Origin of the sequence: Pseudomonas sp. SJZ074 (assembly GCF_007828215.1) — a bacterium.
Classification (GTDB): Bacteria; Pseudomonadota; Gammaproteobacteria; order Pseudomonadales; family Pseudomonadaceae; genus Aquipseudomonas.
This window is the reverse complement of the sequence record NZ_VIUE01000021.1, coordinates 1-112,789: the sequence shown is the minus strand read 5'-3', so window position 1 is coordinate 112,789 and position 112,789 is coordinate 1. Positions and strand designations below refer to the sequence as shown.

At 61.2% G+C, this 112,789-nt stretch carries 101 protein-coding genes and 7 pseudogenes; 63 read left to right on the top strand and 45 right to left on the bottom strand.

Translation table 11 applies throughout. The features are described from left to right. Positions 1-280: 280 nt before the first annotated feature. The gene (locus FBX99_RS20420; RefSeq protein ID WP_144931195.1) at positions 281-1,711 is read right to left on the bottom strand and encodes a mechanosensitive ion channel family protein; all 1,431 of its coding nucleotides are present in this window, start codon (positions 1,709-1,711) and stop codon (positions 281-283) included. A gap of 225 nt (positions 1,712-1,936) precedes the next feature. On the opposite strand from FBX99_RS20420, the gene FBX99_RS20415 reads away from it, so the two are divergent. Both FBX99_RS20415 and FBX99_RS20410 read left to right on the top strand, forming a co-directional pair. Further along, positions 1,937-2,494: a thioesterase family protein gene (locus FBX99_RS20415; protein ID WP_144931193.1), complete on the top strand. Its 558-nt coding sequence runs from the start codon at positions 1,937-1,939 to the stop codon at positions 2,492-2,494. Positions 2,495-2,626: 132 nt separating this feature from the next. Further along, positions 2,627-4,390 (top strand): L-lactate permease, encoded by a 1,764-nt coding sequence (locus FBX99_RS20410; protein ID WP_144931191.1) that lies wholly within the window; start codon positions 2,627-2,629, stop codon positions 4,388-4,390. Between the two features lie 55 nt (positions 4,391-4,445). Here FBX99_RS20410 and FBX99_RS20405 read toward each other — a convergent pair whose 3' ends face one another. Then, complete coding sequence (locus FBX99_RS20405; protein ID WP_047700746.1) at positions 4,446-4,781, bottom strand: lipoprotein; 336 nt, start codon at positions 4,779-4,781, stop codon at positions 4,446-4,448. Between the two features lie 263 nt (positions 4,782-5,044). Between FBX99_RS20405 and FBX99_RS20400 the strand changes: the two genes are divergently transcribed. Next, complete coding sequence (locus tag FBX99_RS20400) at positions 5,045-5,701, top strand: polysaccharide lyase family 7 protein (RefSeq protein WP_047700745.1); 657 nt, start codon at positions 5,045-5,047, stop codon at positions 5,699-5,701. A gap of 26 nt (positions 5,702-5,727) precedes the next feature. Here the strand turns inward: FBX99_RS20400 and FBX99_RS20395 are convergent, their stop codons facing one another. The 3 genes from FBX99_RS20395 to FBX99_RS20385 all read right to left on the bottom strand — a co-directional run bounded on the left by FBX99_RS20395 (position 5,728) and on the right by FBX99_RS20385 (position 9,316). Next, positions 5,728-6,957, bottom strand: coding sequence for a nucleoside permease (locus FBX99_RS20395; protein ID WP_145132667.1), 1,230 nt, complete (start codon positions 6,955-6,957; stop codon positions 5,728-5,730). A gap of 107 nt (positions 6,958-7,064) precedes the next feature. Continuing rightward, entirely contained in the window at positions 7,065-8,144 is a 1,080-nt protein-coding gene (locus tag FBX99_RS20390) for a sugar phosphate isomerase/epimerase (RefSeq protein ID WP_144931187.1), read from the bottom strand. After that, positions 8,141-9,316, bottom strand: coding sequence for a Gfo/Idh/MocA family protein (locus tag FBX99_RS20385; RefSeq protein WP_144931185.1), 1,176 nt, complete (start codon positions 9,314-9,316; stop codon positions 8,141-8,143). Before FBX99_RS20385 ends, FBX99_RS20390 begins: the two co-directional genes overlap by 4 nt. A 178-nt stretch (positions 9,317-9,494) precedes the next feature. On the opposite strand from FBX99_RS20385, the gene FBX99_RS20380 reads away from it, so the two are divergent. The 4 genes from FBX99_RS20380 (at position 9,495) to FBX99_RS20365 (ending at position 14,040) form a co-directional block, all read left to right on the top strand. Continuing rightward, positions 9,495-10,505: a LacI family DNA-binding transcriptional regulator gene (locus tag FBX99_RS20380; RefSeq protein ID WP_144931183.1), complete on the top strand. Its 1,011-nt coding sequence runs from the start codon at positions 9,495-9,497 to the stop codon at positions 10,503-10,505. Between the two features lie 94 nt (positions 10,506-10,599). Beyond that, positions 10,600-11,550, top strand: coding sequence for a TAXI family TRAP transporter solute-binding subunit (locus tag FBX99_RS20375; protein WP_144931182.1), 951 nt, complete (start codon positions 10,600-10,602; stop codon positions 11,548-11,550). A gap of 79 nt (positions 11,551-11,629) precedes the next feature. After that, the gene (locus FBX99_RS20370; RefSeq protein WP_144931180.1) at positions 11,630-13,657 is read left to right on the top strand and encodes a TRAP transporter permease; all 2,028 of its coding nucleotides are present in this window, start codon (positions 11,630-11,632) and stop codon (positions 13,655-13,657) included. Further along, complete coding sequence (locus tag FBX99_RS20365) at positions 13,654-14,040, top strand: DUF1850 domain-containing protein (RefSeq protein ID WP_145132665.1); 387 nt, start codon at positions 13,654-13,656, stop codon at positions 14,038-14,040. The genes FBX99_RS20370 and FBX99_RS20365 overlap by 4 nt, the downstream gene beginning before the upstream one ends. A 75-nt stretch (positions 14,041-14,115) precedes the next feature. On the opposite strand, the gene FBX99_RS20360 is transcribed toward FBX99_RS20365, so the two are convergent. After that, positions 14,116-15,207, bottom strand: a complete 1,092-nt coding sequence (locus tag FBX99_RS20360) for an SMP-30/gluconolactonase/LRE family protein (protein WP_144931176.1) — start codon at positions 15,205-15,207, stop codon at positions 14,116-14,118. A gap of 278 nt (positions 15,208-15,485) precedes the next feature. Between FBX99_RS20360 and FBX99_RS20355 the strand changes: the two genes are divergently transcribed. Next, positions 15,486-16,457: an EamA family transporter gene (locus FBX99_RS20355; RefSeq protein ID WP_144931174.1), complete on the top strand. Its 972-nt coding sequence runs from the start codon at positions 15,486-15,488 to the stop codon at positions 16,455-16,457. 179 nt (positions 16,458-16,636) lie between these two features. Continuing rightward, positions 16,637-16,859 (top strand): annotated as a pseudogene (locus tag FBX99_RS29255) (CAP domain-containing protein); the annotation flags it as partial. An 85-nt stretch (positions 16,860-16,944) separates the two neighbouring features. Here the strand turns inward: FBX99_RS29255 and FBX99_RS20345 are convergent. Then, positions 16,945-17,478 (bottom strand): cysteine hydrolase family protein, encoded by a 534-nt coding sequence (locus tag FBX99_RS20345; RefSeq protein ID WP_145132663.1) that lies wholly within the window; start codon positions 17,476-17,478, stop codon positions 16,945-16,947. 67 nt (positions 17,479-17,545) lie between these two features. Further along, a complete protein-coding gene (gene ggt / locus FBX99_RS20340) occupies positions 17,546-19,273 on the bottom strand; it encodes a gamma-glutamyltransferase (protein ID WP_145132661.1) in 1,728 nt (575 codons plus the stop codon). Positions 19,274-19,405: 132 nt separating this feature from the next. Here ggt and FBX99_RS20335 point away from each other — a divergent pair, with 132 nt between their 5' ends. Next, complete coding sequence (locus tag FBX99_RS20335; RefSeq protein ID WP_145132659.1) at positions 19,406-19,831, top strand: N-acetyltransferase; 426 nt, start codon at positions 19,406-19,408, stop codon at positions 19,829-19,831. Between the two features lie 179 nt (positions 19,832-20,010). Here FBX99_RS20335 and FBX99_RS20325 read toward each other — a convergent pair whose 3' ends face one another. Next, positions 20,011-20,361 (bottom strand): hypothetical protein, encoded by a 351-nt coding sequence (locus tag FBX99_RS20325; RefSeq protein ID WP_144931166.1) that lies wholly within the window; start codon positions 20,359-20,361, stop codon positions 20,011-20,013. A gap of 139 nt (positions 20,362-20,500) precedes the next feature. Here FBX99_RS20325 and FBX99_RS20320 point away from each other — a divergent pair, with 139 nt between their 5' ends. The 7 genes from FBX99_RS20320 to FBX99_RS20290 all read left to right on the top strand — a co-directional run bounded on the left by FBX99_RS20320 (position 20,501) and on the right by FBX99_RS20290 (position 24,424). Further along, complete coding sequence (locus FBX99_RS20320) at positions 20,501-20,830, top strand: DUF6388 family protein (RefSeq protein WP_145132657.1); 330 nt, start codon at positions 20,501-20,503, stop codon at positions 20,828-20,830. Positions 20,831-20,935: 105 nt separating this feature from the next. Beyond that, positions 20,936-21,328, top strand: coding sequence for a sulfurtransferase complex subunit TusD (gene tusD / locus FBX99_RS20315; protein ID WP_144931199.1), 393 nt, complete (start codon positions 20,936-20,938; stop codon positions 21,326-21,328). Beyond that, complete coding sequence (gene tusC, locus FBX99_RS20310; RefSeq protein WP_145132671.1) at positions 21,328-21,690, top strand: sulfurtransferase complex subunit TusC; 363 nt, start codon at positions 21,328-21,330, stop codon at positions 21,688-21,690. The genes tusD and tusC overlap by 1 nt, the downstream gene beginning before the upstream one ends. Beyond that, complete coding sequence (tusB, locus tag FBX99_RS20305) at positions 21,690-21,983, top strand: sulfurtransferase complex subunit TusB (RefSeq protein WP_144931162.1); 294 nt, start codon at positions 21,690-21,692, stop codon at positions 21,981-21,983. The genes tusC and tusB overlap by 1 nt, the downstream gene beginning before the upstream one ends. After that, on the top strand, positions 21,980-22,315 hold the full coding sequence (locus tag FBX99_RS20300) for a TusE/DsrC/DsvC family sulfur relay protein (protein ID WP_144931161.1): 336 nt from the start codon (positions 21,980-21,982) through the stop codon (positions 22,313-22,315). Before tusB ends, FBX99_RS20300 begins: the two co-directional genes overlap by 4 nt. After that, positions 22,312-23,313: a glycosyl transferase family protein gene (locus tag FBX99_RS20295; RefSeq protein WP_145132655.1), complete on the top strand. Its 1,002-nt coding sequence runs from the start codon at positions 22,312-22,314 to the stop codon at positions 23,311-23,313. The genes FBX99_RS20300 and FBX99_RS20295 overlap by 4 nt, the downstream gene beginning before the upstream one ends. Before the next feature lie 88 nt (positions 23,314-23,401). Further along, positions 23,402-24,424: a glutathione S-transferase family protein gene (locus FBX99_RS20290; protein ID WP_145132653.1), complete on the top strand. Its 1,023-nt coding sequence runs from the start codon at positions 23,402-23,404 to the stop codon at positions 24,422-24,424. 118 nt (positions 24,425-24,542) lie between these two features. Here the strand turns inward: FBX99_RS20290 and cysG are convergent, their stop codons facing one another. The 6 genes from cysG to FBX99_RS20260 all read right to left on the bottom strand — a co-directional run bounded on the left by cysG (position 24,543) and on the right by FBX99_RS20260 (position 32,163). Then, complete coding sequence (gene cysG / locus FBX99_RS20285) at positions 24,543-25,937, bottom strand: siroheme synthase CysG (protein ID WP_144931158.1); 1,395 nt, start codon at positions 25,935-25,937, stop codon at positions 24,543-24,545. After that, positions 25,938-27,218, bottom strand: coding sequence for a serine--tRNA ligase (gene serS / locus FBX99_RS20280; protein ID WP_144931157.1), 1,281 nt, complete (start codon positions 27,216-27,218; stop codon positions 25,938-25,940). A 13-nt stretch (positions 27,219-27,231) separates the two neighbouring features. Next, positions 27,232-27,609 carry a fluoride efflux transporter CrcB gene (gene crcB / locus FBX99_RS20275; RefSeq protein ID WP_047700723.1) on the bottom strand — a complete coding sequence of 126 codons (378 nt, stop codon included), beginning with the start codon at positions 27,607-27,609 and terminating at the stop codon, positions 27,232-27,234. Further along, the gene (locus FBX99_RS20270) at positions 27,606-28,931 is read right to left on the bottom strand and encodes a replication-associated recombination protein A (RefSeq protein WP_144931156.1); all 1,326 of its coding nucleotides are present in this window, start codon (positions 28,929-28,931) and stop codon (positions 27,606-27,608) included. The genes crcB and FBX99_RS20270 overlap by 4 nt, the downstream gene beginning before the upstream one ends. A 145-nt stretch (positions 28,932-29,076) precedes the next feature. Beyond that, positions 29,077-29,700, bottom strand: coding sequence for an outer membrane lipoprotein chaperone LolA (gene lolA, locus FBX99_RS20265; RefSeq protein WP_145132651.1), 624 nt, complete (start codon positions 29,698-29,700; stop codon positions 29,077-29,079). 57 nt (positions 29,701-29,757) lie between these two features. Next, positions 29,758-32,163, bottom strand: coding sequence for a DNA translocase FtsK (locus FBX99_RS20260; protein ID WP_144931154.1), 2,406 nt, complete (start codon positions 32,161-32,163; stop codon positions 29,758-29,760). A 319-nt stretch (positions 32,164-32,482) separates the two neighbouring features. Between FBX99_RS20260 and trxB the strand changes: the two genes are divergently transcribed. The 4 genes from trxB to infA all read left to right on the top strand — a co-directional run bounded on the left by trxB (position 32,483) and on the right by infA (position 35,373). Continuing rightward, positions 32,483-33,442 (top strand): thioredoxin-disulfide reductase, encoded by a 960-nt coding sequence (gene trxB, locus FBX99_RS20255; protein WP_144931153.1) that lies wholly within the window; start codon positions 32,483-32,485, stop codon positions 33,440-33,442. 110 nt (positions 33,443-33,552) lie between these two features. Further along, entirely contained in the window at positions 33,553-34,233 is a 681-nt protein-coding gene (aat, locus tag FBX99_RS20250; protein ID WP_144931152.1) for a leucyl/phenylalanyl-tRNA--protein transferase, read from the top strand. 56 nt (positions 34,234-34,289) lie between these two features. After that, positions 34,290-34,997, top strand: a complete 708-nt coding sequence (locus FBX99_RS20245; protein WP_144931151.1) for an arginyltransferase — start codon at positions 34,290-34,292, stop codon at positions 34,995-34,997. Between the two features lie 157 nt (positions 34,998-35,154). Beyond that, complete coding sequence (gene infA, locus FBX99_RS20240) at positions 35,155-35,373, top strand: translation initiation factor IF-1 (RefSeq protein ID WP_002553999.1); 219 nt, start codon at positions 35,155-35,157, stop codon at positions 35,371-35,373. A 151-nt stretch (positions 35,374-35,524) separates the two neighbouring features. Here infA and clpA read toward each other — a convergent pair whose 3' ends face one another. Further along, on the bottom strand, positions 35,525-37,795 hold the full coding sequence (gene clpA, locus FBX99_RS20235; RefSeq protein WP_041023702.1) for an ATP-dependent Clp protease ATP-binding subunit ClpA: 2,271 nt from the start codon (positions 37,793-37,795) through the stop codon (positions 35,525-35,527). A gap of 29 nt (positions 37,796-37,824) precedes the next feature. After that, the gene (clpS, locus tag FBX99_RS20230; protein ID WP_041023703.1) at positions 37,825-38,187 is read right to left on the bottom strand and encodes an ATP-dependent Clp protease adapter ClpS; all 363 of its coding nucleotides are present in this window, start codon (positions 38,185-38,187) and stop codon (positions 37,825-37,827) included. 241 nt (positions 38,188-38,428) lie between these two features. Here clpS and cspD point away from each other — a divergent pair, with 241 nt between their 5' ends. After that, the gene (cspD, locus tag FBX99_RS20225; protein WP_256662562.1) at positions 38,429-38,692 is read left to right on the top strand and encodes a cold shock domain-containing protein CspD; all 264 of its coding nucleotides are present in this window, start codon (positions 38,429-38,431) and stop codon (positions 38,690-38,692) included. A 78-nt stretch (positions 38,693-38,770) separates the two neighbouring features. Here the strand turns inward: cspD and icd are convergent, their stop codons facing one another. Further along, entirely contained in the window at positions 38,771-40,027 is a 1,257-nt protein-coding gene (gene icd, locus FBX99_RS20220) for an NADP-dependent isocitrate dehydrogenase (protein ID WP_144930360.1), read from the bottom strand. Between the two features lie 482 nt (positions 40,028-40,509). Between icd and FBX99_RS20210 the strand changes: the two genes are divergently transcribed. The 10 genes from FBX99_RS20210 (at position 40,510) to aceA (ending at position 52,486) form a co-directional block, all read left to right on the top strand. Then, positions 40,510-42,735, top strand: a complete 2,226-nt coding sequence (locus tag FBX99_RS20210) for an NADP-dependent isocitrate dehydrogenase (protein WP_144930358.1) — start codon at positions 40,510-40,512, stop codon at positions 42,733-42,735. 519 nt (positions 42,736-43,254) lie between these two features. Then, on the top strand, positions 43,255-44,133 hold the full coding sequence (locus FBX99_RS20200; protein WP_145132649.1) for a hypothetical protein: 879 nt from the start codon (positions 43,255-43,257) through the stop codon (positions 44,131-44,133). A 205-nt stretch (positions 44,134-44,338) separates the two neighbouring features. Beyond that, positions 44,339-44,785, top strand: coding sequence for an NUDIX hydrolase (locus FBX99_RS20190; protein ID WP_144930355.1), 447 nt, complete (start codon positions 44,339-44,341; stop codon positions 44,783-44,785). 59 nt (positions 44,786-44,844) lie between these two features. Then, complete coding sequence (mnmA, locus tag FBX99_RS20185; protein ID WP_144930354.1) at positions 44,845-45,969, top strand: tRNA 2-thiouridine(34) synthase MnmA; 1,125 nt, start codon at positions 44,845-44,847, stop codon at positions 45,967-45,969. Further along, positions 45,966-46,589, top strand: coding sequence for a high frequency lysogenization protein HflD (gene hflD, locus FBX99_RS20180; RefSeq protein ID WP_041021067.1), 624 nt, complete (start codon positions 45,966-45,968; stop codon positions 46,587-46,589). The genes mnmA and hflD overlap by 4 nt, the downstream gene beginning before the upstream one ends. A gap of 124 nt (positions 46,590-46,713) precedes the next feature. After that, the gene (gene purB, locus FBX99_RS20175) at positions 46,714-48,084 is read left to right on the top strand and encodes an adenylosuccinate lyase (RefSeq protein ID WP_144930353.1); all 1,371 of its coding nucleotides are present in this window, start codon (positions 46,714-46,716) and stop codon (positions 48,082-48,084) included. An 84-nt stretch (positions 48,085-48,168) separates the two neighbouring features. Further along, positions 48,169-49,335: a cupin domain-containing protein gene (locus FBX99_RS20170; RefSeq protein WP_144930352.1), complete on the top strand. Its 1,167-nt coding sequence runs from the start codon at positions 48,169-48,171 to the stop codon at positions 49,333-49,335. After that, positions 49,328-49,753, top strand: coding sequence for a GNAT family N-acetyltransferase (locus FBX99_RS20165; protein WP_144930351.1), 426 nt, complete (start codon positions 49,328-49,330; stop codon positions 49,751-49,753). The genes FBX99_RS20170 and FBX99_RS20165 overlap by 8 nt, the downstream gene beginning before the upstream one ends. 153 nt (positions 49,754-49,906) lie before the next feature. Beyond that, complete coding sequence (locus FBX99_RS20160) at positions 49,907-50,668, top strand: secretin N-terminal domain-containing protein (RefSeq protein ID WP_144930350.1); 762 nt, start codon at positions 49,907-49,909, stop codon at positions 50,666-50,668. Between the two features lie 492 nt (positions 50,669-51,160). Further along, positions 51,161-52,486: an isocitrate lyase gene (gene aceA, locus FBX99_RS20155; RefSeq protein WP_144930349.1), complete on the top strand. Its 1,326-nt coding sequence runs from the start codon at positions 51,161-51,163 to the stop codon at positions 52,484-52,486. A 97-nt stretch (positions 52,487-52,583) separates the two neighbouring features. Here aceA and FBX99_RS29650 read toward each other — a convergent pair whose 3' ends face one another. Together FBX99_RS29650 and FBX99_RS29645 are read right to left on the bottom strand one after the other, a co-directional pair. After that, complete coding sequence (locus FBX99_RS29650) at positions 52,584-53,288, bottom strand: methyl-accepting chemotaxis protein (protein WP_371921435.1); 705 nt, start codon at positions 53,286-53,288, stop codon at positions 52,584-52,586. Positions 53,289-53,486: 198 nt separating this feature from the next. Continuing rightward, positions 53,487-54,371, bottom strand: a pseudogene (locus FBX99_RS29645) (methyl-accepting chemotaxis protein); the annotation flags it as partial. Positions 54,372-55,211: 840 nt separating this feature from the next. On the opposite strand from FBX99_RS29645, the gene FBX99_RS20145 reads away from it, so the two are divergent. From FBX99_RS20145 to FBX99_RS20075, 15 genes and pseudogenes are all read left to right on the top strand, one after another. Next, positions 55,212-55,625: an NADH-quinone oxidoreductase subunit A gene (locus FBX99_RS20145; RefSeq protein ID WP_024779313.1), complete on the top strand. Its 414-nt coding sequence runs from the start codon at positions 55,212-55,214 to the stop codon at positions 55,623-55,625. A 10-nt stretch (positions 55,626-55,635) separates the two neighbouring features. Next, complete coding sequence (locus tag FBX99_RS20140; RefSeq protein ID WP_024779314.1) at positions 55,636-56,310, top strand: NADH-quinone oxidoreductase subunit B family protein; 675 nt, start codon at positions 55,636-55,638, stop codon at positions 56,308-56,310. A 73-nt stretch (positions 56,311-56,383) separates the two neighbouring features. Beyond that, positions 56,384-58,168, top strand: a complete 1,785-nt coding sequence (gene nuoC, locus FBX99_RS20135) for an NADH-quinone oxidoreductase subunit C/D (RefSeq protein ID WP_144930347.1) — start codon at positions 56,384-56,386, stop codon at positions 58,166-58,168. 2 nt (positions 58,169-58,170) lie between these two features. Next, on the top strand, positions 58,171-58,668 hold the full coding sequence (gene nuoE, locus FBX99_RS20130) for an NADH-quinone oxidoreductase subunit NuoE (RefSeq protein WP_053157826.1): 498 nt from the start codon (positions 58,171-58,173) through the stop codon (positions 58,666-58,668). Then, positions 58,665-60,023, top strand: a complete 1,359-nt coding sequence (gene nuoF / locus FBX99_RS20125) for an NADH-quinone oxidoreductase subunit NuoF (protein WP_144930346.1) — start codon at positions 58,665-58,667, stop codon at positions 60,021-60,023. The genes nuoE and nuoF overlap by 4 nt, the downstream gene beginning before the upstream one ends. 137 nt (positions 60,024-60,160) lie before the next feature. Continuing rightward, on the top strand, positions 60,161-62,875 hold the full coding sequence (gene nuoG / locus FBX99_RS20120; RefSeq protein WP_144930345.1) for an NADH-quinone oxidoreductase subunit NuoG: 2,715 nt from the start codon (positions 60,161-60,163) through the stop codon (positions 62,873-62,875). Next, positions 62,872-63,879, top strand: a complete 1,008-nt coding sequence (gene nuoH, locus FBX99_RS20115; protein WP_024779319.1) for an NADH-quinone oxidoreductase subunit NuoH — start codon at positions 62,872-62,874, stop codon at positions 63,877-63,879. Before nuoG ends, nuoH begins: the two co-directional genes overlap by 4 nt. 11 nt (positions 63,880-63,890) lie before the next feature. Then, positions 63,891-64,439, top strand: coding sequence for an NADH-quinone oxidoreductase subunit NuoI (gene nuoI, locus FBX99_RS20110; protein ID WP_024779320.1), 549 nt, complete (start codon positions 63,891-63,893; stop codon positions 64,437-64,439). 9 nt (positions 64,440-64,448) lie between these two features. Then, positions 64,449-64,949, top strand: a complete 501-nt coding sequence (gene nuoJ, locus FBX99_RS20105) for an NADH-quinone oxidoreductase subunit J (protein WP_024779321.1) — start codon at positions 64,449-64,451, stop codon at positions 64,947-64,949. 4 nt (positions 64,950-64,953) lie between these two features. Continuing rightward, positions 64,954-65,262 carry an NADH-quinone oxidoreductase subunit NuoK gene (gene nuoK, locus FBX99_RS20100; protein WP_017131317.1) on the top strand — a complete coding sequence of 103 codons (309 nt, stop codon included), beginning with the start codon at positions 64,954-64,956 and terminating at the stop codon, positions 65,260-65,262. Further along, the gene (gene nuoL / locus FBX99_RS20095) at positions 65,259-67,112 is read left to right on the top strand and encodes an NADH-quinone oxidoreductase subunit L (RefSeq protein WP_144930344.1); all 1,854 of its coding nucleotides are present in this window, start codon (positions 65,259-65,261) and stop codon (positions 67,110-67,112) included. The genes nuoK and nuoL overlap by 4 nt, the downstream gene beginning before the upstream one ends. Positions 67,113-67,151: 39 nt before the next feature. Next, complete coding sequence (gene nuoM / locus FBX99_RS20090; protein WP_144930343.1) at positions 67,152-68,684, top strand: NADH-quinone oxidoreductase subunit M; 1,533 nt, start codon at positions 67,152-67,154, stop codon at positions 68,682-68,684. A gap of 7 nt (positions 68,685-68,691) precedes the next feature. Further along, the gene (gene nuoN, locus FBX99_RS20085; protein ID WP_144930342.1) at positions 68,692-70,155 is read left to right on the top strand and encodes an NADH-quinone oxidoreductase subunit NuoN; all 1,464 of its coding nucleotides are present in this window, start codon (positions 68,692-68,694) and stop codon (positions 70,153-70,155) included. A gap of 133 nt (positions 70,156-70,288) precedes the next feature. Further along, a pseudogene (locus FBX99_RS29250) lies at positions 70,289-70,429 on the top strand (CopG family transcriptional regulator); the annotation flags it as partial. A gap of 136 nt (positions 70,430-70,565) precedes the next feature. Then, on the top strand, positions 70,566-71,369 hold the full coding sequence (locus tag FBX99_RS20075; protein WP_144930341.1) for a DeoR/GlpR family DNA-binding transcription regulator: 804 nt from the start codon (positions 70,566-70,568) through the stop codon (positions 71,367-71,369). A 514-nt stretch (positions 71,370-71,883) separates the two neighbouring features. Here FBX99_RS20075 and otnI read toward each other — a convergent pair. The 5 genes from otnI to ltnD all read right to left on the bottom strand — a co-directional run bounded on the left by otnI (position 71,884) and on the right by ltnD (position 77,175). Next, a complete protein-coding gene (gene otnI / locus FBX99_RS20070) occupies positions 71,884-72,666 on the bottom strand; it encodes a 2-oxo-tetronate isomerase (protein ID WP_144930340.1) in 783 nt (260 codons plus the stop codon). Positions 72,667-72,690: 24 nt separating this feature from the next. Continuing rightward, on the bottom strand, positions 72,691-74,151 hold the full coding sequence (locus FBX99_RS20065) for an SLC13 family permease (protein ID WP_144930339.1): 1,461 nt from the start codon (positions 74,149-74,151) through the stop codon (positions 72,691-72,693). A 181-nt stretch (positions 74,152-74,332) separates the two neighbouring features. Then, positions 74,333-74,971 (bottom strand): aldolase, encoded by a 639-nt coding sequence (locus tag FBX99_RS20060; RefSeq protein ID WP_144930338.1) that lies wholly within the window; start codon positions 74,969-74,971, stop codon positions 74,333-74,335. Further along, positions 74,968-76,260: a 3-oxo-tetronate kinase gene (otnK, locus tag FBX99_RS20055; protein WP_144930337.1), complete on the bottom strand. Its 1,293-nt coding sequence runs from the start codon at positions 76,258-76,260 to the stop codon at positions 74,968-74,970. Before otnK ends, FBX99_RS20060 begins: the two co-directional genes overlap by 4 nt. 9 nt (positions 76,261-76,269) lie before the next feature. Continuing rightward, positions 76,270-77,175 carry an L-threonate dehydrogenase gene (gene ltnD, locus FBX99_RS20050; RefSeq protein WP_144930336.1) on the bottom strand — a complete coding sequence of 302 codons (906 nt, stop codon included), beginning with the start codon at positions 77,173-77,175 and terminating at the stop codon, positions 76,270-76,272. A gap of 203 nt (positions 77,176-77,378) precedes the next feature. Between ltnD and FBX99_RS20045 the strand changes: the two genes are divergently transcribed. Together FBX99_RS20045 and FBX99_RS20035 are read left to right on the top strand one after the other, a co-directional pair. Beyond that, the gene (locus FBX99_RS20045; RefSeq protein ID WP_144930335.1) at positions 77,379-78,485 is read left to right on the top strand and encodes an NAD(P)/FAD-dependent oxidoreductase; all 1,107 of its coding nucleotides are present in this window, start codon (positions 77,379-77,381) and stop codon (positions 78,483-78,485) included. Positions 78,486-78,787: 302 nt separating this feature from the next. Continuing rightward, the gene (locus FBX99_RS20035) at positions 78,788-79,264 is read left to right on the top strand and encodes a hemerythrin domain-containing protein (protein ID WP_144930334.1); all 477 of its coding nucleotides are present in this window, start codon (positions 78,788-78,790) and stop codon (positions 79,262-79,264) included. 49 nt (positions 79,265-79,313) lie between these two features. Here the strand turns inward: FBX99_RS20035 and FBX99_RS20030 are convergent, their stop codons facing one another. From FBX99_RS20030 to FBX99_RS19995, 7 genes are all read right to left on the bottom strand, one after another. Further along, positions 79,314-80,192, bottom strand: coding sequence for a LysR family transcriptional regulator (locus FBX99_RS20030; RefSeq protein WP_144930333.1), 879 nt, complete (start codon positions 80,190-80,192; stop codon positions 79,314-79,316). 256 nt (positions 80,193-80,448) lie between these two features. Beyond that, complete coding sequence (gene ycaC, locus FBX99_RS20025; RefSeq protein WP_041024338.1) at positions 80,449-81,078, bottom strand: isochorismate family cysteine hydrolase YcaC; 630 nt, start codon at positions 81,076-81,078, stop codon at positions 80,449-80,451. Between the two features lie 144 nt (positions 81,079-81,222). Then, a complete protein-coding gene (locus tag FBX99_RS20020; RefSeq protein WP_144930332.1) occupies positions 81,223-83,061 on the bottom strand; it encodes an amidohydrolase in 1,839 nt (612 codons plus the stop codon). 128 nt (positions 83,062-83,189) lie between these two features. Then, complete coding sequence (locus FBX99_RS20015) at positions 83,190-83,816, bottom strand: antibiotic biosynthesis monooxygenase (protein ID WP_144930331.1); 627 nt, start codon at positions 83,814-83,816, stop codon at positions 83,190-83,192. Beyond that, positions 83,809-84,222 carry a DoxX family protein gene (locus FBX99_RS20010; RefSeq protein WP_144930330.1) on the bottom strand — a complete coding sequence of 138 codons (414 nt, stop codon included), beginning with the start codon at positions 84,220-84,222 and terminating at the stop codon, positions 83,809-83,811. The genes FBX99_RS20015 and FBX99_RS20010 overlap by 8 nt, the downstream gene beginning before the upstream one ends. Beyond that, on the bottom strand, positions 84,219-85,166 hold the full coding sequence (locus FBX99_RS20005; protein WP_144930329.1) for a LysR substrate-binding domain-containing protein: 948 nt from the start codon (positions 85,164-85,166) through the stop codon (positions 84,219-84,221). The genes FBX99_RS20010 and FBX99_RS20005 overlap by 4 nt, the downstream gene beginning before the upstream one ends. A gap of 185 nt (positions 85,167-85,351) precedes the next feature. Beyond that, a complete protein-coding gene (locus tag FBX99_RS19995) occupies positions 85,352-86,173 on the bottom strand; it encodes an alpha/beta fold hydrolase (RefSeq protein ID WP_144930328.1) in 822 nt (273 codons plus the stop codon). Positions 86,174-86,424: 251 nt separating this feature from the next. On the opposite strand from FBX99_RS19995, the gene FBX99_RS19990 reads away from it, so the two are divergent. After that, positions 86,425-89,226, top strand: coding sequence for a winged helix-turn-helix domain-containing protein (locus FBX99_RS19990; RefSeq protein WP_144930327.1), 2,802 nt, complete (start codon positions 86,425-86,427; stop codon positions 89,224-89,226). On the opposite strand, the gene FBX99_RS19985 is transcribed toward FBX99_RS19990, so the two are convergent. Continuing rightward, complete coding sequence (locus FBX99_RS19985; protein ID WP_144930326.1) at positions 89,173-90,636, bottom strand: winged helix-turn-helix domain-containing protein; 1,464 nt, start codon at positions 90,634-90,636, stop codon at positions 89,173-89,175. The genes FBX99_RS19990 and FBX99_RS19985 overlap by 54 nt on opposite strands. A gap of 181 nt (positions 90,637-90,817) precedes the next feature. Next, complete coding sequence (locus tag FBX99_RS19980; protein ID WP_145132647.1) at positions 90,818-91,768, bottom strand: GlxA family transcriptional regulator; 951 nt, start codon at positions 91,766-91,768, stop codon at positions 90,818-90,820. 275 nt (positions 91,769-92,043) lie between these two features. Between FBX99_RS19980 and FBX99_RS19975 the strand changes: the two genes are divergently transcribed. The 3 genes from FBX99_RS19975 (at position 92,044) to FBX99_RS19965 (ending at position 93,883) form a co-directional block, all read left to right on the top strand. Continuing rightward, complete coding sequence (locus tag FBX99_RS19975) at positions 92,044-92,766, top strand: pirin family protein (protein ID WP_144930324.1); 723 nt, start codon at positions 92,044-92,046, stop codon at positions 92,764-92,766. A gap of 326 nt (positions 92,767-93,092) precedes the next feature. Beyond that, positions 93,093-93,494: a hypothetical protein gene (locus FBX99_RS19970; protein WP_144930323.1), complete on the top strand. Its 402-nt coding sequence runs from the start codon at positions 93,093-93,095 to the stop codon at positions 93,492-93,494. A gap of 206 nt (positions 93,495-93,700) precedes the next feature. After that, the gene (locus FBX99_RS19965) at positions 93,701-93,883 is read left to right on the top strand and encodes a hypothetical protein (RefSeq protein ID WP_145132645.1); all 183 of its coding nucleotides are present in this window, start codon (positions 93,701-93,703) and stop codon (positions 93,881-93,883) included. 76 nt (positions 93,884-93,959) lie between these two features. Here FBX99_RS19965 and FBX99_RS19960 read toward each other — a convergent pair whose 3' ends face one another. Continuing rightward, positions 93,960-95,000 (bottom strand): GlxA family transcriptional regulator, encoded by a 1,041-nt coding sequence (locus tag FBX99_RS19960; protein WP_145132643.1) that lies wholly within the window; start codon positions 94,998-95,000, stop codon positions 93,960-93,962. A gap of 260 nt (positions 95,001-95,260) precedes the next feature. Here FBX99_RS19960 and FBX99_RS29640 point away from each other — a divergent pair. Beyond that, positions 95,261-96,343 (top strand): annotated as a pseudogene (locus FBX99_RS29640) (cache domain-containing protein); the annotation flags it as partial. A 6-nt stretch (positions 96,344-96,349) separates the two neighbouring features. Next, positions 96,350-97,204 (top strand): methyl-accepting chemotaxis protein, encoded by an 855-nt coding sequence (locus FBX99_RS29635; RefSeq protein ID WP_371921434.1) that lies wholly within the window; start codon positions 96,350-96,352, stop codon positions 97,202-97,204. Between the two features lie 156 nt (positions 97,205-97,360). Here FBX99_RS29635 and FBX99_RS19950 read toward each other — a convergent pair whose 3' ends face one another. From FBX99_RS19950 to FBX99_RS19935, 4 genes and pseudogenes are all read right to left on the bottom strand, one after another. Further along, positions 97,361-99,013 carry an AMP-binding protein gene (locus tag FBX99_RS19950; protein ID WP_145132641.1) on the bottom strand — a complete coding sequence of 551 codons (1,653 nt, stop codon included), beginning with the start codon at positions 99,011-99,013 and terminating at the stop codon, positions 97,361-97,363. Further along, a complete protein-coding gene (locus FBX99_RS19945; RefSeq protein ID WP_145132639.1) occupies positions 99,010-99,750 on the bottom strand; it encodes a nitroreductase in 741 nt (246 codons plus the stop codon). Before FBX99_RS19945 ends, FBX99_RS19950 begins: the two co-directional genes overlap by 4 nt. A gap of 55 nt (positions 99,751-99,805) precedes the next feature. Beyond that, positions 99,806-101,148 (bottom strand): annotated as a pseudogene (locus FBX99_RS19940) (MFS transporter). A gap of 216 nt (positions 101,149-101,364) precedes the next feature. After that, the gene (locus FBX99_RS19935) at positions 101,365-102,381 is read right to left on the bottom strand and encodes an AraC family transcriptional regulator (RefSeq protein ID WP_144930316.1); all 1,017 of its coding nucleotides are present in this window, start codon (positions 102,379-102,381) and stop codon (positions 101,365-101,367) included. A 231-nt stretch (positions 102,382-102,612) separates the two neighbouring features. On the opposite strand from FBX99_RS19935, the gene FBX99_RS19930 reads away from it, so the two are divergent. Continuing rightward, positions 102,613-103,089, top strand: a complete 477-nt coding sequence (locus tag FBX99_RS19930) for a MaoC/PaaZ C-terminal domain-containing protein (RefSeq protein WP_178112010.1) — start codon at positions 102,613-102,615, stop codon at positions 103,087-103,089. Between the two features lie 61 nt (positions 103,090-103,150). Here FBX99_RS19930 and FBX99_RS19925 read toward each other — a convergent pair whose 3' ends face one another. Then, positions 103,151-104,053, bottom strand: a complete 903-nt coding sequence (locus tag FBX99_RS19925; RefSeq protein WP_144930315.1) for a glycine betaine ABC transporter substrate-binding protein — start codon at positions 104,051-104,053, stop codon at positions 103,151-103,153. Between the two features lie 287 nt (positions 104,054-104,340). Between FBX99_RS19925 and FBX99_RS19920 the strand changes: the two genes are divergently transcribed. Further along, positions 104,341-106,377 carry an NADH:flavin oxidoreductase gene (locus FBX99_RS19920; RefSeq protein WP_144930314.1) on the top strand — a complete coding sequence of 679 codons (2,037 nt, stop codon included), beginning with the start codon at positions 104,341-104,343 and terminating at the stop codon, positions 106,375-106,377. Between the two features lie 31 nt (positions 106,378-106,408). Here FBX99_RS19920 and FBX99_RS19915 read toward each other — a convergent pair whose 3' ends face one another. Then, positions 106,409-107,194, bottom strand: a complete 786-nt coding sequence (locus FBX99_RS19915; protein ID WP_145132637.1) for a pyrroline-5-carboxylate reductase — start codon at positions 107,192-107,194, stop codon at positions 106,409-106,411. Next, complete coding sequence (locus tag FBX99_RS19910; RefSeq protein ID WP_144930312.1) at positions 107,191-107,892, bottom strand: TetR/AcrR family transcriptional regulator; 702 nt, start codon at positions 107,890-107,892, stop codon at positions 107,191-107,193. Before FBX99_RS19910 ends, FBX99_RS19915 begins: the two co-directional genes overlap by 4 nt. A gap of 167 nt (positions 107,893-108,059) precedes the next feature. On the opposite strand from FBX99_RS19910, the gene FBX99_RS19905 reads away from it, so the two are divergent. Next, on the top strand, positions 108,060-108,719 hold the full coding sequence (locus FBX99_RS19905; RefSeq protein WP_144930311.1) for a bifunctional 2-polyprenyl-6-hydroxyphenol methylase/3-demethylubiquinol 3-O-methyltransferase UbiG: 660 nt from the start codon (positions 108,060-108,062) through the stop codon (positions 108,717-108,719). A 19-nt stretch (positions 108,720-108,738) separates the two neighbouring features. Here the strand turns inward: FBX99_RS19905 and FBX99_RS19900 are convergent, their stop codons facing one another. Further along, the gene (locus tag FBX99_RS19900) at positions 108,739-109,077 is read right to left on the bottom strand and encodes a hypothetical protein (RefSeq protein WP_145132635.1); all 339 of its coding nucleotides are present in this window, start codon (positions 109,075-109,077) and stop codon (positions 108,739-108,741) included. A gap of 172 nt (positions 109,078-109,249) precedes the next feature. Between FBX99_RS19900 and FBX99_RS19895 the strand changes: the two genes are divergently transcribed. The 3 genes and pseudogenes from FBX99_RS19895 to FBX99_RS29245 form a co-directional block, all read left to right on the top strand. Next, the gene (locus tag FBX99_RS19895) at positions 109,250-109,696 is read left to right on the top strand and encodes a hypothetical protein (protein WP_145132633.1); all 447 of its coding nucleotides are present in this window, start codon (positions 109,250-109,252) and stop codon (positions 109,694-109,696) included. Positions 109,697-110,305: 609 nt separating this feature from the next. After that, positions 110,306-110,431, top strand: a pseudogene (locus tag FBX99_RS19890) (winged helix-turn-helix transcriptional regulator); the annotation flags it as partial. A 71-nt stretch (positions 110,432-110,502) separates the two neighbouring features. Further along, positions 110,503-110,654: pseudogene (locus FBX99_RS29245) on the top strand (site-specific integrase); the annotation flags it as partial. Here the strand turns inward: FBX99_RS29245 and FBX99_RS29630 are convergent. Together FBX99_RS29630 and FBX99_RS19880 are read right to left on the bottom strand one after the other, a co-directional pair. Beyond that, positions 110,654-111,109 (bottom strand): hypothetical protein, encoded by a 456-nt coding sequence (locus FBX99_RS29630; RefSeq protein ID WP_371923878.1) that lies wholly within the window; start codon positions 111,107-111,109, stop codon positions 110,654-110,656. The pseudogene FBX99_RS29245 and the gene FBX99_RS29630 sit on opposite strands and share 1 nt — an antisense overlap. A gap of 83 nt (positions 111,110-111,192) precedes the next feature. Next, on the bottom strand, positions 111,193-111,543 hold the full coding sequence (locus FBX99_RS19880) for a hypothetical protein (protein WP_145132631.1): 351 nt from the start codon (positions 111,541-111,543) through the stop codon (positions 111,193-111,195). A 187-nt stretch (positions 111,544-111,730) separates the two neighbouring features. Between FBX99_RS19880 and FBX99_RS19875 the strand changes: the two genes are divergently transcribed. Beyond that, positions 111,731-112,138 (top strand): hypothetical protein, encoded by a 408-nt coding sequence (locus FBX99_RS19875; RefSeq protein WP_145132629.1) that lies wholly within the window; start codon positions 111,731-111,733, stop codon positions 112,136-112,138. 212 nt (positions 112,139-112,350) lie between these two features. Then, positions 112,351-112,671 (top strand): hypothetical protein, encoded by a 321-nt coding sequence (locus FBX99_RS19870; protein ID WP_145132627.1) that lies wholly within the window; start codon positions 112,351-112,353, stop codon positions 112,669-112,671. Positions 112,672-112,789 lie beyond the last annotated feature (118 nt).

Below are 112,789 nucleotides of genomic sequence, written 5' to 3'. Positions count from 1 at the left end.
TCCACAGCCATAACAACTACCTGCCGCCAATAGCCATGGAGCAGCAGGCAGCTTGATCACCGTAATCGGTGTCCGGAAAAACTTGACCAGAACAGCTTGCTCGCGAAAGCGGTGGGTCAGCTTGATGTGATATTGACTGCGAAGCCGCCATCGCGAGCAAGCCCGCTCCCACAGTTTTTTCCGGCGCCCACAGATCCAACGTACCCCCACAGATCCTCTGTGGGAGCGAGCCTGCTCGCGAAAGCGGTGGGTCGGTTTGCAATGATGCTGAGTGGTGCATTCACCTGTGCCTCAACCACTGTAGAAAGCGGTTTCTCTTGGGCTCCACGGTTTTCTGCATGACCACGGTCTCGCGGATTTCCTCGCGCTGGCCTTGCAGGTTGCTCAAGGCCGCTTTCAACTCGCCGAGGTGTACCAGTTCCCGGCACAGGGCGTTTTTTTCTATGCGGAACAGCCGGCCGCTGGTGATGCCACGGAATTCGCCTCGCGACGGATTGGCGGCCAGAATCCCCTCCTCACCGAGGATTTCCCCTGGTCCCATGCGTCCGGCCTCGACCATTTTCTCGCCGTCATGGATCGAGACGGAAACCACTCCGCTACTGATAACCATCAGGCAATCGGCAACCTCACCGAATGCCAGGATCACCTCATCGGCCTGATAGTCCACCGGAGCCATGTCGTCGGCCAGACGGGCGCGCTCATCGTTATCCAGCGCGCGGAAAATACGCACGTCCTCCAACAACTGGCGCTGGCGGCTCCAGGGCTCAGCGCCCAGCCCACTGCCCCAGATGACACCGGAGGCTTCGAGGTGGCGATGGGCAAGGTCGAACATCAGGTTGCAGACTTCCGTCTTGTGCCTGGCCGAGGCGATGAAGCCCTTGAGCTCATATTCGGTGTATTCCAGATGGGAAGCCTTGACCGAGGCCTTGGCGGAGAACGCCGGCAGTAACGCCCGGGTGCCATGCAAGGCTTTTTCCAGGGCATCGATGACGCGACGCGGGCGCACATGGCTGGGCACTGCGATGCAGACGCTGACGCCGTGCGCGTCCCCTGGCCGGCTGAAATTGAGCAGGCGCGCCTTGGCCGCCAGAGAGTTGGGCACCACGGCCATGCCGCCCGTATCGGTCATCAGGTGAGTCGAGCGCCAATCGATCTCCACCACCCGGCCCTTGATGCCGTCGATGGAGATCCAGTCATCGATCTGATAAGGCTTGGTGGTGTTGAGCACGATGCCGGAAAACATGTCGCTGAGGGTGCTCTGCAACGCCAGACCCACGACGATCGCCATGGCTCCGGAGGTCGCCAGCAACCCTTTGACCGGTAACTGCAAGACATACGCCGCGGCGCCGATAATGCCGATCAGGAAAATGACCGCGCCCATCAGGTCCTGGAGCAAACGCGCGCTGTGGCCAACCCGGGACAACAGGCCGTTGCCCAGCAGCACCGTCAGCGTCCTGGCCGCGAACAGCCACCAGCCGATGCCCAGCACGGTGCCCATCAGGTTCAGAATCGCATCGTCGGACCATAGCGGAGGTTGCAACGGGCTGATGCCGCCGGCGGTCATGACCCAGCAGAACATCACGAAAACGCCGACACGTGCGCACATCCGCAGATGACGTCGCGAAGCACCGATGAACTGCCACAGCGCCAGGTCGATCAAAATAAGAATGACGCCACAGACCAGCGGATGATGTTGCGCAAACGTGATCATGACGGACCTCCCCGGCGCGTAACCGGATGCACTGTCATGCACTGTAAAGGACGGGCCTACGATGGACATTTCTACATCGGTGCTAGCGGTTCATACCTGGGTATGAGCGCTCGGGCACTCAAACATGTCCCAAGTGCGCGTTTTCCGGGCAAACAGTCATTTACGCACCTGGCCCACGCCACTCCAGCTGTCTAAAGTGGGCTTTTTTTCCCTTGCGGTGTTTTCATGAATCTCTGGTTCCGACTGTTGCTGATGCTGTTTCGTCGTCCCTGGCGCAAGCCGACGGCCCCCCTGGACACTACCGTGGTGCGCATGCGCGTATGGCCGCTGGACCTGGACCTCAACCGCCATGTCACCAACGGCCGCTACTTCACCCTGGCCGACGTTGGCCGCATGGATTACGTGCTGCGCAGCGGCGCCTACAAAGTGGCGCTGCGCAATCGGGCGGTGCCCATCGTGGGAGATGTCTGGGGCAAGTTCCGGCGGGAATTGAAACTGTTCGAAGCGTTCGAGGTGCATACCCGGCTGCTCGGCTGGGATGATAAATGGACCGTCATGGAGCACCGTTTCATGAGCCGCGGGCGTGTGGTCGGGGTGGTGATCATGCGTGGTCTGTTCCGCTCGGCCAAAGGCACGGTGGCACCGGGTGAGTTTGTCCGCGAACTGGGCTTGGCCCAACAGTCGCCGGCCATGCCGCAATGGCTGACGGCCTGGGCGCAAAGCTGCGATGACTTGAGCCTTGGGCTTCGACTGGAAGAAGGTGTACGCATCGACGCACGTTAGCCAGCCCCCCTCGCCACAGGTGTTCACCCTTCCCCTCGGCCAGGGGCATGCCCCTGGCCGATCCCCGCCTATACTCTTCTGCCAATCCCCCCTGGGGCCTGCACTTCCAACAATAAAAAGCAGAGGTGGAACATGGTCTGGCAACAAGTCTACGATCCCTTCGGTAATGCGGTGCTGTCGACGCTCCTGGCGGCGGTCCCGGTGGTGGTGATGCTGGCGTCCCTGGCGTTCTTTCATATCAAGGCCCACTTGGCGGCATTGCTGGCCCTGGCGTCGGCGCTGCTGATTGCGATTTTCGCTTTCGGCATGCCGGCCGGCATGGCCGGTTCGGCGGCGCTCTATGGCGCGGCCAATGGGTTGCTGCCCATTGGCTGGATTGTCCTCAACATTATCTTCCTGCACCGGCTGACCACCGAAAACGGTTCGTTCAAGGTCTTGCAGGACTCCCTGGCGCGCATCACCGACGACCGGCGCCTGCAACTGCTGCTGATCGCCTTCTGTTTCGGGGCGTTTTTCGAGGGGGCGGCGGGCTTCGGTACACCGGTGGCGGTGACCGGGGCGATCCTGATCGGGCTGGGTTTCTCACCCCTGGCCGCCTCGGGCCTGGCGCTGATCGCCAACACCGCGCCGGTGGCGTTCGGCGCCTTGGGCACTCCCGTCATCACCCTGGCCAAGGTCACCGGGCTGGATGAAATGGAGCTGTCGATGATGGTGGGCCGGCAGTTGCCGTTCTTTTCGGTGATTGTGCCGTTCTGGCTGATCTGGGCCTTCGCCGGCTGGCGCAAGATGTTGGAGGTCTGGCCGGCGATCCTGGTGGCCGGCGTCAGCTTCGCCATCCCGCAGTTCGTGGTCTCCAACTACCATGGGCCGATGCTGGTGGATGTGGTCGCCGCGCTGATTTCCATGGCCTGCCTTACCGGGTTCCTCAAGGTCTGGAAACCGGCCACGGTACATACTTCCGCAGCGTTGTCGGGGCGCCACGACGATTCGAAGATCGACGCCAGTGAAGAACAGCCACCGGTGACCGGCACGGCGTTTTCCAGCGACAGCCGACCGGCGGTGCTGCGGGCCTGGATGCCGTGGATCATCCTCACGGTGTTCGTGTTCGCCTGGGGTACTCAGGGCTTCAAGAACCTGTTCGATACCCGCCCGGCGATCGACCCACAAACCCAGTCGGCCAGACTCGACCCCCAAGGCAAGCCGATGCGCGAGGCGAATCCGCTGTTCTCGCCCATGGTGACCTTCACTACCCTGCACCAGCAGATCGAAAAAGTCCCGCCCGTGGTCCCGCAGCCTAAAACCGAGGAAGCGATCTACAAGTTCAACTGGTTCACCGCCACCGGCAGCGGCATCTTCCTGGCGGCGATTCTCGGTGGGTTGCTGATGGGCTACTCGATCCCGCAACTGCTGCGCCAGTATCTGCGAACGTTGTGGGTGGTGCGTTACTCACTGATCACCATCGTGGCGATGCTCGCGCTGGGGTTCCTGACGCGCTATTCGGGCCTGGACGCCACCATGGGCCTGGCCTTCGCCGCAACGGGCATTTTCTACCCCATGTTCGGCACCCTGCTGGGCTGGCTCGGCGTGGCATTGACCGGCTCGGACACCGCTTCCAACGTGCTGTTCGGCGGCTTGCAACGGGTGACTTCAGAGCAGTTGGGCCTGAGCCCGGTATTGATGGCCGCCGCCAACAGTTCCGGCGGGGTCATGGGCAAGATGGTCGATGCCCAGTCGATCGTGGTCGCCTCCACCGCCACCCGTTGGTATGGCCATGAAGGGGAAATCCTGCGCTACGTGTTTTTCCACTCGGTGGTGCTGGCGATCCTGGTGGGCGGGCTGGTGACGCTGCAGGCGTATGTGGAGCCGTTCAGTCGCATGGTGGTTGGCGGGCATTGACCGGCACGTCTACCGATCATTCCCACGCGCTGCGTGGGAATGATCGAGCTGACTTTTACTGAACGTTCTTCAGCTTGACCACATCCCCGGACACCGACGTGGTGTAACCGGTCAGGACCCAGGCCCAGAACCAGTTTTCCTGCACTTGGGTGTTGATCATGGCGTCGCCGCCCTTGGCCTGGATCGCGGCGGTCTGCGCGCGTACGAAACGGTTGTTCTGGCGGATCGGGATTACCCCGAACAGTAGCAAGCCGGTGGCCTTCGCTTCACTGTGGCCGACAACGGTGTACTGGCTGCTGTCGTACTGCTGGGTCTTCATCGGGGTGCCGGTGCAACCCGCCAGGACCAGGCCGAACAGTGCGGTGGCGACAACTTTACTGAAACTTTTCATGACTACTCCATGGGGAAACGCCCGGGATCCATCTCTCGGGCGGCGCGTACTCTACCCGATCAACATCAAATTGACATTATCTACGCGCGACACCCAGCCCCACCCTGAACCCTCCAGTTAGAGCCATTCGTCAGTTGCTCCTGCTATCCCCTCCAGCGAATCAGCACCGCGTCGATAACCAGACGATTGCGCCACGGAAGGCAAATCCTGCCCTTGCCGGCTGACATTGATCTGCACCGGCTGTACCGTTGGAGCGCTTGACCATGATTGACCTGACTGTCTGGAACATCACCCTGCCGATACAAACCCCGGCCCTGACCATTGCGACCAAAGCGGTTCCGACCCTGCGCAACCAGTACTTCACCAACACCGGTGACAAGATTGTGTTCTGGGCCCCGGTGACCGGCTCCCACACGGGTAAAAGCGAGTTCCCGCGTTCCGAACTGCGGGAGACCTCAAAGGACGGCAAGCTGCGCAACTGGCGATACAACAGCGGGATCAACACCCTCAAAGGCACCCTGGCCGTGAATCAGGTGCCCTCGGCCGGTCGCGTGGTCGTCGCGCAGATCCACGCCAAGGACGCCCCTGCCCCCCTGCTCAAGCTCGTCTACCGCTTCACCAAGGGGGTCGGCAACCTGGATGTCGAATACCGGGTCAAGCCCAAGGATGCAAAAAGCCCGGTGATGTTCACCGTGCCGAACGTTGCCTTGAACAAAGTCTTCACCTATTCCTTGCAGATGGACAAACAGGGCAAGGTCTCCGTGCTGATCAACAACCTGGGCAAACAGGTGAAGCTGGACCCGTCCTGGTATGGCTACAACTTCTATTTCAAGGCGGGCGTCTACACCCTGGACAACGTCGGCTATGCCAGCGAAGGTGGAAAAGTGACCTACACCAAACTGGACGTCAGTCATCTATGACCGACGCCCAGCCCGGCGCCAAAGTTTCAGGCCTTTGAGGGGACGGCTGCCGCTTGCCGGCCACTGAAGGCAAACAGGAAGCAGACAAACACCAGCAGCGCAAACCCGGCCGGGAACAGCCAGATGCTGGTCCAGTCATGAGCGCCCGCCTCGGCAAAATGATCGGTGACCTGCCCCGCCACCCGAAAGCCGATCAACATGCCCAGGCCATAAGTCGCCAGGGTAATCAACCCTTGGGCTGAACTGCGCAGATGCTCCGGCGCCTTGGCGTCGGTGTAGATCTGTCCCGAAACAAAAAAGAAGTCATAGCAGATGCCATGCAGGGCAATGCCGGTGAACAGCATGAACGCCAGGTCAGCGTTGTTGCCGTAGGCGAACAGCAGGTAGCGCAACGCCCATGCCAGCATCCCCACCAACAACGCCAACTTGATCCCGAAGCGCTGGATGAACAGCGGCAACAGCAGCATGAACAGCACCTCGGACACCTGCCCGATGGCCATCTTCGCCGTGGGGTTGGCCATGCCGGTTTCGGCCAGGAACGGGTTGGCGTTCTGGTAATAGAACGCCAGCGGAATGCAGATCAGGATCGAGGCGATGAAGAACACCAGGTAACTGCGGTCCTTGAGCAGCCCCAGGGCATCCAGGCCCAACAGTTGCCTGATTCCGCCGCCGGCTTCGGCCTTGAGCGGCGCAGTGGCCGGCAGCGTGAGGCTGTAGATGCCCAAGGCCAGCGAAGCGATCGCCGCCATCAGGAAGGTATTGCGTAAACCGCCCGCCGCAATGGCTTCCCGTGAATCCCAGGCGAACACGAAACTGATGACCACCCCCGCGACGATCCAGCCGATAGTGCCCCACACCCGCACACGGGAGAATTCCAGCGCCGGATCGCGCATCTGCCGGAACGCCACGGAATTGACCAGGGCCAGGGTCGGCATGTAGACCACCATGTACGCCAGCACGTAGGGATAGAAACCGCTGAAGTCCCGCGCCGAATACAGCTGATACAGCAGCACCGCGCCCAGCAGGTGCAGCACTGCCAGAATACGTTCGGCATTGAAATAGCGGTCGGCGACCAGACCGATCACGAACGGCGCGATGATCGCACCCCAGGACTGGGTGGAAAACGCCATGCCGACCTGTCCACCGCTGGAGCCCAGGGTGCTGGAAAGAAAGGTCCCGAGGGTGACGAACCAGCCACCCCAGATAAAGAACTGCAGGAACATCATCGCGCTCAAGCGTGCGTTCATCGTGGTCATGACAGTCACCGTCTGTTTGTTGTTCTTGTATGCCAGCCCGTTGGTAAAAAGCTTTTTTGTTGAGAGGAGCTTTTGTGGCGAGGGATTTCATTCAGCTTTGCCGTCGTTTACCCGGACAGCCCCAACAGCCGCCGATTGGACGCCTCATCCGCCCTCACCCCGGCAAAATCATCGAACGCCTTGCGACTCTTGTTGATCATGTGCCGTTCAATGAACGCCGCCCCTTCGGCGGCGCCCTGTTGCGAATCCTTCAGGCAGCACTCCCACTCCAGCACCGCCCAGCCGCTGAAGTCGTACTGGGTCAATTTGCTGAAGATCGATTTGAAATCGATCTGCCCATCGCCCAGGGAACGGAACCGGCCGGGGCGATCCACCCAACCCTGATAGCCGCCGTACACCCCGGACCGGGCATCAGGACGGAACTCGGCATCCTTGACGTGGAACATGCGGATGCGCGCGTGGTAGCGGTCGATGAAACCCAGGTAGTCCATCTGTTGCAGCAACAGATGGCTGGGGTCGTAGAGGATGGCCGCCCGTGGGTGATGATCGACGGCTTCCAGGAAGCGCTCGAACGAGGCGCCGTCGTGGAGGTCCTCGCCGGGATGAATTTCGTAGCACAGGTCCACGCCGGCCGCCTCGAAGCCATCGAGAATCGGCAACCAGCGTCGGGCCAGCTCGGCGAACCCTTGCTCGACAAGCCCGCTCGGGCGTTGTGGCCATGGGTACATGTACGGCCACAACAGCGCGCCGGAAAAGGTCGCATGGGCCTTGAGCCCCAGGCGTTGGCTGGCCCGGGCCGCCAGCTTGAGCTGGTCGATGGCCCACTCGGTCCGGGCCTGGGGTTGGCCGCGCAGATGGACCGGGGCGAAGTCGTCGAACAGCGCGTCGAACGCCGGGTGTACCGCCACCAGTTGGCCTTGCAGGTGCGTCGACAGTTCGCTGATCTCGACCCCGGCCGCTGCACAGGTGGCCTTGAGTTCATCGCAATAGGCCTGGTCGTCGGCGGCCCGGGCCAGGTCGATGTAACGCGTGCCCAGGGTCGGCAGTTGGATGGCTTTGTACCCTTGTGAGGCGGCCCACCGGGCGATGTTCGCCAAAGTGTCGAACGGCGCCTCGTCGGACATGAACTGGGCCAGGAAAATAGCCGGCCCGCGCAGGCCGCCCGGTGTTTGATCGGCGGTATTCACAGCAGCGATTCTCCGGTCTGCAGCGCGGTCCACTTCGCCTCGCCACGATGATTGATGAGGGCGGCCTCGATAAACGCCATGCCGCGCAAGCCGGTTTCGATGCCGGGTACGCCAGGTGCATCGGGACCCTCGATCCGTTCGCGAATGGCCCGGGCGAAATCGCCGTAGAGGTTCGCCATGGCTTCCAGGTAGCCCTCGGGGTGCCCCGCCGGCAGACGCATGCGGCGCGTGGCGGCCTCGCACAACCAGCGCTGGCCGACGCCGCAACGCAGGATGCTCAGGGGTTGGTCGAGGGCACGATGAATCAGGCTCGACGGTTCCTCCTGGCGCCATTCCAGGGCGCCTTTGTCACCATAGACGCGGATCTTCAGCGGATTCTCTTCACCGGCGCAGACCTGGCTGGCGATCAACACGCCACTGGCGCCACCACTCATGCGCAGCAACATCGCGGCGTCATCGTCCAGTTGCCGACCGGGAATGTGAACGCCCAAGGCCGCACAGAGTTGTTCGACGTGCTGCCCGGCCACGAACTCCGCCAGGGAAAACGCGTGGGTGCCGATGTCGCCGATGCAGCCGCCCAGGCCGGACTGCTGGGGGTCATCGCGCCACCCGGCCTGTTTGTTGCCCTGCCCGGCGACGTCCTGGCTGAGCCAGCCCTGGGGGTACTCGACCAGCACTTTGCGCACGGTGCCGATCACGCCGGTGCGCACCATCTCCCGCGCCTGCCAGACCATGGGATACCCCAGGTATGTGTGGGCCAGACCGTACAGGCGGTCGCTGCCTTGCAGCACGTCCTTGAGCGCGAGCAGCTCACGCAGATTCAACGCCGCGGGCTTTTCGCTGAACACATGGAAGCCCGCCTTCAACGCCTGGCTGGCAATCGGAGCGTGCAGGTGATTGGGGGTGACGATAACCAGCAGCTCCATGCGCCGGTCCGCGGGCAATGCCGCTTCGGCGTCCAACAGTTGCTGCCAGTCGCTGTAGCAGCGGGAAGCGGCGAGCCCCAGGGCCGCGCCGGTTTGTCGATTGTTGCGGGCATCGCGGCTGAACGCCCCACACACCAGCTCGAAACCGCCATCCAGGCCCGCGGCCTGGCGATGGGCCTGACCGATGAAAGCGCCCTCTCCGCCGCCCACAAAACCCAATCTTATTTTCGGTGCTACAGGACTCATCGCGATTCTCTCAAGCCGGGGCTGACGACAATGTAACCGGTTACATCACAGCGGAATCTAGGCGCAGTTCTGCGACATGTCAAACCCCAGGTCTTCAAGCAGGGACGTTTGTGAGGCGCCCAACCTGCGGTAAGCTCCCCTTCGCGCCGCTATGTTCCGGCGCTCGATCGAGGTGCTCTTGTCCAATATCCGTGAAGTGGCCCGGCTGGCCGGCGTGTCGGTGGCTACGGTGTCCAGAACGCTCAAATCGCCCGAACGGGTGCTGCCCGAGACGCGGGACAAGGTCAACGCGGCGGTGGAACAGGCCGGCTATCGGCCGAACCTGATGGCCGTGCAGTTCCGCTCCCGGCGCACCGGCAACCTGGTGATCCTGGTGCCGGCCATTGCCAATACATTCTTTGCCCGGGTCATCAGCGGTGCCCAGCAGTCCGCCCAGGCGGCGGGTTATCGGCTGCTGTTGTGCGACACCCGGGGCCAGGCAGAAGTCGAGCGGGAATTCGCCGCGCTGGTCTATGCGCACCAGGCCGACGGCGTGATCCAGTTGCGCGCGAGCAATCCTTTCGCGTCACTTCCCCCAGGCGCCGAAGCCCTGCCGCTGGTCAATGCCTGCGAAGTGGTCAAGGGTGCCGACTATCCCACCATCAGCCTCGACAACCGCGCCGCGGCTCAGGCCATGACCGAATACCTGATCGGCCTCGGTCACCGCCGCATCGGCATCATCAAGGGCCCCCGCAGCAGCCCCCTGACCCTGGACCGCGTGGCCGGTTACGAGGACGCCTTGCGTCAGGCCGGCCTGACCATCGACCCAGGCTTGATCTGCCACGGCGACTTCACCCTGAATGCCGGGTACGACGGGGCCGGTGCGATGCTGGCGCTGGCCGAGCGACCCAGCGCGCTGTTCTGCGAAAACGACGAGATGGCCATCGGCGCACTCAAGCGCATCAAGGAATCGGGGTTGCGGGTGCCCGTGGACATTTCCCTGGTGGGGTTCGACGACATCCCGTTCGCGGCGTATTGCGATCCGCCGCTGACCACCATTTCCCAGCCTGCCGAGACTTTTGGCCGCAAAGCCGTGGAGATGCTGATCGCGCTGATCGAGAAAAAGCCTATCCCACAGCAGCACGTACTGCTCCCATTCGAGCTGACAGTTCGCGGCAGCAGCGTAGCTCCGGGTCCCGGCACTGCCTGACCAGGCACATCGGTTCTATCGACTCGCCATCGGCCCCGTTTCAACTACAGTGGAAGGACTCTGCATAAAGCCATAACAAGACGGAGAGTTTTCCATGCGAGTCAATAAGCGCTTCACCCTTCTGGCCGCCGCGGCAGCCTTGGTGGTCACGACCACGGTCCAGGCCGCACCGGTGTACATCAACATCCTGACGGGGGGCACCAGTGGGGTCTACTACCCGATCGGGGTGGGGCTGTCGCAGATCTATAGTACCGGCATCAAGGACGCCAAGACCTCGGTGCAAGCCACCAAGGCTTCGGTGGAAAACCTCAACCTGCTGCAGGCCGGGCGCGGAGAATTGGCCCTGGCGCTGGGCGACTCGGTGGCTGACGCCAAGAATGGCGTGGAAGATGCCGGCTTCAAGGCCCCCCTGACCAAACTGCGCGCCATTGCCGGCGCCTACCCCAATTACATCCAGATCGTTGCCAGCCAAGAGTCGGGCATCAAGACGTTGGCCGATCTCAAGGGCAAATCCATCTCCGTGGGGGCGGCGAAATCCGGCACCGAGTTGAACGCGCGGGCCATTCTCAAGGCAGCGGGACTGAACTACAGCGACATGAAGGTCCAGTATCTGCCCTTCGCCGAATCGGTGGACCTGATCAAGAACCGTCAGTTGGACGCCACGCTCCAGTCTTCGGGGCTGGGAATGGCGGCCATCCGCGACCTGGCCTCGACCATGCCGCTGAACTACGTGTCGATCCCGACAGAGGTGGTGACAAAAATCGGCAACCCGGCCTACCAAAGCGCAATGATCCCGGCCAATACCTATGACGGCCAGACCGAAGCCGTGCCCACCGTGGCCATCACCAACATCCTGGTCACCCGTGAAGACGTTTCGGACGAGGTGGCCTACCAGATGACCAAGCTGCTGTTCGAAAACCTTCCCCGTCTCGGTAGCGCCCACTCCGCAGCCAAAGACATCACCCTGGACAAAGCCGCGAAAAACTTGCCTATCCCCCTCCATCCCGGTGCCGAGCGCTACTACAAGGAAGCCGGCGCCCTGTAGGCCGATCCGGCACAGCGGCGACGATCGTCGCCGCGCTCTCCCGGTTCGCACCTTCGATGCAGGCAAGAGGACACCCTTGATGAGTGAGATTCAGCCCGGCATTCCTGCCGACCCTCGGGACTGGCCCAGGACACTGTTCTACGTGGCCCTGCTGTTTTCGGTATTCCAGATCGTCACCGCGGCGTTCGCCCCTGTCTCCAGCCAGGTACTGCGTGCCGTGCACGTGGGTTTCCTGTTGTGGGTGGTGTTTTTGAGTTATCCCGCCCATGGCATCGGTCGCCCCTGGCAACCACTGGCATGGGTGTTGTCCCTGGCCGGCCTGACCACGGCCCTGTACCAATGGATATTTGAAGCCGATTTGATCCAGCGTTCCGGTGACCTGACCGACACGGACCTCATCGTCGGTATCGTGCTGATCGTATTGGTATTCGAAGCCGCTCGGCGGGTGATGGGCATCGCGCTGCCGTTGATCTGCGGTCTGTTCCTGGCCTATGGGCTGTTCGGCGAATACCTGCCGGGTGATCTGGCCCATCGCGGCTACGGCTTCGATCAGATCGTCAATCAATTGTCCTTCGGCACCGAGGGGCTGTACGGTACGCCGACCTACGTGTCGGCCACCTACATTTTCCTGTTCATCCTGTTCGGCGCTTTCCTTGAGAAAGCCGGGATGATCAAGCTGTTCACCGACTTTGCCATGGGTCTGTTCGGCCACAAGCTCGGCGGCCCGGCCAAAGTCGCCGTCGCCTCCTCCGCCTTGATGGGAACCATCACTGGCTCCGGTATTGCCAACGTGGTGACCACCGGGCAATTCACCATCCCGCTGATGAAGCGCTTCGGCTACAAAGCCGCGTTCGCTGGCGGCGTGGAAGCCACCTCCAGCATGGGCAGCCAATTGATGCCGCCGATCATGGGTGCCGTGGCGTTCATCATGGCCGAGACCATCAATGTGCCGTTCGTTGAAGTCGCCAAGGCCGCCTTGATTCCCGCGTGCCTGTACTTCGGCTCGGTGTTCTGGATGGTTCATCTCGAAGCCAAGCGCTCCAACCTCAAAGGCTTGCCCAAGGACCAATGCCCCAGCGCACTGGACGCCGTGAAAGACAACTGGTACCTGCTGATCCCGCTCGCCGTCCTGATCTATCTGCTGTTTTCCGGGCGCACGCCGCTTTTTTCCGGCATGGTGGGGCTGGCGCTCACCGCCATCGTGATTCTCGGCTCGGCAATCATCCTGCGCGTGTCGAGCTTTGCCTTGCGCTGCGCTTTCTGGATCGCGTTGGGCATTCTGTGCGTGGGTTTTTTCCAACTGGGCATCGGTGTCATCTTTGCGGTGATCGCGGTGTTGGTCATCGTCTGCGGGTTCATCAAAGGCGCGCGGGAAACCCTGACCATTTGCCTCGATGCCCTGGTGGACGGCGCGCGACATGCGGTGCCGGTAGGGATTGCCTGTGCCCTGGTGGGCATCATCATCGGCGTGGTATCGCTGACGGGTGTGGCGTCGACCTTCGCCGGTTATATCCTGGCCATCGGCAAGGACAACCTGCTGCTGTCGCTGATCCTGACAATGCTCACCTGCCTGGTGCTCGGCATGGGCATCCCCACCATTCCCAATTACATCATCACCAGCTCGATCGCCGCGCCCGCCCTGCTGGAATTGGGCGTGCCGCTGATCGTGTCGCACATGTTCGTGTTCTATTTCGGCATCCTCGCCGACCTCACGCCGCCCGTGGCGCTGGCTTGCTTCGCGGCTGCGCCCATCGCCAGGGAGACCGGCCTGAAAATCAGCTTCTGGGCGGTACGCATCGCACTTGCCGGCTTCGTCATTCCGTTCATGGCAGTCTATAACCCGGCACTGATGCTTCAGGGTGACAACCTGTGGATGACCGCTTACATGCTGATCAAGACGATGCTCGCCGTCGGGCTCTGGGGCATGGCGTCTACCGGCCATCTGCAACAGAAGATGCCGATCTGGGAGCGCCTGCTGTGCTTTGCTGCGGGCGCCTTGCTGGTCGTCGCGTTGCCGCTGACCGATGAGATTGGCTTCGTGCTGGCCGGGCTGTTGATTTTCCAGCACCTATGGCGCTCGAGACGCATCGGACGGGCCCTGGCGTGATGGGTTTATGCCTGGGTCTGGCCGGTGTGGTCTGGGCCCAGCTTCCCCCGCGGGATTTCACGCTGGCGTGGAATCACACCATCGAGAAAATCCGCTGGGAGGAAGACTACCGGGTTACCGCGCAGGGGTTGGTTCTGGGGGAAGCCAGGGTCAAAGGCAACGGCGCCGGCATGGAGGTCCCCGACGGCGCCTGGCTGAAAAACGGCAGCTGGCATTACCTGCGCCAACTACCGCCGCTGCAACCGCTGAGACTGGGCCGTACACCCCAGGCTGGCGATTACCAGCTATGTTTGAATGGACATTGCAAACCCATGAGCCATTGGCTGGGGCCACCTGCAGCAGATCAGCCATTCGTGGAATTGTGGAGTTGCAGCTCGTCCTGAACCGAGCCACTGCGGCGAGGCTTTTCATCCCTCGCCACCGCGACCGGCGTGATGGTTGTTGTCCAAGCCGTTCAATCAACTGAATGTGGCGCCCCGGGTATTCACGAACAACGAATACAACGAATGACTGCCGGCCATGAACAAGCGATTACCCTCCCGCCCGCCGAAGCAGACATTAGGACAGCGTTCCGGCAGGGAAATGTGACCGATGGCTTTGCCTTCCGGGTTGAATACCCGTACGCCATCGAGCTTCTCCAGGTCAGCCTTGGGGTCGCCGTTACCGCCCCAACCGCACCAGAGGTTGCCGCTTTCGTCGCACTTGATGCCATCGATGGCGGCGTAGTCCAGGCCTTCGATGTGCTTGCGCCGCTCGCCCAGGGTACCGTCGTCCTTGACCGCGATTGCCCAGATCAGACGGTTCGGCTTGGCCCTGCCCTCTACCACATAGAGAGTTTTCTCGTCCGGGGAGAAACACAGGCCGTTCGGCCCCGCCAGGTCATCGATCACCCGGCTGACCTTGCCGGTTTCGCCGTCGATGCGGTACACCGCGTGTGGCTGGGACGGGGTGACCTTGTGGCCTTCGTAGTTGTTGCCGGTCTGGAATGGCGGGTCGGTGAACCAGACCGAACCGTCGCGCTTGCACACGATATCGTTGGGCGAATTGAAAGGCTTGCCTTCGAAACTGTCCGCCAGCACCGTGATGGTGCCGTTGTGTTCGGTACGGGTGACGCGCCGTCCCTCGTTCGAGGTGGTGGAGCCTTCGCACACCAGCAATCGCCCTTGGCGATCACGGCACATGCCGTTGGAGAAATTGGCGTTCTCGCGGTACACCGACAGACCGCCGGTAATCTCATCCCAACGCACAATGCGGTTGTTGGGAATATCACTGACCAGCAGGTAGCGGCCGTCACCGATCCACACCGGCCCTTCGGCCCAACGCAGGCCCGTGGCGAGTTTTTCCACGCTGGCGTTGAAGAGGCGCAGGTCCATGAAGCTGGGATCGAGAATGTTGATCAATGGGTCGGGGTAGCGCTGGCTCAAGGGCTCCGCCTGGCTGAGCCCGGGCAGGTTCCCAAGGGTGGCGGCAGCGGCCGAGACCACCAGGGATTTTTTCAGGAATACCCGGCGGCCTTGGTCGGCAGGGCTTGTCTGCTGTGAAGTTTCCATCGTGCGTCGCTCCGTTAATTATTATTGGACGGGGCGACAGTTTTACTACGTGATAAGACATCGTACAAGAATACTGTCTTTACCCACGATTAAATAGTATGAACACCTGAGCGCTTAAAACCGCCAGATTCTAGATTATTTTGGACACTACGATTTCTTCGCGACTTGTCCCACCGGACAGGATGCGGTACAAATCCCAGATGTTGTACGACAACAATAATCCAATCATCGCTCCGAAGCTCCTCGCTTCGGCGGCCGTTCTCTTGAGAAATCCTGCCATGCCCCGCGCCCTCGCCGCTTCGGACACTCCCGCTCCGTTTCCACGCCATATCGCCGTGCTCGTCCTGCTGTGCATGGGGTGCGCCTTCGCCGGCAACCATGTGGCGGCGCGGGTGGCATTCGATGATGGCGCCGGCGTGTTACTGGCGATCCTGATGCGCTCGGGAGGGACGCTGCTGGTCCTGGCCCTGATGGTGTTGTGGCAACGCCAGGGCCTGCGTCTTCCACCCGGTGCCTGGCGTTGGCAGTTGTTGCTTGGACTGTTGATCGGCACGCAAAGCCTGTGTCTGTACTCGGCCGTGGCGAGGGTCCCGGTGGCACTGGCGTTGCTGGTGGGCAATGTGTTCCCGATTCTGCTCGCGCTGTTGACCTGGGCATTGGGCGGCCCTCGTCCCACCACACGCACCGCCGCGCTGATGGGGATGATTCTGGTGGGCCTGGTGTTCGTGCTGGAGGTGCCGGCGCGGTTATCGTCCGGGCAGGACGTCGGCCCGCAGTGGTTGCTGGGCGTCGGCCTGGCTTTCTGCGCGGCCTGTGCGTTCGCTTGTGCGTTGTGGATCACCGATCACAAGTTGTCCCAGGTACGCGGCTCGGTGCGCAGCCTGCTGACGATTTTCATTGTGTTCAGCAGCGTCAATCTCGCCGGCCTGAGCGGCGTCCTCCCTGGCGGCTTCAACCTGCCGGCCACCAGCACCGGCTGGCTGGCCCTGGCCACCCTGGTGACGCTCTATGGCACCGGATTTATCGTGTTGTTCATTTCCGTGCCGCGCCTGGACATGCCGCGCAATGCCCCGGTGATGAACGTCGAACCGTTGGCGACCCTGCTGATTGGCTGGTTGGTGCTGGACCAGATGCTCAGGCCCGGCCAGGTACTCGGCGGCGCCATAGTGGTGGCCGGGATTGTGCTGTTGACCTATCGCAAGGTCGAACGGGTCAAGGTGACCGAGGCCGGGGCGGTTGTGCAGGACTGAACCATCAGTCTCTCTATTCTTGTGGCGAGGGGGGGTTGTGTGCCGCTGCTGAAACTTGTTTTCCAAGCCGCAGTCCTACCCCAGCCGTGAACACCTCGCCGTCCTGTGCGAAGCGCTTTGCGGCTGATCGGCGACAAGCCTGGCGCCCGCGCCACTCTCCCTCTTGAGCCGTCCGCCCCATGCGCCACCTCGTTCGCTCTTGCCGTTTCGTTTCGCTTTGCCTGCTTCCCTTGCTGCCTCGCCAGCCCTGTCCACGCCCGGGGCGAGAGACAACTGGTGGACGCCATCAACGACTACCGCAGCCAGTCCCGCCGCTGCGAATGGCGCACGGTCCGGGCCTCCCCGCCCTTGGTGCTGCGCTCGCGCCTGGCGTTGCCGATCGGCTTTCGTGACGGTTTGCGGGGGGAAAGGCTTGCCCGCGATGAAGGCGCCTCGGTTTTAGCACGAACCGAATTGGGCTTCATCGCGGGCAGCCTTGCTCCCACAGTCAGAAACGAACGCCAGCCGCCGGCACCACATCAATCCGCGACACCGCGCTGCTCAGACGCCCAAGCCTCTCATTGTGGTTGGCAATGATCTGCTCCGCCGCCAGGCTGCCGTTGTCCACGGTGGTGTGGGCATCGGCCACCAGGACCACTTCATAGCCCAAGGTGTGGGCCTGACGCACCGTGGCGTTGACGCAGTAGTCGGTCTGCATGCCGCAGATCACCAGGCGATCGATGCTTCGGGCCTGTAGCAACGACAGCAGCTCCGTCTGGTAGAACGCGTCCGGTGTGGTCTTGCGCACCCGCAGGTCGTCGGCGGCGGTCAACAGGCCGTCGGCCAGTTGCCAGGCCGCAGAGCCGTACAACAGCGGACCTTGCAGTTCTTCGTGCTGGACCAGGATCACCGGCAACTCCAGAGCCCTGGCCCTGGTGCTGAGGGCGTTGATGGTCCCGATGACGCGCTGGCTCTCGAAACATTCTTCTTCACCGGTGCACAGGGCGCTCTGGACATCGATGATCAACAAAGCGGTGCTCATGGTTTTCCTCTTCAAAACAGTGACGAACAACCAGGGGGCTGCCGGAGTCTGCGGCCCCCCCATCTATTTAATAGCCTAACGATAATCCGGTGTTGCGACGTGGATCGTTGGCCCCATAGAACCGATTCTTGCCCACCGGCTTCCCACCCAGCGACGGTGCGCCCACCAGAATCGCGGCAATGTGGTTGGGGTCCTGGGGACCTGCGAACTTGTGCCCCCAGCTTTCCAGGATCTTTTGCGTGTCGGGGCTGGCGGCGAAGGTTTCCAGGTTGGTCTGCTCGGGCATCCACTGCTGATGGAAGCGCGGCGCGTCGACGGCTTCCTGCAGGTTCATGCCGTAGTCGATCACATTGAGGATCGTCAGCAACGTCGCGGTGATGATCCTGCTGCCGCCCGGCGTCCCCACCACCATGACGGTCTTGCCGTCCTTGGTGACGATGGTCGGACTCATGGACGACAACGGTGCCTTGCCCGGCGCGATGGCGTTGGCCTCCCCCTGCACCAGGCCGTACATGTTGGGGACGCCGATCTTGGCGGTGAAATCGTCCATTTCGTCGTTGAGGATCACCCCGGTCTTGCTCGCCATGACGCCCGCGCCGAACCAGTCGTTGAGGGTGTAGGTGACGGAAACGGCGTTGCCCCACTTGTCGACGATGGAGTAGTGGGTGGTGTTGCTGCCTTCGTGGGGTGCCACGCCGGGTTTAATGGCGTGCGAGTCACCGGCCTTTTGCGGTTCGATGGCAGCCCGCAGTTTGGCGGCATAGTTTTTATCCAGCAGATGGTCGATGGGGTTCTGCACGAAGTCCGGGTCACCCAGATAGCTGTTGCGGTCCACATAGGCATGGCGCATGGCTTCGATCTGGTAGTGCATGCCCTGGGCCGAATGGAAGCCCAACTCCTTCATCGGATAGCCGTCGAGGATGTTCATGATCTGGCACAGCACCACGCCGCCGGAACTGGGCGGCGGCGCCGAGACAATGTGGTAGCCGCGATAATCGCACTCCACCGGCGCCAGCTCGCGGGTCTTGTACTTGTCCAGGTCGGCCTGGGTGATGATGCCTTTGTTGGCCTGGCTGGAGGTGACAAGGGCATCGGCGACCCAACCCTTGTAGAAACCATCGGCGCCCTTGGCGGAGATTTCCCGCAGGGTCCTGGCGAGGTCTTTCTGCACCAGCTTCTGGCCGACCTGCATCGGCTCACCGTTGTGCAGGAAGATCGAACCCGAATCACGCATGTCCTTCTTGAACACGTCCGTGGCCGTCTCCAGCAGGTCGACATCCCCCTGCTCCAGGGTAAAACCGTCCTCGGCGAGGCGGATGGCCGGGGCGATCAGCTCGGCCCGGGGTTTGCTGCCGTACTTCTTCAGCGCCAGCTCCATGCCCGATACCGTGCCGGGCACCTCCACCGCCAGGTGCCCACGAGTGCTGAGATCGAGGACAACGTTGCCGTCCTTGTCCAGGTACATGTCGGCCGTGGCAGCCAACGGTGCTTTCTCGCGGAAGTCCAGAAAGGTCTTGCGCCCATCGGCCAGTTGCAGGGTCATGAAACCACCGCCCCCCAGGTTCCCCGCTGCCGGGTACACCACCGCCAGGGCATACCCCACCGCCACCGCCGCATCCACGGCATTGCCGCCGTTCTTGAGCACATCGACCCCCACATGGGTCGCCAGATGTTGGGCCGTGACCACCATGCCGTTCTCGGCGGCAACCGGGGCCTGGGAGGCGGCCTGTACGTAGAAGCAACTGAGGGTCAGGGACGTCGCAACCAGGGTCCGGGTCAAGGATTCGAACTTCATGAGCCACTCTCTTCTTGTTTTTGAAATCCAAGGAAGTATGGCCCGGTTTGCGAAATGCGCCCGTTCACTGCCGGACGGTCTTTTGCGGTAGGCTCATGCCGTTCATCCTCCCCCGCAATAAGGACATCGCCGATGACGCTGCGAATCGAACGTACTGACGCTCCCACCGACGAGGAGCGCCAGGCTATCCTGGCCCCGTTACGCGCCTACAACACCGCCAAGACCGGCGGAACGGTACCGGAACTGGTCGCCTGGCTGGTACGGGACGAACACAGCGATGAAATCGTGGGCGGACTCTACGGTCGAGTGTTCTTCCGCTGGTTCTATATCGAATTGCTGGTGGTGCCGGAACAGGCCCGCGGCCAGGGCACGGGGTCGGCATTGATGCGCAAGGCCGAAGAACTGGCCAGAGAGAAGAACTGCGTCGGCATCTGGCTGGACACGTTCGACTTCCAGGCGCCGGAGTTCTACCGCAAGCACGGCTTCACGGAGATCGGCCAGATCGACGATTACCCGCCGGGGCACCAGCACTTCTTCCTCCAGAAGCGCCTGACTTGAAACACACATCCTGTGGGAGCGGGCTTGCTCGCGAAAGCGGTCTACCCTTCAACACCATCGTCGGCTGACCCACCGCCATCGCGAGCAGGCTCGCTCCCACACGGTACCCGGCATGGCCGGAAGATTGGGGCCAACACAAATCCCTGTGGGAGCGAGCCTGCTCGCGATGCTCTACCGGTTTACAGGCAAGTCGCCAACGCCGCCAACCGGCGCTTGGCCATGAAGTCGTCGTGCCTGGCGTAGTAGTTCAACGTCGTACCGGTGGCGTCGGTTTCCAGGTCGACAAAAGATTCAGCGGAGCGGGTGTACACCGTCGAGCCGCCTTTCTTGCCCGGTTGCAGGTAAGCCCCGGCGTCGACGCCGAATACCGCCTCATCCTGCCAGGAAAACTGCACGCACTGGGCCACGACCTGTTCCGGCTTGTCCGAGGCCAGCGTCTTGTAAGGTGCCTGGGTCCGAGCCTCGTTCATCGCCGAACCCGCACAACCAGCCAGCAAGGTGGCGGCCAGGGCCACCGTCAGCATTCGCATTGCGTTCACTCATCGAGAAAAAAACGGACTGTAGCACCGCGCCCCAGGTCTTCGTGCGGCTTTACTGAAATTTATACGCGACACCGGACGACGATTCGCGCAACCTGTCACGCCTTTTCGTCACAATCAGGGAGTCACCATGGCGGCAACCGAACAGCAACATGAGCGGGCGCTGGAAAAGTTTCTCGACGAGCGTCCCGAACTGCGCGCCGAACTGGATCACCTCAACCCACTGCTGGCCCAGGCCAAGGGCGAGACAGCGGAGCAATACCGCGCCGAGCGGTTGCATGAAGCCTTCGAAGCCGAGGCCGAGCGCCGGGGGCTGTTCGCCTGGGAACTGACCCTACTGTTGACTGCCGCCTCGCCAGAGGATTACCAGGCCCAGCGGATGGACGTGCACAGGGAAGTGGCAGAAATGGCGGGGATGGATTGGCCGGAATATTGCGAGTTGCACGGACTCAAGACCTAACACTGAGCCCCTCGCCACAAGGATGTCCTCACAATCCTGCAGCGCCAATCGCCCCCCTGCTCATAAAGCTTTATCATGGCCGCAGTTTTGCTGATCGGATCCGCCATGAAGTTCGCCATTGCGCTGTTTTCCGCCGCCCATGCGCCGTCCTCGCGCCGAGCCTTGCTGTTTGCCCAGGCCGCGCTGGCCGGCGGGCATGAGATCGTGCGGCTGTTTTTTTATCAGGACGGTGTCTACAACGCCGACAGCGGCGTGGTCACCCCCCAGGACGAACAGGACCTGCCCAAACAGTGGCGCAGCTTTGTCAGCGATCACCAGCTCGACGGCGTGGTCTGCATCGCGGCGGCGTTGCGCCGTGGGGTGTTGAATGCCGAAGAAGCCCAGCGCTATCAACGCTCGGCCGTGAGCGTCGAGGCTCCTTGGGCCCTGTCCGGGCTCGGCCAGTTGCACGATGCGATCCAGGGTGCCGACCGCTTGATCTGTTTTGGAGGTCCATGATGGCCAAGTCCCTGTTGCTCATCAGCCGCCAGTCCCCATGGTCGGGCCCCGGCGCCCGGGAAGCCTTGGACATCGCCCTGGCTGGCGGCGCGTTCGACCTGCCCATCGGCCTGCTGTTTCTCGACGACGGCGTGCACCAGCTGCTCACAGGCCAGAATGCCAAGGCCGTCCAGCAAAAAGACCTGAGCGCAAACCTGCAGGCATTGCCCATGTTCGGCATCGAAGACCTCTTCGTCTGCGCAGACAGCGCCGCCGAACGCGGCATCGACACCGATGCCCTGGGCCTGGACGACCTGAAGGTGCTGAGCGCACCGGACATCACCGCTCTCATTGACCGTTACGACCAGGTGATCACCCTCTGATGCCGACTTTGCATGTGTTGTCCCATTCACCCTTTGGCGATAACCGTCTCGCCAGTTGCCTGCGAGTCCTGGGAGACAAGGACGCGCTGCTGTTGTGTGGCGATGCGACTTACGCCTTGCAACCCGATACCACGCCGTTTGCCCGGTTGCAGTCCGCCGGCCTGAAGTTGTTCGCACTGGCCGAAGACGTCCAGGCCCGAGGCTTGCAGACACCTGACTGGGCCGAGACCATCGATTACCCGGCCTTCGTCGAACTGTCGATCCAGCATGACAAGGTCAACACCTGGCTATGAACGCGCTGAACGTGGGCGAACGCGCCATCGCGCTGGACAAGGACGGCTACCTCGCCGACCGGGATGACTGGTCAGTCGAGGTGGCCACGGCCCTGGCCGCCGCCGAAGATATCGAGTTGAGCCCCGAGCACTGGGAAATCCTCGAACTGCTGCGGGCCTTCTACGACGAGTTCCAGCTCTCCCCCGCCACCCGGCCGCTGATCAAGTACACCGCGTTGAAACTCGGCGCGGACAAGGGCAACAGCCTGCACCTGAACCGACTGTTCAAAGGCACTCCCGCCAAACTCGCCGCCAGGCTGGCGGGCCTGCCCAAACCGACGAATTGCTTATGACCGACTTTCCATCGCTGACCCTCGAAACTCCGGCCGAACATCCATTCGCACAGTTCGTGCGCATCCTGGGCAAAGGCAAGCGCGGCGCCCGTGACCTGACCCGGGAAGAAGCCCGCGAGGCCATGGGCATGGTGCTCGACGAGCAGGTCGAAGACACCCAGCTTGGCGCCTTCCTGATGCTGTTGCGGCACAAGGAAGAAAGCGCCGAGGAAATGGCCGGCTTCACCGAAGCCCTGCGCGCACGCCTGGATGCCCCGGCGCTGGCGGTGGACCTCGACTGGCCGACCTACGCCGGCAAGAAGCGTCATCTGCCCTGGTACCTGCTGGCGGCCAAGTGCCTCGGCCAGAACGGCGTACGGATCTTCATGCACGGTGGTGGCGCCCATACGGCGGGTCGGCTCTACACCGAACAGTTGCTGGGCTTTCTGCGGATCCCGCTGTGCCGTGACTGGCAACAGGTCGGCACGGCGCTGGACAACGGCGGCCTGGCCTTCATGCCGCTGGTGGACTGGGCCCCCCAGATGCAGCGCATGATCGACCTGCGCAACACCCTGGGCTTGCGTTCGCCGATCCATTCCCTGGCGCGGATCCTCAATCCATTGAAAGCCCGGTGTGGTCTGCAGAGTATCTTCCATCCCGGCTACCAGGCGGTGCATCGCGATGCCAGCGGCTTATTGGGGGATACCGCCCTCGTGATCAAGGGCGACGGCGGCGAGATCGAAATCAACCCGGATGCCGACAGTCACCTGTATGGCACCACCGGCGGCGCGAGCTGGGATGAAGAGTGGCCACGGCTGGCCCAACAACGTCACGTCAAGCCGGAGAGCCTGGACCCCGAACACCTGAAAGCCCTCTGGCGCGGTGATGTGGAAGACAGCTATCCGCAACTGGCGCTGGTCGCCACCATGGCCCTGGCCTTGCGCGGCCTCGGCCTGGCGCGGGAAGCAGCGTTCGAGCAGGCCCGACAGTACTGGGACGCCCGGGATCGATCGATTTAATCGATCATCAACGCCCAACCTTTGCGCTTTTAGTTCGAACCTATCGGAATAGACTCACCTCCAACGTTTATTGGCCGAGGAGATCGAGATGGGTTTGTTAGTCGAAGGCCGCTGGCAAGATCAGTGGTATGAGAGCAAGGACGGCACCTTCCAGCGCGAACAGGCGCAGCGCCGTCACTGGATCACCGCCGACGGCAGCGCCGGCCCCTCGGGCGAGAGCGGGTTTGCCGCCGAAGCCGGGCGCTATCATTTGTATGTGTCCCTGGCTTGCCCCTGGGCCCATCGCACCCTGATCTACCGCAAGCTCAAGGGCCTGGAAGACCTGATCGATGTCTCGGTGGTCAGCTACCTGATGCTGGAAAACGGCTGGACCTTCGACAAGGCCCACGGCTCCACCGGCGACAAACTGGACAACCTGTGCTTCCTGCACCAGCGCTACACCGCCGACACGCCGGACTACACCGGCCGCGTCACCGTACCGGCGCTGTGGGACAAGCACCAACAGCGCATCGTGAATAATGAATCGGCGGAAATCATCCGCATGTTCAACAGCGCCTTCGATGGCCTGACCGGCAACCACCTGGACCTGTATCCCGAACACCTGCGCAGCAAGATCGATGCGCTGAACGAGCGGATCTATCCGGCGGTGAACAACGGCGTCTACCGTGCCGGGTTCGCCACCACCCAACAGGCTTACGAAGAAGCGTTCGACCAATTGTTTGCCGAACTCGACCGGTTGGATGCACTGCTGGGCTTACAGCGTTACCTGGCCGGCGAATACCTGACCGAAGCGGATATCCGCCTGTTCACCACCATGATCCGTTTCGACGCGGTGTATTTCGGCCACTTCAAATGCAACCTGTGGCGCATTGCCGACTACCCGAACCTGTCGAACTGGTTGCGAGAGCTGTACCAATGGCCGGGCATTGCCGAGACGGTGGATTTCACCCACATCCAGCGGCATTACTACGGCAGCCACAAGACCATCAATCCCAACGGGATCGTGCCCAAAGGGCCGGAGCAGGATTTCAACGGGGCCCATGATCGGGCGCGGTTGGCGGGGAAAGGGATTTGGCTGGGGACTGGGACTGATCTGGAAAATCTGTTGTAGCTGGGGCCCCTTCGCGAGCAAGCCCGCTCCCACAGGGGATTGAAGCCGGTCTTGATATTTCGGCTTAGCACAATCCAATGTGGGAGCGGGCTTGCTCGCGAAGGGCGCGCCACGGACTCTAGACCTGCCCCTGAGCCCCTTCGAACCACGCCAGTTTCTCGCGCAGTTGCACCACTTCCCCCACGATAACCAGGGTCGGCGCGTGCACCTCGTGCTCGGCGACCAGCTTTGGCAAGTCCGCCAAGGTACCGGTGAACACCCGCTGGTTGGACGTTGTGCCTTGCTGGATCAGCGCCGCCGGTGTATCGGCCGCACGACCGTGCTTGATCAGCTCGCTGCAGATGCTCGGCAGCCCCACCAGGCCCATGTAGAACACCAGGGTCTGGGCCGGGGCCACCAGGTCCGCCCATGGCAGATCAGTGGTGCCGTCCTTGAGATGGCCGGTGATGAAACGCACCGACTGGGCGTAATCGCGATGGGTCAGCGGAATGCCGGCGTACGCCGCGCAACCACTGGCCGCGGTGATGCCCGGTACGACCTGGAACGGGATGCCCTGGGCCGCCAGCTCTTCGATCTCTTCACCGCCACGCCCGAAGATGAACGGATCGCCACCTTTGAGGCGCACCACCCGCTTGCCTTGCCGGGCCAGCTCGACCAACTGCTGGTTGATCTGGTCCTGGGGCACGGCATGCTCGGCGCGGCGCTTGCCGACGTAGACCCGCTCGGCATCACGCCGGCAAAGCTCAAGGATCGCGGGCGCGACGAGACGGTCGTACAGCACCACATCGGCCTGCTGCATCAAGCGCAGGGCGCGGAAGGTCAGCAGATCGGGATCACCCGGCCCGGCACCCACCAGATAGACTTCTCCCGGTGCGTGCGGCGCCTGGCCGGCGATTTTCTCGCGCAGCAGGCGCTCGGCTTCGGCGCCCTGCCCGGCCAGTTGACGGTCGGCGATGGGCCCCTGGAACACCTCTTCCCAGAACGCCCGACGTTGCTGCACATCCGGGAACAGCCGCTTGACCTGGTTGCGAAACAGCGCCGCCAAACCCGCCAGTTGCCCGTAGGTCGAGGGAATCCAGGTTTCCAGCTTGGCCCGGATCAGCCTTGCCAGCACCGGCGCATCGCCGCCGCTGGACACCGCGATCACCAGTGGCGAGCGGTCGACGATGGCCGGGAAGATCACGCTGCACAGGGCCGGCGCATCCACCACGTTGACCGGCACACAACGCCTGTGGGCATCGGCCGACACCCGGGCATTGAGGGTTTCGTCGTCAGTGGCGGCGATGATCAGCCCGCAACCGTCCAGGTCCGTTTCGAGGTAACCACGCAGGACGCATTCGCCTGCGCTGCCACTGACCAGATCCCGCAGTTGCGGCTCGATTTCGGGTGCGACCACCCGCAACTGCGCGCCAGCATCGACCAGCAGGCGGGACTTGCGCAAGGCAATCTCGCCGCCGCCGACCACCAGGACGCGGCTGCCGCGCAAGTTATGGAACAGTGGCAGATAGTCCATTTAGCCGATGACCTCGATGCCGCCCATGTACGGCTTCAACACTTCGGGCACACGGATCGAACCGTCGGCCTGCTGGTAGTTTTCCAGCACTGCCACCAGGGTACGGCCTACTGCCAGGCCGGAGCCATTGAGGGTGTGGACCAGTTCCGGCTTGCCGGTTTCAGGGTTGCGGTAACGCGCCTGCATGCGGCGGGCCTGGAAATCGCCGCAGTTGGAGCATGACGAGATTTCGCGGTATTTGTCCTGGCTCGGAATCCACACTTCCAGGTCGTAGGTCTTGACCGCGCTGAAGCCCATGTCGCCGGTGCACAGGGCCAGGGTCCGATACGGCAGTTCCAGCAGTTGCAGGACCTTCTCGGCGTTGGCGGTCAGGCTTTCCAGGGCTTCCATGGATTTTGTCGGTTCGACGATCTGCACCATCTCGACCTTGTCGAACTGGTGCTGGCGGATCATGCCGCGGGTATCGCGGCCCGATGCCCCGGCTTCACTGCGGAAGCACGGCGTATGGGCAACGAATTTGATCGGCAGTTGCTTGGCGTCGACGATCTCGCCGGCGACGATGTTGGTCAGCGACACTTCGGCTGTCGGAATCAGGTACAGGTCGGCTTCGCCATCGCGGCCGATCTTGAACAGATCTTCCTCGAACTTCGGCAACTGGCCGGTGCCTTGCAGGGCCGGGGCCTGGACCAGATACGGGGTGTAGGCTTCCTCGTAACCGTGCTCGGTGACGTGCAGGTTGATCATGAACTGGGCCAGGGCCCGATGCAGGCGGGCGATCGGCCCGCGCAGCAAGGCAAAACGTGCGCCGGACAGCTTGGCGGCAGTTTCGAAGTCCAGCCAGCCGAACTTCTCGCCCAGGGCCACGTGATCCTGCACCGGGAAGTCGAACGCAGTTGGCGTGCCCCAGCGACGGACTTCGACGTTGCCCTCCTCGTCTTCACCGACCGGCACCGACTCGTGGGGCAGGTTCGGGATGCCCAGCAGGATCGAATCCAGTTCGGACTGAATCTTGTCCAGGGCCGCCTTGCCGTTGTTGAGCTCGGTGCCCATGCTCTCGACGTTCGCCATCAACGGCGCAATGTCTTCACCGCGCTGCTTGGCCTGGCCGATGCTCTTGGAGATCGCATTACGCTCGGCCTGCAGCCTTTCAGTCTGGGTCTGGACGGTCTTGCGCTGCTCTTCCAGCGCTTCGATGCGCGCGACGTCCAGGGCGAAACCACGGGACGCCAGGCGGTCCGCTACGTCCTGAAGATTGCTGCGTAACAGTTTGGAATCGAGCATGTCGGTCTCTCGTTTAGATAAGTTTGGTCAGGGACAGGCCGGCCCAGGTGGCGAGCAGCCCGCCGAATACGCTGGCAGCCGCATAGCCCAGGGCCAGCGGCACCTGCCCGCTTTCCAGCAGGCGCACCGTATCCAGTGAAAAGGACGAAAAGGTCGTCAGGCCGCCAAGGAAGCCGACGATCAGCCCCGCGCGCACTTCGACAGGCACTTCGGGACGAATCAGGAACAGACCGTATAGAACGCCGATCAGCAGACAGCCCACGATATTAACGGTCAGCGTCGCGGTATAGAAGTGCCGTGGCCAATTTGCGTTGACCCAATTGCCGGCAGCGAAACGCGCCAGGGTGCCGGCAACACCGCCAGCGGAAACCGCAAGTATCAGGGGAATCAAGGCTTCCTCCGCTGCCGTGGACTCAGTCGGTCCAGTTGCGCCAGGTGGCTGAGCTTCTCGCCGATCTTCAGTTCCAGGCCACGGGGCACCGGTTGATAGAACGACTGGGGTTCGAGTGCTTCGGGAAAATAATCTTCGCCAGCGGCATAGGCGTCCGGCTCGTCATGGGCGTAACGGTATTCTTCGCCATAGCCCAGCTGCTTCATGAGCTTGGTCGGCGCGTTACGCAAGTGCAATGGTACTTCGAGGGAGCCATGTTCGGTGGCGCTGCGCATCGCCGCCTTGAAGCCCATGTACACCGCGTTGCTTTTCGGCGCACAGGCCAGGTACGTGATGGCCTGGGCCACGGCGAGCTCGCCTTCGGGGCTGCCCAGGCGCTCCTGCACATCCCAGGCCGCCAGGCACAGGCTCAGGGCCCGGGGATCGGCATTGCCGATATCCTCGCTGGCCATGCGCACCACCCGCCGAGCAAGGTACAACGGATCGCAGCCACTATCGATCATCCGGGCAAACCAATACAGGGCAGCATCGGGGTTGGAGCCCCGTATGGACTTGTGCAACGCCGAGATCTGGTCGTAGAACGCCTCGCCGCCCTTGTCGAAACGCCGCCGGGTATCCCCAAGCAGGCTTTGCAGCAGCTCGACCCCGATCTCACTGTCATCCTCGGCCAGGTCCGAAGCGTTCTCCAGCAAGTTGAGCAAACGTCGGCCATCGCCATCGGCGGCTGAACACAGGATCTGGAAACCTTCATCGCTGAGGCTCAGCTTGCGCTTGCCCAGGCCCCGTTCCTCGGTCAGCGCCCGGTCCACCAGTTTGCGCATCGCGGCCTCGTCGAGGCTCTTGAGCACATAGACCCGCGCCCGGGACAGCAAGGCATTGTTGAGTTCGAACGAAGGATTTTCGGTGGTCGCGCCGATGAAGATCAGCGTGCCGTCTTCGACATACGGCAGGAACGCGTCCTGCTGGGACTTATTGAAGCGGTGCACTTCGTCGACAAACAGAATGGTGCGCTTGCCGTACTGCCCGGCCTGCTGCTTGGCGACTTCCACCGCCTGGCGGATCTCCTTGACCCCGGCCAGGACCGCCGAGACCGTTTCGAAATGGGCATCGGACACTTCCGCCAGCAACCGGGCCAGGGTGGTCTTGCCCACGCCCGGCGGCCCCCAGAAGATCATCGAATGCAGCGCCCCCTGCTCCAGGGCTTCGCGCAGGGGCTTACCCCTGGCCAGCACGTGCTCCTGGCCGACGTACTCATCCAGGTTGGTCGCACGCAGGCGGGCGGCCAATGGCTGGGCAATCGGGGCGCTTCGAAACAGGTCCATCACTGCTTATGCAACCTCACTTGATCCTGATGCCGGAGATTCTTGTGGAAGCGGGCTTGCTCGCGAACGCGGCAAATCAGTCAACATTCATGTTGAATGTTACTTCGCATTCGCGAGCAAGCCCGCTCCCACAAGTAGGGTGTGCTTATTCCTGGATTACATCGGCACCCTTGGGGATGTCGAACTTGAACCTGGACGCCGCGATCGGCTCGTTGGCCTTGACCCCGCTGAACAGGATATTGGTGCGCTGGCCGACGCTGTCGATCAACTGCATGTCATTGACCAGGCCATTGCGGAACGACAGGCGCAGGCTGTCGAACAGGCTGTCCTTGGTCTTGGGCTTGAGGGTGAAGTCGATCACGCCGCCCGCTTCCTTGGCCGTGATGTCGAAGCTCTGGCTGATCTTGGAAATATCGCCCGACAGCAACAAGGCCGGCGTCTGGGTCAGGCGCTGGTCGAGATTCTTGATGGTGACTTGCTCCAGGTCCGGGTCCCACAGGGAGACTTTCTTGCCGTCGGACACCATCAGCTGTTCAGCCGGTTCATTGGTGTGCCAGTAGAACAGGCCCGGGCGCTGCAGGGCCATGTCGCCGGCGGTTTCCTGCAATTGGGTGCCGCTGCCGTCGAGGGTCAGCTGGGAGAAACGAGCGGTCAGGGTCTGGGAGCGCTCCAGCAACTGGGTCAGGCGGGCCACGTCATTTTCGTCGGCGTGGGCCGACAAGGTGGTCAGGGCCAGTACGGGCAACAGCAGCATGCGAATCAGGCGCATGGGAGTCCTCATGAAGTCGTGGGGGTTCGAGCGGCGCTTCGACAGGCCGCTCGTTCATTAGTCGCGCATCGGGCCCGGCGCCAGCACTTCGCGCGAGCCATTGGTGTTCATGGCCGTCACGACCCCGGCCATTTCCATGGCTTCGATCATGCGGGCGGCACGGTTGTAGCCGATCTTGAGCTTGCGCTGGACGGCGGAAATCGACGCCCGGCGGCTTTCCAGGACGAACTGCACCGCCTCGTCATAGAGCGCATCGGTTTCCGCGTCCTCGTCGCCCCCTCCGCCACCGCCCTCGAAACCGCTGCCGGCTTCTTCGACGCCGTTGAGGATGTCGTCGTTGTATTCGGGAGCGCCGCGCAGCTTCCAGGCTTCCACCACGCGGTGCACTTCGTCGTCGGAGACGAACGCGCCGTGTACCCGGATCGGCAGGCTGGTGCCCGGCGGCATGTAGAGCATGTCACCGTGACCGAGCAATTGCTCGGCACCACCCTGGTCGATGATGGTCCGCGAGTCGATCTTGCTGGACACCTGGAACGCCATGCGGGTCGGGATGTTGGCCTTGATCAGGCCGGTGATCACGTCCACCGACGGCCGCTGCGTGGCGAGGATCAGGTGGATACCGGCCGCACGGGCCTTCTGGGCGATACGGGCGATCAGTTCCTCGACCTTCTTGCCGACGATCATCATCATGTCGGCGAATTCGTCCACCACCACGACGATGGTCGGCAGCTTGTGCAGCAGCGGCGCCTCGTCGTGGATGTTTTCGCGGTGATACAGCGGGTCGGTCAATGGCGTGCCCGCCTCCTCGGCTTCCTTGACCTTGGCGTTGAAGCCCGACAGGTTGCGCACGCCCAGCTTCGCCATCAGCTTGTAGCGACGCTCCATCTCGGCGACGCTCCAGCGCAAGGCGTTGGCGGCGTCCTTCATGTCGGTGACCACCGGACACAGGAGGTGCGGAATGCCTTCGTAGATCGACAATTCCAGCATCTTCGGGTCGATCATAATCAGCTTGGCGTCTTCCGGGCCGGACTTGAACAGGATCGACAGGATCATCGCGTTCACCCCCACCGACTTACCGGAACCGGTGGTACCGGCCACCAGCAGGTGAGGCATCTTCGCCAGGTCGGTGATGACCGGCTTGCCGCCGATGTCGTGGCCCAGGGCCAGAGTGACCGGCGACTTGTGGTTATCGTACTCAGGGGTCGACAGCACTTCGGAGAAGCGCACGATCTGACGGTCCTCGTTGGGAATCTCGATACCCACGGTGGTCTTGCCGGGAATCACTTCCACCACCCGTACGCTGGTCACGGCCAGCGAGCGCGCCAGGTCCTTGGCGAGGTTGGCGATGCGACTGACCTTCACGCCGGCGGCCGGCTGGATTTCGTAACGGGTGATGACCGGGCCCGGGTGAATCGAATCCACCGACACCTCGACACCGAATTCCTTGAGCTTGATCTCCAGCAGATGCCCCACGGCCGCCAGGGATTCGGGAGAATAATTGAGCTGTTTCTTTTCCGCCGGGTCGAGGATCGAGATCGGCGGCAAGGTGCCTTCCACCGCGCTGTCGACGAACAGCGGCACCTGTTTTTCCTTCTGCACGCGCTTGCTCTGCTCAGGCGGCTTGGCCGGCGCCATGGTAATGACCGGCGGCACCTGCTTCTCGCGCTCGGACATGTGCTTGCTCAAGGCCTGCTCACGCTCGATCAGGCGCTCCTTGACCTTGGCCTGCTCGCGCTTGTCAGGCACCGTCGGGGCCACCACGTCATGGACCCGGTCGTCCACTTCACGCAGTTGCGCCACCAGTTGCTTGCGCTCGGTGCGCGCCGCCCACCAGCGATTCACGGCGCCCTGGATCAGTTCGATCAGGTCGAGGGTGATCTTGCCGGTGACGTCCATGACCTTGAACCACGACAGGTCAGTGAACACCGTCAGGCCAAACAGGAACAGGGCGATGAACAACAGCGTGCTGCCCTGGATGTTCAGGGCGTTCCTGGCCAGGTCGCCGAGGCTTTCCCCCAGGGCACCACCCGCCCCGGCCGGCAGACCGGTGGGGGCATGGAAATGGATATGGGCCAGCGCGGCCCCCGACAGCACGAGGAACACCAGGCCGATCAGCCGCCAGGAAAACAGCCAGCCGCTCCACTGCCACGGCTCGTGGCGCTGGCGAAAGATCTGGTAGGCCTTGATTGCCAGCAACAGCGGGAAGATATAGGCGAAGTAACCCAGCACCATGAACAGGATGTCGGCGCTGTAGGAACCGGCCGGGCCGCCGAAGTTCTGCACGTCGTCGATCTTGCTGTTATGGCTCCAGCCCGGATCGTCCTTGCCGTAGGTCAGCAAGGCCATCATCAGGAACAGGCACAAGGCACCGATGGCGATCAATGCACCTTCCTTGAGCCGGTAGTGCAATTGCTGACGCCAGAGCGGAACGACTGTTTTAGGTGCTGCGGTGGATTTCTTCAAAACGCTTCTTTTCCTGCGCCAATGGCGCGTCCATCTGTTGAATGACTATAAAAAACTGCTCATTACAAGCAGGTAAAAAAGTGAATGTGCACAACCGGTACTACTTTTACCACTGAGAGGTGCGTCCAGAAAACCGCAGGTGTTGCCGAAGATGTTGATCCTTAGCCCATCCTGCGTTCAAAACTCAAGCATTGTACGGGTTTGTCGGCTCCAAGGCATTGCCCGCACGCCGGGTGACAAGGTCGCCGGAAACAGGGCCGCACAAGCGCCAATTGGACCATGCATTGTCTTTTGTGACAAAGGCTTATGAGGTGTTTTTATGAACGAAGTGAAGCATTCACGCCTGATCATTCTCGGCTCCGGCCCCGCAGGGTACAGCGCAGCGGTCTACGCCGCCCGAGCCAACCTCAAACCCGTTGTCATTACCGGCATACAGGCCGGTGGCCAGCTCACCACCACGGTCGAAGTCGACAACTGGCCCGGCGACGTCGAAGGGCTGACCGGCCCGGTCCTGATGGAGCGCATGCAGCGGCATGCCGAGCGCTTCGACACGCAGATCGTCTACGACCACATCCACACCGCCAAGTTGCAGCAGCGACCGTTCGAGCTCATCGGCGACAGCGGCACCTACACCTGCGATGCCTTGATCATCGCCACTGGCGCCTCAGCCCAGTACCTGGGGCTGCCATCGGAGGAGACCTTCGCCGGCAAAGGCGTTTCCGCCTGCGCAACCTGTGATGGGTTCTTTTACCGCAACCAGGTGGTGGCCGTGGTCGGCGGTGGCAATACCGCGGTAGAAGAGGCCCTGTACCTTTCGAACATTGCCAGAGAGGTGCATTTGATCCACCGCCGGGACAAGCTGCGCTCGGAAAAAATACTGCAGGACAAACTCTTCGAAAAGGCCGCCAACGGCAACATAAGGCTGCACTGGAACCAGAACCTCGACGAGGTGCTGGGGGATGCCAGCGGCGTGACCGGCGCGCGCCTGCGCAACAGCCAGAGCGGTGAAACCAGCACCTTGCAACTGGCCGGGGTATTCATCGCCATCGGCCATAAGCCCAATACCGATTTGTTCCAGGGCCAGTTGAGCATGCGCGACGGCTACCTGCTCGTGCGCGGCGGCAGCGAAGGCAACGCCACCGCCACCGATATCGAAGGCGTGTTCGCGGCCGGCGACGTGGCCGACCACGTGTATCGCCAGGCCATCACCTCGGCCGGTGCCGGCTGCATGGCCGCGCTGGATGCGGAGAAGTATCTCGATGACATCCCGGCCGTTTGACGGTTATCTTTGGACAAGCGTTCAGTTGTGGCGAGGGGACTTATCCCCTTGCCACAATTTGTCCGCGCACAATCTCTGGTGCCCCTCCCCTTCTGCAAGTTCGGACAACAATGCTGACGTGGTTACAACGCAATACCTTTGATTTTCCTCCCTTGGAAAAAGCCATGCGCGATCCCAACGGGTTGCTGGCCGCGGGCGGCGATCTGTCTGCCGACCGGCTGATCCAGGCCTATCGCCATGGATGCTTCCCTTGGTTTTCCGAAGGACAACCGATCCTGTGGTGGTCGCCCGACCCTCGCACAGTGCTGTTTCCCGACGAACTGCACGTCTCGCGCAGCCTGGGCAAGCTCCTGCGCAAGCAGCGCTATGAAGTGACGTTCGACAAGGACTTCGCCGCGGTCATCCAGGCCTGCGCCGCGCCGCGGGCGTATGCTGAAGGCACCTGGATCACCGAAGCCATGCAAACCGCCTACCTGGAGCTGCATCGGCGCGGCTATGCCCATTCGGTGGAGGTCTGGGACCAAGGCTTGCTGGTGGGCGGCCTGTACGGCCTGGCCATGGGCCGATTGTTTTTCGGCGAATCCATGTTCAGCCGGGCCGACAACGCGTCGAAATTCGGCTTCGCCACTCTGGTCCAACACCTCAAGGCGGGCGGTTTTGTGCTGATAGACTGTCAGATGCCCACCGAGCACCTGCACAGCCTGGGCGCGCGGTCGATCGCTCGCACGGCTTTTGCCGGCTACCTCAAGACACACCTGGACCAGCCCAACCACGCAACCTGGGTTTGCTGAGCGACATTTGCCCCAGTGGCTTACACTTAATCCAAAGCTTATCCCGAGGGTTGATCATGACCGAGTTGGCGCGCTTGAAGTTTTATGCCACTCAACCTCACTCTTGCAGTTATCTGCCCGAAGAGCAGGCCACGACGCTGTTCCTCGACCCTAGCCAGCCCATGGATGTGCATGTCTACGCAGACCTGTCGGAAATGGGCTTTCGGCGCAGTGGCGATCATCTCTACCGGCCCCATTGCCAGCATTGCAATGCGTGTGTGCCGGCGCGCATTCCCGTGGCGCAATTTGCCCCCGACCGCCAGCAGAAACGCATTTTCAAACGCAACGCCGATCTTCAGGTCCGGCCGGCCAAGCCACAGTTCAGCGAAGAGTACTTCGACCTGTACCAGCGCTACATCGAGCAGCGCCATGCCGACGGCGACATGTACCCGCCGAGCCGCGATCAGTTCTCGACATTCCTGGTGCGCGACCTGCCCTTTTCCCGCTTCTATGAATTCCGTCTCGAAGGGCGACTGGTGGCGATTGCCGTCACGGACTTGCTGCCCAACGGACTTTCAGCGGTGTACACCTTCTATGAGCCGAACGAAGAACGGCGCAGCCTGGGACGCTATGCCATCCTCTGGCAAATCAACGAAGCACGACGCCTGGGCCTGGAAGCGGTGTATCTGGGCTACTGGATCAAGAACTGCAAGAAAATGAACTACAAGACCCAGTATCGGCCGATCGAACTGCTGGTTAACCAGCGCTGGGTTGTCCTCAGCTAGTGTCCTGCCTCGGAATCAAGCCGTTCATTTTTGGCGGTGCCTGAGACAGGACACCAGAACCCCTTGGCTTGCCCCCCCTTTTTCGGGCACAATGCACGCCGCTTTTGCCTGGCGCAGTTGCACCGGGCCATTCACTGGACACCGAGGGCTTTACTGCATGTCGAAAGAAGACAGCTTCGAAATGGAAGGCACTGTCGTCGACACCCTGCCCAACACCATGTTTCGCGTGGAGTTGGAAAATGGGCACGTCGTTACCGCGCACATCTCCGGCAAGATGCGCAAGAACTACATTCGTATTCTTACCGGCGACAAAGTGCGTGTCGAGCTGACGCCCTATGACTTGAGCAAAGGGCGCATCACTTACCGCGCTCGCTAACAGGTCAATACAAAACGCCCGGCTTATACCGGGCGTTTTTGTTTGCCTGGAATTTGATAAGCACCACAAGCCCGCTTCCACAGGGCAGTGTTTTTCCCAGGATAAGCAAAAAGGCGCCTTCCGGCGCCTTTCTGCTTATTACAGGTTTCGATCAGGCCATTTCGGCCGTGGTTTCGAAGTCGAAGGTCAGCTCGCCGTCCTTGATGTCGATGTGAACCACACCGCCATGCTCGGCCAGTTCGCCAAAGAGGATTTCCTCGGCCAGCGGACGCTTGATCTTGTCCTGGATCAAGCGAGCCATCGGCCGCGCGCCCATCGTCACATCGTAACCGCCCTCTGCCAGCCAGCTGCGGGCCGCATCGGTGACTTCCAGCAACACACGCTTGTCTTCGAGCTGCGCCTGGAGTTCGGTGAGGAACTTGTCCACCACGCTCTTGATGACCTCATGGCTGAGGCGACCAAACTGGATGATGGTGTCCAGACGGTTGCGGAACTCAGGCGTGAAGCTCTTCTTGATCACTTCCATCGCATCGGACGAATGGTCCTGATGGGTGAAGCCGATCGAAGCGCGCGCCGCGGTTTCGGCACCGGCGTTCGTGGTCATGATCACGATCACGTTGCGGAAGTCCGCCTTGCGCCCGTTGTTATCGGTGAGCGTACCGTGGTCCATGACCTGCAGGAGCAGGTTGAAGACTTCCGGATGCGCTTTCTCGATTTCATCGAGCAACAGCACGCAGTGGGGCTGCTTGGTGATGGCTTCGGTCAGCAGGCCGCCCTGGTCGAACCCGACATACCCTGGAGGCGCACCAATCAGACGCGAAACAGTGTGGCGCTCCATGTACTCGGACATGTCGAAGCGCACCAGCTCGATGCCCATCGCCTTGGCCAGCTGCCGTGCAGCCTCGGTCTTGCCGACACCGGTTGGACCGGCGAACAGGAAGGAGCCGACCGGCTTGTCCGGCGACTTGAGGCCGGCGCGGGACAGCTTGATGGCGGTCGACAGCGAGTCGATTGCCGCATCCTGGCCGAACACCGTCAGCTTCAGGTCACGCTCAAGGTTACGCAGCAGCTCTTTGTCGGAACTGGTGACGTGCTTGGGCGGAATACGTGCGATCTTCGCCACGATGTCCTCGACCTGAGGCACTTCGATGCGCTTGACGCGCTTCTCTACCGGCTGCAGGCGCTGATAGGCACCCGCCTCGTCGATCACGTCGATAGCCTTGTCCGGCATGTGCCGGTCGTTGATGTAGCGCGAGGCCAATTCCGCCGCGGCCCGCAGGGCTTCATCGCTGTACTCGATACTGTGGTGCAGCTCGAAACGCCCCTTCAGGCCGCGCAGGATACCGATGGTGTCTTCCACCGAAGGCTCCGAGACGTCGACTTTCTGGAAACGCCGGGCCAGGGCACGGTCCTTCTCGAAGATCCCGCGGAACTCCTGGAAAGTGGTCGACCCGATGCAACGGATATCGCCCGACGACAGCAGCGGCTTGAGCAGGTTCGAGGCATCCATGACCCCGCCGGACGCGGCACCCGCACCGATGATGGTGTGGATTTCGTCAATGAACAGGATCGCCTGCGGACGTTTCTTCAACTCGCCCAACAGCGCCTTGAAGCGCTTCTCGAAATCGCCGCGGTACTTGGTACCGGCCAGCAGGGCACCCAGGTCGAGGGAATACACCACGCTGTTGGCCAGCAGGTCCGGCACCTGGTTGTCGACGATGCGCTTGGCCAGGCCTTCGGCAATCGCGGTTTTACCCACGCCCGCCTCGCCCACCAACAACGGGTTGTTCTTGCGACGCCGGGCCAGGATCTGCGCAACGCGCTCGACCTCGACTTCGCGTCCGACCAACGGATCGATACGCCCCTGACGCGCCAGTTCGTTCAGGTTGCTGGCATAGGCATCCAGCGGATTGCCCGAAGAAGAAGACTCACCACCCTCCTCGTCCTGCATATCCTGTTCACCTTCGGAATGATCGCCATGCCCCGGCACCTTGGAAATGCCATGGGCGATGTAGTTGACGACATCTATGCGCGCAACGCTCTGCTGCTTGAGCAGGAAGACCGCCTGGCTTTCCTGCTCGCTGAAGATGGCGACCAGCACGTTGGCACCGGTGACCTCACGCTTGCCCGAGCTCTGCACATGAAAGACAGCACGTTGCAGGACACGCTGGAAGCCCAGGGTTGGCTGGGTTTCGCGATCCTCGTCATGGACGGGGATCAATGGCGTGGTGGAGTCAATGAACTCCTGCAGATCATGCTTGAGTTTATCGAGGTTCGCGCCACAGGCACGCAATACGGTGGCGGCAGCCTCGTTATCCAGTAGGGCCAGCAGCAGGTGCTCGACGGTCATGAATTCATGACGCTTCGAACGGGCCTCCTTGAAGGCTAGATTGAGGGTGACTTCGAGCTCGCGGTTTAACATGGCTTCACCTCATACCCAAGTGGTCGGCGTTAACCGTCCTTCTCGATTTCACAGAGTAGCGGATGCTGGCTTTCCCGGGCGTACTGGTTGACCTGCATGGCCTTTGTTTCGGCAATGTCGCGGGTAAACACTCCACACACTGCCCGTCCCTCTGTATGAACGGCCAGCATGACCTTGGTCGCCAGCTCGCGATTCAGGTTAAAAAACACCTCGAGCACTTCGACGACGAAATCCATCGGTGTGTAGTCATCGTTGAACAAAACCACCTTGTACATCGGTGGCGCCTGCAACGTAGGCTTTGCTTCCTGAACAGCAATGCCTGCGGAATCGTCGTCGTGTAGATCCGGGCGATCCTGATTGAATGTTAGTCGAATCTGGCTGATTGCATGCATGGAAAGAAAGGTTCGTTTAGTTGGCAAATACAGTGATGGGGGCATTGGCTGGCGATTTCAACCGCCGCTGCCAGGTCACCTTGACTATCGGCAAAACGGTGTTACAACCAATAGAGCCCATCGTGGGTTAAAAAGGTCCGTGGAATCGATCCTTAAAACAAGATTAGATTGCGGATGAACTGGATGATACTCCAGTGATGGAGTGCGTTGCAGAGGGAAATGGTCTATGTCGGTCGTCAAGATGAGTGGCAAGGTGAAATGGTTCAACAACGCCAAGGGCTACGGCTTTATTCTGGCGTCTGGCAGGGATGAAGACCTTTTCGCGCATTTCTCGGCCATCAGGATGGAAGGCTACAAAACCCTGAAGGCCGGGCAACCTGTCACATTCGAAGTGATCCAGGGCCCCAAGGGGCTGCATGCGGTCAATATTTCGCCGGTCGAGGTCGAAAGCACCTCTGCCCCCGAAAAAGTCAAAGTCAAAACCAGAGTCACTGAAACCCATTGACCTGCTGTAGTCATCGGTCAAAAAAGACGCCCGGCTCGATCACTCGAGCCGGGCGTCTTTTTATGCGCGTCGATCCGCTTACATGTGTGAGATCAAGGCATCGCCGAAGCCCGAGGACGATACCAGCTTGGCGCCTTCCATCAGGCGTTCGAAGTCATAGGTCACGGTCTTGGCCGAAATCGCGCCATTGGTGCCCTTGATGATCAGGTCGGCCGCTTCGGTCCAGCCCATGTGACGCAGCATCATTTCTGCCGACAGGATCAGCGATCCCGGGTTGACCTGGTCCTTGCCCGCATACTTGGGCGCGGTGCCGTGGGTCGCTTCGAACATCGCCACGGTGTCGGAGAGGTTGGCACCCGGCGCGATACCAATACCGCCCACCTCCGCCGCCAGGGCGTCGGAGAGGTAGTCGCCATTGAGGTTCAGGGTTGCGATCACGTCGTATTCAGCCGGACGCAACAGGATCTGCTGGAGCATCGCATCGGCGATGGCGTCCTTGACGACCACGTTCTTGCCGGTCTTCGGATTCTTGAATTGCATCCACGGCCCGCCATCGAGCAGGGTCGCGCCGAACTCCTCGGCAGCCACTTCGTAGGCCCACTCCTTGAAGGCACCTTCGGTGAACTTCATGATGTTGCCTTTGTGTACGATGGTCAGGGACTCGCGATCATTGTCGACCACATATTGCAAGGCCTTGCGGGCCAGGCGCTTGGTGCCCTGCTTGGAAACCGGCTTGACGCCGATGCCGCAATCTTCGTCGAAACGGATCTTGGTGACGCCCATTTCTTCTTTCAGGAACTTGATGACCTTGGTGGCCTCCGCCGAACCGGCCTTCCACTCGATGCCCGCATAAATGTCTTCGGAGTTCTCACGGAAAATCGTCATGTCCACGTCGCCAGGCTTCTTCACCGGACTCGGTACGCCTTCGAACCAGCGCACCGGGCGCAGGCAGACATACAGGTCCAACTGCTGACGCAGGGCCACGTTCAACGAACGGATACCGCCGCCGACCGGCGTGGTCAGGGGACCTTTGATGGAAACCACGTAGTCCTTGACCGCATCCAGGGTTTCCTGGGGAAGCCAGGTGTCCTGGTCATAGACCTGGGTGGCTTTTTCACCAGCATAGACCTCCATCCAGGAAATCTTGCGCTTGCCGCCGTAGGCCTTCTGCACCGCAGCGTCCACAACCTTGATCATGACCGGGCTGATGTCGACGCCAATGCCGTCGCCTTCGATGAAGGGGATGATCGGGTTGTCGGGAACATTAAGAGAATGGTCTGCATTGACGGTGATTTTGTCACCGACGGCTGGAACCTGAATCTTTTGATACCCCATGCTGAACTCCATTGCTTGGATTGAACATCTGGCTGCGTTCGAGCGTACCCCAGTTGAATCGACGCGCAAACCCTACGTTAGACCCATCGGCGGGAAACTCGCCCAGTTCGCCGTGTACAAGCCTGAAAAACAAGGGAAAAGCGCCAAATGTGAGCATAGCCCATACCTCTGGGCCTGCGACGTTTAGACCAATGGACGTGTACGGAGGTCTATGAACCATCGGCAGATTGCCAGCTACCTATGTATAATGCCGCCGCTGACCGCAGGGTCACGACGGCTGACTGCTCTACCAAGAGCCTTCCCGCCAGTTATAAAGCCGGACCGTTACCGCGGCCCGACCGCTTGACGCTCGACTGATGCACCCAACATCACCGCGAAGAAACCTCGACATTCGGCTCACGGCTGACTTTGAACGAACGCGCTTACCCGGCGCCCCTCGAGTTTCTGCGCATGCTTTAGCAAAGAAGAGAGTTAATCCGAATATGCCCACCCGCTCGAAGATCATCTATACCTTCACCGACGAAGCGCCCGCCCTCGCCACCTATTCGCTGCTGCCAATCGTCGAAGCCTTCACCGCTTCGGCCGATATCGCCGTGGAAACCCGCGATATCTCCCTCGCAGGGCGCATCCTGGCCAGCTTCCCCGAGCAACTGGGTGACAAAGCCGTAGCCGACCACCTCGCCGAACTGGGCGACCTGGCCGTTACGCCTGAAGCCAACATCATCAAGCTGCCGAACATCAGCGCCTCGGTGCCGCAACTGCAGGCCGCGATCAAGGAATTGCAGGCCCAGGGCTACGCACTGCCGGACTACCCGGAAACCGTGACCAGCGAAGCCGACAAAGAAGCCAAGGCCCGCTACGACAAGGTCAAGGGCAGCGCCGTGAACCCGGTCCTGCGTGAAGGCAACTCCGACCGCCGCGCACCGCTGTCGGTCAAGAACTATGCCCGCAAGCACCCGCACAAGATGGGCGCCTGGACAGCCGACTCCAAATCCCATGTGGCCCACATGAGCACCGGCGATTTCTACGGCAGCGAAAAAGCCGCCCTGATCGACGCCGCCGGCAGCGTGAAAATCGAGCTGATCGCCCAGGATGGCACCGCCACCGTCCTGAAGGAAAAGACCACCGTACAAGCCGGTGAGATCCTCGACTGCGCCGTGATGAGCAAGAATGCCCTGCGCAACTTCATCGCCGCCGAAATCGAAGACGCCAAGGAAAAAGGCGTACTGCTGTCGGTTCACCTCAAGGCCACCATGATGAAGGTCTCCGACCCGATCATGTTCGGCCAGATCGTCGCCGAGTTCTATAAGGACGCCCTGGCCAAGCACGCTCAGGTGCTGGAGCAGATCGGCTTCAACCTGAACAACGGCATTGGCGATCTGTACGCCCGCATCAAGGCCCTGCCGGCCGAGCAGCAGGCGCAGATCGAAGCTGACATCCAGGCGGTCTACGCGGTGCGCCCATCCCTGGCGATGGTCAACTCCGACAAGGGCATCACCAACCTGCACGTACCGAGCGACGTCATCGTCGACGCCTCGATGCCGGCCATGATCCGTGACTCCGGCAAGATGTGGGGCACCGACGGCCAGTTGCACGACACCAAGGCCGTGATTCCGGATCGCTGCTACGCCACCATCTACCAGGCAGTGATCGAAGACTGCAAGGCCAACGGCGCCTTCGACCCGACCACCATGGGCAGCGTACCGAACGTCGGCCTGATGGCCAAGAAAGCCGAAGAGTATGGCTCCCACGACAAGACCTTCCAGATCAAGGCCGACGGCGTGGTCCGTGTCTCGGACAGCAACGGTCGCACCCTGCTGGAGCAGAACGTCGAGGCCGGCGACATCTTCCGCATGTGCCAGACCAAGGACGCGCCGATCCAGGATTGGGTCAAGCTGGCCGTCAACCGTGCCCGCGCCAGCGACACCCCGGCCATCTTCTGGCTGGACCCGATGCGCGCCCATGACGGCGTCGTCATCGAGAAAGTCCAGACCTACCTGAAGGACCACGACACCAGCGGCCTGGACATTCGCATCATGTCGCCCGTCGACGCGATGAAATTCACCCTGGCTCGCACCCGCGAAGGCAAGGACACCATTTCGGTGACCGGCAACGTATTGCGTGACTACCTGACCGACCTATTCCCGATCATGGAACTGGGCACCAGCGCCAAGATGCTGTCCATCGTGCCGCTGATGAACGGCGGTGGCCTGTTCGAAACCGGCGCTGGCGGTTCCGCGCCGAAGCACGTTCAACAACTGCTGGAAGAGAACTTCCTGCGTTGGGATTCCCTGGGCGAGTTCCTGGCCTTGGCCGCTTCCCTGGAACACCTGGGCGTGACCTACAACAACCCGAAAGCCCTGGTGCTGGCCAAGACCCTCGACCAGGCGACTGGCGAGTTCCTGGACCGCAACAAGTCGCCTTCGCGCAAGGTCGGCGGTATCGACAACCGTGGCAGCCACTTCTACCTGACCCTGTTCTGGGCCCAGGCACTGGCCGCCCAGGATGACGACGCAGCCCTCAAGGCGCAGTTCACCACCCTGGCCAAGACGCTGACCGACAACGAAGAGAAGATCGTTGCCGAGCTCAACGCCGTTCAAGGCAAGCCGGTGGACATCGGCGGTTACTACTTCGCCAATCCCGAGCTGACCAGCAAGGCCATGCGTCCGAGCGCCACCTTCAACGCGGCAATCGCTGCGCTGGTATAAGGTTGTAAGGAAGCACCACGAACCCCGGCCTTGTGCCGGGGTTTGTGTTTCCAGGCATACCATCTTTTCCCTGTGGGAGCGGGCTTGCTCGCGAAAGCGGCTTATCATCCGACATCTTCATTGGCTGATACTCTGCCTTCGCGAGCAAGCCCGCTCCCACATTTGACTACCCGCGTCTGGCTTGACAGAACAACGAGGCAGCCTAGCCTTGAAAGCATCGTTCTAAGTACGCCTCTTCACTGAAGGCGCATGAAGTAACCATCAGCGTTGAAGGCCTCGGCGTGACCCGAACACAGCTCTTTCAACCTTTGGCGGATGCGAGATGTCTCGGCAAGAGAACGAGAGAGCGTCAGATCGGGCGTCATTCTGATTGCCTGCAGGTGTATCGACCTCAAGTGAGCGAAACCGGATTGCTGAAATCGGCTACATAGCGATAGCAGCCCTTAGGTGGTTTGAGTTTTCTGCGAAAAATACGCACTTAAAACTCACTACCTGACTCCTAGACCGAGGAAATACACCGTGAAAAAGACTGCGCAAGTCATTATGAACGCCCAAATACCCTTCTCAATTGGAAATTTAGACCGCCAACAACTGCGAGGCGCTCCCACCCTATTTAGGAGAGAGCGCCTTGATGAGCCTTTTGAATACCCTAAAATAGAGGAGTTCCCCGACCATTACGCCATACGCTGCTCTACAGACATCCGCCCCAATCGCCATGGACAGATATATAACTACACCCCCGCCACGCAACAACTAACCTTTACAAGCCCAGATACCACATACACATTCAATTTAAATAAATTCGGAAATCAAGTTATCTACTCAACCAACTCACCCGGCGCAAGCGTCAGGGCCCCGTCTATTGTTTTCGAGGACTTCCCAGGGTTAATTCAGCTTGAAATGCGCATACCCGGTAAAAAAATCGATCAAAAGACAGATGAGGACGGATGGCTCGAGGTACAAATCAATGACCAGGTCGTCAAACATCCCTCAACCAGTCCCGTACTTCCTGCCCCGAAAAAAACAGCCTTACCGGTCGTTATCAACCCCACGGACAAATTTTCTTTTTTAGGTAACGTCACGCTCTATCTTTCAGGCTGCGATGTATACCAAGAGTACCCACCAGGAGAAATGGGCAAAATCGACAAATTCGTAGGAACGATGTCTACCGATCTCTACCTGACACCGGACAAAAGCTATCCACCTGGCGTAACGACCCTGACTATAGAAGACGGATTTTCGGATGCAACTGCCGTCATCGAATTTAACCACGACACGTCAAAAAAACAGGTAACCATGACAATCAAATCATTTAGAGGCACAGGCAAACTTTGTGACATACGGGACTTTCCTTACCTCGACAAATATTATCCGAATGCGATATGCATCGCTCTTTAGTTTCGACCGACCGGCCGTTATCGCGAGCAGGCTCGCTGCCACAGGGCAGCAGCGGACGCAGCATTTGTAAACACCGGAAAATCCCTGTGGGAGCGGGCTTGCTCGCGAAAGCGGTATATCATCCAACACATTCACTGACCGACACTGCGCCTTCGCGGGCAAGCCCGCTCCCACAGAGGCCCAACCCGAGCAATAGAGGAACCCCATGGACTGGCAACCCCACATCACCGTCGCCACCATCGTCGAGGACAACGGCCGCTTCCTTATGGTGGAAGAATCCAAGGGCGGGCGCGCGGTGCTCAATCAGCCCGCCGGCCACCTGGACCCGGACGAGACCCTGGTCGAAGCCGCCGTGCGCGAAACCCTGGAAGAAACCGGATGGGACGTCGAGCCCACCAGCGTGGTCGGCATCTACCTGTACACCGCTCCCAGCAATGGCGTGACCTACCAGCGGGTCTGCTTCGCCGCCAAAGCCCTCAAGCACCACCCCGACTATCAACTGGACGATGGCATCCTGGGCGCCCGCTGGCTGACCCGCGACGAACTGCTCGAACAGCGCAATCATTGGCGCAGCGAGCTGATCATCCGCTGCATCGACGATTATCTGGCCGGCCATCGCCACAGCCTGGCACTGATCCGTCCTTCCCTTTAGCCTTGCGCGCCCGGGCCTGATAGAATCGCGTCCTTTTTCAAGACACTCATTGAATCCCTATGCGTGATCCAGCTCCTTCCGGCACCACCAAGAAGCGCGTTATTGTCGGCATGTCCGGCGGCGTGGACTCCTCCGTTTCCGCCCTTCTGCTGATCGAGCAGGGTTATGAGGTGGAAGGCCTGTTCATGAAGAACTGGGAAGAAGACGACGGAACCGAATACTGCACCGCCATGGACGACCTCGCGGACGCCCAGGCCGTGTGCGACCGGATCGGTATCAAGCTGCACACCGCCAACTTCGCCGCCGAGTACTGGGACAACGTGTTCGAGCACTTCCTGGCCGAATACAAGGCCGGGCGCACGCCGAACCCGGACATCCTCTGCAACCGCGAAATCAAGTTCAAGGCGTTCCTCGACTACGCAATGATGCTGGGCGCCGACCTGATCGCCACCGGTCACTACGTGCGCCGCCGCGATGTCGACGGCCGCACCGAGTTACTCAAGGGCCTGGACCCGAACAAGGACCAGAGCTACTTCCTGCATGCCGTCGGTGGCGAGCAGATCGCCAAGACCCTGTTCCCGGTAGGCGAACTGGAAAAGCCCGAAGTGCGCGCGATCGCTGAAAAGCACCAACTTGCCACCGCCAAGAAGAAGGACTCCACCGGGATCTGCTTCATTGGCGAGCGCCGTTTCAGCGACTTTCTCAAGCAATACCTGCCAGCCCAGCCGGGCGAGATCAAGACGACTGAAGGCGAAGTCATCGGTCGCCACCACGGCCTGATGTACCACACCATCGGCCAACGCCAGGGCCTGGGCATCGGCGGGCTGAAAGACGCCGGCGAAGAGCCGTGGTACGTGCTGATCAAGGACCTGGAGCACAACGAGCTGATTGTCGGCCAGGGCAACGACCATCCCTGGCTGTTTTCCCGCGCCCTGCTCGCCTCCGACATCTATTGGGTCAACCCGATCGACCTGAGCGAGCCGCGCCGCCTGACGGCCAAGGTGCGCTATCGCCAGAGCGACCAGCCTTGCACCCTGGAAAAGACCGCCGCAGGCTACCGCGCCACCTTCGATGATCCACAACGGGCGGTGACGCCCGGCCAGTCCGTGGTGTTCTACGACGGTGAAATCTGCCTGGGCGGCGGCGTGATCGAAGTCGCAGAGCCGTGGAGCAGCAAGGCATGAGCCCGACCCAGGAACAGCTGACAGCGCTGGGCGGTGTGTTTCTCGCCGCCGTGCTGGTGGACCGGATCGCCAAGACCGGCCAGACCTCCGAGGCGGGCCTGAGCTGCATGCTCGGCAGCCTGCTGGTACGCGACCCCAAGGACACCCTGGAAGTCTATGGTGGTGACGACCTGAACCTGCGCGAAGGCTATCGCGCGTTGATCGGTGCCCTGGAGCGCGACCCCAGCGCCCTGCAACGCGAGCCGCTGCGCTATGCCCTGTCGATGCTGGGCCTTGAACGCCAGCTCGCCAAGCGCGACGACCTGCTGGACACCATCGGCAAGCGCCTGCCGCAGATCCAGTCCCAGGTCGAGCATTTCGGCCCCTCCCATGAAAACGTCATCGCTGCCTGCGGCGCGCTGTACCAGGACACCCTGAGCACCCTGCGCCAGCGTATCCAGGTCCACGGCGACATGCGCAACCTGCAGCAACCGAGCAACGCCTCGAAAATTCGCGCGCTATTACTGGCGGGCATTCGTTCGGCACGCCTGTGGCGACAACTGGGCGGGCATCGCTGGCAGCTGGTGATCAGCCGACGCAAATTGCTGAAAGAGCTTTACCCGTTGATGCGCAACGAATAAGTCGCCTCAACCCATTTTTTTGCTTCATTACGCGTAATACGCCGGTCAGTTGGCGACGGACCGGCGATTGTTTTCATGTATGATACGCGCCCCATTTCGTTGCCCGACTGTCCGAGAACACCCCATGCAGCTCTCTTCGCTCACTGCGGTTTCCCCTGTAGACGGCCGCTACGCCGGCAAAACCCAGGCCCTGCGCCCGATTTTCAGCGAGTACGGCCTGATCCGTGCCCGCGTCCTGGTTGAAGTGCGCTGGCTCCAGCGCCTGGCCGCCCATCCCGCCATCGGCGAAGTCCCGGCGTTTTCGGCCGAAGCCAACGCGGTGCTCAACGCCCTGGCGGAGAACTTCGAGCTGGAGCACGCCGAGCGCGTCAAAGAGATCGAGCGCACCACCAACCACGACGTCAAGGCGATCGAATATCTGCTCAAGGAGCAGGCGGCCAAGCTGCCGGAACTGGCCAACGTCAGCGAGTTCATCCACTTCGCCTGCACCAGCGAGGACATCAACAACCTGTCCCACGCCCTGATGCTGCGTGAAGGCCGCGACGACGTGATGCTGCCGCTGATGCGCCAGGTCGCCCAGGCCATCCGCGAGCTGGCGATCCGCTTCGCCGACGTACCGATGCTGTCGCGTACCCATGGTCAACCGGCATCACCGACCACCCTGGGCAAAGAGCTGGCCAACGTGGTGTATCGCCTGGAGCGCCAGATCGCCCAAGTCGCCGCCGTGCCGCTGCTGGGCAAGATCAACGGCGCCGTGGGCAACTACAACGCCCACTTGTCGGCCTACCCGCAGATCGACTGGGAAGCCAACGCCCGCGCCTTCATCGAAGACGAATTGGGTCTGAGCTTCAACCCATACACCACCCAGATCGAACCGCACGACTACATCGCCGAGCTGTTCGACGCGATCGCGCGCTTCAACACCATCCTGATCGACTTCGACCGCGACATCTGGGGCTACATCTCCCTGGGCTACTTCAAGCAGCGCACCATTGCCGGCGAAATCGGTTCCTCGACCATGCCGCACAAGGTCAACCCGATCGACTTCGAAAACTCCGAAGGCAACCTGGGCATCGCCAACGCACTGTTCCAGCACCTGGCGAGCAAACTGCCAATCTCCCGCTGGCAGCGCGACCTGACCGACTCCACCGTGCTGCGCAACCTGGGCGTGGGCTTTGCCCACAGCGTCATCGCCTACGAAGCCAGCCTCAAGGGCATCGGCAAGCTGGAGCTGAACGAACAGAAGATCGCCGCCGACCTGGACGCCTGCTGGGAAGTCCTCGCCGAACCGATCCAGACCGTGATGCGTCGCTACAACATCGAAAACCCGTACGAAAAACTGAAAGAACTGACCCGTGGCAAGGGCATCAGCCCTGAAGCACTGCAGACTTTCATCGACGGCCTGGACATGCCTGCCGATGCTAAGTCGGAGCTGAAGAAGCTGACCCCGGCCAGCTACATCGGCAATGCGGCGGCACAAGCCAAGCGCATCTGATACACGGTTGCACCCTTGAGACGCCCGGCCGCGCCGGGCGTTTTTATTCGCGTCTGAAAAGTATATTTTTTCAATAGGTTACACATGAATCCTGACATTCCTCTGCAACTCCTGGGCGGCATCACGGCACGGGAGTTCCTGCGCGATTACTGGCAGAAAAAGCCGCTGCTGATCCGCCAGGCGATTCCTGACTTCGAAAGCCCGATCGACGCCGACGAGCTGGCCGGCCTGGCCTTGGAAGAAGAAGTCGAATCGCGCCTGGTGCTCGAGCACGGCGAGCGCCCGTGGGAACTGCGTCGCGGCCCGTTCGCCGAAGACGAATTCAGCAAACTGCCGGAGCGCGACTGGACCCTGCTGGTGCAGGCAGTCGACCAGTTCGTCCCGGAAGTCAGCGAACTGCTGGAACACTTCCGCTTCCTGCCGAGCTGGCGCATCGACGACGTGATGATCAGCTTCGCCGCCCCAGGTGGCAGCGTCGGTCCGCACTTCGATAACTACGACGTGTTCCTGCTGCAAGGCCACGGCAAGCGCAACTGGAAGATCGGCCAGATGTGCGACTCCCACAGCCCGCTGTTACCCCATGCCGACCTGCGCATCCTCGCCGACTTCGACGCCACCGACGAATGGGTCCTGGAACCGGGTGACATGCTCTACCTGCCGCCGCGCCTGGCCCATTGCGGCGTGGCCGTGGATGACTGCATGACTTACTCGGTCGGTTTCCGCGCACCGAGCGCCGCCGAAGTGTTGACCCACTTCACCGACTTCCTCAGCCAGTTCCTGCCGGACGAAGAACGCTACACCGACGCCGATGCGCGCCCAGTGGCCGATCCGCACCAGATTCAACACGACGCCCTCGACCGCCTCAAGGGCCTGCTGGCCGAGCACATGAGCGACGAACGCCTGCTGCTGACCTGGTTCGGCCAGTTCATGACGGAGCCGCGCTACCCCGAATTGGTGGTAGGCCCCGAGCTGGAAGAGGACGACCTGTTGGCCGGCCTGGAACAGGGCGCCGTGATCATCCGCAACCCGAGCGCGCGCCTGGCCTGGTCGGAAGTCGATGACGACCTGCTGCTGTTCGCCAGCGGCCAGAGCCGCTACCTGCCGGGCAAGCTTCGCGAGCTACTGAAAATGATCTGCGCGGCCGATGCCCTGCACATTGAAAACCTCAGCCCATGGCTGGCCGATGAAGACGGTCGCGGCCTGATCCATGAGCTGGTCAAGCAAGGCAGCCTGGGGTTCGCCGATGAATAAAATCCACGTTCGTGTCGCAGACTGGCAAAAGGAAAACGCCGAGATCCGGCGCATTCGTGAGAGCGTATTCATTGTCGAGCAGTCCGTCCCGCCCGAGCTGGAATGGGACGCCGACGATCAGGGCGCGGTGCATTTCCTCGCCTTCGAAGGCGACTTCCCCATCGGCACCGCCCGCCTGCTGACCGACGGTCACATTGGCCGGGTCTCGGTGCTCAAGGACTGGCGCGGTCTGAAGGTGGGCGACGCGCTGTTGCATGCAGTCATCGCCGAAGCCGAAAAACGCGGGCTCAAGCAACAGATGCTCAGCGCCCAGGTGCATGCCACGCCGTTCTATGAGCGACTGGGCTTTGCCGTGGTCAGCGAGGAATTCCTGGAAGCCGGGATTCCCCATGTGGACATGGTGCGACACTCGGCCTGACACAAATCCCCTCGCCACAAAGTAATCACTCAGCTCACATCAAAACGCCCCGCCATCCCCGATGCCGGGGCGTTTTGCCGTCTATCATTCAACTTGCCCCACCCTGGGCCGACAAACTGGCAATATCAAGCCTTTGTCTCGCGGAGAAATGGAATGTCGCTACGCACCCTCCTGGCCACCCTGCTGCTCGGTTGTAGCCTGTCGGTCATGGCCGACACGCAAATCGTGCCATTGAACTACCGCACCAGCGCCGACCTGCTTCCGGTGGCGCAGAACTTCATCGGCAAGGACGGCCAGGTCAGCGCCTATGGCAATCAACTGATCGTCAACGCCGCCCCGGGCAAGATCGAAGAGCTGCGGGAATTCCTCGCGCAATTGGACACCGCGCCCAAGCGCCTGCTGATCACGGTCGACACCAACGAGAACAACCTGCAAGGCGACCAGGGTTACTCCATCAACGGCGCCGCCCCCGGCCAGACCCGCATCATCAACCGCAGCACGGCCAGCCGTGACGGTGGCGTGCAACAGGTGCAGGCCAGCGAAGGCCAGCCGGCGCTGATCCAGGTGGGCCAGAGCGTACCGTTCACCAGCAGCCAGACCGACACCTATGGGCGCATGCAAAGCCAGACCGAATACCGCAATGTCACTCAGGGTTTCTATGTCACGGCGAGCGTCACCGGCGAGACCGTTCATCTGAGCATCAGTACCAACCGTGACCGCATGAGCCAGGAACGTCCCGATGTAGTGAACGTTCAAAGCACCGACACGACGGTCAGCGGCCGACTGGGCGAATGGATCACCTTGGCCGGCGTGAATCGCCAGACTCAGGCCGATAAACAGGGCCTGACCCGCAGCTACTCGACACAAGGCCGCGACGACATGATTCTGCGGGTTAAGGTCGATACCCTGAACTGAAGCACCAAAAACTGACTGATGAGTCGTATTAGACCAAAGATGTAGTGCTTGAAAAAAAGCACTACAAAACGTTTGACGAGCCAAAAAACCGAAGGCATGATGGCCTCGCTCCCGCTAATCAGGGGCCCTGGCAAGGGCCTTCGGGTCGCCGCTTGCACCTACCCCGCAAGCCGATCCGTGTCTGTACTGCCCACAAGGTGTGTTTGACGAGGTTGCGACTGGAACGAAGTTGTCCCGAGGGACGGAAGCGTAACTAGGTAACCCGGCATCACTCTGAGTTCGTACCAGGGCCCACGACGCCCGAATGCGCCCGCAGTCCGCCTCTACCTGCTCACTTTCCCCTCGAGCCCATCGTTCATCCCGTCGCCTCCCCGCCTGAACCGACTTGTACGCCCGGCCCCCTGGCCAGCGAGCAGCCTTCTTCGCCAATGACTGGCGAATCGGCAGGAGCAGGAATCTTCCACACCCGACGATGCGACGAGGTTTATTTCCATGGCACTGACACGCGAACAGCAAATTGCAGCCCTTGAAAAAGACTGGGCTGAGAACCCACGCTGGAAAGGCGTGAAGCGCAATTATTCCGCTGCTGACGTCGTCCGCCTGCGTGGCTCGGTTCAACCTGAGCACACCTTTGCGAAAATGGGCGCCGAAAAGCTGTGGAACCTGGTGACCCAGGGCGCCAAGCCAGCCTTCCGTCCCGAGAAAGATTTCGTCAACTGCATGGGCGCCCTGACCGGCGGCCAGGCCGTACAGCAAGTCAAGGCCGGCATCCAGGCGATCTACCTGTCGGGCTGGCAAGTGGCCGCGGACAACAACTCCGCCGAGTCGATGTACCCCGACCAATCGCTGTACCCGGTGGATTCGGTTCCGACCGTGGTCAAGCGCATCAACAACTCGTTCCGTCGCGCCGACCAGATCCAGTGGAAAGCCGGCAAGAATCCAGGCGATGAAGGCTACATCGACTACTTCGCACCGATCGTGGCTGACGCCGAAGCCGGTTTCGGCGGCGTCCTGAACGCCTACGAGCTGATGAAGAGCATGATCGAAGCAGGCGCCGCCGGCGTTCACTTCGAAGACCAACTGGCCTCGGTGAAGAAATGCGGCCACATGGGCGGCAAGGTATTGGTACCGACCCAGGAAGCCGTGCAGAAGCTGACCGCTGCCCGTCTGGCCGCCGACGTTGCTGGTGTACCGACCATCATCCTGGCCCGTACCGACGCCAACGCCGCTGACCTGCTGACTTCCGACTGCGACCCGTACGACCAGCCGTTCGTGACAGGTACCCGCACTCAGGAAGGCTTCTACAAGGTGCGCGCCGGTCTCGACCAGGCCATCGCTCGTGGCCTGGCCTACGCGCCGTACGCCGACCTGATCTGGTGCGAAACCGCCAAACCGGACCTGGACGAAGCTCGTCGCTTCGCCGAAGCGATCAAAAAGGAATACCCGGACCAGATCCTGTCGTACAACTGCTCGCCTTCCTTCAACTGGAAGAAAAACCTGGACGACGCGACCATCGCCAAATTCCAGCGCGAACTGTCCGCCATGGGCTACAAGCACCAATTCATCACCCTGGCCGGCATTCACAACATGTGGCACAGCATGTTCAACCTGGCGCACGACTACGCCCGCAACGACATGACCGCCTATGTGAAGCTGCAGGAGCAGGAGTTCGCCGACGCCGCGAAAGGCTACACCTTCGTGGCTCACCAACAGGAAGTGGGCACCGGCTACTTCGACGACATGACCACCGTGATCCAGGGCGGCGCTTCGTCGGTGACCGCACTGACCGGCTCGACCGAAGAAGAGCAGTTCCACTGATCGATGAGTAACGGCCCTTGCGGACCGGATAAAAACTAACCGCAAAGCCGACGATTTGAAGCCCCGACTGGTTCGGGGCTTTTTTTTGCCGTTTTTTTTACACTTTGAAGTGACTGACCAGTTGCTGCAACTGGTTACCCAGGCGCGCCAGCTCGACGCTGGAAGCGGCGGTTTCTTCGCTGGCCGAGGCGGTCTGTTCGGACACATCGCGCACGCTCAGGATACTGCGGCTGATGTCCTCGGCCACCGAGCTTTGTTGCACCGCAGCAGCGGCAATCTGCTGGTTCATGGCCTGGATGCCAGAAACCGCCTGGGTGATGTTGCCCAGAGAGACGCCAGCCTTGCCGGCCAATTCCACGCTGCTATCGGTCAGTTCGCGGCTATTTCGCATGATGCTCGACACCTGGCGTGTGCCGTTCTGCAAGCCCGCCACCAGGCTTTCAATCTCTTCGGTGGAATGCTGGGTACGCTGGGCCAGCCCACGTACTTCGTCGGCGACCACGGCAAATCCGCGCCCGGCGTCACCCGCGCGGGCAGCCTCAATGGCGGCGTTAAGGGCCAGCAAGTTGGTCTGCTCAGCCACCGCCTTGATCACGTCCATGATCTTGCCGATGCGTGCGCTTTCTTGTTCCAACTCATCCATGGCGTCGACGGAGCGCCCGACTTCGCTGGCCAAGCGCTCGATCTGAACGATGGCCTGCGCGACAACCTGGTCGCCAATACGCGCCTGTGCATCGGCCTCTGAGGCAACCGTGCAAGCCTGTTCGGCATTACGCGCGACTTCATGCACGGTGGCCGACATTTCGTGCATGGCGGTAGCCACCTGGTCGGTCTCGGTCTTCTGACTATTAACCCCGGCGCTGGTCTGCTCGGTGACGGCCGATAACTCTTCGGCGGCGCTGGCGATCTGAGTGACGCCATCGCGGATGCCACCGATCAAGTCGCGCAACGTGGCGCCCATGCGCTGGATACCTTGCTGCAAGACACCCAGTTCATCACGACGGGTCACGACCATGTCTTGCGTGAGGTCGCCTGCTGCAATGCGATCGACCACAGCCAATGTGTCCTGCAACGGCCGCGTAATCTGGCGAGTGATGATCATGGCCGCAAGAATCCCCAACAGCATCGCCAAGGCAGTACAGCTCAGTTGCAGGATGCGGGCCTGGGCGCTGTCTTCGTCACGGGAGACCAGTTGGCTGGCATACATTTCTTCAGACAGACGGGTAATGGTGCCACCCAAGTCGATGGTGTCCTGCACAGCCTTGCCAATGGCCTGGTTGCTGGCGGTGAAGTCCTGCACCGAACGGCGGTAAGCAATCAGTGCGGTTTCCAGCTGCTTGATGGTGTCGGCATAGGCCGGGCCGAAAGCGCCGTTGAGGGTTTCAATGCCCTTGAGCGTATTTTCGATCTGGCGGCTGGCGGCTTGTTCGGTGGCGCTGTTGGGGTTGCCGGTGTAGCCACGCACTTCATAGCGCACCAACGCCACGTCCTCCTTGGCCTTGAGGATGATCCTGTACAACTCGAAACGTCGCTCATCCGAAGCAGGCATTGCTTCTACGTCATTGATGACCTTGGCAATCAGCGCGCCCCCCTTGACCGCATTGACCCCCATCTCCTTGCGCATGGCTGCGTCTTTGCGATAAGCCTCACGCATCGTATTCAGTGCCACTTGATACTGCGCGCTGGCCTGCTCGATCAGCGCAAGTTTTTTCAGGTTGTCAGGTTTCTTCAACTCGGTTGCGAGGCTTTTCTGCTTGGCGACAAACTGCTCCAGCGCCGCCTGGATCAGTGCCCCCTTTTGTTCATCGCCCTTGTCCAGCTGGTATTGCAAGCGAGCCGTGCGCAACTCATCAAGACGGTTGCCGAGTTCGGTAATGCTGGTCATTCGATCAGTGCGCTCGATCATTTTTCCCAGACTGAACCAGCCGGTCGCGGCAAGGACAGCGGTCAGAAGCAGCACAACGGCAAAGCCCAAAGCCAACTTGAGCATAACGCTGATATTCGCGATCCAAGAATTCATGACATTCCTTTGGTAATCAGCCGCGAACGATGAAGACTGACGCAGCTATTAAGGGAGCGATTACCTAACCAATATTGATATAGATGATTAGATAAGTGAGCTGCAAAGATAGCCATTTGCCACCAATCGTTCAAGGCTCTAGGTTAGGCCTCGTGCCGATTTTTGTTGGCAAAGAGGTTTCGCTTGACGCTCCAATGCTCCGGGACCGCGCCGCTGACGGCGCGAACAAGCCTGGCTTCTATGGGAGCGACCCCTCATGCAGATCCAACCCCTTACCGACCCTTTCCCTTTGGCGCGCCGATAGAAAAATTGATCGAACGCAGTAACAGGCAGTCTGAAAAAGAGTAAAACGGCCAGCGCTGACAATTGCAGTCGCAACCCTGTAAGAAAAGTTCTCAGCTACTGTGCCGGGTTATTGATGAAAAACCCGGACAAACAATAATAATTATCATTTGAAAGGCATTATCATTGTTGCAGCACGAATAAAGCAGAATGGATGAATAGTCGGCCAATGCCCGCAGGGCCGGGGTTGCGCAGCTTTGGAGGAGCGCTATGTCCTTATTCCAATAAATAATTTCGCTATAGGAATTTTACTTGCCCGGTGTTTAGCCATAAAATCACCGCGATTGATTGCTGCGACATATCGTCACTGCGTTATTTCTTTCAAGCTCAGAGGCCCTTTGCCCTCTGTTAAGGATTTCCAGCATGCCCGAAGCGACAGGACTCATGGCCCACAACTGGGGCTTTGCCATTTTCCTTCTGGGTGTCGTCGGCCTGTGTGCCTTCATGCTCGGGCTGTCGAGCCTGCTCGGGTCAAAAGCCTGGGGCCGCAGCAAAAACGAACCGTTCGAGTCCGGCATGCTGCCTACCGGTGGCGCCCGCTTGCGGCTCTCAGCCAAATTCTATCTGGTCGCGATGCTCTTCGTGATCTTCGATATCGAAGCCCTCTTTCTCTTTGCCTGGTCTGTGTCCGTCCGCGAAAGCGGCTGGACCGGATTTGTCGAAGCTCTCGTTTTCATAGCAATTCTGTTGGCAGGTCTTGTCTACCTATTCCGGGTGGGGGCACTTGATTGGGCTCCGGAAGCTCGGCGCAAGCGGCAAGCGAAGCTGAAACAATGAGGCTTTGGCAATGCAATACAATCTCACCAGGATCGACCCCGATGCTCCTAACGAGCAGTATCCGATTGGCGAACGGGAAACCGTCTCCGATCCGTTAGAAGATCAAGTCCACAAGAACATCTTCATGGGCAAGCTCGAAGATGTGCTGAACAGCACGGTCAACTGGGGTCGCAAGAACTCCCTGTGGCCGTACAACTTCGGCCTTTCGTGCTGCTACGTGGAAATGACCACCGCCTTCACGGCGCCCCACGACATCGCGCGCTTCGGCGCCGAGGTAATCCGGGCATCGCCGCGTCAGGCGGATTTCATGGTTATCGCCGGTACCTGCTTCATCAAGATGGCGCCGATCATCCAGCGTCTCTATGAGCAAATGCTCGAACCGAAATGGGTGATCTCCATGGGTTCGTGCGCCAACTCCGGTGGCATGTACGACATCTATTCCGTCGTTCAAGGGGTGGACAAGTTCCTGCCCGTGGACGTCTACGTGCCTGGCTGCCCGCCCCGCCCCGAAGCTTTCCTGCAAGGCCTGATGCTGTTGCAGGAATCGATTGGCCAGGAGCGTCGCCCACTGTCCTGGGTCGTTGGCGATCAAGGCGTCTATCGCGCCGAGATGCCATCGCAAAAGGAACAGCGCCGCGAACAGCGTATCGCAGTCACCAACCTGCGCAGCCCCGACGAAGTCTGATCCAGCTCTGTTCCTGAACAAGAAACACGAACCTGGCTTCATTCTTTACGTTGACCGAAAGCGATAAATAACCATGACTACAGGCAGTGCTCTGTACATCCCGCCCTACAAGGCAGACGACCAGGATGTGGTCGTCGAACTGAACAACCGTTTTGGCCCCGAGGCGTTCACCGCCCAGCCGACCCGCACCGGCATGCCGGTGCTTTGGGTTGCTCGCGCCAGACTCGTCGAAGTCCTGACCTTCCTGCGCAACCTGCCCAAGCCGTACGTCATGCTCTATGACCTGCACGGCGTGGACGAGCGCCTGCGCACCAAGCGCCAGGGCCTGCCCGACGGCGTCGACTTCACCGTGTTCTATCACCTGATGTCGATCGAGCGTAATAGTGACGTAATGATCAAGGTCGCCTTGTCCGAGAGCGACCTCAGCGTGCCGACCGTGACCGGCATCTGGCCGAACGCCAACTGGTACGAACGTGAAGTGTGGGACATGTACGGGATCGATTTCCCCGGCCACCCGCACCTGTCGCGCATCATGATGCCGCCGACCTGGGAAGGTCACCCGCTGCGCAAGGACTTCCCGGCCCGCGCCACCGAGTTCGACCCGTTCAGCCTGTCCCTGGCCAAACAGCAGCTCGAGGAAGAAGCCGCGCGCTTCAAGCCTGAAGACTGGGGCATGAAGCGTTCGGGCGCCAACGAGGACTACATGTTCCTCAACCTGGGCCCGAACCACCCTTCGGCCCACGGTGCGTTCCGCATCATCCTGCAACTGGACGGCGAAGAGATCGTCGACTGCGTCCCGGACATCGGCTACCACCACCGTGGCGCCGAGAAAATGGCCGAGCGCCAGTCCTGGCACAGCTACATTCCGTACACCGACCGCATCGACTACCTCGGCGGCGTGATGAACAACCTGCCGTACGTGCTTTCGGTCGAGAAACTGGCCGGGATCAAGGTACCGGACCGGGTCGACGTCATCCGCATCATGATGGCCGAGTTCTTCCGTATCACCAGTCACCTGCTGTTCCTGGGCACCTACATCCAGGACGTCGGCGCCATGACGCCGGTGTTCTTCACCTTCACCGACCGCCAGAAGGCGTACACGGTGATCGAAGCCATTACCGGTTTCCGCCTGCACCCGGCCTGGTACCGCATCGGTGGCGTGGCCCACGATCTGCCACGTGGCTGGGAAAAGCTGGTCAAGGACTTCGTCGAGTGGATGCCCAAGCGTCTGGACGAATACACCAAGGCCGCCCTGCAGAACAGCATCCTCAAGGGCCGTACCATCGGCGTCGCCGCCTACAACACCAAGGAAGCTCTGGAATGGGGCGTCACTGGTGCTGGCCTGCGTTCTACCGGTTGCGACTTCGACCTGCGCAAGGCACGCCCCTACTCCGGCTACGAGAACTTCGAATTCGAAGTACCGCTGGCGGCCAACGGCGATGCCTATGACCGCTGCATGGTTCGCGTCGAGGAAATGCGCCAGAGCGTCAAGATCATCGAGCAATGCCTGCGCAACATGCCGGAAGGCCCGTACAAGGCGGATCACCCGCTGACCACGCCGCCGCCCAAGGAGCGCACGCTGCAGCACATCGAGACCCTGATCACGCACTTCCTGCAGGTTTCGTGGGGTCCGGTCATGCCGGCCAACGAGTCCTTCCAGATGATCGAAGCGACCAAGGGCATCAACAGTTATTACCTGACGAGCGACGGCGGCACCATGAGCTACCGCACCCGGATCCGCACCCCAAGCTACCCGCACCTGCAGCAGATCCCTTCGGTGATCAAAGGCAGCATGGTCGCGGACTTGATCGCGTACCTGGGTAGTATCGATTTCGTTATGGCCGACGTGGACCGCTAAGCATGAACAGCACGCTTATCCAGACAGACCGTTTCGCCCTGAGCGAAACCGAGCGCTCGGCCATCGAGCACGAGCTGCATCACTACGAAGACCCGCGCGCGGCGTCGATCGAAGCCCTGAAGATCGTCCAGAAGGAACGTGGCTGGGTGCCTGACGGCGCGCTTTACGCCATCGGCGAGATCCTCGGCATCCCGGCGAGCGACGTCGAAGGCGTCGCCACCTTCTACAGCCAGATCTTCCGCCAGCCTGTAGGCCGCCACATCATTCGCGTCTGCGACAGCATGGTCTGCTACATCGGTGGCCACGAATCCGTGGTCAGCGAAATCCAGAGCAAGCTGGGCATCGGCCTGGGCCAGACCACCGCCGACGGCCGCTTCACGCTGCTGCCGGTGTGCTGCCTGGGCAATTGCGACAAGGCCCCGGCGCTGATGATCGACGACGACACCTTCGGTGACGTCAAACCAGACGGCGTCGCCAAATTGCTGGAGGGCTACGTATGACCCTGACTTCCTTCGGGCCCGCCAACCGCATCCAGCGTTCGGCCGAAACCCATCCCCTGACCTGGCGTCTGCGTGACGACGGCGAAGCGGTGTGGCTGGACGAGTATCAGGCCAAAAACGGCTACGCCGCTGCGCGCAAGGCGTTCACCCAGATGGCCCAGGACGACATCGTCCAGACCGTGAAGGACTCCGGCCTCAAGGGTCGCGGCGGTGCGGGCTTCCCTACCGGCGTGAAGTGGGGCCTGATGCCCAAGGACGAATCCATCGACATCCGCTACCTGCTGTGCAACGCGGATGAAATGGAACCCAACACCTGGAAGGACCGCATGCTGATGGAGCAACTGCCCCATCTGCTGATCGAAGGCATGCTGATCAGCGCCCGTGCGCTGAAAACCTACCGTGGCTACATTTTCCTGCGCGGCGAATACACCACCGCCGCCAAGCACCTGAACCGTGCCGTGGAAGAAGCCAAGGCCGCGGGCCTCCTGGGCAAGAACATCCTGGGCAGCGGCTTCGATTTCGAGCTGTTCGTCCACACCGGCGCCGGGCGTTACATCTGCGGTGAAGAAACCGCACTGATCAACTCCCTGGAAGGCCGCCGCGCCAACCCACGCTCCAAGCCACCCTTCCCGGCAGCCGTGGGCGTGTGGGGCAAGCCGACCTGCGTGAACAACGTCGAGACCCTGTGCAACGTGCCGGCGATCATCGCCGACGGCGTGGACTGGTACAAATCCCTGGCCCGCGACGGCAGCGAAGACATGGGCACCAAGCTCATGGGCTTCTCCGGCAAGGTCAAGAACCCCGGCCTGTGGGAACTGCCTTTCGGCATCACTGGCCGCGAGCTGTTCGAGGATTACGCTGGCGGCATGCGCGACGGCTACAAACTCAAGTGCTGGCAGCCCGGTGGTGCCGGTACCGGCTTCCTGTTGCCGGAACACCTGGACGCGCAGATGTACGCCGGCGGCATCGCCAAGGTGGGCACCCGCATGGGTACCGGCCTGGCCATGGCGGTGGACGACAGCGTCAGCATGGTGTCGCTGCTGCGCAACATGGAGCAGTTTTTCTCCCGTGAGTCCTGCGGCTTCTGCACCCCTTGCCGCGATGGCCTGCCCTGGAGCGTCAAGCTGCTGATGGCCATCGAGAACGGCGAAGGCCAGCCCGGCGACATCGAGACCCTGCTGGGTCTGGTGGGTTTCCTCGGCCCAGGCAAGACCTTCTGTGCTCACGCACCGGGTGCCGTGGAGCCGTTGGGCAGCGCGATCAAATACTTCCGCTCTGAATTCGAGGCCGGCATCGCGCCTACCCGCGCAGGCGATCTCAATCAGGTGGTCACGCCGACCATGGTCGGCGCGTAACACGCTTAAGAAGGCGAAGGGTCCGTGCCCTTCGCCTTTCGTCCGATGACGCCTTTGCAGGCTGTTTGGATTCGGACGAACGACAAGATTCCATTAGCCACGCCCGCTGACACCGGGCCAACGAAGAACTTTGAACCATGGCCACTATCCACGTAGACGGCAAAGCGCTCGAAGTCGACGGGGCAGACAACCTGTTACAGGCATGTCTGTCGCTAGGCCTCGACATCCCATATTTCTGCTGGCATCCCGCGCTTGGTAGCGTCGGGGCCTGCCGCCAGTGCGCGGTCAAACAGTACACCGACGAAAACGACACCCGTGGTCGGATCGTCATGTCCTGCATGACCCCCGCCACCGACAACACCTGGATCTCCATCGACGATGAAGAATCCAAGGCGTTCCGCGCCAGTGTCGTCGAATGGCTGATGACCAACCACCCGCACGACTGCCCGGTCTGCGAGGAAGGCGGTCACTGCCACCTGCAAGACATGACCGTGATGACCGGCCACAACGAGCGCCGTTATCGCTTCAAGAAACGCACCCACCAGAACCAGCAACTGGGTCCGTTCATTTCCCACGAGATGAACCGCTGCATCGCCTGCTACCGCTGCGTGCGCTACTACAAGGACTACGCCGGCGGCACCGACCTGGGCGTGTTCGGTGCCCACGACAACGTGTACTTCGGTCGCGTTGAAGACGGCACCCTGGAAAGCGAGTTTTCCGGCAACCTCACCGAGGTCTGCCCGACCGGTGTGTTCACCGACAAGACCCACTCCGAGCGCTACAACCGCAAGTGGGACATGCAGTTCTCGCCAAGCATCTGCCACGGCTGCTCCAGCGGTTGCAACATCAGCCCGGGCGAGCGCTATGGCGAACTGCGTCGCATCGAGAACCGCTACAACGGCTCGGTGAACCAGTATTTCCTCTGCGACCGTGGCCGCTTCGGCTACGGCTACGTCAACCGCACGGACCGCCCTCGCCAACCGCTGTTGGCCGACGGCACCAAGCTGAGCCTGGACGAAGCCCTGGATAAGGCCGCCGAACTGCTGCGCGGCCGCAACATCGTCGGCATCGGGTCGCCACGGGCCAGCCTGGAAAGCAACTACGCACTGCGCGAACTGGTCGGCGCCGAGCACTTCTACAGCGGTATCGAAGCCGCTGAGCTGGAGCGCATCCGCCTGGTGCTGCAAGTGCTCAAGGACAGCCCGCTGCCCGTGCCGACGATGCGCGACATCGAAGACCACGACGCCGTGTTCGTCCTCGGCGAAGACCTGACCCAGACCGCCGCCCGCATGGCCCTGGCCCTGCGCCAGTCGGTCAAGGGCAAGGCCGAGGACATGGCCGACGCCATGCGCGTCCAGCCGTGGCTCGACGCAGCCGTGAAGAACATCGGCCAGCATGAGCTGAACCCGCTGTTCATCGCCAGCCTGGCCGAAACCAAGCTCGACGACGTCGCCGAGGAATGCGTCCACGCTGCCCCTGACGACCTGGCGCGCATCGGTTTTGCCGTGGCCCACGCCCTGGACGCCAGCGCCCCGGCCGTCGAAGGCCTGGACAGCGAAGCGACCGCCCTGGTCCAGCGCATCGCCGATGCCTTTCTGGCGGCCAAGCGTCCGCTGGTGATCGCCGGTACTTCCCTGGGCTCCAAGGCCCTGATCGAGGCCGCCGCCAATATCGCCAAGGCCCTGAAGCTGCGCGAGAAGAACGGTTCCATCAGCCTGATCGTGCCGGAAGCCAACAGCCTCGGCCTGGCCATGCTCGGTGGCGAATCGGTGGATGCCGCCCTGCAAGCGGTGATCGACGGCAGCGCCGACGCCATGGTGGTGCTGGAGAACGACCTGTACACCCGCACCGACAAAGCCCGTGTGGACGCCGCATTGAACGCCGCTAAAGTGGTGATCGTGGCCGACCACCAGAAAACCGCCACCACCGACCGCGCCCACCTGGTGCTGCCGGCGGCGAGCTTCGCCGAAGGCGACGGTACGCTGGTCAGCCAGGAAGGTCGCGCCCAGCGCTTCTTCCAGGTCTTCGACCCGCAATACCTGGACGCCAGCATCCTGGTCCACGAAGGCTGGCGCTGGCTGCATGCGCTGCGCGCCACCCTGCTGAACCAGCCGATCGACTGGACGCAACTGGACCACGTCACCGCTGCCTGTGCCTCCAGCACCGCGCAACTGGCCGGCATCGTCGACGCCGCACCGTCCGCTTCGTTCCGCATCAAGGGCCTGAAACTGGCCCGTGAACCGCTGCGCTACTCCGGCCGCACCGCCATGCGCGCCAACATCAACGTTCACGAACCACGCACCCCGCAGGACACGGACACCGCGTTCGCCTTCTCCATGGAAGGTTACTCGGGCTCCGCCGAACCGCGCTCGCAAGTGCCGTTCGCCTGGTCGCCGGGCTGGAACTCGCCGCAGGCCTGGAACAAGTTCCAGGACGAAGTCGGCGGTCACCTGCGTGCCGGTGACCCGGGCACGCGCCTGATCGAAAGCCAGGGCGATGGCCTGAGCTGGTTCGCCAGCGTACCGCGCGCCTTCAACCCGGCACCAGGCACCTGGCAGGTCGTGCCGTTCCATCACCTGTTCGGCAGCGAAGAGAACTCTTCCAAGGCCGCGCCGGTGCAGGAACGCATCCCGGCTGCCTACGTGGCCCTGGCCAAGTCCGAAGCCGATCGCCTGGGCGTCAACGACGGCGCCCTGCTGAGCCTGAACGTCGCCGGCCAGACCTTGCGTCTGCCGCTGCGCATCAATGAAGAACTGGGCGCCGGCCTGGTGGCCCTGCCGGCCGGCCTGGCGGGCATTCCACCGGCGGTGTTCGGTAAAACCGTCGACGGTCTGCAGGAGGCAGCGCAATGAGCTGGTTCACCCCTGAAGTGATCGATGTGATCCTGACGGTCCTCAAGGCCATCGTGATCCTGCTGGCCGTGGTGGTCACAGGCGCGTTGCTGAGCTTTGTCGAACGTCGCCTGCTGGGCTGGTGGCAGGACCGCTACGGTCCTAACCGCGTCGGCCCGTTCGGCATGTTCCAGATCGCCGCCGACATGATCAAGATGTTCTTCAAGGAAGACTGGACACCCCCCTTTGTCGACAAGGTGATTTTCACCCTGGCGCCGGTGGTGGCCATGAGCGCCTTGCTGATTGCCTTCGCGATCATCCCGATCACCCCGACCTGGGGTGTGGCGGACCTGAACATCGGCCTGCTGTTCTTCTTTGCCATGGCCGGCCTGTCGGTGTACGCGGTGCTGTTCGCCGGTTGGTCGAGCAACAACAAGTACGCCCTGCTGGGTAGCTTGCGGGCATCGGCCCAGACCGTGTCCTACGAGGTATTCATGGGCCTGGCGCTGATGGGCGTGGTGGTCCAGGTCGGCTCGTTCAACATGCGCGACATCGTCGAGTACCAGGCCCAGAACCTGTGGTTCATCATTCCGCAGTTCTTCGGCTTCTGTACCTTCTTCATCGCTGGCGTGGCCGTGACCCACCGTCACCCGTTCGACCAGCCGGAAGCGGAACAGGAACTGGCCGACGGTTACCACATTGAATACGCCGGCATGAAATGGGGCATGTTCTTCGTGGGCGAGTACATCGGTATCGTCCTGATTTCGGCATTGCTGGTGACGCTGTTCTTCGGCGGCTGGCACGGTCCGTTCGACATCCTGCCGCAACTGTCCTTCGTGTGGTTCGCCCTGAAGACCGCGTTCTTCATCATGCTGTTCGTCCTGCTGCGCGCCGCCATCCCGCGCCCGCGCTACGACCAGGTGATGGACTTCAGCTGGAAATTCTGCCTGCCACTGACCCTGATCAATTTGCTGGTGACCGCTGCGATCGTGTTGATGAACACGCCTGCGGCCGCGGTTCAGTGAGGATTTGACCCATGTTCAAATATATTGGCGACATCGTTAAGGGTACCGGTACCCAACTGCGTAGCCTGGTCATGATCTTCGGCCATGGCTTCCGCAAGCGCGACACCCTGCAATACCCGGAAGAGCCGGTCTACCTGGCGCCGCGTTACCGCGGCCGCATCGTCCTGACCCGCGACCCCGACGGCGAGGAGCGCTGCGTGGCGTGCAACCTGTGCGCCGTGGCCTGCCCGGTGGGCTGCATCTCGCTGCAGAAAGCTGAAACCGAAGACGGTCGCTGGTACCCGGACTTCTTCCGCATCAACTTCTCGCGCTGCATTTTCTGCGGCCTCTGCGAGGAAGCATGCCCGACCACCGCGATCCAGCTCACGCCGGATTTCGAAATGGCGGATTTCAAACGTCAGGACCTGGTGTACGAGAAAGAAGATCTGCTGATTTCCGGTCCCGGTAAAAACCCTGATTACAACTTCTATCGTGTTGCAGGTATGGCCATTGCCGGTAAGCCGAAAGGCGCCGCGCAGAACGAAGCCGAACCGATCAACGTGAAGAGCTTGCTGCCTTAAGGAAGAAAGATGGAATTCGCTTTCTATTTCGCATCGGGTATCGCTGTGGTGTCCACGCTTCGTGTGGTCACCAACACCAATCCCATACATGCCCTGCTCTACCTGATCATTTCGCTCATCGCCGTGGCCATGACCTTCTTCGCTCTCGGCGCGCCGTTCGCCGGGGCCCTGGAAGTGATCGCCTACGCCGGCGCCATCATGGTGCTGTTCGTGTTCGTGGTGATGATGCTGAACCTCGGCCCGGCCTCGGTCCAGCAGGAGCGCAACTGGCTCAAGCCCGGCATCTGGGCGGGGCCGGTGATTCTCGCCGCCCTGCTGCTGGGTGAACTGCTGTATGTGCTGTTCGCTCACCAGAGCGGCCAGGCCATCGGCCACACCACCGTAGGCGCCAAGACCGTGGGCATCAGCCTGTTCGGTCCGTACCTGCTGGTGGTCGAACTCGCCTCGATGCTGCTGCTTGCCGCAGCCGTCACGGCGTTCCATTTGGGCCGTAACGAGGCGAAGGAGTAATCACATGCCTGCTATCCCTCTCGAACACGGTCTGGCAGTTGCCGGCATCCTGTTCTGTCTCGGTCTGGTCGGCCTGATGGTCCGCCGCAACATTCTGTTCGTGCTGATGAGCCTGGAGGTCATGATGAATGCCGCCGCCCTGGCCTTCATCGTCGCGGGCGCTCGCTGGGCGCAGCCCGATGGACAGATCATGTTCATCCTGGTGATCAGCCTGGCAGCCGCCGAGGCCAGTATCGGCCTGGCGATCCTGTTGCAGCTGTATCGCCGCTTCCACACGCTCGATATCGACGCTGCCAGTGAGATGCGCGGATGAACATGATCTTTCTGACTTTCGTATTTCCCCTGATCGGTTTCCTGCTGCTGGCGTTCTCCCGTGGACGCTGGTCGGAAAACCTCTCGGCGCTGGTTGGCGTCGGCTCCATCGGCCTGTCGGCGATTGTTGCCGCCTACGTGATCTGGCAGTTCAACGTTGCACCGCCCGAAGGTGGCCACTACACCCTGGTGCTGTGGCAATGGATGGCGGTGGAAGGCTTCACGCCGAACTTCGCCCTGTACATCGACGGCCTGTCGATCACCATGTTGGGTGTCGTGGTCGGCGTGGGTTTCCTGATCCACCTGTTCGCCTCCTGGTACATGCGCGGTGAAGCCGGTTACTCGCGTTTCTTCGCCTACACCAACCTGTTCATCGCCAGCATGCTGTTCCTGGTGCTCGGCGATAACCTGTTGTTCCTGTACTTCGGCTGGGAAGGCGTGGGCCTGTGTTCGTACCTGTTGATCGGTTTCTACTACAGCAACCGCAACAACGGCAACGCGGCACTCAAGGCGTTCATCGTCACCCGCATCGGCGACGTGTTCATGGCCATCGGCCTGTTCATCCTGTTCCAGCAACTGGGCACGCTGAATATCCAGGAACTGCTGGTCAAGGCACCCGAGCACTTCAAGGTCGGCGACTTCTGGATCGTCCTGGCGACCCTGATGCTGCTGGGCGGCGCCGTCGGTAAATCCGCGCAACTGCCACTGCAGACCTGGTTGGCGGATGCGATGGCCGGCCCTACCCCGGTCTCGGCCCTGATCCACGCCGCCACCATGGTGACCGCAGGCGTCTACCTGATCGCCCGTACCCACGGTCTGTTCGCCCTGGCGCCGGACATCCTGCACCTGGTGGGCATCGTCGGTGGCGTGACCCTGGTCCTGGCCGGCTTCGCCGCCCTGGTGCAGACCGACATCAAGCGGATCCTCGCCTACTCGACCATGAGCCAGATCGGCTACATGTTCCTGGCCCTGGGCGTCGGTGCCTGGGAAGGCGCGATCTTCCACCTGATGACCCACGCGTTCTTCAAGGCGCTGCTGTTCCTTGCCTCCGGCGCGGTGATCGTGGCCTGCCACCACGAGCAGAACATCTTCAAGATGGGCGGCCTGTGGAAGAAGCTGCCGCTGGCCTACGCCAGTTTCATCGTCGGTGGCGCGGCCCTGGCGGCCCTGCCACTGGTCACCGCCGGCTTCTACTCCAAGGACGAGATCCTCTGGGAAGCGTTCGCCAGCGGTAACCAGGGCCTGCTCTATGCCGGCCTGGTGGGTGCGTTCATGACCTCGCTGTACACCTTCCGCCTGATCTTCATCGCGTTCCATGGTGAAGCCAAGACCGAAGCCCACGCCGGCCATGGGATTGCCCATTGGCTGCCGCTGTCGGTGCTGATCGTGCTGTCGACCTTCGTCGGCGCCATGATCACCCCGCCGCTGCACGGTGTACTGCCGCAGAGCGTCGGCCATGCCGGCGGCGAAGCCAAGCACAGCCTGGAAATCGCCTCCGGCGCCATCGCCCTGGCGGGTATCCTGCTGTCCGCCCTGCTGTTCCTGGGCAAGCGTCGCTTCGTGACCGCGATCGCCAACAGCGGCCTTGGCCGTGTCCTTTCGGCCTGGTGGTTCGCTGCCTGGGGCTTCGACTGGATCTACGACAAACTGTTCGTCAAGCCATACCTTGCGATCAGCCACATTCTGCGCAAAGACCCGCTCGACCAGACCATTGGCCTGATCCCGCGCATGGCCAAGGGCAGCCACACCGCCCTGAGCCGTACCGAGACCGGTCAACTGCGTTGGTATGCGGCTTCCATGGCGGCTGGCGCCGTGCTGGTTATCGGCGCCATCGTGCTGGTAGCGGTCTGATATGAACCTTGCGAACTTGCGAAAGGAAACGAGCCCGTCATGATTCTGCCCTGGCTAATCCTGATCCCCTTCATCGGCGGCCTGCTGTGCTGGATCGCGGAGCGCTCCAGCTCCACGCTCCCGCGCTGGATTGCGCTGCTGACCATGTCCCTGGAACTCGCGCTCGGCCTCTGGCTGTGGGCGACCGGCGACTATTCATTCGCCCCTGCCCCCGGCGCCAACCCGACCTGGGCGCTTGAATTCAAGCACCTCTGGATCGAACGCTTCGGCATCAGCGTGCACCTGGCCCTCGACGGCCTGTCGCTGCTGATGATCCTGCTGACCGGCCTGCTGGGGATCCTCTCGGTCCTCTGCTCCTGGAAAGAGATCCAGCGTCACGTCGGCTTCTTCCACCTCAACCTGATGTGGATCCTGGGCGGTGTCGTCGGCGTGTTCCTGGCGCTGGACCTGTTCATGTTCTTCTTCTTCTGGGAAATGATGCTGGTGCCGATGTACTTCCTCATCGCGCTCTGGGGTCACAGTTCTTCGGACGGCAAGAAGACCCGGATCTACGCGGCGACCAAGTTCTTCATCTTCACCCAGGCTTCCGGCCTGATCATGTTGGTGGCGATCCTGGGCCTGGTGCTGGTCAACTTCAACAACACCGGCGTGATTACCTTCAACTACGCCGACCTGTTGAAAGTACAGATGTCGCGCAGCACCGAGTACGTACTGATGCTGGGTTTCTTCATCGCCTTCGCGGTGAAGCTGCCGGTGGTGCCGTTCCACTCCTGGCTGCCGGATGCCCACGCCCAGGCGCCGACCGCCGGTTCCGTGGACCTGGCCGGTATCCTGCTGAAGACGGCAGCCTACGGCCTGCTGCGTTTCGCCCTGCCGCTGTTCCCCAACGCCTCGGCCGAGTTCGCGCCGATTGCGATGACCCTGGGCCTGATCGGAATCTTCTACGGTGCGTTCCTGGCGTTCGCCCAGACCGACATCAAGCGCCTGATCGCGTTCTCCAGCGTCTCGCACATGGGCTTCGTGCTGATCGGGATCTACTCCGGCAGCCAGCTCGCCCTGCAAGGCGCGGTGATCCAGATGCTCGCCCACGGCCTGTCGGCGGCGGCGCTGTTTATTCTCAGCGGTCAGTTGTACGAGCGCCTGCACACCCGCGACATGCGTGAGATGGGTGGCGTGTGGTCGCGCATCGCCTACCTGCCGGCCATCAGCCTGTTCTTCGCAGCCGCCTCCCTGGGCCTGCCGGGCACCGGCAACTTCGTCGGCGAGTTCCTGATCCTGATCGGCACGTTTGCCAGTTCGCCGTGGATCATCGCCATCGCCACCTCCGGCCTGGTGTTCGGTTCGGTCTACTCACTGATCATGATCCACCGCGCCTACTTCGGCCCGTCGAAGTCGGACGAAGTGCTGCGCGGCATGGACGGTCGCGAACTGATCATGGTGCTGGGCCTGGCGATGCTGCTGGTCTACCTCGGCGTCTACCCGCAGCCGTTCCTCGACACGTCTGCCGCCACCATGCATGGCGTGCAGCAGTGGCTCGGCACCGCCTTCTCTCAACTCGCTTCGGCCCGGTAAGAGCGCTATGGAATTCACGATTCAACACTTTATCGCGCTTGCACCGCTGTTGATCACCAGCGCCACGATCATCGTGGTGATGCTGGCGATCGCCTGGCGGCGCAATCACTCACAGACCTTCCTGTTGTCGGTGGCAGGGCTGAACCTGGCCTTGCTGTCGATCCTGCCGGCCCTGAAAGTCGCGCCTCTGGCGGTCACGCCATTGCTGCAGATCGACAGCTTCGCCTGCCTGTACATGGCGTTGATCCTGGTCGCCACCCTCGCCTGCGTCACCCTCGCCCACGCCTACCTCGGCGACGGCGGTTCGGGTTACCCGGGCAACCGCGAAGAACTGTACCTGCTGATCCTGATGGCCGCCGCCGGCGGCCTGGTCCTGGTCAGCGCACAGCACCTGGCCAGCCTGTTCATCGGCCTGGAACTGCTGTCGGTGCCGGTCTACGGCCTGGTGGCCTACGCCTTCTTCAACAAGCGCTCCCTGGAAGCCGGCATCAAGTACATGGTGCTGTCGGCCGCCGGTTCGGCGTTCCTGTTGTTCGGCATGGCGCTGCTCTACGCGGAAGCCGGTACCCTGAGCTTCGTCGGCATCGGCCAGGCCCTGGCGGCCACCGGCCTGCCCAGCCCGATCGCACAACTGGGCCTGGGCATGATGCTGATCGGCCTGGCGTTCAAGCTGTCGCTGGTGCCGTTCCACCTGTGGACCCCGGACGTCTACGAAGGCGCCCCGGCGCCGGTGGCGGCGTTCCTGGCCACTGCCTCGAAAGTAGCAGTGTTCGCGGTCATGGTGCGTCTGTTCCAGATCTCGCCCGTGGCCAGCAGCGGTGTGTTGAGCAACGTACTGACCATCATCGCCATTGCGTCGATCCTGTTCGGTAACCTGCTGGCACTGACCCAGAGCAACCTCAAGCGTCTGCTGGGTTACTCGTCCATCGCCCACTTCGGTTACCTGCTGATCGCCCTGATCGCCAGCAAGGGCCTGGCGGTGGAAGCCATCGGCGTTTACCTGGTCACCTACGTGATCACCAGCCTCGGCGCCTTCGGCGTGATCACCCTGATGTCCTCGCCGTACAACGGCCGCGACGCCGACGCGCTGTACGAATACCGCGGCCTGTTCTGGCGCCGTCCGTACCTGACCGCCGTGCTGACCGTGATGATGCTGTCCCTGGCCGGCATCCCGCTGACCGCCGGCTTCATCGGCAAGTTCTACATCGTCGCCACCGGCGTCGAGGCTCACCAATGGTGGCTGGTCGGCTCCCTGGTGCTGGGCAGTGCCATCGGCGTGTTCTACTACCTGCGCGTCATGGTCACCCTGTACCTGATGGAACCCAACCTGCGTCGTCACGATGCCGAGCTGCACTGGGAACAGAAGGCAGGCGGCGTGATGCTGCTGGCCATCGCCATCCTGGCGTTCTTCCTCGGCGTGTACCCGCAGCCGTTGCTGACCCTGGTCCAGCAGGCGGGCCTGACGGGCTGATCGCCTGGGCAGTGTCGTTGTGAAAAAAACCCGCGTCGCGAGATGCGGGTTTTTTATGCCTGTATTCCTGAAAGCAACCGGAGATCTGTGGCGAGGGGGTTTATCCCCGCTGGGCGTACAACTGGCCGAGAACCTTGATCAGATAACTGAACGCAGTTGCCTGACCCTCGAGGCCTTGGCTGATGTCGACGCCGACCGAGTGACAGATCACTTATCGGTCCTAGCCTGGACTGATAGCCTTAGTACTGACACTCCGTTGCCAGTACCGCGCTGATGGAATTGAAGCGGATAAACAATCTGTACAAGACAATCGTGGCGAGGGAGCTTGCTCGGCTTTGTGCCTCGTCCGCCTCCCGCGGATTCGCTACTATGTACGCTCCCCTGCCCTATCAGTCACCGAGCCCACACCAATGCCCACCTCCAAGGACATGGCCAACGACAGCCCTGCACCGATGATTCCCGAGCAGCGTCGGGAACAGATCCTGCGTCAGTTGCGCAAGCATCAGGTGCTGAGCGTTCATCAGTTGATGGAGATGTTCGATTGCTCGCACATGACCGTGCGCCGCGACATCGCCCTGCTGGAGCAGGAAGGTCGAGCCTATTCGGTGACGGGTGGGGTGCGCATCGCCAGCCAGTTGCACAGCGAGCCGAGCCACCAGTCCAAGGCCGTGGTGGAACTGCCGCAGAAACAGGCCATGGCCAAACTGGCGGCCAGGCTGCTCAAGGATGACATGACGGTGTACCTGGATGCCGGCACCAGCACGCTGGAGATCGTGCCTTACATCAAGGCGTTGTCGGGGATGACGGTGGTGACCAACGATTTCGGCGTGGTCCAGGCGCTGATGGAAGCACCGCAGGTGACCGTGATTCATACCGGCGGGCAGTTGGATCATTCCAATCACTCCTGCGTCGGCGGGCTGGCGGTGGCGACCTTACGTCAGATAGTGACGGACATTGCCTTCATGTCCACCAGTTCGTGGGACCTGCAACGGGGCATCACCACGCCATCGGCCTTGAAAGTGGAGGTCAAGCAGGTAGCGATGCAGTCGGCCTCGCAAGTGGTGCTGGTGGCCAGCAGCTCCAAGTACGGCACCTTCAGCATGTACCGCATCGCCGGGCTGGAACAGTTCGACTTCATCATCAGCGACAACGCCCTGGCTCAGGCGGCGGCCGATGGCATCCGCAAGCAGGGGGTTGAATTGCTGTTGCCGTGAGGGGCCTGCTCCGGGTGGGCGATCCGACGAAAGCGCTGGGTCAGCAACATCTGTTTGACTGACACTCCGTCTTCGCGAGCAAGCCCGCTCCCACAATGGGCCAGTGCACGCCCGTTAGAACCAAACCTATCCATAAGCCACGCCGCGGCTTTTGATCTTCCGCCCCTTCGGCAGGCTGAGCGCAGGCGTTCAGCAGGGGGATGGCGCACAGCGCCGTTCGACGCAGTCGAACCCATCGAGTGGAGGTCAAGCGCAGCGGACCGGAGCCGATGCCCCCCTGATGAATGCCGGAGCGAAGGAACCCCGAGCCTTGGCGAGGGGCCGTACGCTGGGGCGGAGCGTTCTTTGCCTACTTTCTTTGGCGTTTGAAAGAAAGTAGGTCGCCGTAAGGGCGAAACCATAGGTGGCCGTTACGCAATAATGGATATGTACACGGTCAACATCAGACCGCCATCGCGAGCAAGCTTTGCTCCCACAAAAGGCGAGTTCACCCCCTTTTGTGGAGCAGACAAAATCAGCGTGCCTTCCAATCCCGCAACCATTGCAAGCCGGCCGAAGTATCTCCGCGCGGCCGATATTCGCAACCCACCCAGCCGTCATACCCCAGCTCATCCAGCAGCTCGAACAGGAACGGATAATGGACTTCCCCCAGGTCCGGCTCATGGCGATCCGGCACGCCGGCAATCTGGATGTGGCCGATGCCATTGAAGTCACGCCGCAACTTGCTCGCCAGATCACCCTCGACGATCTGACAGTGGTAGCAATCAAACTGCACCTTGAGGTTATCGGCCCCCACCTCCCGGCAAATGGCATGGGCCTGGTCCTGGCGGTTCAGGAAAAAGCCCGGCATGTCCCGGGTGTTGATCGGCTCCAGCAACACCGTGATCCCAGCCTTCGCCGCCTGGGTCGTGGCGTAGGCGAGGTTTTCCAGGTACACAGCGTGGTGCCGGGCACGCTCGGCTTCGGACGGCAGCAAGCCGGCCATGACGTGAACGTTTGAATTGCCCAGCGTCGCGGCATAGCTCAGGGCCCGGTCGAAACCCTCGCGGAATTCCTGCTCACGTCCTGGCAGAGTCGCAATACCCCGCTCCCCTGCCGCCCAATCCCCGGGCGGTGCGTTGAACAACGCCTGGACAAGGCCATTGTCATCCAGCCGCTGCTTGAGCACCTCGGGGCTGTACTCGTAGGGGAACAGGTACTCCACGGCATCGAAACCATCGGCCGCCGCAGCCGCGAAACGGTCGAGGAAATCATGTTGCGGGTAGAGCATGCTGAGGTTGGCTGCGAAACGAGGCATACCGACGCTCCTGGAATAAAAAGGTTAGACGAAAGGCCAGATCAACAAGGTGATACCAAAACCGAGTGTACCGAGCAGCGTGGTGATCACGGTCCAGGTTCGCAGGCCGTCCGCCACGTTGAGCCCTGCCAGTTTAGTGAAGATCCAGTAGCCGGCATCGTTGATGTGGGACATCGCCAGTCCGCCACCGCCCATGGCCAGGCACAGCAGCGCCAGGTGATTGGGGGTCAGACCGAGCGTAGCGATCAACGGGCTGATGATACCGGCGGTGGTCACCAGCGCGACCGTGGTCGAACCCTGCACGGCGCGCAGCAACATGGTCAGCAAGAAGCCCAGCGCCAACACCGGCAGCCCGGTGGTGCGCAACATGTCGGACACCACCGCTCCGATCCCGGTGTCCACCAGGACCTTGCCAAAGACGCCACCGGCACCGGCGATCAGGATCACCATCGCCACCCCGGGCAACGCCGAGCCGATCACATCGGACACTTGGGTGCGACTCCAGCCCCGCCGTGAGCCCAGCAGCCAGGCGCAAAGCAAGGTGTCGATCAGCAAAGCCACCAGCGGCGCCCCCAACACCGTCATGACACCGCGAACCGTGGATTCCACCGGCAGCAGCGTGGTCGACAGCGTGCCCAGCAGGATCAGCACGATTGGCAACAGGATCAGCCCGACAATCAGACCGAAGCCCGGTGGCGGCGCCGCTGGCAGCCTGGCGACCAGCGAGCCGGTGGATTCTTCCAGCCCCATATGGGACACGGCGATGGCGGCTTGCAGCGGATCCCTGCCGTTGCCATTGCTCCAGGCGGCGAGGTCTTCGTTGGTGACATGGGGACCGTAGACTTCGGCGCGGATGTCGTCGGTCATCGGATAGAAGCGACGGGTCATGCGCCCCGCCACTTTATAGCCGACAAAACACAGGAATGCAGTCAGCGGCAGGCCGAACATCAACACCCTGCCCAGGTCCGCGCCTAACTGGCTGGCCGCCGCCACGGCCCCCGGATGTGGCGGCAGGAACGCATGCACCGTGAGCAATGCCGCGCACATCGGCAAGGCGAACACCAGCAACGGCTTGCGGGCGCTGCGGGCCACGCCATAGGCCAGCGGCATGAGGATGATGACACCCACCTCGAAGAACACCGGCACGCCGATGATGAAACCGGCAATGGTCAGGGCCAGCGGTGTACGCCGGTTGCCAAAACGTTCGATCAGGGTTCTCGCCAGGGCCTCGGCGCCGCCCGACAGCTCGATGATCCGCCCGATCATCGCGCCCAGGGCAATGATGATCGCGATATGGCCGAGGGTCTTGCCCATGCCGCCTTCGATGGTTGCCACCAGGTCGGCCGGCTTCACCCCGGCCACCAGCGCCACCAGGATGCTCACCAGCATCAGCGCCACGAACGGTTGGAACTTGTACTTGAGCACCAGGAACAGCAACAGCGCAATCCCGGCACCGGCCGTGATCATCAGGATGACCGGGCTCATGGGCGCGCCCCTCCGCAGAGGAACGGGAGAACGCTTGCACGACAAACACTGCGGTTGAAATGGATCATGGAGTGAACCCTGTTGTTATTGTGTTTTCAGCCAGCCCGCACGGTACCGCTGTCGAGGGAATCGATTCCCTCGACACTGGCTGTGCAAGGCTTTGGTTCTTGTGGCGGATCCCTTACCAATCGGCGCCGAAGATCGCGCGCAGCTCATCCAGTGCCGCCTGATCGAGCGGCTCGGGTCTGGGATTGCTCATCAGCCAGAGCCGCGCGGTTTCTTCCAACTCTTCCAGGGCGTAGCTGGCCCGGGACACCGAACTTTCCCAGACCACCGGGCCCAGGCGTTCGAGCATCACGCCGCGAACCCGATTGGCCAGTTGCGCCACCTGCTCGGCCACGTTGGGCGAGCCGGGGCGCTGGTAGCCGATCAATGGAACATGCCCGACCTTCATCACCTGATAAGGCGTGAGCGGCGGCAAAATGTCATCGTGGCGCCAGACCCCGGCCAGGGTCAGCGCCACCAGGTAGGTGGAGTGGGTGTGCACCACGCCGCCGACCGTCGGGTTGCGGTCGTAGACCTGGCGATGCAACGCCAGGGTCTTGGAGGGCTTGTGCCCGGACAGCCAATCGCCGGCGCTACTGACCTTGGCGATGGCCGCTGGATCGAGACGTCCCAGGCAGGCATCGGTCGGCGTGATCAGCCAGCCATCGTCGAGCCGGGCGCTGATGTTGCCCGCACTGCCGACGGTATAGCCGCGTTGATAGAGGCTAAGGCCGACTTCGCAGATTTCTTCGCGCAAGGCGCTTTCCGGGCTCATCGAGCGCCTCCGGACAATTGCGCGAGGGCCTTGGCGAAGAAATCGCGACCGCCGAAATTACCCGACTTGAGCGCCAGAGCCAGCGGTTGCGGGCCGCTGCTGAGGGTGGCTGGCACACCGGGATCGATCTGCGCACCGATCTGCAGCAGCGTCACCTCCAGCGCCTTGACCACCGCGCCGGAGGTTTCGCCACCGGCAATCACGAAACGCCGTACACCCTGCTCGCGCAAACCTCGGGCGATGTCGCCCAAGGCATTCTCCACCAGCGCACCGGCCCGCCCGGCGCCCAACTGTTGTTGTACGAGCCTGACTTCATCGGCGTTGTTGGTGGCATAGATCAGTACGGTGTCCGCCGCGTCACGGGCAAACGCCAGGGCTCGGGCCACCACCGGCTCACCGGCCGCCAGCGCCACGGGATCGATGCGCAAGGCTGGCCGCCCAGCTTCGAGCCAGGCGGCCACTTGTCCATTGGTGGCGATGGACGCGCTGCCGGCCAAGACCACTTCACCGCCAGGGACCTGGGGCAACGTCGACACATCGAAATCCCTCAGCTGGCCGGCTCGCCGGAAGTTGTCCGGCAGCCCCAGGGCCAGCCCGGAGCCGCCCGTCAGCAACGGTAGGTCCGCGCAGGCCGCGCCGAGGGTGTACAGGTCCGCATCGGACAACGCGTCAGCGATGGCCATGCCGACGCCCTGGGCACGCAACCCGGCGATCTTCGCCCGCACGGCGTCCACGCCCTGGGCGACACTGTCGTAGCGCAACAGGCCGACCTCGAGGGAAGTCTGGGCTTGCAGCACACGCACCAGGTTGGCGTCGGTCATCGGCGTCAATGGGTGGTGTTGCATGCCCGACTCGTTCAGCAATTGGTCCTGCACGAACAGATGGCCGCGGAAAATCGTTCGGCCGTTTTCCGGAAACGCCGGGCAGGCCAAGGTGAAATCACTGTCCAGGGCCTTGAGCAAGGCTTCGCTCACCTGGCCGATATTGCCTGCGGCGGTCGAATCGAAGGTCGAGCAGTATTTGAAGAAGATCTGCTGGCAGCCGCGTTCACGCAACCAGGCCAGCGCCGCGAGGGATTCGTCGATGGCCTCGGCCACAGGCAGGGTCCGCGACTTGAGGGCAATGACGATCGCATCGGCCGCCAGGCCTTCAGCGTCTTCGGCACCGGGAATGCCGATGCGCTGCACCGTGCGCATGCCGCCGCGCACCAGCATGTTGGCCAGGTCCGTGGCGCCGGTGAAGTCGTCGGCAATGCAGCCCAGCAGCGGGCGTGCGTTGGAAGGGGTCATGGCGGCTCCTCAAATCGCGTCGGGGTTGGCGGTCGGCAGGTCGATGCCCGGGAAAATCTTGATCACCGCCGAATCATCCTCCCGCCCGAAGCCGGCGCTGGAGGCCTGCATGAACATCTGGTGCGCGGTGGCCGACAGCGGCAACGGGAATTTGCTGGCGCGGGCGGTATCGAGCACCAGGCCCAGATCCTTGACAAAGATGTCCACCGCCGACAGCGGCGTGTAGTCAGCCTTGAGGATGTGCGGCACGCGGTTCTCGAACATCCAGGAGTTGCCGGCACTGTGGGTGATCACTTCGTACAGCGCATCGGCATCCACGCCTTCGCGCAGCCCCAGCGCCATGGCTTCGGCCGAGGCGGCAATGTGTACGCCGGCCAGTAACTGATTGATGATTTTGACTTTGGAGCCCAGGCCGTGGACATCGCCCAGGCGATAGACCTTGCCCGCCATGCCCGCCAGGACCGCTTCGGCCTTGGCATAGGCCGGGGCCGGGCCCGACGTCATCATGGTCATCTCGCCGGCCGCTGCCTTGGCCGCGCCGCCGGAGATGGGCGCGTCGAGGTACAACAGGCCGGTCTGCGTCAGGCGCTGACCCAGTTCCACGGCAAAGGTCGGCGCCACCGTGGCACAACCAATGACCAGACTGCCCTCGCGCAAGGCTTGCACGGCACCGTTCTCGCCAAACAACACGGTGTCGGTCTGCTCGGCATTCACCACCACCGTGATGATCACATCGCATTGAACCGCCATGTCGGCAGGCGACACACAGGCCACGCCGCCCTCGCCGGCAAATTGCTCGGTAACGGCGGCGCGCACATCACAGGCATGCACATTGAAGCCTGCGCGCAGCAACGAGCGGGCAATGCCCAGGCCCATCGCGCCGAGCCCGATCACACCGACATTCTTGTTATTCATGAGGCACTCCGGAAAAGACAGCGAACCGTTCTGTGGGTGTTGTAGCGAGCTTTGTCCTACAGATTGGTTTCGATCATCCACCAATGAACAGATCTTGTGAAGTATTTTTTCAATCTAACATTTTTTAACACGCTTATTGCACTTCACCCGTTGCCCAGGCAGGACTACCCTGAAACGCCAAAGAGTCCTGAGGAGACATGAGGTTGAGCGTCGATATCGAGTGCGTGGTGGTGGGCGCGGGGGTTGTCGGTCTGGCCGTGGCCCGAGAGATGGCCCAGGCCGGCCATGAGGTACTGTTGATCGAAGCCGGTGGCGCCATCGGCATGGGCACCAGCTCGCGCAATTCCGAAGTCATCCATGCCGGCATCTACTACCCACCGGGCAGCCTCAAGGCCCGGTTGTGCGTCGAAGGTCGGCACCGACTCTATGCCTATTGCGAAAGCCACGGTGTGACGACTCGCCGGCTCGGCAAGCTGATCGTCGCCAAAGACCCGGCGCAGGTGGCCGGGCTCCAGGGGTTGCTGGAACGCGGCTTGTTGAATGGCGTGGACGACCTGCGCCTGCTCGATCGGGAGCAGGCGTTGGCCCTGGAGCCGGCGCTGGCGTGTGTCGCCGCGTTGTATTCGCCTTCCACGGGCATTGTCGACTCCCATGCATTGATGCTGGCCTTGCAAGGCGATGCCGAAGCGGCCGGCGCGACCATTGCTTTCCACACGCCATTGCTGGGGGCTCGCATCGGCACCGGGCGCTTCGTGCTGGAATTGGGTGGCACCGCCCAGATGAACCTGTCCTGCCGCCAATTGATCAACGCCGCCGGCCTCCAGGCGCCTGCCCTCGCCCGTCGCACGGAAGGCCTGCCGGCGCAAACGGTACCCCCTGACTATCTGTGCAAAGGCAATTACTTCAGCCTTGCCGGACGTGCGCCCTTCCGGCATCTGGTCTACCCAGCCCCGGAAGCCGCCGGGCTGGGCATCCACATGACCCTGGACCTGGCGGGCCAGGCCCGTTTCGGACCCGACGTCGAATGGGTCAAACACGAGGACTACCGGGTCGATCCCGGTCGCGCCGAAGCCTTCTATCCAGCGATTCGCACTTATTGGCCCGACCTGCCCGATCACAGCCTGCAACCAGCCTACAGCGGCCTCCGCCCGAAGATCTCCGCGCCCGGTGAACCCGCCCACGACTTCCTCATCAGCAGCGCCGCCGAGCACCAGGTACCCGGGCTGATCAACCTGTTCGGCATCGAATCGCCGGGACTGACATCTTGCCTGGCAATTGCCGGGCGGGTGCGGCAGTTGCTCGATGACTGACTGTCACAAGCGGGCTTGCTCGCGAAAGCGGTGTGTCAGTTGACGAAGATGTTGGATGTCAGTCCCCATTCGCGGGCAAGCCCGCTCCCACAGAGAGTTCTGGTCAGCGCAGCGCAAAGTGCAAGGCGCTTTGGCCCCTCTTCATGCAGCCTGCACGATGACAAAAATGGCGATCATTTCAACTCTTTGTTTTAAAAGGACTTTATAAAGCCACCTGGCTGGCACGGCCGATGCAACTCTCGGTTAACACGACGTCGGCGCTTGAAGCCGGCTCGTAACCGTGAATTGCCGAGGAGCTGTATATGAACGCCATCGATCTGTTGAAAGCTGACCATGAACGCGTCAAGGGCATTCTTGCTCAACTGAGCGAATCCACCGAACGCGGCGTCAAGAAACGCACCGACCTGTTGGCGAAGCTGGAAATGGAAGTCACCATTCATACCCGGCTGGAAGAAGAAATCCTGTACCCGGCCTTCAAGCAGGCAGGTGGCAAGGATGAGGCCGAAATGTATTACGAAGCCAAGGAAGAACATCGCACGGTCGATTCGCTGGTGCTGCCGGACCTGAAGGCCACCGATCCTTCCCAACCTGAATTCGCCGGGCGGGTGAAAGTAGTCAAGGAACTGCTTGAGCACCATATCGAAGAAGAAGAGAAAGAGATGTTCCCGCAAGCCAAGAAGGTGCTGGGCAAAGCCAAGCTGGATGCCTTGGGTGAACAGATGGAAACCATGAAGGCGCAGTACAAGAAAGAACTGAGCAGCGCCAACATGGCCGCCTGATCAGGCATTGCCGATGTCTTCAGCCGTCCCGGGACGGCTGAAAGCTCAGCTAGCGCATGTGTTCCCGTAGAAATGCCACCAGCGCCTGCACCGGGCGCGAGCTCTGGCGATGTTGCGGATACACCGCCGACAGTGCCAGGGGTTCGGTTTCGAAACCCTCCAGTACCTTGACCAACCGTCCGTCCTTCAGCGAATCGCCGAGGATGAAGGTCGGGAGATAGGTAATGCCCATGCCGGCGATGGCCGCATCCCTGAGCAGATCACCGTTGTTGGCGCGCATGCGTCCGGCGACCTCCAACACCAGCGGTTTCCCCCCTCCTCCAAAACGCCACTGAACCTGACGGCTGTGGCCATAGGGCAGGCATTCGTGGTTGCGCAGGTCTTCGGGGCGCGAGGGTGTGCCCCGTTGCGCCAGGTAGGACGGGCTGGCGCAATAGACTCGGTCGATGGTCGCAATGCGACGGGCGATCAAAGTCGAATCTTCCAGCACGCCGATTCGTAGCGCCAGGTCGTAACCCTCCCCCAGCAAATCCACCGAGCGGTCACTCAGGTCCACTTCAACGCTGACCTGCGGATAACGCTGCAAGAACAACGGCAGCAGGCAGCCCAGGTGTGCCACCGCAAAAGACAGCGGCGCGCTGAGCCGAAGGGTACCGCGAGGTTCGCTGGTCTGGCCGCTGATGCCCTGCTCCACCTGCTCGATTTCGCTGAGCAGACGCAAGGCCGCTTCGTAATAGCGCTGGCCCAACGGGGTAACGTCCAGCCGCCGCGTCGAACGGTTGAGCAGGCGCACCCCCAGTCGCTGTTCCAGCGCCATGAGCTTGCGGCTGACGAATTGCTTGGACAACCCCAACTGGTCCGCCGCCGCCGTGAAGCTACCCGACTCCATGACCTGGGCAAAAATGCGCATTTCTTCGAAGGGGTTCATTGTCACTCCAGGGGTGGACAGTGAGAGGGCTCAGCTGAGCATTGTGGTCGGGGTGAGACAGGTTGGGAAGGGTTGGGTGGGCTGACGCCATCGCGAGCAGGCTCGCTCCCACACGAATTTTGTTCTGAACATTGCACCTGAGAACGCCCGATTCCCCTGTGGGAGCGAGCCTGCTCGCGATGGCGACCTGTTAGTCGACCAAAAAACCAAAAACGCCCGCACAAGGCGGGCGTCGTCCAGCGACAACCACTGATGCTTACTTGGCAGTCAGCGCCGCGTAGCTGTTCATCAGGTTGCGGTAGTTCGGAATGCGCTGGGACAGCAGGTTGCCCAGGCCTTCAATGTCGTTGCGCCAGTCGCGATGCAGTTCGCAAGCCACCGAGAACCAGTTCATCAGTTGCGCGCCGGCAGCGGTCATGCGGGCCCAGGAAGCCTGCTGCACGGTTTCGTTGAAGGTGCCCGAGGCATCGGTGACCACGAACACGTCAAAACCTTCGGCCAGTGCCGACAAGGTCGGGAACGCGACGCAGACGTCGGTCACCACACCGGCGATGATCAGTTGCTTGCGACCGGTAGCCTTGATCGCCTTGACGAAGTCTTCATTGTCCCAGGCATTGATCTGGCCTGGACGTGGGATGTACGGCGCGTCCGGGAACATTTCCTTGAGCTCCGGCACGAGCGGGCCGTTAGGGCCTTTTTCGAAGCTGGTGGTCAGGATGGTCGGCAAACCGAAGAACTTCGCCAGGTCGGCCAGGGCCAGCACGTTGTTCTTGAACTCGTTGGGCGAGAAGTCCTGGACCAGGGAAATCAGGCCGGTCTGGTGATCGACCAGCAGGACGACTGCATCATCTTTGTTCAGGCGGTTGTAGACAGGGGCATTGCTCATGGGATGACTCCTTTGGGATGGATGTTACAGACCCTGTGGGAGCGGGCTTGCTCGCGAAAGCGGTGTGTCAGCTTGCGACGTCGTCGGATGTGCCGACGCATTCGCGAGCAAGCCCGCTCCCACAGGGGGGGATGTTGATGTCTGTCAGAAAGCGAAGCAGGAACAGCCAAACGCGCCCCAGAAGCCTTGGAAATCGCTGACCGGGACGTTCGACAGCCGCGCCCGCTCATGGCTATGGGAATGCACCGTGCAAGGACCGCTGCACTGGTGCACCTGGGCCTGCAACGGCGAGGTCGGGCGCCAGTGGCCTGGTACCTTGACCACTGGGGACCAGTCCGGCAGTACCGGGACGCTGGCAGGGCCGAGTTTTTCGAAGTCGTCGGCGGCATACACCACCTTGCCGTCGACCACCGTCAGCACGGACTCGATCCACTTGATGGCTTCTTCCTCGACGCTGAAGAAGTCGGCGCTCAGTGCCGCCAGGTCCGCCAGTTGGCCGACTTTGATCTGGCCCTTCTTGCCCTGCTCTGACGAAAACCAGGCGCTGCCATGGGTGAACAGCTCCAGCGCGGTGAGGCGCGGCAGGCCCTCTTCGTGCAGCGCCAGGCCACCGACGGTGCGACCGCTGACCATCCAGTACAGCGAGGTCCAGGGGTTGTAGCTCGATACCCGGGTGGCGTCAGTGCCGGCACCCACCGGCACGCCTTCGGCCAGCATGCGCTTGATCGGCGGCGTCGCTTCGGCCGCCTTGGCGCCGTAGCGGTCGACAAAGTATTCGCCTTGGAAGGCCATGCGGTCCTGGATGGCGATGCCGCCGCCCAGTGCACGGACCCGCTCGATGTTTTGCGGGGTGATGGTTTCGGCGTGGTCGAAGAACCATGGCAGGCCGTTGAACGGGATGTCGCGGTTGACCTTCTCGAACACGTCGAGCATGCGGCTGATGGACTCGTTGTAGGTGGCATGCAGGCGGAACGGCCAACGCTGCTCCACCAGGTGCCGGACCACCGGCTCCAGGTCCTGTTCCATGCTCGCCGGCAGGTCCGGGCGTGGTTCCAGGAAGTCTTCGAAATCCGCTGCCGAGAACACCAGCATTTCACCGGCGCCGTTGTGCCGCAGGAAGTCATCGCCCTGGTGCAGCTTGACGCTGCCGGTCCAGTTCTTGAAGTCGTTGAGCTCTTCCTTGGGCTTTTGGGTGAACAGGTTGTAGGCGATGCGCACCGTCAACTGTTCTTCCCGGGCCAATTGCTCGATCACCGCGTAATCGTCGGGGTAATTCTGGAAACCACCGCCGGCGTCGATGGCACTGGTCAGGCCCAGGCGATTGAGTTCGCGCATGAACTGGCGAGTGGAGTTGACCTGATACTCCAGCGGCAACTTCGGCCCCTTGGCCAACGTCGAGTAGAGGATCATCGCGTTGGGACGCGCCACCAGCATGCCGGTGGGTTCCCCCTTGCTGTCGCGCACGATCTCACCGCCCGGCGGGTTCGGCGTGTCACGGGTATAGCCGGCCACCCGCAACGCGGCGCGGTTGAGCAAGGCGCGGTCATACAGGTGCAACACGAACACCGGGGTATCGGGGGCGGCCTGGTTGAGTTCTTCCAGGGTCGGCATGCGTTTTTCGGCGAACTGGAATTCGTTCCAGCCGCCCACCACGCGCACCCATTGTGGCGTCGGCGTGCGGTCAGCCTGGTCCTTGAGCATGCGCAGAGCATCGGCCAGGGACGGCACGCCTTCCCAGCGCAGTTCCAGGTTGTAGTTCAGGCCGCCGCGGATCAGGTGCAGGTGCGAGTCGTTAAGCCCGGGGATGACGGTGCGGCCCTTGAGGTCGATGACCTGGGTACTGCCGCCACGCAGGGCCATGGCCTCGGCGTCGGTGCCCACGGCAACGAACTTGCCCTGGCTGATGGCCACAGCACTGGCGCGGGGCTTTTCCCGGTCGACGGTGTGGAACTGGCCATTGAACAGAATCAGATCGGCGTTCATAGGGTTTCCTTTAACGATAGATGTGCAGATGAAAAAATGGGTGGTGAGAGTTAGAGAGGTCGCTTCGCGACCTCACGGGGATAAATCCCCTCGCCACAACTGCGCTAGCCAAGAGAACTCGGTGATGTTCAGGGCTCCAGGTGTTCATGGGCCTTGGAGGCCTCCATCCAGGGTGCGAACAAACGGGTCGCCAGCGGCATGCACACGTAGCAGACCGAGAGCACGATGGTCAGGGTGATCAGGAACGTGGCGACGACATAGTTGGATAGAAATGCGTTGAGCTGCAGCACCGGCCCCCAGATCAGCGGCACCAGCAAGGTGTGTGGCAGGATCACCAGCAACGTCACCACGGCCTGCTTCCAGCGCGGTGGCGGTGTAGCGGCATCCGCCAGCGGGGTGAACCAGAACTCCTTGTGGGGCGCGACTTCGGTCTGGTCGCCGTCGGCCAGCAACGGCGCGGCCTCCTCCACCAGTTCGCGGCGCTCAGGCGAATCGAGCCAGCGCTGCAGGGCCTCGGTGGAAAGGAAGCGCAGCACGCAAGTGAACAGCGACAACCCACCCTGCTTGCCCCGCACCACATCCACCCCCAGGTGGCCCGGCCAACGACCGGCCACGGTCACGATGCGTCGTAACCAGGCCTCATAGGCCGCGTCCTGGCCGGCCTTGATCCGGTGTTTGACGATCAGGGTGACGATTTCGTCGGAGCCGGGTGAGGCAGCGCCCGTTGTGGACTCGACAGCTTGAGATTCAGACATGGCGTAACACTCCGGTAAAACGCGCGTTCAGCGCCAGGCGACCCGGCCCGGCGATGAACACGCCGGTAAAGATGATCAGCAGCAGCCAGCCGAACTGCCCTTCTTCGAGGCTCCATTGCGGGTGGACCACCCACAGTGCAACGGCCAACAGGAACAGGACGGGCAGGCACGCCAGGCGCACCAGGACACCGGCCGCGATCAGCAACGGACACAGCACTTCGGCGAAGATCGCCAACATCAGGGTGAGGCTCGCACCGAGGTGAAACGGGTCTTCGATGCGGGTGAGTTCGTCGCTGTAGTGCAGCCACTTCGGCAACCCGTGGACCCACAGCAGAAACAGCGCGCCACTGAGGCGCAGGAACAGCAGTCCCCAGTCCTGCAGGGTACGTTCGTCGGTGACGTTCATCGGTGTGCTCCGTCCTGGTCCGCGTAGGCGGCGGCCGGTAATGATTGGGACATATGAGTAGCAATGCGTGAGCGCAACCAGCGCTCCGCCGGGTCGTTGTCATGCACGCCACTCCAGACCATCGACAACTCGGCCGCGTTGATCTCGAACGGTGGATCCTCGGCCCGCAACGCGCAGCCTTCCACCAGCGCGCAGGCCGCGTAGTCGGGCACGGTGGCGATCAGCTCAGTGCCGGCTAACAAGGCCCGCAAGCCACTGAACTGCGGGACGCCCAGCACCACCTTGCGGGTCCGACCAATGCGCGCCAGGTCCAGGTCGATGTTGCCGCTCAGGTCGCCCGAGAACGACACCATGGCATGGGGTCGCGCGCAGTATTCGTCCAGGGTCAGCGGGCCCGGACGCTTGTCGCCGCGCAAGACCTTGCAGGGGATGTCGCGCAATTTCTTGCGCTTGGCGTTGGCCGGCAGATCAGTGGTGTAGCTGACCCCGACGCTGATTTCCCCGCTGCCCAGCAACGACGACATCAACAGGTAGTTGGCCCGGCGCACCACCACGATGATGCCTGGCGCCTCTTCACGCAGTTGACTCAGCAAGGGCGGAAACAGGCCGAACTCGGCGTCGTCCGACAGGCCGATGCGAAACACGTCGCAGCTGGTGGACGGATCGAAGGCCTTGGCCCGACTGACCGCCCCGGAAATCGTGTCCATGGCCGGTTGTAGCTCTTTGAGGATGGCCATCGCCCGAGGGGTCGGCTCCATGCCGCGCCCGTGACGGATCAGCAGCGGGTCATCGAACAGGTCCCGCAGCCGCCCCAGCGCCGCGCTCACGGCCGGCTGGCCCATGAACAGCTTTTCCGCGACGCGGGTCAGGTTCTTCTCGAACATCAACGCCTCGAAGATCACCAGCAGGTTCATGTCGAGACGGCGTAAGTCGTTGCGATTCATCGGTTAGAGTCCTGTGGAATACCGATCATGTTGGATGCTGACCTGTGGGAGCGGGCTTGCTGGCGAAAGCGGTGCGTCAGTCGACGAAGGTGTTGAATGTCGAACCGCATTCGCGAGCAAGCCCGCTCCCACATTCAGGTTTGTGGCCTGCCTCAGCATCAGGGTGAAACCCGCACCGATACGCTTCAGCCGCGGATGAACGCCAGCAAATCGGCGTTCAGTCGGTCCTTGTGGGTATCGGTCAGGCCATGGGGCGCGCCGGGGTACACCAACAACTGTGAGTTCTTGAGCAGCTTGGCGGCGGCGATGCCGGCGGCTTCGATGGGGACCACCTGGTCGTCATCGCCATGGACCACCAGGGTCGGTACCTCGATGTTGCGCAGGTCTTCGGTAAGGTCGGTCTCCGAGAACGCCTTGATGCAGTCGTACGTGTTCTTGTGGCCGGCGAGCATGCCTTGCATCCAGAACCAGTCGATCATGCCTTGGGACACCTTGGCGCCCGGACGGTTGGCGCCGAAAAACGCGCTGGCCACATCCTTGTATAGCTGAGAACGGTCGACCAGGGAGGCCTGGCGGAAACCGTCGAACACTTCGATGGGCAAGCCGCCGGTGTTGGCCGGGGTCCTGAGCATCAGTGGCGTTACCGCCGAGATCAGCCCGAGCTTGGCGACGCGAGCAGCGCCATGCCGGCCGATATAGCGTGCCACCTCACCACCGCCGGTGGAAAAACCGAGCAACACGGCGTTCTTCAGGTCCAGCCGCTCGATCAACTCGGCCAGGTCATCGGCGTAGGTGTTCATGTCGTTGCCATCCCACGGCTGGCTGGAGCGCCCATGCCCACGGCGATCATGGGCAATCACCCGGTAACCGTTGGACGCCAGGAACATCATCTGCGCTTCCCAACTGTCCGAGTTCAACGGCCAGCCATGGCTGAAGACAACCGGCTGACCATTGCCCCAATCCTTGTAGTAGATCTCGGTGCCGTCGCGGGTGATGAAGGTGCTCATGACATGACTTCCTTGGGGGTGGAGGCCTCCATGGTCCGGTCAGAGGGGATGTATGTGTGAGTTAAACGTTGTTAATTTTTTTGATTGAGGTCAGGACTGTGGGTGCTGTTTGTGGCGAGGGGATTTATCCCCTCGCCACAGGGTGTATCACTGCTGGCTATGAGAGAAGGCTCTAACCGTTGCGCCTGAAGCCGAACCTGAGGAACATACTCGGATATACCTTTTGCACCAGACCAGACATCGAGAACACAATGAGCCCCCCCTCTGCCTTGCCCGTCGAACAGACGCTGCATTTCGGCCCGTACCATGTCCATCCGCGCCAGCGCCTGGTGCTGGAGGGCGGGCAGCCGTTGCGCCTGGGGCGACGGGCGGTGGCGATCCTGCTGGTGCTGCTCGAGCACGCTGGAGAGGTGGTAAGCAAGCAACAGCTGATCGCCCGTGTCTGGCCCAGGAGTGTCGTGGAAGACACCAACCTGCGGGTGCACGTCGCGGCATTGCGCAAGGCGTTGGGGGATGGCCAGGCCGGACAACGCTACATCGTTACCGTGGCGCAGCGCGGCTACAGTTTTGTCGCGCCGGTGTCGACCGAGCCGCTCGTCCCCATGGCGGATATCGCGCCTGCGTCACTGGCTCACAACCTGCCACCGCGTCGTAACCGGATGATCGGGCGCCAGGCGGTGGTGGAAAACCTGGTGGCCCACCTGCCGCGCAAACGCTTCATCACCCTGGTCGGGACCGGTGGCATCGGCAAGACCACGGTCGCCCTGCGGGTCGCCGAGCGGCTGATCGATCACTACCGCGACGGCACTTATCTGCTGGACCTGTCATTGCTCAACGATCCGGCCTCGATCGCCCCGGAGCTGTGCGCGCTGTTGGATCTGCCGCCGGACAGCGATACGCTGGCGACCATCGCCCGACAGCTCAAGGACCGGCATCTGTTGCTGGTAATCGATAATTGCGAACATCTGATCGACGCCACCGCCCAGCTCTGCGAAACCCTGCTGCGCGGTGCCCCGCACTTGCACATCCTGGCGACCAGCCGTGAAGGCCTGCGAGCCGAGGGCGAACACGTGCAGCACCTGGACGCCCTGGCCTTCCCGCCCCGAGGGACCTCCATCGAAGGTTACCCGGCCCTCGAATACCCGGCCCTGCAACTGTTTGCCGAGCGGGCCATGGCCAGCCATGACGACTTCGAACTGACCGACCGCGAGGTGCCCCTGGTGGCGGACATCTGCCAGCGACTGGACGGGATTCCCCTGGCCATCGAACTGGCCGCCGCGCAAGTGGGCCGCTTCGGGCTGGAGGCGCTTCATCGGCAGCTGCAAGACAGCGTCGCCCTGCTCCATAACGACAGCGACGTTGCGCCGCGCCAACAAACCCTGCACGCCACCCTGGATTGGAGCTTCGCACTGCTCACGGTGTGCGAGCAGATCTGCCTGCGGCGGCTGTCGATGTTCATGGGCAGCTTCAACCTGGCGTCGGCCGCCGCGGTAATCATCGGCCCGCACGTCGCGCCCGATCAGGTGCTGGTGTCGATCAGCCAATTGGTCGCCAAATCCCTGCTCAACGTCGAGGTCGGCGATGAAGAGGTGCGCTATCGCCTGCTGGACACCACTCGCAGCTATGCCTTGGAGAAGCTGGCCGAAGCCGGCGAACTGGCCGCCAGCCAGGAACGCCATGCCGAACGCTGCCTGGCCCTGATGGAGCAAGCCGAAAAGGATTGGGAAAGCACCGCCACGCCGGTGTGGATTGCGCGCTACGCGGCCTATCGCGATGACATCCGGGCGGCCCTCGACCGGGGGTTGGGCCCGCAGGGCGCCCATCAGGTGGCGATCCGCTTGACCGCAAGCACCCTGCCCCTCTGGCAGGAGCTGTCATTGCTCAAGGAGCATGGGCTTTACGTCAACAAGGCACTGCAACTGCTGCGAGCCACCCCGTCGCCATGCCCCAGGCTGAGCCTCGCCCTGGAGTTGGCCCACGCCAGTTTCAACTACCACACCGAGGGCGGTACACCGGCCACGGTTCGCGCCTTCGTCACCGCCCGGCAGTTGGCGCAACAATGCCAGAACCGCGCCGGCGAGCTCAGGGCGGTGTCGGGGCACATGGCGGTCAACCTCAGTTGCGGCCATTACCAACAGGCACTGGAACGGAGCCAGGACTTCGACCGCCTGGGTACCCAGGGCGACCCGCTCCTGTCCTTGAGCGCCCAACGCTTGCGGGTGCTGGCGCTGCATTTTGCCGGCGACCAGGGTGCCGCCCGACAAGATGCCGAGCAGGTCATCCAGCGCCTGGCCCAGAGCGGCCATCTCAGCCGTTTCACCCATGGGTTCGGCGTGCAATACGACCAGAGCGTCGCGTCGCTGACCATACTGGCGCGCATTCTCTGGCTGCAAGGCTTTGCCGAAAAAGCCCGGCGAGCCGCTAATCTTGCCCTGCAAATTGCCTTGCAGATCAATCACGGCACCTCAATCTGCTACACCCTCGCGCTGGCCGGTTGCGTGATTGCACGCTACAACGGCGATCATTCAGTCGCGACGGAAAGGCTCGCTACGTTGCGCTACCAGGCCAAGAAACATTCGGTGATGCTGTTTCATGACTGGGCCCACCACTATGACGGTGCATTCAATGACGCGTCCCTCGAGGCGAATCCGGTCAATGGGCTGATCCAGGACATTGTCGTGACCCTGCGGACCGATCGGGTCAGCCCCGGGCAACTCGCTCGCGCCCGCAACGGGGCCGCGGGCTGGTGCACGGCCGAGATCCTGCGGGCCGAGGCGCAGGTCTTGCTGGCACGCAACGACCCCGCCCTTGACCACAGCGCCGAGGAACAACTGGTAACCGCCCTGGGCGTGGCCCGCAGTCAGGGTGCCCTGGCCTGGGAGCTGCGCAGCGCCATGACCCTGGCGCGGCTATGGCAACGCCAGGGCCGGGAACGGTGCGCACGAGAACTGCTCGAGCCGGTCTATCGCCGCTTCACCGAAGGCTTCGATACCCCGGATTTAGTGGAGGCCGACGCGCTGCTCCACACGTTGCCTCGACGGTGCGAGGCTTGAGCGGACAGGCTTCCATGCGTTCTGCAACACATAACGCCGATGATACAAATGCCATTGACCACTGCGCCGCAGTTTTTCCATGGCATAGGCACGCGTGGTGTGAAGCCAGTGGAAACGCACTCCACGGGCGCATTGTTCGACCCTCAATAGCGACTGGTTGGCCAGCCGTGACAGTAGCCTGGGCAACTGCTCGACACCCAGTTCCGGACAACTGATCACGGCAATGGCCGCCTTGGCAGTAAAAGGCCGCTCGAACACCGAGAGGCGCTGCAATACCTTCTGCTCCGGCGCACTCAAACGCTCGAAACTCCAGTCCAGCAAGGCTTCCAGGCTCCGGTGACGGGGCACGGCCGTGCGCCGGCCAAAGCTCAGGAGCGATAGCCCGAAGTCCAGTTGCTCCAGTACCCCGGCCACACCCAAGGCACAGACTTGGGCTGCCGCCAGTTCAAGGGCCAGCGGCAAACCGTCCAGGCGCTGGCAGATTTGCGCCATCGCCACCAGGTCGCGGTCGCTGGGTTTGAAACCCTGCTGCCGGGCGCCGATCCGCTCCTTCAGTAATTGCACCGCCGGACACGCCAACAATTGCTGCTCGGGCTCAAGAGGCGATGCCACCGTCAGGCCTGGCAGCTGCACGATATGTTCGTCGGTGAGGCTCAGTGGCTCACGACTGCTCAGCAACAGCGACACGCCCGCTGCCGACGCCCGAAGCGCCAGGGCCAGTTCACGACAGGCCTCGAGTTGGTGCTCGCAGCCGTCGAGCACCAGCAGCATCCGGCGATGTTCGAGTCGCTCATTCAGCGAGTCGGGTTCCAGGCCCAGCGTGCAAGCAATCCGTGCCCGTACCTGGCAAGGCTCGGTGACGGCCGCCAGGTCGACGAACCACGCACCGTCGTCAAAGTGTTCCAGCAACAGCTCCGCGGCCCGCAGCACCACGGTGGACTTGCCGACACCACCCGGACCGGTCACGGTGGTCAGGCGCTGGCGCGGCACCTGGGCCAACAACCGGCCCAGCACTTTATCGCGGCCGATCACCGGGCTCAGCCGCGCAGGCAGGTTGTGCGTTTCGCGGATGGACGAAGCCAGTGGCGCGGCAAAGCAATAGCCCCTCCGCGGATCGTTGAGGATGTACCGGCATCCGTCCCGCCCGTCACCGAACGCCCGACGCAGTGCCGCAATGTGCACCCGCAGGTTGATGTCTTCCACCACACTGTCCGGCCAGACCTCGGCTATCAGCGCTTGCTTGCTGATATAGCTGCCGGCGTGATCCACCAGTATCTGGAGAACGTCCAGCGCCCGCCCGCCCAAGGTGAGGGGTTCGCCGTTTCGGGTGACCAGCCGCTGCTGCCGGTAGAAGGCAAACGGACCAAAGCCCACCGCCATTTCGGTATCGGGTTTGACGAAACTGTTCATGCTGATTCAGCGCCGAAGAACCGGTATGGGCATGGCGTCGCGGTCAGCGGACGCGTCTGCCCTGGCTCTCTTGCATCCTTTCCAGAGGGTTCGCCGTTATCTTGGCAGCCCACGACCGGAGAACAATGCTGGCACAGGGTCCATGACGGACATCACGGTGCCCTGGACGGACACCGGAGGCTCAACTGAACTGCTGGCGATACTGCACGGGGGTCAGGCCGAGTTTTTCACTGAACAGTGAGCGCATGTGCCGGACGCTGCCAAACCCACTGCGAAACGCCACGGTCTTCAGGGGCAAGTCGGTGCTTTCGAGTAAGTGGCGGGCCCGGTCGATCCGCGCACCTTGCAGGAACTCCATTGGCGTCATTGTCACTTCGCGGGCGAACATCCGGGCGAAATGCCGCGGGCTCATGGAGGCCAGCGTTGCCATGCGCTCGACGGTGAACGGCTCTTCCAGGTGCTCCATCACATAATGCTGCACCCGGGTGATGGCCGACTCCTGGGCCGCCACCGCCGCCACCAGGGGACTGAACTGGGCTTGCCCGCCTTGGCGCTTCATGACCACCAGCAATACCTTCGCCACATCCAGCGCCACTTTGCGGCCATGGTCCTGGGCGACGATGGCCAATGCCAGGTCGATACCGGCGGTGACGCCCCCGGAAGTGAACAGGCGCCGGTCCTGCAGGAAGATCTTGTCGGTTTCCACCCGTGCCTTGGGGAAACGCCGGATCAGGCGTTCGGTGTAATGCCAATGCGTGGTGACGCGGTAGCCGTCGAGCAGCCCCGCCTCACCCAGTACAAAGGCCCCTGTGCAGATGGAGCCGTAGCGCGTGGCCCGTTGCGTCGCGGCGCGCAGCCAGATATGCAACCCCGGATGCCGATCGTTGTAGGCCCCTGGCCCGCCCGGCACCAGCAATACATCATAAGCGGCCCAGGCCTGGTCGATATGCATGTCGGCTTCCACCGCCACACCGTTGGACGCGCGCAACGCGCCGCGCTCTGTGCCCAGGGTCAGCAATTGGTAGCGTTGGTCCGGCTCAAGATAGCGGTTGGCGATGGAGAACACCTCCATCGGCCCGGCCATGTCGAGTAGCAAAAAATCCGGGAACAGCACCATTGCAATGGTTTTCATCAATTAACACGCCAAAAAATCCAGAGGAACGCAGCAAAATTCTAGCTCGCCTGATGAGCCCTGTAGGAGCGAGCAGGCCCACAGGTCCGATGTGACATCAGACGCGGCTTCGACATGTTAGCGCACCGCGCCGGCTGATGGTCCTACTATTGTCCACCTATAGGTGACAGTCTTTCGTTTTTCACCTACTTATTAATCAGCAGCATAACCATTAACCTTTCTTCTGTCCCCGGCGAACGGCCAAAGCCGTCGCCCACTGAACCAGGAGAACTACCATGCTGACCCTTCGCAAAGCTGCGGACCGCGGAATCGCCCGTCACGGCTGGCTGACCTCGTTCCACACCTTTTCTTTCGCCAACTACCGTGACCTCAATCAACAAGGCTTTTCCGACCTGTTGGTCATCAATGACGACCGAGTCGCCGCCGCCAAGGGTTTCGGCCAACACCCCCACCGGGACATGGAGATTTTCTCCTACGTACTCGAAGGTGCGCTGGAGCATAAGGACACCCTGGGCACGGGCTCGGTCATTCGCCCAGGCGACGTGCAACTGATGAGCGCCGGCAGTGGCGTGGCCCACAGCGAGTTCAACCACAGCGCGGACGAGCCAGTGCACTTCCTGCAGATCTGGATCGTGCCGAATGTCAGCGGTGCCAAGCCACGCTACCAGCAGGAGCATTTCAGCACCGGGCAGAAACGCGGTCGCCTGCAATTGATCATCTCCCCGGACGGCGCCGATGGTTCCCTCGAAGTGCGCCAGGACGCACGGGTCTATGCCGGACTGTTCGATGGCAGCGAAAGCGCCACCCTGACATTGACGCCTGAACGCTATGCCTACGTGCATGTCGCCCGGGGCAATGTCGAGCTCAATGGCGTGTCATTACAGGAAGGTGACGGCGTGCGAGTACGGGAAGAACAGGTACTGACGCTGAGCAATGGCCAGGATGCCGAGGTGCTGGTATTCGACCTGCGACCCAGGGAGTTGCCACAAATGCCATGATTTTTCCGCGGGGCAACCCGCGGAGCTTCACAAACCCGGGGTCTGGTTGCCTGCATCAAGCCTTCTGGCTCGCTTTCAATGATGATCAGGCCTCACGTTTTCATGTCTGGTGCCGATAAAGCCCTGGATAGCCAACGTTGAGAGGCACCGCTAACGTAGGATCGTTTCCGACAACCAGAAAGTGGGTGAAATTGCCTACAAACCAAGGCTGTCTGAACAGCGGTGAACTGTGCGCTCGCTGCGCAATGTTGACTCAATGTTACAAGCCAAGCAAAATGATTTCACTTGGCCACTAATCTCTGGCATTGCTTATTCATGGAAGAAGCATGAAAACGGTTATCTCACTCGTTACTTTTTGCGTAGCGTGTCATGCGACAGCGGACATGCAGAAAATCCAGTACAGCTACGATGATTCAGACGCCGAATACTCCCTTGTTTCGTTTGTCGAGAGTGGTACCGCCATTCAGGCCATCGTGCAAAGGGAAGGCGCGTATTTCACCAGTTATACAAAAGTGGAGCTCGATTGCGCCAATCGCAATGCTCGCCACACGGGGATGTACAACAGCCTGGAGGGGTTGGAAAACGTCCAGTTCGACCAGATGCAAGAGCGAATAGTTGAAGGCTCCATCGCCGGTGAAGTGGGCAAGATGCTGTGCAAAGGCACGACCCTGAGCGCATCGCAAGCCGATAATCCGCCTGCCGAAGAACAAACGGACGATAGAACCTGAGCCCAACGCGCATTACACCTTCGCCTCCGTGCGAAGGCCACTGCTGAGTGAAGTTCTCGGACATGGAATGTCTGCATAGTGGATGACGAAGCCTTGCGGCGATTCGCCTTCCACTGCTGAGCCCCTTTATTTCTGCGTAGACAGAAAGAGGTCCCTGACCGACAACCTGAAGTACCCGCCCCTTCACCAGCGGGTAGGAAACACTTATGCAAATGTCGCTGTTGGCTTTCGTCCTTGTCACGCTGCTTTGGTTTGTCTATGCGGTTCCCGGCATGATCGATTACGACTCCGACCTCTCATTGATCCTCGCCGCCGCCGGTTCGATTATATGGCTGTGCGCTACGGGCTGCATTGCCTTGTACATAGCCCAGAAAATGCGCAGGACCTGAGCACAACACCTGGCTTGCCCCACCGATGAGCGCGAGCCAGGTTTCGCCCTCCGCAAAAGGCGTCCAGCCGCGACGCTCACACCGACGTTTGCTTTCGCCCAAACGACGAACGATAGCTGCCAGGCGGAACGCCGAAGAAATCCCGGAATCGCCGCTGGAAATGCGGAGAGCTGACGAAGCCCGTCGCCACCGCGACTTCTGTCATCGATCGATTGGTCTGCTGGATGAGCTGGCGTGCCCGGGTCAGGCGTAACTCCAGGTAGTAACGCGTCGGGGTCGCCCCGAGAAAACTGCAGAAGCGCCGCTCCAGCTGGCGCTTGGAAATTTTGACGCAGGCCGCCAGCTCATCGATGGTCAACGGCTCTTCGATGTTCTGCCACATCAACTCCAGCGCCAGCTTGAGGCTTTCCGGCAGCCGCGGGTCCGTCTCGACGAAGACCGGCGGCAGATCCGACGCATCGCCCGATTCGTCACACCGCAGGATTTCCTCGATGGCCCCCACCAGGGCCTCCCCTCCCGTCTGACGGATCAGCTGGAGCATCATGCGCAGCGAACTGTTGGCACCGGCACAACTGACCCGTCCGCGATCGACGACATAGGCCCGGCTCGACACCTTCACATGGGGGAAGACCTCCATCATCATCGCACGGCTTTCCGGGTGGACGGCGCATTCGAAACCGTCCAGCAGGCTGGCATCGGCGACGAAGAATACGCCATTCCACAGCCCGCCCATGACCGCCCCGTATGCCGCATTGGCGCGTAGCTTGCGCCGCAGCAGGGGCACCCCTTGCAGCTTCACGCGAAAGCCGCCGGCGACGATGAGAATGTCCTGGTTTTCCGGCAATTGCGCCAGCTCGATGTCGGTGGAAATGACAATACCCAGGTCACTCGTCACCTGGTTACCCGACACCCCTACCGTCAGGATCTCGTAGAGGGGCATATCACACATCAGGTTGGCCGTCACCAGAGCGTCCACCGCACCGGTGAAGGACATCATCGAGAAATTGTCCATCAACACGAATGCGACACGGGTCGGCGCCTGATCAACCCCCGGCGAGCCGAGTGGCCGATAAGCCATGTTCTTGTTTTTAAGTACGCTCTCGAATGCGCTTGGCATAGGGCCTCTTCCTGAAGACGATCAGACTGGCGTCACTCTCGCATCTCGGACAAAGGGCCATGGTATGGGGAACGTCGCTATCGTATGGATTAGCGACGCGGATGCCTATCGACGCCCCCTAAATACCTGCCGCTCTAAAGTCTGTACGCCTTTAGTCGATAGACTGAACGTAGACATGGGCGCTTTCCCTTCCAGCACTCGCAACGCGCACTGCCATTGTTTCCGCCGACCCAACACTTATAAAACCCGCGGGAGAAGTCATGAATATCAAACAGAAGCTGACATGGGCGTTCGCGACCATCGCCTGCCTTCCGGTCATCCTGGTGGCAGTGCTCGTCGTACTGAACCTGCGGGACGCGGCGAAAACCAACTTCCTCGACAGCAGCGGCCGGGAAATCCGTCAGATCGACAATGGCATGAAGACTTTCTTCGATGGCATCAGCCAGAACGTCGAATTCTTCGCCAAGGACCCGCGGATCGTGGCGGCCAAGGACCTGAAAAACTATTCCTCCGCCGACGCTGCGCAAACGCCACTCCCAGAAACCAATAAACAGATCCTGGATATCTTCGACCGCTTCGCCAAGAGCCATCCGACCACGGCCTATCTTTCCGTGGGCCTTGCCGATGGCGGCTATGCCAGCTGGCCGGACGACCCCAAGATCTCCAACTACGATCCGCGCGTGCGCCCTTGGTACAAGGCCGCCATCGCCTCGCCTGGCGTGACTGTGCGCACAGACGCCTATTACTGGGCGCCGGATGATATATCGCTGATCGGCATCGTTCACACGGTATCCGACGCTGCCGGCAAACTGGTAGGCGTCGTCGGCCTCGACGTGTCGCTCAAGCAACTGACCGAACTGGTCAAGAACATCAAGCTGGGCGAAAGCGGCTACCTGATGCTGATCGAGGGGAACGGCAACGTCCTGGTCGACGCCAGCGATGCCAAGCACAACTTCAAGCCCCTCGCCGACCTCGGCCCCAACTATGCCGCGCTGGCCAAGAGCAGCGATGGCGTGACCCAGGTCGAGATCGATGGCGTGTCCTACATGGTCAACATCGTGACCTCCAAGAGCCTTGGCTGGCGCTTCATCGGGCTGATCAAGAGCGACGAAGTCATGGCCGAAGCCTCCAGCCTGACCTGGTTGATCGCCATTATCGCTGCGGTACTGGCGGTGATCTTCGCCGTGGTCGGCGCAAGTTTTGCCAGCGTCATCGTGCGACCGATTCGCGGCGTTGCAAACGGCTTGCAGGAAATCGCCGAAGGCGAAGGCGACCTCACCCGTCAACTCTCGGTACAAGGCAAGGACGAAACGGCCACCCTGGCAAGCTGGTTCAACCAGTTCCTGGGCATGATCGCTCAGCTGGTACAGCGAATCGGCAGTGCCTCCTCCGACTTGCAAAGTGCGGCGGCCGACACCAGCGAAGTCGCCACCAACATGAACGAAGCCGCCGGTCGCCAGCGCCAGGCAGTGGAACTGGTCAGTACCGCCTTCAATGAAATGGTCGCGACCGCCAACGAAGTGGCCCGCTCCTGCAGCCAGGCCGCCGCCAGCGCAGACACCGGCTACCGTGACGTGCACGACGGCCAGCATCACATCGGCGAAGCCACCGGCAGCGTGCTGAAACTGAGCGAAGACCTGCAGCAGTCGACCCAGACCATGCAGGCGCTCGAGCAAGACAGCAAGAACATCAATACCATCCTCGACACCATCCGTTCGATTGCCGAGCAGACCAACCTGTTGGCCCTCAACGCCGCCATCGAAGCCGCGCGCGCCGGCGACCAAGGCCGCGGATTCGCCGTCGTGGCCGATGAAGTGCGGGCCCTGGCGCGACGCACCGCCGACTCCACCGGCGAGATCGACAGCCTGCTCGGTAACCTGGCCCGCCGCACCCAGGAAGTGACCCATCAGATGCAGAGCAGCCTGCAAGTGTCACAAACCAGCGTGGAACGTATCCAGCAGGCCCGCGACAGCTTCGACAAGATCCGCAACTCGGTGGACTCGATCCGCGACCAGAACACTCAGATCGCCACCGCCGCCGAGGAACAGCACCAGGTGGCCGAAGACATCAACCGGCACATCGCGCAGATCCATGCCGATGCGCAACTGGTCGAGGAATTTGCTCATTCGGCGCAGACCGGTTCGGGCCGCCTGACGGACATTTCCGGTCAACTGAGGGGCCTGGTCGGACGGTTCAAGTTCTAAGCAAGGTTGCCTGAAAGAGCCAGGGACGGCTCAAAGGTTGAACATGTCGCGACGTCCCTGGCTCGTTCAGGACACCTTCAGCCAAACGGGCACCTACCTCTGAACAGTCCCCGGCAGCGCGAACCCTGAATCGGTTCTCGCTCTACAGCCGAGGACTTACCCTCCCGACGCCAGTCGAACAATCGCTTCCCGGCTTCCTGCCTGCTCGCGAAGAATGAATTTCTGGATTTTCCCCGTCGCCGTTTTCGGCAGTTCCATGAACATGACCCTGCGTGGACACTTGAACCGTGCCAGACGCTCCTGGCAGAAGGCAATCAATTGCGCTTCGTCGGGGGGCGTTGCGCCGACCTTCAGTTCGATGAAGGCACAAGGCACCTCGCCCCATTTATCGTCGGGCTGGGCAACCACTGCGGCGTGCAACACAGCCGGGTGGCCATGAATCACGTCCTCGATTTCGATGGAGGAGATATTTTCCCCGCCCGAGATGATGACGTCCTTACAGCGATCGGTGATCTGCACATAACCGTTTTCATGCACGACTGCGACGTCGCCCGTATGGAACCAACCGCCGGCAAAGGCCTTTTCATTGGCACGTGGATTTTTCAGATAGCCCATCATCACCGTATTGCCGCGAAGCAATAGCTCGCCGGTGGTTCGACCATCGTGCGGTACAGGTTCAAAGCTCTCGGCATCCGCAACCATCAACCCTTCGAATGCTGCCGCTCGCGCGCCCTGGCGCACCCGAAGCGAACTCTGCTCAGACGATGGGCGATCAGACCAGCCGTCCTGCCATACGCAACTGACAGGCGTGCCACAGACCTCGGTAATGCCGTAGACGTGGTCGACATCAAAACCCAGAGAGGCGACCGCGTTCAGTACCGCCGCAGGTGGCGGGGAACCTGCAGTCAATACACGAACGGGAGACGCCAATGGTGGTCGCTCCGTCGAGTTGGCAATCATTGCCATGACAATGGGCGCGGCACAGAAATGATCGACCCCATGGCGGTCGATCGCCTCGAACACGGCGTCTGCCGAGACCTTGCGAAGGCACACGTGCGTACCCGCCGCCGCCGTGATTGCCCAAGTAAAACACCATCCGTTGGCATGGAACATGGGGAGCGTCCACAAATAGCGCGGCGCGTTGGATACCGGCCAGTTGGTGAGTTGCAGCAGGCTCATCAGGTACGTTCCCCGATGACTGGCGACAACCCCTTTAGGGTCGCCGGTGGTGCCAGAGGTGTAATTGAGTGCGATGGGTTGCCATTCATCAACCGGCCACACGCCAGCAAACCCAGGATCGCCTTCATGCAGCAGCGACTCATAATCGATCTCACCGATCGCTGGGCCCACAGGCGCCAAATGATCGTCGATATCGACGACTGTCGGGCGCTCTGCGAGCAGTTCGATAGCCGCCGCGGCCAGCGCGGCAAATTCGCGATCGACAAAGAGCACCTTGCACTCCGCATGGCGGAGAATGAACGCCACGCCCTCCGCATCCAGCCGATAGTTGACGCAGTTCAGAACCGCGCCGGATAAAGGCACGCCGTAATGTGCTTCGAACATCGCGGGCGTGTTAGGAGACAGGATGGAAACGGTGTCGCCCCTCCCGATTCCCCTGGCAACGAGCGCAGATGCAAGACGAAAGGCACGGTCACGGGTTTCAGACCAGGTTCTTCGTAGATCGCCATGAATGACCGCTACCCGACTCGGGTGCACCAGTGCCGCGCGGTCCAGGAACCCGAGAGGCGTGAGCGGCAGATGGTTCGCAGAACTCCGGTCGAGACCGTACTCATAGGCTTCACGACTCATACCATTGACTCCTTATTATTGTGATGGAACGTTGCGAACGCGCTTACCGGCTCTCGATCAGTCACCAGGCTGTTTTCTATGCTGGCCTCGTCCGCGTAGCCGAGACTCATCCCGCACACCAGCATCTGGTCGGATGGGATGGCGAGTAACTCGGCAATCACTTGGTGGTACTTCAAGAAGGCGGCTTGGGGACAGGTGTGCAGCCCTCTGCCACGGGCCGCGACCATCACGCTCTGCAGGAACATGCCATAGTCGAGCAAACTCCCTTTGCAAAGCACTCGATCGATGGTGAACAACAGGCCAACCGGCGCATCGAAAAAGCGATAATTGCGGCCGTGCTGCTGATGCATGCGTTGCTTGTCACCCTTTTCGATACCCAGCAGGCCGTACAACGCCCAGCCCACCTGTCTTTTCCTGTCGATGTAAGGAGCGACCCATTGGCGCGGGTAATACTCGTAGGCATCTGCAAGACGAAGGTTCAACGCAGGGTCGTCATCGAGCTGGGCGATGACCTGGGATAGCCGTTCCTTGACCTCCCCCGTCACCACGTGGACCCGCCACGGCTGCATGTTCACACCAGTGGGGCAGAAACGAGCAATGTCGAGAACCGATTCGACCTCTTCAAGCGGCACCGGGGTCGGCAAATAGGCCCTCATGCTGCGACGCGTGGTAATCGCCCAATCCACCGTTCGACTCAACAATTCAGGCGAGAGTGGAGGCTGTGATAAGCGGTTCATGCTCTTGTCCCATGGGTGACGGATTCAGGAAAACGCTGGCGCTTCAATCGTAAAGTCAGCCAGGCAACGCAGCGGTATTTCGCGCGCGAGCCGAGTCGGCGCGGGTCTGATTGATCAGGGAAACGGCGGCGGCGCCAATGAGACCGGCCAGGCTGATCGCCATGAAGTTTTGTTCGAGGGGCAGCTTGATCGACACCAACCAACCGATGAGCACCGGCGCGACGATAGCGCCGACCCGGCCAACCCCGGAGGCGAAACCAACGCCGGTGGAACGAATGGTGGAGGGGTAGAAATCGCCCGCGTAGGCATACGCTAGAAGCTGTGTTCCAAGCGTCGATGCACCGACGATGAACACAACGGCAAATAACAAGGTGGTGGACCGGGTGTAACCCAATAGCGTCAAGGCGATAGCGCCGATCAGATAGAACGCGACCAGTACATGCTTGATGTTCAGCTTGTCGCTGAGCCAGCCGCCCCCGAGCGCACCCACTATCGCCCCCAGGTTGAAGACGATGACAAAGTTCAGCGCTGATCCAAGGCTGAACCCGGCCATGGCCATCAACTTGGTGAGCCAGGCGTTGAGTGCATAGACCATGAACAGGCCGGTCATGAAAGCCACCCAGATCATCACGGTGCTGAACCCGCGGCCGTCTCGAAAGAGATTTCGAACCGGCGCCTCCTGCTTGTCCAAGACATCTGCATGACCGGTCATTACCGCGTCATCGCTGATCACCAGCCCCGGATCGATTTTCCGGACAATTGCACGCAGCTCGCCCTGGCGCCCCTGCTTGAGCAGATTTGCGATGGACTCGGGCATGCTTTTCAAAATGAATGGGATCAAGAACACCGGCAGACCCGCGACATAAAAAACCGACTGCCAGCCATGGTTTTCGATGAGTTGCTTGGCGGTCAGGGCCACCAGAATTCCCCCGATCGAATAACCTGCGAATACTAGCGTCACCAGGCGGGTACGCAGCTTGATGGGAGAGAACTCACCCATTTGCGCCGTACAGATCGGCAGGACACCGCCAATGCCAAGACCGGCGATAAACCGCGCGATGCTGAAACTGATCGGATCGCTCGTGAGGCCCGCTGCTGCGGTGAAAAGGCTGAACAGCGCCACGCAAATGGCAACCATCCTCGGCCGACCGATCCGGTCTGCCAGCGTCCCGAGAAAGATTGCGCCGAGCATCGTTCCGAACAGAGCGGACCGGCCATGACGCCGGCACTGGTCGGATCAATGTTCATGTCAGCCATGATCGCGGGCAGTGCGGCACCTACGACAGCAAGGTCATACCCATCGATAATCAGAATGAGCACACACCAGAACAGAATAAATCCATGGAAGCGATTGAACGTTGAGTTGCCCGTGAGCGCATACACATTGACCGATTGCATAGGGTATCTCCTTCGATCTTGTTCTTATTGGAGAAGAGCACAGGGGGTGGCCGATCTGATGGGCTACCTGTGACGCATCCTAAGATTCAAAATGAAGTTGGCCCATGCCCGAAGACATCGTTGTGCATGACCGATCCGGGCACTCGATGGTGTTGACCCCGTTCAATTTATCTATCGGTGATATGACGCAGCGCGCCGCTCCAGCCGCACTCCCCACTAGGGAGCGCCAGGATGACTGCGATAGGCCCCAGGGCTGACGCCCGTCCACTTCTTGAAGGCGCGGTGAAACGCACTGGTTTCCTGAAATCCGGTGAGGGCCGCCACGTCGCTGACACTCAGCGCAGCCTGGCCCAAAAGATTGATGGCCATGTCCCGTCGAAGATCGTCTTTCAGGTGTTGATAACTGGTGCCCTCAGCCTGGAGACGGCGCTGGAGTGTCGAACTGGAGATTCGAAGGTCTTTGGCGATGGCCTCCAACTCCGGCCAATCGTCGGGGCTTTGTTCCCGCAGACGATGCCGAATCAACGCACTCAGGCTTTCATCGTTGCGATACTTCACTAACAGATTAGCCGGTGCTTCTCGAAGGAAGGCGGACAGATGACTGTTGTTCTGGGCAATTTTCAGGTTCAGAAAGCTACGGTCAAAGCAAACCCAGGTGCTCGCCGAATCATATTCAATGTCGGCGCAAAACCGCATCCGGTAGTCACTGTCGTCCTCTGGACGAGAGGGCCGAAAGCGCGCTTCTTGCAGTGGAATTCGTCTATTGGCTAGCCAACAAAGCAGGCCATGCACCAGGATCAACCAGGTGCCGTAGGCGAATAGGCGGCGCTCGATCCCATGGTCATGAATGATGATCCGCGCTTCGTCCCCCTCGATCTCCAGCGTCCCGTAAATGTCATCCAGGATGCTGCGAAGAAAGGCCAACATGCGCTGTAAAGCCTGTTCCAGGGAGCGGCATCCGATGACCGCATGACACATCAACTGGAAACTACCCCTGCGCATCGGATGACTATCGATCCCGAAAAACTCGTCATCCAACTGGTCTGACAAGGCGATCCACAGACGTGAAAAAGCGGACGCCTCGACTCGCGCTTGCGGGGCCTGCAGAAGTTCAGGATCAATACGGGCGAACTGCAGAATCGGTTGTACATCCAGGCCACGTCGAATCGCCCCGGACAACGCTTCATGTACCAAACCGATTGAAGTGGTTCCCTTGTATTGAACCTGTGTCATCTCTTCTCCATTAAAGCCATGTGCGGACGAGACTGCCTTCAGCGGTCCGCGCTACATGGCTTGGCCGGCTCGATCATCGCTACGTTCCGTTGCCCGCGCCCTGCTGTCAACGTCCAAAACGTTCACTTGGGCTGAGGTATTTGAACATTGCCGCGGTCAAGTACGCGCTCCAGGATCAGAGCCGTGTGCGGAAGAATCGTGGTATGGAAAATCAATGACGGGATTGGCCCCATGATGCAAGCAATGCTCTTCTGGGAAGACTTCAAACCAGGCAATACGTGGACGGCATCGCGGTCTGAAGCGATGAGTGAGGAAGAGATCATCGCCTTTGCCTCGGAATATGACCCCCTGGACATTCATGTCGATCCAGAACAGGCTCGCAAAAGCCCTCTCGGCGTTCACTGTGCCAGCGGGATACAAACCTTCGCGATCGTGCAACGCCTCATGTGCGAGGTCTTGTATCTGCGGACCCGCATTGTCGCGGGTGGACAGTTCGATAAACTCCGGATGCTGTCCCCAGTACTACCGGGGGATGTGATCAGCATTGGCGCCAAGGTGCTGACCTCAACGTCCCACCCCCGGAGAAATGACCGAGGCTGGGTCGTCCTGGCGGTTGAAGTTTTTACCGACAACCTTAGAAAAGTTCTCACCTACGAGGTATCGGTGCTGATCATGCGCCGTTCTGAGCCCGGCTCCGAAGTGGATTGAACGCTGCTCACTCATCCAGCAGCGATCCCGACCTCCTGCGAACACTGGAAGACCGCAGCAGTCATGGCTGAGCAGTTGTCGCGGACGCCGTTCGATTGCCAAACATCGCCTCGAAACGCGGCTTGTTGGCAGCATAGTATTCAGCCACCACCTCGTCGGCAGAACTGTCACGGGCAGTCGCCATCAGCTTCTCAAGATCGGTCTGTGGGATCTTGAAGTTGGCGAAGAACCGGGCCACATCGGGATGTTCGGCGCTGAAACCTTTGCGGGCAACCGCGTGGATCTGCTCGGCACCACCGAAAATCTGCTTCGGATCATCCAGGTAGCGCAGCGACCACTTGGAGAACATCCAGTGCGGGCTCCAGGCGTTGATCAACGACCATTTATCACGCTTGAGATTACGATCCAGCTCACTCAGCATGCCGGACTCGGAAGAAGCGACCATCTTGTAGCCATCGAGCTTGTACTCCCGGATGGCTTTCTCCGTGAGTTTGTACTGACCATTACCGACTTCGGAGGTGAGGATCTTGCCGCCGAGTTTTTCCCGCACTTCGGGCTTGTTGAGGTCTTCGACACTGGCGATCTCACTGGTGGGAATGGACGTCGGCACTGCCATGCCGATTCGCCCTTCGTACAAGGAGCCGAGGTCTTCAAGCTTGTTCTTGTACTTGTCATAAAAAGACTTGTGAGTGCTCGGCAGCCAGACCATCGGAATCAGGTCGATACTGCCGTTCGCCAGCGCCTGGAACTGAATACCGATATCGGCCAGGACCAATTTGACCGGCTGTTTCAGCTGGTCCCGCAGTGCCGTGTCTGCCAGTTTTACAGCGATTTCCGTATCCGACCAATTCACCCATCCAATCCGGATGGGCGTGGGTTCCTCGGCGTGAGCCGTCAGGCAACCGGACGCCATCGCCAAGCCTGCGAGCCAACCGATACACGTTTTTCTGGGTAACGTCATCATGATGCATCTCCGCGTCTGTATTAATAGTTATTAGCAGGGCAGCAGAAAGACTCATATTCCCTCATGAAGCGCAGGGTCCTGCACCTCGAGGAAACGCTTGGATCTGGTTATGCAAATGAATCAGGCATTCAGGTCGTTCCACCTGGTTGCGAACCGATACTAATCCTGGCTTTTTTGTCACGCAAGAAAAAATGTACACCTGTGTCAAACCACATTGACACACATGAACATTGAACATACGGTTATGTCAAAACCCAACCTGATGTTCTGTTCCCGGAGCGCAACCCATGTCCAGCGATCCCTTGCTGCAGCCCTACAAGATCAAACACCTGACGCTCAGAAACCGGATCATGACCACCTCCCATGAGCCAGCCTACCCTGTCGACGGCATGCCGAAGGACCTGTATCGGGCGTACCACGTTGAACGGGCAAAGGCCGGTGTGGCGCTGACCATGACCGCCGGCTCCGCCGCGGTTTCCCGCGATAGCCCGCCGGTGTTCAACAATGTGCTGGCGTACAAGGATGAAGTGGTCAAATGGATGAAGGAGCTGACCGACGAATGCCACGAATACGGCGCGGCGGTCATGATCCAGCTGACCCACCTGGGGCGGCGCACGCGCTGGGACAAGGCTGACTGGCTACCGGTGGTTTCGCCTTCACACCGTCGGGAAGCGTCGCACCGCTCTTTTCCGAAAAAACTGGAAGACTGGGACATCGATCGCATCATCAAGGACTATGTGGACGCCGCCGAACGGATGAAGGCCGCCGGGCTGGATGGCTTGGAACTGCAAGCCTACGGGCATCTCATGGACCAGTTCTGGTCGCCACTGACCAACGACCTTGACGGCCCCTACGGCGGTTCGCTGGAGAACCGGTTGCGCTTTACCTTCGACGTCCTGCGCGGCATCCGCCAGCGCTGCGGCGAGGATTTCCTGCTGGGGGTTCGCTACACCGGCGATGAAGATCTGCCCGGCGGTTTCGGTGCCAAGGACGGCATCCAGATCTCGCACATGCTCAAGGACAGTGGCCTGGTCGACTTCCTCAACGTCGTTCGCGGCCACATCGACACCGATGCCGGCCTCACCGATGTGATTCCGATCCAGGGTATGCGCAATTCCCCGCACCTGGATTTTGCCGGCGAGATCCGTTCGGCCACCGGCTTCCCTACTTTCCATGCCGCGAAGATTCCCGACGTTGCCACGGCGCGCCATGCCATCGCCTCCGGCAAGGTGGACATGATCGGCATGACCCGGGCGCACATGACCGACCCGCACATCGTGCGCAAGATCATCGAGAAGCGCGAAGAAGACATCCGTCCCTGCGTCGGCGCCAACTACTGCCTGGACCGCATCTATCAGGGCGGTGCCGCGTACTGCATTCACAACGCCGCCACCGGGCGCGAAACCACCATGCCCCACGAAATCCCCAAAGCATCGGTCAAGCGCAAAGTGGTGGTGATCGGCACCGGCCCGGCGGGCCTGGAAGCGGCGCGGGTCGCCGGCGAACGCGGCCACGACGTTACGGTGTTTGAAGTCGCCGATCAACCCGGCGGCCAGATCCGTCTGACGGCGCAGAGCGAGCGGCGGCGCGAGATGATCAGCATCATCGACTGGCGCATGGCGCAATGCGAACGGCTGGGCGTGAAGTTCCGTTTCAACACCTGGGCCGAGGCCGAGACAGTGCTGGCGGAAAACCCGGACGTGGTAATCGTCGCCACCGGTGGCTTGCCGCACACCGAAGTGCTCGAGCGCGGCAATGAACTGGTGGTGTCGACCTGGGACATCATTTCCGGCGACGTCAAACCCGGCCAGAACGTGCTGATTTTTGACGACGCGGGCGACCACGCGGCGCTACAAGCGGCCGAGGTCATCGCCCACAGCGGGGCGAAACTGGAGATCGTCACACCAGACCGCTCGTTCGCGCCGGAGGTGATGGCGATGAACCTGGTGCCCTACATGCGCAGCCTGCAAGACCTGAACGTCACCTTTACCGTTACCTATCGAGTCGACTCGGTGGAGAAACGCGACGGGCAATTGGTGGCGAACCTCGGCAGCGATTATGGCCAGGTCCATAAACAGCGAGTGGTCGATCAGGTAGTCATCAACCACGGCACCCTGCCCCTCGACGATCTGTACTTCGAGCTGCGTCCCCATTCGCGCAACAACGGTGCGGTTGAACAACATGATCTGATCGCCGGGAAAACCCAGAACATCGTGACCAACCCCGAGGGCTGTTTCCAGTTGTTCCGGATTGGCGACGCCGTGTCGGCGCGTAATACCCATGCTGCCATCTACGATGCGCTGCGGTTGCTCAAGGACATTTGAGGTCATTCAATGGCGCGGGGCTGTGTTTCCATCAGGCATGCAGCCCTTTGCGAGCGACCGCCGCGCCGGCTTGCAATGCCCGGCCGACGTGTTCTTCGAAGCGACTGTCGATCATTGATTGCAACGCTGCAGCCGTGACGCCTCGATAAGCAACCAAGGCCTCGATCATCGCCAAGGCATCATGGTTTTGCAGAAGCTGGCTGCTGTTGACCACGACGTTCTTGGCAGCCATATGCGCGATATCCGCAGGCAGGCCGGTCGCTACCGCCTGGTTGGTCAAAGCCGTCATCAACAAGGCCGCAAAGGCAGGGCCGGTGCCCGACAGCGCGGACAGGTAGTCGATGAAGCCTTCTTCCTGAACTTCAGCCGCAGTGCCCACGGATTCGAACAGCCGTTGCACCAGAGCCCTGGTCGCCGCGCCCACCTCCCCCCAACAAAACCATGGCGTAAAGGATTGCCGGATTTCCACCGCCGCGTTGGGCATCGCCCGCACGACCACCGAAGCCGAGGTCTGTGCGGCAATCGCCTGCGCCGTGATCCCAGCCATCAAAGAAACGATGGTCTTGCCCGTCGCGTCGATGTCCAGGCCGGCGAAATGTTCGGGGCGTACCGCGATGACCACTACGTCGCTATGTGCAACCAGCGCCTGGTTGTCCGTGACCAGACAGACGCCTTGTTGTGCCAACGGATGACTGCCTGAACGATTTGAAATGATCAAATTGCCGGGTGGCACCAGGGACTTCTCCATGATCGCTTTCGCAATCGCCCCGCCCAACCAACCCGTTCCGCCAATGATACCGAGCGTTTCGCTGATCATTTTGCGACGACCTCTTCGAAAGTTTCCGTCAAGGGAACGAAAACCCCAGGTTCTTTTTCCGCGTAACCGAACTTTCCGTAAAAACGATCCAGCTCGCGCTGTTTGGGAACCTTGCCGGTGAAAATGCTCACGTAATGAGGAATACGCTCAAAACGCGTGGTGATCAGCTCACTGGTGTTCATGCTGATATAGCCGATCTGGGTCAGGTAAATCGTTCGGGCCCGGGTATCGGCACCCTGGCTGTCATAGCCAAACCGCTTGAACATGCTCGTCAGGGCGCTGATACGCTGTTCGTCCACGGTGGCGACCTCCTGAGCCACCTCAGCCGACTGCAGCGCCCAACTGCGCACGGCAAACTCGAATTGCGAATCGAACAGTTGCGGGTTGAGCCAACACTCGAAGACATTCAGGATCGCTTCGGAAATGCTCTGCGCATAGCTTTCGCTCTGCCGGATCAAGCCTCCCGTATTGGTCTCGCGCCAACGGGAAAGCAAGGCGGCCAACAGCTGTTCACGGTCCTCGAAAAACCAATAGAAACTGGTTCGCGACAAACCCAGGCGCTTGGCGAGCGGCATAACCCGGACCGCATCGATCCCCGACTCCTTCAAGGCATCGTAGGCAGCCTCCAGCCAGCCCTCCGGCGACCCGCGCCAACCGGTGTCCTGGGCCTTGCCACGGGCCTTCCCCAACTGGGACATCTCGCTCACCTTATTCAAAAAAGTGAGCTGAATGTACCCTGCCGCCCGAAGAATGTACACCGGAGTACATTTTGCCGACTCGTAGGTCTAAGTGAAGCCGAATCCAAAATAAAAGCGATTGGAGAATGTATTCTATTCTTGCACTCAGGCCTGCGCCGGACACCGACATGCCCCACGAATCAGAGCTCCTTCAAAGCTGGCATCACAACGCCCAGGCCTGGATCGACGCCGTGCGCACCGGCGCCATCGCAAGCCGGCGCGAAGTCACCGATCAGGCCATCCTGCTGGCAATACTCAGCCGCCAACCCGGGCGCGTGCTCGACCTGGGCTGCGGTGAAGGCTGGTTATTGCGTGCCCTGGCTGGACGGGGTATCCAGGCCGTTGGGGTGGACGGCGATGCCACGCTGGTAGAGTCCGCACGGGCGGCCGGCTCTTCCCCCGTGCATCTGGCAAGCTATGAAGCGCTGGTTCAGGCGAAGGTAGATATCGGCAGCGACTACGACCTGGTCTGCGCCAACTTCGCGCTGTTGCATCAGGACATCATCCCCCTGCTCACCACCATCAAGGCTCTGCTCGTCGCTGGCGGCGCCCTGGTGATCCAGACCTTGCATCCGTGGGTCGCCGCCGCGGGCGACTATCAGGATGGCTGGCGGCAGGAACACTTCGACGATTTCAAGGGACAATGGCAGCCCATGCCGTGGTACTTGCGCACCCTGCCTAGCTGGTTCAATGCCCTGGACATGGCCGGCTTTCGGCTGACGGGCCTGCAGGAACCGCAACACCCTCAGCGTGCGGTGCCGCAATCATTGTTGTTGGTGGCTGAATGAGGGTCGCCGATGCACCGGATTACTTCGGCGCATAATCCTTGCACATCCCCTGCGCGGCGCCTGCCAGTGGCGAGTTGACGAGGTTATCCGCCATGCTCTTCACCTGGAATTTATAAGCCGGATCGGATTTTATTTTCCTGACTTGCGCCTTGGTCGCCTCGTCGATCTTCGGGTCTGCAGCCATGGCATTCTCCACGTCCCCCTTGAGGCCAGGGTTGGTTTTGTTGCACACCTGCTCCATGGCAACCAAGGCGACCAGCCCCTGATGCTTTTCATCCTGCTGACTCGCGAAAACGCCGCCAGCAAAACCCATCCCTGCCAAGCACAGTGAAAGTGTGGACATCCTTAACAACGACATTCAAAGCTCCTTGATCGTAGAACCCAGACCATCTGTCGGCCAAAACGTGCGCACTTTATCATCACGCCGTTTGACGAACATCCCTCGCCCGCAGAGGCGCGAGCAGTGTGCAAAGTGACAACGCGCATTGTATAAAACGGGTCCACAAGACCATGGAAGGACGATTATCTTGATGAACACCGCACACTCACCTACGCCGGCAGCCAGCTCCGGCACGCCATGGCTGACAACTGCGATAGCGCTTGGAACGTTCATCGTAGGCATCGGCACCACCTTTGTGGTGGGGGGTATGAATTTTGGACAACAAAAAAACGCGCTAGAGAACCAGACCGCGCGTAATCAGGAACTGCAAAAGCAGAACGACGAGCTCGCTGCCTTGCTTCAGAAATGGAGAGAGGCCGTGGCGCAACGAGACGAACTGCTTGCATCGACCCAGTCCAGACTGGCGGCCATGCAGAATGACCAATGCGAAGCCATACGGAGTGAAATCAACGATCTGGAAAACAGTCTCAGCTGGGCCGACAACAATCACATGTCGGAAGTGAGGCGGTCGGAAATTAACCGTCTGATCACGCAGCATCAACAGTCGTTGCAAAGTTGCTTTGCCGCGAGGCGATAGCGACGTCACGGAGCGCGACAGGTTTTTCGAATCAGAATCGGCCCTTTGGGCAAGCGCTGCCGTACCACAATTCAAGCGTCCGAGGATGAACATACGTTCATCCCAATCATGGTCAAACGCGTCTACCCTGCGGGTTACAACATAGTGACTACAGGAGTACCCACCATGTTCTCGCACGAAAGCACCCCGTTGATCTTGATGTTCGTCATATTGCTGTTGTGCTTGTTTGCAGCAGTTCTACATCCCGTTCACGCTTTCTTTGGCTGGGTTCGCAGGTGCAAGAGAAGATCAGCCGCCGAAATCTCGCACGAGGTGGATTCGCGCTGAATGTTTGCCCGGAAAAGTCCGGCAGAGTCCGTAATGCTGTTCACTTAAGGAAGTAGATGAACCTGTGGCGAGGGGATTTATCCCCGCTGGGCTGCGAAGCAGCCCTAAGGCCCTACGACTCGGTGTATCAGGTGGATTGAGTCGTCCGTATTGGGACTGCTTCGCAGCCAGCGGGGATAAATCTCCTCGCCACAATGAACCGGGCAAGTCTTATGTGAACAGCATTATGGCAAAGCCCGGGCTTTCTATTGTCCTCTTTGCAGTAGGGCTTAAACCAATTGAAAGGATCTGGAAGCCGATCAGGTGCTTACACGGACCGACTACAAGGAAGTGCCCCCGCGCGTGGACTACACGCTGACGCCCCTCGGTCGTAGCCTGGCGAATGCGATCATCCCGCTGCACACCTGAGGAACCGATAACGCGGCGCAAATGACGTTTTTGTAGGGGGAAAAGTAGGGGGAGTCCATTTCGTAGGCAAAATTACCATCAAAGGACTCGAATCGCTGACCGCTGATGACACCGGCCGAATTCTCGGGGAGGATGGCAATCTGGCCGGCCGAAATCTACAAGTAAGGACGGCATGTTGGTCAGTTTTTTCTATCGGTATCGGTGGGGCGAGCAGAACAAAGACTAGGCTGGGGGTCCTGACCACGCAAATTCCTGAGGAACATCCGCAAGACACGCAACTAGCTGAACAAAAGCCGCAGTCATATCTGGTATATGCCGCAATCCGCCCCACTGGTTTCTGGGCAAAAGCTCTACGACCTGTTCAAGCCGAGCTACCTCCTTGCGACCGCTCTGCGCCTGCTTATCATCGACTTCAAGAACGAAGATAAAGGTCGACATCTCCGCTTCTGTCAGGCGATTCAACAACGGGCCATCTAGGACAAGATCAAGTCCAGGTATGATCCGGAAACTATCTGCAGCGATCTCGTCAAACCGCCAGATCTTGGACTTAAATACCTCGGGCGCCGAGTCAAGGGTAAGAGTTGCATTAACGAAACGATCACTCGTCTCGTTCAAGATGCGAAGCTCGCGTATCACAGGGATGGCGTTTTGGAAATCTGCAAGGTTCAGCTTCGCCACCAAGGTGGCAAGGATTTTTGCGGCCTATAGCCGCTCACCTGCATAAGGCATGGAACCCAGAGTAAAGTGAGCAAGCGAGACAATCACTTCGCAGTGATGAATCCATCACAGAGACTGTCCAGCAACCCCTGGCCGCCTTTGGAATTGAAGAACTCAGTCGACTGCTTCACCTCCATTTCGTACATGGGGTTTGCAGCGACATCACGGATGTGTTTCGCCATCTCGTCAGTTATGTCCGCTTTCTGTTCTGTCATGAATTTTTCTAAAGTGATACCTGCTTCTGGATGCTTTTTTGCGCATGCTTGGGTGGCTGCGACAGCCATAACCGCAGTGTCGTGATCCGCGACAACATCCGTGGCTGCCGGAGCTGGAACGGCATAAGCGAGGGCAATCACCGCGATGACCGCATCACTGCGGACTTTATTTAGAAACATTCAAATCTCCATATCTCAAGTATTGGCATTAATGCCAAGACGTATCGGCCAAGCTCGCTGGTTCCTTTAGCGATTTAGCCGCGCACCTCTAACGCCCCCGAATGCACTCTCCTCCGCGCCCAACGGCAACCAGCGAAGCAGATGAGTGCATCCGAGTTTTGTTGGATAAGGAGCAAAGGAGGTGGCCATGAGTGATTGGCTCAAGTGCAGCGAAAGACTGCCGCCAGAAGGCAAGAAATACGATTCCCTGTGTCTGCTCGAGTACGGCCAGATGCAGTCATTGAATGGCTGTACGACGAACGGATTCGCTATGAGTAAGCGCAAACTTTGCAATCGGCGCGTCCAGATCGAGCAAAGCATGCTAGCCCTGGTCAATGCCCACCACGCCGCAGTGATCAACATTGACCCCAGCGGCCTTTCAAAGCCGGTGGCTGACGCGCTCTGTGATGTTGCTCGCCATTGGACGATCTACATCGCCGGCATCTACGTTCGCCAAGACGGCTCCCAGTACATCAAATCAATCGACATCAGGCCGGACGGCGTGCACATGGCGGAAGGCTCTCGGATGTCCTTGAGCACTTCTACGAAGAGGTGAAGGCGGACTGTAACCCGAATCACCGGATCGGCATGGGCTGGCTGGCGGTGCCCGGCGATACGCCGGTACCCGAGGAGCGATTGTCTGCGCTGCTGGCTGCCGTCGGCGCCTGGAGGCAGGTGAAGGCAGCAGCGTGAGACGGTTTCGCATCCAACAACGCAAACGACAGACCTGGTTGGACTTGCCGGCCAGCGGAATTGAAGAGGTAGGCCATGGCCCAAGAACAGCAGCCGACGGCGGAAGCCATCAAGCAGCGCCGAAAGCGCGAGAAGGAAGCAGCCAAGAACGCCGCGCTTGGCATCGAGAAATTCACGGTTGAGGTAGCCGGCGTGTTCAAGCCGGACCTGAAACAGGTCATGAAGGCCCACGGCATCGACAATCAGCAGGACGTTCACCAGCGGCTGCTGATGGACTTAATCGCGGCGGACTTCGAAACGCAGGCGCGGATGCTGCGGTGTGTCACGACACCTTTTGTCGTTAGCGAAAAAGTGTCGCGAATCATCAGGGATGACAGGACTGAAATCACTCACTGATGATCCTCCAGAGCCTGAAGACGGTATCCGTCCGGCCAAGTCACCTACCAAGCCCCGCAAAGCCAAGACATGGTGTGCACTTAAATTAGTGGACACCAGTTCTAGCCTTTTAAGCGGG

Bases quoted from the DNA above. Each gene is read 5' to 3' on its own strand.
- FBX99_RS20420 (WP_144931195.1), bottom strand. From the start codon at position 1,711: ATGATCACGTTTGCGCAACATCATCCGCTGGTCTGTGGCGTCATTCTT.
- FBX99_RS20415 (WP_144931193.1), top strand. From the start codon at position 1,937: ATGAATCTCTGGTTCCGACTGTTGCTGATGCTGTTTCGTCGTCCCTGG.
- FBX99_RS20410 (WP_144931191.1), top strand. From the start codon at position 2,627: ATGGTCTGGCAACAAGTCTACGATCCCTTCGGTAATGCGGTGCTGTCG.
- FBX99_RS20405 (WP_047700746.1), bottom strand. From the start codon at position 4,781: ATGAAAAGTTTCAGTAAAGTTGTCGCCACCGCACTGTTCGGCCTGGTC.
- FBX99_RS20400 (WP_047700745.1), top strand. From the start codon at position 5,045: ATGATTGACCTGACTGTCTGGAACATCACCCTGCCGATACAAACCCCG.
- FBX99_RS20395 (WP_145132667.1), bottom strand. From the start codon at position 6,957: ATGACCACGATGAACGCACGCTTGAGCGCGATGATGTTCCTGCAGTTC.
- FBX99_RS20385 (WP_144931185.1), bottom strand. From the start codon at position 9,316: ATGAGTCCTGTAGCACCGAAAATAAGATTGGGTTTTGTGGGCGGCGGA.
- FBX99_RS20375 (WP_144931182.1), top strand. From the start codon at position 10,600: ATGCGAGTCAATAAGCGCTTCACCCTTCTGGCCGCCGCGGCAGCCTTG.
- FBX99_RS20370 (WP_144931180.1), top strand. From the start codon at position 11,630: ATGAGTGAGATTCAGCCCGGCATTCCTGCCGACCCTCGGGACTGGCCC.
- FBX99_RS20360 (WP_144931176.1), bottom strand. From the start codon at position 15,207: ATGGAAACTTCACAGCAGACAAGCCCTGCCGACCAAGGCCGCCGGGTA.
- FBX99_RS20355 (WP_144931174.1), top strand. From the start codon at position 15,486: ATGCCCCGCGCCCTCGCCGCTTCGGACACTCCCGCTCCGTTTCCACGC.
- FBX99_RS20345 (WP_145132663.1), bottom strand. From the start codon at position 17,478: ATGAGCACCGCTTTGTTGATCATCGATGTCCAGAGCGCCCTGTGCACC.
- ggt (WP_145132661.1), bottom strand. From the start codon at position 19,273: ATGAAGTTCGAATCCTTGACCCGGACCCTGGTTGCGACGTCCCTGACC.
- FBX99_RS20335 (WP_145132659.1), top strand. From the start codon at position 19,406: ATGACGCTGCGAATCGAACGTACTGACGCTCCCACCGACGAGGAGCGC.
- FBX99_RS20325 (WP_144931166.1), bottom strand. From the start codon at position 20,361: ATGCGAATGCTGACGGTGGCCCTGGCCGCCACCTTGCTGGCTGGTTGT.
- FBX99_RS20320 (WP_145132657.1), top strand. From the start codon at position 20,501: ATGGCGGCAACCGAACAGCAACATGAGCGGGCGCTGGAAAAGTTTCTC.
- tusD (WP_144931199.1), top strand. From the start codon at position 20,936: ATGAAGTTCGCCATTGCGCTGTTTTCCGCCGCCCATGCGCCGTCCTCG.
- tusC (WP_145132671.1), top strand. From the start codon at position 21,328: ATGGCCAAGTCCCTGTTGCTCATCAGCCGCCAGTCCCCATGGTCGGGC.
- tusB (WP_144931162.1), top strand. From the start codon at position 21,690: ATGCCGACTTTGCATGTGTTGTCCCATTCACCCTTTGGCGATAACCGT.
- FBX99_RS20300 (WP_144931161.1), top strand. From the start codon at position 21,980: ATGAACGCGCTGAACGTGGGCGAACGCGCCATCGCGCTGGACAAGGAC.
- FBX99_RS20295 (WP_145132655.1), top strand. From the start codon at position 22,312: ATGACCGACTTTCCATCGCTGACCCTCGAAACTCCGGCCGAACATCCA.
- FBX99_RS20290 (WP_145132653.1), top strand. From the start codon at position 23,402: ATGGGTTTGTTAGTCGAAGGCCGCTGGCAAGATCAGTGGTATGAGAGC.
- cysG (WP_144931158.1), bottom strand. From the start codon at position 25,937: ATGGACTATCTGCCACTGTTCCATAACTTGCGCGGCAGCCGCGTCCTG.
- serS (WP_144931157.1), bottom strand. From the start codon at position 27,218: ATGCTCGATTCCAAACTGTTACGCAGCAATCTTCAGGACGTAGCGGAC.
- FBX99_RS20270 (WP_144931156.1), bottom strand. From the start codon at position 28,931: ATGGACCTGTTTCGAAGCGCCCCGATTGCCCAGCCATTGGCCGCCCGC.
- lolA (WP_145132651.1), bottom strand. From the start codon at position 29,700: ATGCGCCTGATTCGCATGCTGCTGTTGCCCGTACTGGCCCTGACCACC.
- trxB (WP_144931153.1), top strand. From the start codon at position 32,483: ATGAACGAAGTGAAGCATTCACGCCTGATCATTCTCGGCTCCGGCCCC.
- aat (WP_144931152.1), top strand. From the start codon at position 33,553: ATGCTGACGTGGTTACAACGCAATACCTTTGATTTTCCTCCCTTGGAA.
- FBX99_RS20245 (WP_144931151.1), top strand. From the start codon at position 34,290: ATGACCGAGTTGGCGCGCTTGAAGTTTTATGCCACTCAACCTCACTCT.
- infA (WP_002553999.1), top strand. From the start codon at position 35,155: ATGTCGAAAGAAGACAGCTTCGAAATGGAAGGCACTGTCGTCGACACC.
- clpA (WP_041023702.1), bottom strand. From the start codon at position 37,795: ATGTTAAACCGCGAGCTCGAAGTCACCCTCAATCTAGCCTTCAAGGAG.
- clpS (WP_041023703.1), bottom strand. From the start codon at position 38,187: ATGCATGCAATCAGCCAGATTCGACTAACATTCAATCAGGATCGCCCG.
- cspD (WP_256662562.1), top strand. From the start codon at position 38,429: ATGAGTGGCAAGGTGAAATGGTTCAACAACGCCAAGGGCTACGGCTTT.
- icd (WP_144930360.1), bottom strand. From the start codon at position 40,027: ATGGGGTATCAAAAGATTCAGGTTCCAGCCGTCGGTGACAAAATCACC.
- FBX99_RS20210 (WP_144930358.1), top strand. From the start codon at position 40,510: ATGCCCACCCGCTCGAAGATCATCTATACCTTCACCGACGAAGCGCCC.
- FBX99_RS20190 (WP_144930355.1), top strand. From the start codon at position 44,339: ATGGACTGGCAACCCCACATCACCGTCGCCACCATCGTCGAGGACAAC.
- mnmA (WP_144930354.1), top strand. From the start codon at position 44,845: ATGCGTGATCCAGCTCCTTCCGGCACCACCAAGAAGCGCGTTATTGTC.
- hflD (WP_041021067.1), top strand. From the start codon at position 45,966: ATGAGCCCGACCCAGGAACAGCTGACAGCGCTGGGCGGTGTGTTTCTC.
- purB (WP_144930353.1), top strand. From the start codon at position 46,714: ATGCAGCTCTCTTCGCTCACTGCGGTTTCCCCTGTAGACGGCCGCTAC.
- FBX99_RS20170 (WP_144930352.1), top strand. From the start codon at position 48,169: ATGAATCCTGACATTCCTCTGCAACTCCTGGGCGGCATCACGGCACGG.
- FBX99_RS20165 (WP_144930351.1), top strand. From the start codon at position 49,328: ATGAATAAAATCCACGTTCGTGTCGCAGACTGGCAAAAGGAAAACGCC.
- FBX99_RS20160 (WP_144930350.1), top strand. From the start codon at position 49,907: ATGTCGCTACGCACCCTCCTGGCCACCCTGCTGCTCGGTTGTAGCCTG.
- aceA (WP_144930349.1), top strand. From the start codon at position 51,161: ATGGCACTGACACGCGAACAGCAAATTGCAGCCCTTGAAAAAGACTGG.
- FBX99_RS29650 (WP_371921435.1), bottom strand. From the start codon at position 53,288: ATGTCGGCCACCGTGCATGAAGTCGCGCGTAATGCCGAACAGGCTTGC.
- FBX99_RS20145 (WP_024779313.1), top strand. From the start codon at position 55,212: ATGCCCGAAGCGACAGGACTCATGGCCCACAACTGGGGCTTTGCCATT.
- FBX99_RS20140 (WP_024779314.1), top strand. From the start codon at position 55,636: ATGCAATACAATCTCACCAGGATCGACCCCGATGCTCCTAACGAGCAG.
- nuoC (WP_144930347.1), top strand. From the start codon at position 56,384: ATGACTACAGGCAGTGCTCTGTACATCCCGCCCTACAAGGCAGACGAC.
- nuoE (WP_053157826.1), top strand. From the start codon at position 58,171: ATGAACAGCACGCTTATCCAGACAGACCGTTTCGCCCTGAGCGAAACC.
- nuoF (WP_144930346.1), top strand. From the start codon at position 58,665: ATGACCCTGACTTCCTTCGGGCCCGCCAACCGCATCCAGCGTTCGGCC.
- nuoG (WP_144930345.1), top strand. From the start codon at position 60,161: ATGGCCACTATCCACGTAGACGGCAAAGCGCTCGAAGTCGACGGGGCA.
- nuoH (WP_024779319.1), top strand. From the start codon at position 62,872: ATGAGCTGGTTCACCCCTGAAGTGATCGATGTGATCCTGACGGTCCTC.
- nuoI (WP_024779320.1), top strand. From the start codon at position 63,891: ATGTTCAAATATATTGGCGACATCGTTAAGGGTACCGGTACCCAACTG.
- nuoJ (WP_024779321.1), top strand. From the start codon at position 64,449: ATGGAATTCGCTTTCTATTTCGCATCGGGTATCGCTGTGGTGTCCACG.
- nuoK (WP_017131317.1), top strand. From the start codon at position 64,954: ATGCCTGCTATCCCTCTCGAACACGGTCTGGCAGTTGCCGGCATCCTG.
- nuoL (WP_144930344.1), top strand. From the start codon at position 65,259: ATGAACATGATCTTTCTGACTTTCGTATTTCCCCTGATCGGTTTCCTG.
- nuoM (WP_144930343.1), top strand. From the start codon at position 67,152: ATGATTCTGCCCTGGCTAATCCTGATCCCCTTCATCGGCGGCCTGCTG.
- nuoN (WP_144930342.1), top strand. From the start codon at position 68,692: ATGGAATTCACGATTCAACACTTTATCGCGCTTGCACCGCTGTTGATC.
- FBX99_RS20075 (WP_144930341.1), top strand. From the start codon at position 70,566: ATGCCCACCTCCAAGGACATGGCCAACGACAGCCCTGCACCGATGATT.
- otnI (WP_144930340.1), bottom strand. From the start codon at position 72,666: ATGCCTCGTTTCGCAGCCAACCTCAGCATGCTCTACCCGCAACATGAT.
- FBX99_RS20065 (WP_144930339.1), bottom strand. From the start codon at position 74,151: ATGAGCCCGGTCATCCTGATGATCACGGCCGGTGCCGGGATTGCGCTG.
- FBX99_RS20060 (WP_144930338.1), bottom strand. From the start codon at position 74,971: ATGAGCCCGGAAAGCGCCTTGCGCGAAGAAATCTGCGAAGTCGGCCTT.
- otnK (WP_144930337.1), bottom strand. From the start codon at position 76,260: ATGACCCCTTCCAACGCACGCCCGCTGCTGGGCTGCATTGCCGACGAC.
- ltnD (WP_144930336.1), bottom strand. From the start codon at position 77,175: ATGAATAACAAGAATGTCGGTGTGATCGGGCTCGGCGCGATGGGCCTG.
- FBX99_RS20035 (WP_144930334.1), top strand. From the start codon at position 78,788: ATGAACGCCATCGATCTGTTGAAAGCTGACCATGAACGCGTCAAGGGC.
- FBX99_RS20030 (WP_144930333.1), bottom strand. From the start codon at position 80,192: ATGAACCCCTTCGAAGAAATGCGCATTTTTGCCCAGGTCATGGAGTCG.
- ycaC (WP_041024338.1), bottom strand. From the start codon at position 81,078: ATGAGCAATGCCCCTGTCTACAACCGCCTGAACAAAGATGATGCAGTC.
- FBX99_RS20020 (WP_144930332.1), bottom strand. From the start codon at position 83,061: ATGAACGCCGATCTGATTCTGTTCAATGGCCAGTTCCACACCGTCGAC.
- FBX99_RS20015 (WP_144930331.1), bottom strand. From the start codon at position 83,816: ATGTCTGAATCTCAAGCTGTCGAGTCCACAACGGGCGCTGCCTCACCC.
- FBX99_RS20010 (WP_144930330.1), bottom strand. From the start codon at position 84,222: ATGAACGTCACCGACGAACGTACCCTGCAGGACTGGGGACTGCTGTTC.
- FBX99_RS20005 (WP_144930329.1), bottom strand. From the start codon at position 85,166: ATGAATCGCAACGACTTACGCCGTCTCGACATGAACCTGCTGGTGATC.
- FBX99_RS19995 (WP_144930328.1), bottom strand. From the start codon at position 86,173: ATGAGCACCTTCATCACCCGCGACGGCACCGAGATCTACTACAAGGAT.
- FBX99_RS19990 (WP_144930327.1), top strand. From the start codon at position 86,425: ATGAGCCCCCCCTCTGCCTTGCCCGTCGAACAGACGCTGCATTTCGGC.
- FBX99_RS19985 (WP_144930326.1), bottom strand. From the start codon at position 90,636: ATGAACAGTTTCGTCAAACCCGATACCGAAATGGCGGTGGGCTTTGGT.
- FBX99_RS19980 (WP_145132647.1), bottom strand. From the start codon at position 91,768: ATGAAAACCATTGCAATGGTGCTGTTCCCGGATTTTTTGCTACTCGAC.
- FBX99_RS19975 (WP_144930324.1), top strand. From the start codon at position 92,044: ATGCTGACCCTTCGCAAAGCTGCGGACCGCGGAATCGCCCGTCACGGC.
- FBX99_RS19970 (WP_144930323.1), top strand. From the start codon at position 93,093: ATGAAAACGGTTATCTCACTCGTTACTTTTTGCGTAGCGTGTCATGCG.
- FBX99_RS19965 (WP_145132645.1), top strand. From the start codon at position 93,701: ATGCAAATGTCGCTGTTGGCTTTCGTCCTTGTCACGCTGCTTTGGTTT.
- FBX99_RS19960 (WP_145132643.1), bottom strand. From the start codon at position 95,000: ATGCCAAGCGCATTCGAGAGCGTACTTAAAAACAAGAACATGGCTTAT.
- FBX99_RS29635 (WP_371921434.1), top strand. From the start codon at position 96,350: ATGATCGCTCAGCTGGTACAGCGAATCGGCAGTGCCTCCTCCGACTTG.
- FBX99_RS19950 (WP_145132641.1), bottom strand. From the start codon at position 99,013: ATGAGTCGTGAAGCCTATGAGTACGGTCTCGACCGGAGTTCTGCGAAC.
- FBX99_RS19945 (WP_145132639.1), bottom strand. From the start codon at position 99,750: ATGAACCGCTTATCACAGCCTCCACTCTCGCCTGAATTGTTGAGTCGA.
- FBX99_RS19935 (WP_144930316.1), bottom strand. From the start codon at position 102,381: ATGACACAGGTTCAATACAAGGGAACCACTTCAATCGGTTTGGTACAT.
- FBX99_RS19930 (WP_178112010.1), top strand. From the start codon at position 102,613: ATGATGCAAGCAATGCTCTTCTGGGAAGACTTCAAACCAGGCAATACG.
- FBX99_RS19925 (WP_144930315.1), bottom strand. From the start codon at position 104,053: ATGATGACGTTACCCAGAAAAACGTGTATCGGTTGGCTCGCAGGCTTG.
- FBX99_RS19920 (WP_144930314.1), top strand. From the start codon at position 104,341: ATGTCCAGCGATCCCTTGCTGCAGCCCTACAAGATCAAACACCTGACG.
- FBX99_RS19915 (WP_145132637.1), bottom strand. From the start codon at position 107,194: ATGATCAGCGAAACGCTCGGTATCATTGGCGGAACGGGTTGGTTGGGC.
- FBX99_RS19910 (WP_144930312.1), bottom strand. From the start codon at position 107,892: ATGTCCCAGTTGGGGAAGGCCCGTGGCAAGGCCCAGGACACCGGTTGG.
- FBX99_RS19905 (WP_144930311.1), top strand. From the start codon at position 108,060: ATGCCCCACGAATCAGAGCTCCTTCAAAGCTGGCATCACAACGCCCAG.
- FBX99_RS19900 (WP_145132635.1), bottom strand. From the start codon at position 109,077: ATGTCGTTGTTAAGGATGTCCACACTTTCACTGTGCTTGGCAGGGATG.
- FBX99_RS19895 (WP_145132633.1), top strand. From the start codon at position 109,250: ATGAACACCGCACACTCACCTACGCCGGCAGCCAGCTCCGGCACGCCA.
- FBX99_RS19880 (WP_145132631.1), bottom strand. From the start codon at position 111,543: ATGTTTCTAAATAAAGTCCGCAGTGATGCGGTCATCGCGGTGATTGCC.
- FBX99_RS19875 (WP_145132629.1), top strand. From the start codon at position 111,731: ATGAGTGATTGGCTCAAGTGCAGCGAAAGACTGCCGCCAGAAGGCAAG.
- FBX99_RS19870 (WP_145132627.1), top strand. From the start codon at position 112,351: ATGGCCCAAGAACAGCAGCCGACGGCGGAAGCCATCAAGCAGCGCCGA.